Annotated in this window: 98 protein-coding genes, 2 tRNA genes and 1 other RNA gene; 61 read left to right on the forward strand and 40 right to left on the reverse strand. The window is 63.1% G+C overall.

The features are described from left to right. Positions 1-156: 156 nt before the first annotated feature. From M2S36_RS06580 to M2S36_RS06590, 3 genes are all read left to right on the forward strand, one after another. Positions 157-1,809 (forward strand): acyl-CoA dehydrogenase family protein, encoded by a 1,653-nt coding sequence (locus M2S36_RS06580; RefSeq protein ID WP_241106020.1) that lies wholly within the window; start codon positions 157-159, stop codon positions 1,807-1,809. Positions 1,810-1,986: 177 nt separating this feature from the next. Further along, positions 1,987-3,450 (forward strand): AMP nucleosidase, encoded by a 1,464-nt coding sequence (gene amn, locus M2S36_RS06585; protein WP_063911834.1) that lies wholly within the window; start codon positions 1,987-1,989, stop codon positions 3,448-3,450. 6 nt (positions 3,451-3,456) lie between these two features. Next, complete coding sequence (locus tag M2S36_RS06590; RefSeq protein ID WP_233687365.1) at positions 3,457-4,089, forward strand: pseudouridine synthase; 633 nt, start codon at positions 3,457-3,459, stop codon at positions 4,087-4,089. A 113-nt stretch (positions 4,090-4,202) separates the two neighbouring features. Here M2S36_RS06590 and M2S36_RS06595 read toward each other — a convergent pair whose 3' ends face one another. Together M2S36_RS06595 and M2S36_RS06600 are read right to left on the reverse strand one after the other, a co-directional pair. Beyond that, positions 4,203-4,406, reverse strand: a complete 204-nt coding sequence (locus tag M2S36_RS06595; protein WP_013974331.1) for a DUF2788 domain-containing protein — start codon at positions 4,404-4,406, stop codon at positions 4,203-4,205. 54 nt (positions 4,407-4,460) lie between these two features. Then, the gene (locus M2S36_RS06600; RefSeq protein ID WP_003249795.1) at positions 4,461-4,937 is read right to left on the reverse strand and encodes an Lrp/AsnC family transcriptional regulator; all 477 of its coding nucleotides are present in this window, start codon (positions 4,935-4,937) and stop codon (positions 4,461-4,463) included. 395 nt (positions 4,938-5,332) lie between these two features. Between M2S36_RS06600 and M2S36_RS06605 the strand changes: the two genes are divergently transcribed. Next, positions 5,333-6,118, forward strand: coding sequence for a DUF6515 family protein (locus M2S36_RS06605; protein WP_333956848.1), 786 nt, complete (start codon positions 5,333-5,335; stop codon positions 6,116-6,118). A 130-nt stretch (positions 6,119-6,248) separates the two neighbouring features. Here the strand turns inward: M2S36_RS06605 and M2S36_RS06610 are convergent, their stop codons facing one another. After that, positions 6,249-7,121, reverse strand: a complete 873-nt coding sequence (locus M2S36_RS06610; protein ID WP_272493152.1) for a cation diffusion facilitator family transporter — start codon at positions 7,119-7,121, stop codon at positions 6,249-6,251. Between the two features lie 22 nt (positions 7,122-7,143). After that, complete coding sequence (locus M2S36_RS06615; RefSeq protein ID WP_013974328.1) at positions 7,144-7,563, reverse strand: hypothetical protein; 420 nt, start codon at positions 7,561-7,563, stop codon at positions 7,144-7,146. A gap of 116 nt (positions 7,564-7,679) precedes the next feature. Between M2S36_RS06615 and hrpB the strand changes: the two genes are divergently transcribed. Then, positions 7,680-10,208 carry an ATP-dependent helicase HrpB gene (gene hrpB / locus M2S36_RS06620; protein WP_207834279.1) on the forward strand — a complete coding sequence of 843 codons (2,529 nt, stop codon included), beginning with the start codon at positions 7,680-7,682 and terminating at the stop codon, positions 10,206-10,208. Positions 10,209-10,226: 18 nt separating this feature from the next. Here the strand turns inward: hrpB and M2S36_RS06625 are convergent, their stop codons facing one another. Further along, positions 10,227-10,718, reverse strand: a complete 492-nt coding sequence (locus M2S36_RS06625) for a hypothetical protein (RefSeq protein WP_233694625.1) — start codon at positions 10,716-10,718, stop codon at positions 10,227-10,229. Between the two features lie 87 nt (positions 10,719-10,805). Further along, positions 10,806-11,462 (reverse strand): YciC family protein, encoded by a 657-nt coding sequence (locus M2S36_RS06630; RefSeq protein ID WP_333956849.1) that lies wholly within the window; start codon positions 11,460-11,462, stop codon positions 10,806-10,808. Between the two features lie 166 nt (positions 11,463-11,628). On the opposite strand from M2S36_RS06630, the gene M2S36_RS06635 reads away from it, so the two are divergent. The 3 genes from M2S36_RS06635 (at position 11,629) to M2S36_RS06645 (ending at position 13,640) form a co-directional block, all read left to right on the forward strand. Beyond that, the gene (locus M2S36_RS06635) at positions 11,629-12,384 is read left to right on the forward strand and encodes a DUF2076 domain-containing protein (protein WP_233687369.1); all 756 of its coding nucleotides are present in this window, start codon (positions 11,629-11,631) and stop codon (positions 12,382-12,384) included. 162 nt (positions 12,385-12,546) lie between these two features. Next, entirely contained in the window at positions 12,547-13,026 is a 480-nt protein-coding gene (locus tag M2S36_RS06640; RefSeq protein WP_004576858.1) for a LabA-like NYN domain-containing protein, read from the forward strand. 8 nt (positions 13,027-13,034) lie between these two features. Beyond that, the gene (locus tag M2S36_RS06645) at positions 13,035-13,640 is read left to right on the forward strand and encodes a 3'-5' exonuclease (protein WP_207834283.1); all 606 of its coding nucleotides are present in this window, start codon (positions 13,035-13,037) and stop codon (positions 13,638-13,640) included. On the opposite strand, the gene M2S36_RS06650 is transcribed toward M2S36_RS06645, so the two are convergent. Beyond that, positions 13,637-14,086, reverse strand: a complete 450-nt coding sequence (locus M2S36_RS06650) for an Lrp/AsnC family transcriptional regulator (RefSeq protein WP_015271918.1) — start codon at positions 14,084-14,086, stop codon at positions 13,637-13,639. The genes M2S36_RS06645 and M2S36_RS06650 overlap by 4 nt on opposite strands. A 154-nt stretch (positions 14,087-14,240) precedes the next feature. Here M2S36_RS06650 and yedA point away from each other — a divergent pair, with 154 nt between their 5' ends. Both yedA and M2S36_RS06660 read left to right on the forward strand, forming a co-directional pair. After that, a complete protein-coding gene (yedA, locus tag M2S36_RS06655; protein ID WP_207834284.1) occupies positions 14,241-15,161 on the forward strand; it encodes a drug/metabolite exporter YedA in 921 nt (306 codons plus the stop codon). A gap of 55 nt (positions 15,162-15,216) precedes the next feature. After that, on the forward strand, positions 15,217-16,548 hold the full coding sequence (locus tag M2S36_RS06660) for a DEAD/DEAH box helicase (protein WP_013974320.1): 1,332 nt from the start codon (positions 15,217-15,219) through the stop codon (positions 16,546-16,548). A gap of 117 nt (positions 16,549-16,665) precedes the next feature. Here M2S36_RS06660 and M2S36_RS06665 read toward each other — a convergent pair whose 3' ends face one another. The 3 genes from M2S36_RS06665 to M2S36_RS06675 form a co-directional block, all read right to left on the reverse strand. After that, entirely contained in the window at positions 16,666-17,907 is a 1,242-nt protein-coding gene (locus M2S36_RS06665; protein ID WP_333956850.1) for a TIGR03862 family flavoprotein, read from the reverse strand. A gap of 148 nt (positions 17,908-18,055) precedes the next feature. After that, positions 18,056-18,970 (reverse strand): histone deacetylase family protein, encoded by a 915-nt coding sequence (locus tag M2S36_RS06670; RefSeq protein ID WP_015271914.1) that lies wholly within the window; start codon positions 18,968-18,970, stop codon positions 18,056-18,058. A 121-nt stretch (positions 18,971-19,091) separates the two neighbouring features. Then, positions 19,092-19,784 carry a histidine phosphatase family protein gene (locus M2S36_RS06675; RefSeq protein WP_333956851.1) on the reverse strand — a complete coding sequence of 231 codons (693 nt, stop codon included), beginning with the start codon at positions 19,782-19,784 and terminating at the stop codon, positions 19,092-19,094. 180 nt (positions 19,785-19,964) lie between these two features. Here M2S36_RS06675 and M2S36_RS06680 point away from each other — a divergent pair, with 180 nt between their 5' ends. The 5 genes from M2S36_RS06680 (at position 19,965) to gabP (ending at position 25,043) form a co-directional block, all read left to right on the forward strand. After that, entirely contained in the window at positions 19,965-20,534 is a 570-nt protein-coding gene (locus M2S36_RS06680; protein ID WP_233687373.1) for a GNAT family N-acetyltransferase, read from the forward strand. A gap of 147 nt (positions 20,535-20,681) precedes the next feature. After that, positions 20,682-21,551, forward strand: a complete 870-nt coding sequence (gene tesB / locus M2S36_RS06685; RefSeq protein ID WP_063911819.1) for an acyl-CoA thioesterase II — start codon at positions 20,682-20,684, stop codon at positions 21,549-21,551. Beyond that, positions 21,548-22,138 (forward strand): HAD family hydrolase, encoded by a 591-nt coding sequence (locus tag M2S36_RS06690; protein WP_333956852.1) that lies wholly within the window; start codon positions 21,548-21,550, stop codon positions 22,136-22,138. The genes tesB and M2S36_RS06690 overlap by 4 nt, the downstream gene beginning before the upstream one ends. Before the next feature lie 165 nt (positions 22,139-22,303). Continuing rightward, positions 22,304-23,314, forward strand: coding sequence for a zinc-dependent alcohol dehydrogenase family protein (locus M2S36_RS06695; RefSeq protein WP_233687374.1), 1,011 nt, complete (start codon positions 22,304-22,306; stop codon positions 23,312-23,314). A 337-nt stretch (positions 23,315-23,651) separates the two neighbouring features. Continuing rightward, complete coding sequence (gabP, locus tag M2S36_RS06700) at positions 23,652-25,043, forward strand: GABA permease (RefSeq protein ID WP_063911816.1); 1,392 nt, start codon at positions 23,652-23,654, stop codon at positions 25,041-25,043. Positions 25,044-25,100: 57 nt separating this feature from the next. Here the strand turns inward: gabP and M2S36_RS06705 are convergent, their stop codons facing one another. Beyond that, positions 25,101-25,964, reverse strand: a complete 864-nt coding sequence (locus M2S36_RS06705) for a LysR family transcriptional regulator (RefSeq protein ID WP_207834295.1) — start codon at positions 25,962-25,964, stop codon at positions 25,101-25,103. Positions 25,965-26,140: 176 nt separating this feature from the next. Between M2S36_RS06705 and M2S36_RS06710 the strand changes: the two genes are divergently transcribed. Both M2S36_RS06710 and M2S36_RS06715 read left to right on the forward strand, forming a co-directional pair. Further along, complete coding sequence (locus M2S36_RS06710; protein WP_333956853.1) at positions 26,141-27,667, forward strand: MFS transporter; 1,527 nt, start codon at positions 26,141-26,143, stop codon at positions 27,665-27,667. Between the two features lie 163 nt (positions 27,668-27,830). Then, complete coding sequence (locus M2S36_RS06715; RefSeq protein WP_207834299.1) at positions 27,831-28,310, forward strand: hypothetical protein; 480 nt, start codon at positions 27,831-27,833, stop codon at positions 28,308-28,310. Between the two features lie 104 nt (positions 28,311-28,414). Here M2S36_RS06715 and M2S36_RS06720 read toward each other — a convergent pair whose 3' ends face one another. Next, complete coding sequence (locus M2S36_RS06720) at positions 28,415-28,660, reverse strand: hypothetical protein (RefSeq protein WP_333956854.1); 246 nt, start codon at positions 28,658-28,660, stop codon at positions 28,415-28,417. A gap of 349 nt (positions 28,661-29,009) precedes the next feature. On the opposite strand from M2S36_RS06720, the gene M2S36_RS06725 reads away from it, so the two are divergent. Further along, the gene (locus tag M2S36_RS06725; protein WP_085625710.1) at positions 29,010-29,888 is read left to right on the forward strand and encodes a helix-turn-helix transcriptional regulator; all 879 of its coding nucleotides are present in this window, start codon (positions 29,010-29,012) and stop codon (positions 29,886-29,888) included. 398 nt (positions 29,889-30,286) lie between these two features. Here M2S36_RS06725 and M2S36_RS06730 read toward each other — a convergent pair whose 3' ends face one another. The 7 genes from M2S36_RS06730 to M2S36_RS06760 all read right to left on the reverse strand — a co-directional run bounded on the left by M2S36_RS06730 (position 30,287) and on the right by M2S36_RS06760 (position 37,982). Next, the gene (locus M2S36_RS06730; protein ID WP_114170744.1) at positions 30,287-30,550 is read right to left on the reverse strand and encodes a DUF3077 domain-containing protein; all 264 of its coding nucleotides are present in this window, start codon (positions 30,548-30,550) and stop codon (positions 30,287-30,289) included. A 23-nt stretch (positions 30,551-30,573) separates the two neighbouring features. Next, complete coding sequence (locus tag M2S36_RS06735; protein WP_333956855.1) at positions 30,574-30,816, reverse strand: hypothetical protein; 243 nt, start codon at positions 30,814-30,816, stop codon at positions 30,574-30,576. 354 nt (positions 30,817-31,170) lie between these two features. After that, positions 31,171-31,562, reverse strand: a transfer-messenger RNA (tmRNA) gene (ssrA, locus tag M2S36_RS06740). A 99-nt stretch (positions 31,563-31,661) separates the two neighbouring features. After that, positions 31,662-31,946, reverse strand: a complete 285-nt coding sequence (locus M2S36_RS06745; protein ID WP_207834306.1) for a hypothetical protein — start codon at positions 31,944-31,946, stop codon at positions 31,662-31,664. 270 nt (positions 31,947-32,216) lie between these two features. Then, positions 32,217-35,027, reverse strand: a complete 2,811-nt coding sequence (locus tag M2S36_RS06750) for an FAD-binding and (Fe-S)-binding domain-containing protein (protein ID WP_207834314.1) — start codon at positions 35,025-35,027, stop codon at positions 32,217-32,219. Between the two features lie 75 nt (positions 35,028-35,102). Further along, positions 35,103-36,248 carry an FMN-dependent L-lactate dehydrogenase LldD gene (lldD, locus tag M2S36_RS06755; protein WP_013974303.1) on the reverse strand — a complete coding sequence of 382 codons (1,146 nt, stop codon included), beginning with the start codon at positions 36,246-36,248 and terminating at the stop codon, positions 35,103-35,105. A 63-nt stretch (positions 36,249-36,311) separates the two neighbouring features. Next, a complete protein-coding gene (locus tag M2S36_RS06760) occupies positions 36,312-37,982 on the reverse strand; it encodes a lactate permease LctP family transporter (RefSeq protein WP_063911803.1) in 1,671 nt (556 codons plus the stop codon). Between the two features lie 256 nt (positions 37,983-38,238). Between M2S36_RS06760 and M2S36_RS06765 the strand changes: the two genes are divergently transcribed. After that, positions 38,239-39,006, forward strand: a complete 768-nt coding sequence (locus tag M2S36_RS06765; RefSeq protein ID WP_063911802.1) for an FCD domain-containing protein — start codon at positions 38,239-38,241, stop codon at positions 39,004-39,006. A 135-nt stretch (positions 39,007-39,141) separates the two neighbouring features. On the opposite strand, the gene smpB is transcribed toward M2S36_RS06765, so the two are convergent. Then, positions 39,142-39,624, reverse strand: a complete 483-nt coding sequence (gene smpB / locus M2S36_RS06770; protein WP_013974300.1) for an SsrA-binding protein SmpB — start codon at positions 39,622-39,624, stop codon at positions 39,142-39,144. A 162-nt stretch (positions 39,625-39,786) separates the two neighbouring features. Between smpB and M2S36_RS06775 the strand changes: the two genes are divergently transcribed. Then, positions 39,787-40,221, forward strand: coding sequence for a type II toxin-antitoxin system RatA family toxin (locus M2S36_RS06775; RefSeq protein ID WP_046613141.1), 435 nt, complete (start codon positions 39,787-39,789; stop codon positions 40,219-40,221). 61 nt (positions 40,222-40,282) lie between these two features. Here the strand turns inward: M2S36_RS06775 and M2S36_RS06780 are convergent, their stop codons facing one another. After that, positions 40,283-40,816 (reverse strand): outer membrane protein assembly factor BamE, encoded by a 534-nt coding sequence (locus M2S36_RS06780; protein WP_085599585.1) that lies wholly within the window; start codon positions 40,814-40,816, stop codon positions 40,283-40,285. Between the two features lie 97 nt (positions 40,817-40,913). On the opposite strand from M2S36_RS06780, the gene fur reads away from it, so the two are divergent. Next, complete coding sequence (gene fur, locus M2S36_RS06785) at positions 40,914-41,318, forward strand: ferric iron uptake transcriptional regulator (protein WP_015271870.1); 405 nt, start codon at positions 40,914-40,916, stop codon at positions 41,316-41,318. Positions 41,319-41,509: 191 nt separating this feature from the next. Here the strand turns inward: fur and recN are convergent, their stop codons facing one another. Then, positions 41,510-43,183, reverse strand: coding sequence for a DNA repair protein RecN (gene recN, locus M2S36_RS06790; RefSeq protein ID WP_207834321.1), 1,674 nt, complete (start codon positions 43,181-43,183; stop codon positions 41,510-41,512). Positions 43,184-43,374: 191 nt separating this feature from the next. On the opposite strand from recN, the gene grpE reads away from it, so the two are divergent. From grpE to M2S36_RS06830, 8 genes are all read left to right on the forward strand, one after another. Beyond that, positions 43,375-43,932, forward strand: a complete 558-nt coding sequence (grpE, locus tag M2S36_RS06795; protein WP_207834322.1) for a nucleotide exchange factor GrpE — start codon at positions 43,375-43,377, stop codon at positions 43,930-43,932. Between the two features lie 101 nt (positions 43,933-44,033). Continuing rightward, positions 44,034-45,959, forward strand: a complete 1,926-nt coding sequence (gene dnaK, locus M2S36_RS06800; RefSeq protein WP_207834334.1) for a molecular chaperone DnaK — start codon at positions 44,034-44,036, stop codon at positions 45,957-45,959. A gap of 197 nt (positions 45,960-46,156) precedes the next feature. Beyond that, positions 46,157-47,281 carry a molecular chaperone DnaJ gene (dnaJ, locus tag M2S36_RS06805; protein WP_063911797.1) on the forward strand — a complete coding sequence of 375 codons (1,125 nt, stop codon included), beginning with the start codon at positions 46,157-46,159 and terminating at the stop codon, positions 47,279-47,281. 13 nt (positions 47,282-47,294) lie between these two features. Further along, complete coding sequence (gene dapB, locus M2S36_RS06810; RefSeq protein WP_063911796.1) at positions 47,295-48,101, forward strand: 4-hydroxy-tetrahydrodipicolinate reductase; 807 nt, start codon at positions 47,295-47,297, stop codon at positions 48,099-48,101. Positions 48,102-48,428: 327 nt separating this feature from the next. Next, positions 48,429-49,565 (forward strand): glutamine-hydrolyzing carbamoyl-phosphate synthase small subunit, encoded by a 1,137-nt coding sequence (gene carA, locus M2S36_RS06815; protein WP_063911795.1) that lies wholly within the window; start codon positions 48,429-48,431, stop codon positions 49,563-49,565. A gap of 105 nt (positions 49,566-49,670) precedes the next feature. Beyond that, on the forward strand, positions 49,671-52,892 hold the full coding sequence (carB, locus tag M2S36_RS06820) for a carbamoyl-phosphate synthase large subunit (protein WP_207834346.1): 3,222 nt from the start codon (positions 49,671-49,673) through the stop codon (positions 52,890-52,892). After that, positions 52,889-53,371: a transcription elongation factor GreA gene (gene greA / locus M2S36_RS06825; RefSeq protein WP_013974292.1), complete on the forward strand. Its 483-nt coding sequence runs from the start codon at positions 52,889-52,891 to the stop codon at positions 53,369-53,371. Before carB ends, greA begins: the two co-directional genes overlap by 4 nt. Then, positions 53,349-53,789: an MFS transporter gene (locus tag M2S36_RS06830; RefSeq protein ID WP_207834348.1), complete on the forward strand. Its 441-nt coding sequence runs from the start codon at positions 53,349-53,351 to the stop codon at positions 53,787-53,789. The genes greA and M2S36_RS06830 overlap by 23 nt, the downstream gene beginning before the upstream one ends. Before the next feature lie 144 nt (positions 53,790-53,933). On the opposite strand, the gene yhbY is transcribed toward M2S36_RS06830, so the two are convergent. Beyond that, entirely contained in the window at positions 53,934-54,242 is a 309-nt protein-coding gene (gene yhbY / locus M2S36_RS06835; protein WP_003249945.1) for a ribosome assembly RNA-binding protein YhbY, read from the reverse strand. A 102-nt stretch (positions 54,243-54,344) separates the two neighbouring features. Here yhbY and rlmE point away from each other — a divergent pair, with 102 nt between their 5' ends. The 16 genes from rlmE (at position 54,345) to M2S36_RS06915 (ending at position 70,325) form a co-directional block, all read left to right on the forward strand. Further along, a complete protein-coding gene (gene rlmE, locus M2S36_RS06840; RefSeq protein ID WP_025340705.1) occupies positions 54,345-54,971 on the forward strand; it encodes a 23S rRNA (uridine(2552)-2'-O)-methyltransferase RlmE in 627 nt (208 codons plus the stop codon). Positions 54,972-55,174: 203 nt separating this feature from the next. Next, the gene (gene ftsH, locus M2S36_RS06845) at positions 55,175-57,079 is read left to right on the forward strand and encodes an ATP-dependent zinc metalloprotease FtsH (protein ID WP_015271861.1); all 1,905 of its coding nucleotides are present in this window, start codon (positions 55,175-55,177) and stop codon (positions 57,077-57,079) included. A gap of 8 nt (positions 57,080-57,087) precedes the next feature. Then, positions 57,088-57,939 carry a dihydropteroate synthase gene (gene folP, locus M2S36_RS06850; protein WP_207834350.1) on the forward strand — a complete coding sequence of 284 codons (852 nt, stop codon included), beginning with the start codon at positions 57,088-57,090 and terminating at the stop codon, positions 57,937-57,939. Between the two features lie 16 nt (positions 57,940-57,955). Next, a complete protein-coding gene (glmM, locus tag M2S36_RS06855; RefSeq protein ID WP_063911792.1) occupies positions 57,956-59,296 on the forward strand; it encodes a phosphoglucosamine mutase in 1,341 nt (446 codons plus the stop codon). 65 nt (positions 59,297-59,361) lie between these two features. Beyond that, positions 59,362-60,117: a triose-phosphate isomerase gene (gene tpiA, locus M2S36_RS06860; RefSeq protein ID WP_063911791.1), complete on the forward strand. Its 756-nt coding sequence runs from the start codon at positions 59,362-59,364 to the stop codon at positions 60,115-60,117. A gap of 4 nt (positions 60,118-60,121) precedes the next feature. Next, a complete protein-coding gene (gene secG / locus M2S36_RS06865; RefSeq protein WP_015271857.1) occupies positions 60,122-60,520 on the forward strand; it encodes a preprotein translocase subunit SecG in 399 nt (132 codons plus the stop codon). A 21-nt stretch (positions 60,521-60,541) separates the two neighbouring features. Continuing rightward, positions 60,542-60,627 (forward strand) — tRNA-Leu (locus tag M2S36_RS06870). Positions 60,628-60,727: 100 nt separating this feature from the next. Beyond that, a tRNA-Met gene (locus M2S36_RS06875) sits at positions 60,728-60,804 on the forward strand. 130 nt (positions 60,805-60,934) lie between these two features. Further along, on the forward strand, positions 60,935-61,393 hold the full coding sequence (gene rimP / locus M2S36_RS06880) for a ribosome maturation factor RimP (protein WP_003249960.1): 459 nt from the start codon (positions 60,935-60,937) through the stop codon (positions 61,391-61,393). Between the two features lie 59 nt (positions 61,394-61,452). Continuing rightward, on the forward strand, positions 61,453-62,934 hold the full coding sequence (nusA, locus tag M2S36_RS06885) for a transcription termination factor NusA (RefSeq protein ID WP_063911790.1): 1,482 nt from the start codon (positions 61,453-61,455) through the stop codon (positions 62,932-62,934). A gap of 27 nt (positions 62,935-62,961) precedes the next feature. Beyond that, positions 62,962-65,502 carry a translation initiation factor IF-2 gene (gene infB / locus M2S36_RS06890; RefSeq protein ID WP_207834352.1) on the forward strand — a complete coding sequence of 847 codons (2,541 nt, stop codon included), beginning with the start codon at positions 62,962-62,964 and terminating at the stop codon, positions 65,500-65,502. A gap of 116 nt (positions 65,503-65,618) precedes the next feature. Then, positions 65,619-66,017 carry a 30S ribosome-binding factor RbfA gene (gene rbfA, locus M2S36_RS06895; protein WP_063911788.1) on the forward strand — a complete coding sequence of 133 codons (399 nt, stop codon included), beginning with the start codon at positions 65,619-65,621 and terminating at the stop codon, positions 66,015-66,017. 3 nt (positions 66,018-66,020) lie between these two features. Continuing rightward, on the forward strand, positions 66,021-66,938 hold the full coding sequence (gene truB / locus M2S36_RS06900; RefSeq protein ID WP_013974284.1) for a tRNA pseudouridine(55) synthase TruB: 918 nt from the start codon (positions 66,021-66,023) through the stop codon (positions 66,936-66,938). 147 nt (positions 66,939-67,085) lie between these two features. Next, positions 67,086-67,355, forward strand: coding sequence for a 30S ribosomal protein S15 (rpsO, locus tag M2S36_RS06905; protein ID WP_003249971.1), 270 nt, complete (start codon positions 67,086-67,088; stop codon positions 67,353-67,355). Positions 67,356-67,605: 250 nt separating this feature from the next. Beyond that, positions 67,606-69,711, forward strand: a complete 2,106-nt coding sequence (gene pnp / locus M2S36_RS06910) for a polyribonucleotide nucleotidyltransferase (RefSeq protein WP_207834354.1) — start codon at positions 67,606-67,608, stop codon at positions 69,709-69,711. A gap of 263 nt (positions 69,712-69,974) precedes the next feature. Beyond that, positions 69,975-70,325, forward strand: coding sequence for a BON domain-containing protein (locus M2S36_RS06915; protein ID WP_063911786.1), 351 nt, complete (start codon positions 69,975-69,977; stop codon positions 70,323-70,325). A 70-nt stretch (positions 70,326-70,395) separates the two neighbouring features. On the opposite strand, the gene M2S36_RS06920 is transcribed toward M2S36_RS06915, so the two are convergent. After that, positions 70,396-70,698: a putative quinol monooxygenase gene (locus M2S36_RS06920; RefSeq protein ID WP_207834355.1), complete on the reverse strand. Its 303-nt coding sequence runs from the start codon at positions 70,696-70,698 to the stop codon at positions 70,396-70,398. A 60-nt stretch (positions 70,699-70,758) separates the two neighbouring features. On the opposite strand from M2S36_RS06920, the gene M2S36_RS06925 reads away from it, so the two are divergent. Beyond that, positions 70,759-71,172 carry a VOC family protein gene (locus M2S36_RS06925; RefSeq protein WP_010955354.1) on the forward strand — a complete coding sequence of 138 codons (414 nt, stop codon included), beginning with the start codon at positions 70,759-70,761 and terminating at the stop codon, positions 71,170-71,172. Between the two features lie 136 nt (positions 71,173-71,308). Here the strand turns inward: M2S36_RS06925 and M2S36_RS06930 are convergent, their stop codons facing one another. The 13 genes from M2S36_RS06930 to dksA all read right to left on the reverse strand — a co-directional run bounded on the left by M2S36_RS06930 (position 71,309) and on the right by dksA (position 90,309). After that, positions 71,309-74,245: a DUF748 domain-containing protein gene (locus M2S36_RS06930; protein ID WP_333956856.1), complete on the reverse strand. Its 2,937-nt coding sequence runs from the start codon at positions 74,243-74,245 to the stop codon at positions 71,309-71,311. A 78-nt stretch (positions 74,246-74,323) separates the two neighbouring features. Continuing rightward, on the reverse strand, positions 74,324-75,193 hold the full coding sequence (locus tag M2S36_RS06935) for an oxygenase MpaB family protein (RefSeq protein WP_207834358.1): 870 nt from the start codon (positions 75,191-75,193) through the stop codon (positions 74,324-74,326). 42 nt (positions 75,194-75,235) lie between these two features. Then, positions 75,236-77,170: an acetate--CoA ligase gene (gene acs / locus M2S36_RS06940; RefSeq protein ID WP_333956857.1), complete on the reverse strand. Its 1,935-nt coding sequence runs from the start codon at positions 77,168-77,170 to the stop codon at positions 75,236-75,238. Between the two features lie 198 nt (positions 77,171-77,368). Beyond that, positions 77,369-79,033 (reverse strand): glucose-6-phosphate isomerase, encoded by a 1,665-nt coding sequence (gene pgi / locus M2S36_RS06945; RefSeq protein ID WP_063911780.1) that lies wholly within the window; start codon positions 79,031-79,033, stop codon positions 77,369-77,371. A gap of 263 nt (positions 79,034-79,296) precedes the next feature. Next, a complete protein-coding gene (gene panC / locus M2S36_RS06950) occupies positions 79,297-80,160 on the reverse strand; it encodes a pantoate--beta-alanine ligase (RefSeq protein ID WP_207834375.1) in 864 nt (287 codons plus the stop codon). Beyond that, on the reverse strand, positions 80,157-80,957 hold the full coding sequence (gene panB, locus M2S36_RS06955; RefSeq protein ID WP_063911778.1) for a 3-methyl-2-oxobutanoate hydroxymethyltransferase: 801 nt from the start codon (positions 80,955-80,957) through the stop codon (positions 80,157-80,159). Before panB ends, panC begins: the two co-directional genes overlap by 4 nt. A gap of 262 nt (positions 80,958-81,219) precedes the next feature. Then, on the reverse strand, positions 81,220-81,699 hold the full coding sequence (folK, locus tag M2S36_RS06960; RefSeq protein ID WP_207834378.1) for a 2-amino-4-hydroxy-6-hydroxymethyldihydropteridine diphosphokinase: 480 nt from the start codon (positions 81,697-81,699) through the stop codon (positions 81,220-81,222). After that, positions 81,696-83,084 carry a polynucleotide adenylyltransferase PcnB gene (locus M2S36_RS06965; protein WP_039615244.1) on the reverse strand — a complete coding sequence of 463 codons (1,389 nt, stop codon included), beginning with the start codon at positions 83,082-83,084 and terminating at the stop codon, positions 81,696-81,698. Before M2S36_RS06965 ends, folK begins: the two co-directional genes overlap by 4 nt. A 1,001-nt stretch (positions 83,085-84,085) precedes the next feature. Next, positions 84,086-85,528, reverse strand: a complete 1,443-nt coding sequence (locus M2S36_RS06970; protein ID WP_063911775.1) for a sigma-54-dependent transcriptional regulator — start codon at positions 85,526-85,528, stop codon at positions 84,086-84,088. 4 nt (positions 85,529-85,532) lie between these two features. Then, on the reverse strand, positions 85,533-88,508 hold the full coding sequence (locus M2S36_RS06975) for a sensor histidine kinase (protein WP_207834379.1): 2,976 nt from the start codon (positions 88,506-88,508) through the stop codon (positions 85,533-85,535). After that, on the reverse strand, positions 88,492-88,668 hold the full coding sequence (locus M2S36_RS06980; protein ID WP_003250005.1) for a hypothetical protein: 177 nt from the start codon (positions 88,666-88,668) through the stop codon (positions 88,492-88,494). Before M2S36_RS06980 ends, M2S36_RS06975 begins: the two co-directional genes overlap by 17 nt. Before the next feature lie 245 nt (positions 88,669-88,913). Beyond that, the gene (gluQRS, locus tag M2S36_RS06985) at positions 88,914-89,801 is read right to left on the reverse strand and encodes a tRNA glutamyl-Q(34) synthetase GluQRS (RefSeq protein ID WP_233694646.1); all 888 of its coding nucleotides are present in this window, start codon (positions 89,799-89,801) and stop codon (positions 88,914-88,916) included. A gap of 64 nt (positions 89,802-89,865) precedes the next feature. Next, a complete protein-coding gene (gene dksA / locus M2S36_RS06990) occupies positions 89,866-90,309 on the reverse strand; it encodes an RNA polymerase-binding protein DksA (RefSeq protein WP_025340685.1) in 444 nt (147 codons plus the stop codon). 210 nt (positions 90,310-90,519) lie between these two features. On the opposite strand from dksA, the gene M2S36_RS06995 reads away from it, so the two are divergent. Continuing rightward, positions 90,520-91,692 carry a pyridoxal phosphate-dependent aminotransferase gene (locus M2S36_RS06995; protein ID WP_063911773.1) on the forward strand — a complete coding sequence of 391 codons (1,173 nt, stop codon included), beginning with the start codon at positions 90,520-90,522 and terminating at the stop codon, positions 91,690-91,692. Then, a complete protein-coding gene (gene sfsA / locus M2S36_RS07000) occupies positions 91,692-92,405 on the forward strand; it encodes a DNA/RNA nuclease SfsA (protein WP_207834381.1) in 714 nt (237 codons plus the stop codon). The genes M2S36_RS06995 and sfsA overlap by 1 nt, the downstream gene beginning before the upstream one ends. Here the strand turns inward: sfsA and M2S36_RS07005 are convergent. Then, on the reverse strand, positions 92,368-92,712 hold the full coding sequence (locus M2S36_RS07005; protein ID WP_207834384.1) for a Rieske (2Fe-2S) protein: 345 nt from the start codon (positions 92,710-92,712) through the stop codon (positions 92,368-92,370). The genes sfsA and M2S36_RS07005 overlap by 38 nt on opposite strands. Positions 92,713-92,860: 148 nt before the next feature. Between M2S36_RS07005 and M2S36_RS07010 the strand changes: the two genes are divergently transcribed. The 4 genes from M2S36_RS07010 (at position 92,861) to M2S36_RS07025 (ending at position 96,515) form a co-directional block, all read left to right on the forward strand. Beyond that, positions 92,861-93,745, forward strand: a complete 885-nt coding sequence (locus M2S36_RS07010; protein ID WP_233687393.1) for a heme/hemin ABC transporter substrate-binding protein — start codon at positions 92,861-92,863, stop codon at positions 93,743-93,745. A gap of 50 nt (positions 93,746-93,795) precedes the next feature. Then, complete coding sequence (locus tag M2S36_RS07015) at positions 93,796-94,779, forward strand: FecCD family ABC transporter permease (protein ID WP_207834452.1); 984 nt, start codon at positions 93,796-93,798, stop codon at positions 94,777-94,779. After that, the gene (locus tag M2S36_RS07020; RefSeq protein ID WP_207834396.1) at positions 94,779-95,546 is read left to right on the forward strand and encodes a heme ABC transporter ATP-binding protein; all 768 of its coding nucleotides are present in this window, start codon (positions 94,779-94,781) and stop codon (positions 95,544-95,546) included. Before M2S36_RS07015 ends, M2S36_RS07020 begins: the two co-directional genes overlap by 1 nt. Before the next feature lie 87 nt (positions 95,547-95,633). After that, on the forward strand, positions 95,634-96,515 hold the full coding sequence (locus M2S36_RS07025; RefSeq protein WP_333956866.1) for a ChaN family lipoprotein: 882 nt from the start codon (positions 95,634-95,636) through the stop codon (positions 96,513-96,515). Positions 96,516-96,693: 178 nt separating this feature from the next. On the opposite strand, the gene M2S36_RS07030 is transcribed toward M2S36_RS07025, so the two are convergent. Further along, positions 96,694-96,972, reverse strand: coding sequence for a TfoX/Sxy family protein (locus M2S36_RS07030; protein WP_207834408.1), 279 nt, complete (start codon positions 96,970-96,972; stop codon positions 96,694-96,696). A gap of 240 nt (positions 96,973-97,212) precedes the next feature. Further along, complete coding sequence (locus M2S36_RS07035) at positions 97,213-98,775, reverse strand: bifunctional aminoglycoside phosphotransferase/ATP-binding protein (RefSeq protein ID WP_333956867.1); 1,563 nt, start codon at positions 98,773-98,775, stop codon at positions 97,213-97,215. Positions 98,776-98,891: 116 nt separating this feature from the next. Here M2S36_RS07035 and mrcB point away from each other — a divergent pair, with 116 nt between their 5' ends. The 9 genes from mrcB to msrQ all read left to right on the forward strand — a co-directional run bounded on the left by mrcB (position 98,892) and on the right by msrQ (position 108,783). Next, positions 98,892-101,213 carry a penicillin-binding protein 1B gene (gene mrcB, locus M2S36_RS07040; RefSeq protein WP_333956868.1) on the forward strand — a complete coding sequence of 774 codons (2,322 nt, stop codon included), beginning with the start codon at positions 98,892-98,894 and terminating at the stop codon, positions 101,211-101,213. Positions 101,214-101,228: 15 nt separating this feature from the next. Further along, on the forward strand, positions 101,229-102,047 hold the full coding sequence (locus tag M2S36_RS07045) for a tetratricopeptide repeat protein (protein ID WP_267955817.1): 819 nt from the start codon (positions 101,229-101,231) through the stop codon (positions 102,045-102,047). Continuing rightward, positions 102,047-102,379: a YqcC family protein gene (locus M2S36_RS07050; protein ID WP_207834413.1), complete on the forward strand. Its 333-nt coding sequence runs from the start codon at positions 102,047-102,049 to the stop codon at positions 102,377-102,379. The genes M2S36_RS07045 and M2S36_RS07050 overlap by 1 nt, the downstream gene beginning before the upstream one ends. Before the next feature lie 408 nt (positions 102,380-102,787). Further along, positions 102,788-104,512 carry an acetolactate synthase 3 large subunit gene (locus M2S36_RS07055; protein WP_207834424.1) on the forward strand — a complete coding sequence of 575 codons (1,725 nt, stop codon included), beginning with the start codon at positions 102,788-102,790 and terminating at the stop codon, positions 104,510-104,512. Between the two features lies 1 nt (position 104,513). Further along, the gene (ilvN, locus tag M2S36_RS07060; protein ID WP_003250040.1) at positions 104,514-105,005 is read left to right on the forward strand and encodes an acetolactate synthase small subunit; all 492 of its coding nucleotides are present in this window, start codon (positions 104,514-104,516) and stop codon (positions 105,003-105,005) included. A 55-nt stretch (positions 105,006-105,060) separates the two neighbouring features. Beyond that, complete coding sequence (gene ilvC / locus M2S36_RS07065; RefSeq protein ID WP_013974255.1) at positions 105,061-106,077, forward strand: ketol-acid reductoisomerase; 1,017 nt, start codon at positions 105,061-105,063, stop codon at positions 106,075-106,077. 150 nt (positions 106,078-106,227) lie between these two features. Then, positions 106,228-107,079 (forward strand): CDP-diacylglycerol--serine O-phosphatidyltransferase, encoded by an 852-nt coding sequence (gene pssA / locus M2S36_RS07070; protein ID WP_003250045.1) that lies wholly within the window; start codon positions 106,228-106,230, stop codon positions 107,077-107,079. 79 nt (positions 107,080-107,158) lie between these two features. Then, positions 107,159-108,172, forward strand: a complete 1,014-nt coding sequence (msrP, locus tag M2S36_RS07075) for a protein-methionine-sulfoxide reductase catalytic subunit MsrP (RefSeq protein WP_333956875.1) — start codon at positions 107,159-107,161, stop codon at positions 108,170-108,172. Next, on the forward strand, positions 108,172-108,783 hold the full coding sequence (msrQ, locus tag M2S36_RS07080; RefSeq protein ID WP_207834435.1) for a protein-methionine-sulfoxide reductase heme-binding subunit MsrQ: 612 nt from the start codon (positions 108,172-108,174) through the stop codon (positions 108,781-108,783). Before msrP ends, msrQ begins: the two co-directional genes overlap by 1 nt. Positions 108,784-109,205 lie beyond the last annotated feature (422 nt).

The following is a 109,205-nucleotide window of genomic DNA, read 5'->3' on the forward strand; positions in this document are numbered from 1 at the left end:
AGGCGCTGAACCTGTTGTGGCGAACACCTGTCAGCCCTGATACACACCCAACACATGCGCCCCCCACCACATGTTTAGTCATTAATGTCACTTTGACTGACTCGTACAGAGTGCTTCACTGGGTCTCTCAAGCCTACCCGGATCCAGGAGCCCCCGATGAACCTGCACCAGTACGCTGAAACCCACGAAGTCACCAACCAGCCACCGCCCCTCGACGGTGCCAACCTGTACCGTCTCGACCTGCCGCTACAGGAATGGTCGCGGCGCTTCGGCGCGGGTTGGGCCGAGTCGCGGATCGATGCCTACGGGGCCCTGGCCGGTGGCCCGCTGATGCAGGCGGGTTTCCTGGCCAATGCGCACAAGCCGGAGTTCAGCAGCCATGACCGCTACGGCCATCGCATCGACCTGGTCGAGTTCCACCCGGCCTACCACGAACTGATGCGCACCGCCGTCGAGCATGGCCTGCCTTCGCTACCTTGGGCCGAACCCCGCCCCGGCGCCCATGTGGCGCGGGCTTCGATGACCTACCTGCACAGCCAGGCCGAGGCCGGTACCGGCTGCCCGCTGACCATGACCTTCGCTGCCGTACCTGCGCTGCGGCTGCAACCCGAACTGGCCGAATACTGGTTGCCGAAAATCCTCGCCTGCGAATACGACCCGCGTAACGTCGGCGACCGGCACAAGGCCGGGGTCACCCTGGGTATGGCCATGACCGAGAAGCAGGGTGGCACCGATGTACGTGCCAACACTACCCGGGCTTATCCGGTCGGCGCCGCAGGCCCGGGCCAGGCCTACGAGCTGGTCGGGCACAAGTGGTTCTGCTCGGCGCCGATGTGCGATGCCTTCCTGACCCTGGCCCAGACCGAAAAAGGCCTGAGCTGCTTCCTGCTGCCGCGTCACCGCCCCGACGACAGCCGCAACCAGTTCTATATCCAGCGCCTGAAGAACAAGCTGGGCAACAGTTCCAACGCCTCCAGCGAGGTGGAATTCCGCGGCGCCCTGGCGTGGATGGTCGGGGAAGAAGGGCGGGGCGTGCCGACCATCATCGAAATGGTGGCCATGACCCGCTTCGACTGCATGGTCGGCTCCAGCGCCCTGATGCGCCAGGCACTGACCCAGGCGGCCCACCACTGCGCACACCGCAAGGTCGGCGGGCGGCTGCTGAGCGAGCAGCCGTTGATGCAAAACGTGCTGGCCGATCTGGCGCTGGAAAGCGAGGCCGCGCTGGCCCTGAGCCTGCGCATGGGGCAGGCGCTGGAACAGCTGGACGACCCGCAGCAGGCGCATTTCGCCCGGCTGGTCACGGCGGTGGGCAAGTACTGGATCTGCAAGCGCGCGCCGGCCATGATCAACGAGGCCGCCGAGTGCCTGGGCGGGGCGGGTTATGTGGAAGACAGCATCCTGCCACGGCTGTACCGCGAAGCGCCGGTCAACTCGACCTGGGAAGGCTCGGGCAATGTGCAGTGCCTGGATGTGCTGCGGGCCTTGTCCAAGGAGCCGGGCGTGCTCGATGCGTTGTTCGCCGAGCTGGGTGATGGGCATGGGGACCCGCGTTTGGCGGCGCATATCGGCAACCTCAAGGGTGCGTTTGCCGATACCGGCGACATGCAGTACCGCGCGCGGCAACTGACCGAGGACATTGCCCTGGCGCTGCAGGCCAAGCTGTTGCTGGAGGCGGGCAATACGGTGGTCAGTGATGCGTTTATCGACAGCCGCTTGGCGGGTGGGGGGCGCGTTTATGGGGCGTTGCCGCGCGGTGTGGATGTGGCGGCATTGGTGGCCAGGGCTACGCCAGCCTGGCCGAACTGAGCTGGCTTCTTCGCGGGCACGCCCGCTCCCACAGGTACTGCGCCGTACTTGATGGCAGTGGCGATCCTGTGGGAGCGGGCGTGCCCGCGAATGGATGCAACACCGATCAATGGGGGTGTATTTAGCCAAGAAGGCAGGCAAGATGGTTCACATGCATGTCCAGACAGGAAGCACAGTGTGAGCCAAGCTTTTGTAGTCGTTGATACCCCCGAACAGGCCGTCGACCGTCTGGCGGCCCTGCATGAACAGGCCACCGGGGCCCTTAGCCAGGCCCTCAAGCGTTACCTGAAGGACCGTACCGAGCCGGACGCCGAAGAGCGTGACCTGTTCCGCTACCCGGCGCTGCGCCTGACCTACTACAGCCACGGTGAAGTCGCCGCCACCACGCGGGCCTACGCCAAGGTCCAGGTGGCCGGTACCTACAGTGTCACCATCACCCAGCCGGCTGCTTTCCGTGGCTACCTGCTGGAGCAACTGCGCCCGCTGATGCATGACTACACCGTCACGGTGGAGGTTGGCGTCAGCGAACAGAACATCCCATACCCCTACGTGGTCGACCAGGGCGACGAGCTGGCCGGCAGCGGCATCACCGCCGCGCAACTGGCGCGGGTGTTCCCCAGCACCGATCTGTCGGCTGCCACCGACAACATCGCCGACGGCCTGTGTGACTGGGGCAGTGCCGAAACCCTGCCGCTGGCGCTGTTCGATGCCGCGCGGGTCGACTTCTCGCTGCGCCGCCTGGTGCACTACACCGGCAGCGACTGGCGCCATGTGCAGCCATGGATCCTGCTGACCAACTACCACCGCTATGTCGACCAGTTCATCAGCCACGGCCTCGACCAGTTGCGTGACGACCCGCGCTTCGTGCGCATGGTGCTGCCGGGCAACGTGGTGATCGAAAAGGGTATGGACCACGGTGAAACCCAGGCCCTGGTAGCCAGCGTGGTCTGGCACCGCTACCAGATGCCGGCATATCACCTGATCGCCGCCGACGGCGACGGCGTCACGCTGGTCAACATCGGCGTCGGCCCGTCCAATGCCAAGAACATCACCGACCACCTGGCCGTGCTGCGCCCGCACTGCTGGCTGATGATCGGCCACTGCGGCGGCCTGCGGCAGTCGCAGACCATCGGCGACTATGTGCTGGCACACGCCTACATGCGCCGTGACGGCATTCTCGACCGGGTGGTGCCGCCGAACATCCCGATCCCGGCCCTGGCCGAGGTGCAGCTGGCCTTGCAGGAAGCCGCCGCGCAGGTCACCGGCGAGCGTGGCGAACAGCTGAAGAAGCGCCTGCGCACCGGCACCGTGCTGACCTACGACGACCGCAACTGGGAGCTGCGCTGGGCCCAGGAACGGCCGCTGATCAACCTGTCGCGTGCCGTGGCGGTGGACATGGAAAGCGGCACCATTGCCGCCCAGGGTTACCGCTTGCGCGTGCCTTACGGCACCTTGCTTTGTGTGTCCGACAAGCCGCTGCACAGCGAGATCAAGCTGCCGGGCTCGGCCAACGCCTTCTATAACCGGGCGGTCAGCCAGCATTTGAAGATCGGTATTGCCGCCCTCGACCTGCTGCGCACCGAGCTCAACTCGCTGCACTCGCGTAAACTGCGCAGCTTCGATGAGCCGCCGTTCCGCTGAGGATCCATGTCACTGCCACCCCGTAACAAGCCGCGCCGTCCCCAGGCGCGGCCTGCCACCGGCCCGCGTCGCCAGCCCAAGGCGCCACCGGCCGAGCCGCGCCTGATCCTGTTCAACAAGCCGTTCGACGTGCTGACCCAGTTCAGCGACGGTGACGGGCGCGCGACGCTCAAGGACTACATCGACATCCCGGGTGTGTACCCGGCCGGGCGGCTGGACCGCGACAGTGAAGGCCTGTTGCTGCTGACCAACGATGGCGGCCTGCAGGCACGCATTGCCGACCCGAAGCACAAGCTGGCCAAGACTTACTGGGTTCAGGTGGAGGGGGAGCCGAGCGAGGAGCAGTTGCAGCGTTTGCGCGATGGCGTGGAGCTGAACGACGGGCCGACCTTGCCGGCCGAGGCGCGGCGCCTGGAAGAGCCCGAACTGTGGCCGCGCAACCCGCCGGTGCGTTTTCGCAAGAGTGTGCCGACCAGTTGGCTGGAGCTGGTGATTCGCGAAGGGCGTAACCGTCAGGTGCGGCGGATGACGGCGGCGGTGGGGTTGCCGACCTTGCGCCTGGTGCGGGTGCGGATTGGCGACTGGGCGCTGGACGGGTTGGAACAGGGCTGCTGGCGCGAAGTGGCTGCCAAGCTTTAGTCCAGTTCAAGGGCCTATTCGCGGGCACGCCCGCTCCCACAGGTAGGGTGCAGCCCTCAAGTGCAGCGCCAGACCTGTGGGAGCGGGCGTGCCCGCGAATGGCCCTGAATTTTCTACACCCCTTCGAGAAACCCCACCACCACGCTCTTGATGATAAAGGCCAGCACCCCCAGCCCCAGCACGAAGAACAGGATCAGCGTCCCGAACCGCCCCGCCTTGGACTTTTTCGCCAGGTCCCAGACGATGAAGCCCATGAAACCGATCAACACGGTGACCAGGATGATCATCATCCACTCTTCGAATACGGCGGGATCCATCGGTGTTCTCCAGGCGGGTTGAGCGGCCGATTATACGCCTGCTGGCGCAGGCAATTAACGCAGGTGGGTCAATGGCAGCTCGGTGCTGGCCAGCACCTGGTTCAGCACGAAGCTCGAACGCACGCTGGTGACGCCTTCAATGCGGGTCAGGCTGCCTAGCAGCAGTTTCTGGTAGTGGTCCATGTCGGGCACCACCACTTTCAGCTGGTAGTCGGCATCCATGCCGGTGACCAGGCTGCATTCGAGCACCTGTGGCAGGTTGCGGATGGCCGCCTCGAAGGTTTCGAAACGCTCCGGAGTATGGCGGTCCATGCCGATCAGCACGTAGGCCGTCAGGCTCAGGCCCAGCTTCTTGCGGTCGAGCAAGGCCACCTGGCGCGAGATGTAGCCATCGTCCTCCAGTTGCTTGACCCGACGCGAGCATGGCGAAGGCGACAGGCCGATGCGTTCGGCCAGTTCCTGGTTGGAAATGCGCGCATCGCGCTGCAATTCGGCGAGGATGCTCAGGTCGTAGCGGTCAAGTTTGCTCATGGTTTATGCCTTTTCTGTTCGGATTGCGGTGAATTATCAATCCAGGGTGAAAAATTGCGCAAGTGCTATTTATCTGAGCAATCTTCGCAATCATCTGCCGCAACTGCTTCGGTATCTTTATCCACAGAATCACTGCCCGGACATCAGTCCACGGCGACGCGCCCTAGGCGGGCGGTCGCGGCCAGCCATCCAACAGGATCTGCAGGCCCCCGGGCTACACACCTTCCAGAAGACGGTGTGAGGTGAGCCGGCGCCACAAGTGCCGAGCACGGACGACAATTCCTGAAGGGAGGCCCTGTGGCCTCCCTTTTTTCATGGCTGGAAATTTAATTGGCCGGCGTTACGGGCGCGGTAGACTGGCTGTGGTTGCCGTATTTTCTACCGAGAGGAACAGCATGAAGTCACGCATCTGGCAGTTGGCAGGTGTTGGTGTGTTGGGGTTGAGCATCAGCCTCGGGGCCATGGCCGAAGGGCCGGGCGAGGGGGCGCCAGGGCGCTCGCTCAATTCGCGTGACGAAGTGCAGCAGACCCAGCCGCCGCGTCAGGGCTACTATCAGGATATTCCCCGCCGCCATGGTGATAGCCGCTACTGGGAAGCCGGTGGCCCGGGGCAACGGCCTGGCGGTGACTGGCAGGGGCGCCCGGACGGTCATGGCAATGGCTGGGGGCCGGGGCCGCAGTATCGCCCGGGGCACACCATCGATCATTTCCCGGACCGCTACTGGAAAGTGCCCTACCGTGGCGATGATTACTTCTACTCCGGTGGTTACTGGTACCGCCCCCATGGCGGCCGCTATGTCGTGGTGGCCCCGCCCTACGGCGTGCGGGTCAATTACCTGCCGCCCTATGCGCGGGAGGTCTGGCTGGGTGGGGCGTTGTTCTTCCTGGTGGCCGATACCTATTACCAGTACCTGGCCGACAGCCGCGAGTACGTGGTGGTCAACCCGCCGGTTGCCGCACCGGCACCTGTAGGCGGTGGGTATGACGTGGTGGCCTACCCGATGTATGGGCAAGGGCAGGAGCAGCAGGACCAGGACCGTTACCAGTGCCACCGCTGGGCCGTGAACCAGTCAGGCTTCGACCCGGCAACGGCGACTTATGCGCCGCCGGCCAACGTGGCGGACAACTACCGACGGGCGCTGGGCGCGTGCTTCAGTGGCCGGGGCTACAGCATCAACTGAAGCGGGACACGTCCCTGCAACGGAGAGCCCTGTGGGAGCGGGTTTACCCGCGAAGAATGCGACGCGGTGCATGGCACCGGCTGTGCCGGTGTTCGCGGGTAAACCCGCTCCCACAGTTACGCTCACTGATTCACACCGGATCCGCATGCACCATCACATCCGCCTGTGGATAACGCTGGCGGATCACCCGCGAGGCCTCCACGCACAAGGCGTGCGCTTCATGCAGCGGTAACTGCCCCGGCATCTCCAGGTGCAGCTGCACGAACCACTGGTTGCCCGACACCCGTGTACGCAGGTCATGCACACCTTCAACCCCGGGAATGGCCAGCACCAGCGTAGCCATGTCCTCGCCAACATCGCCGGGCAGTTCCTGGTCCATCAGGATGGCCGTACTCTCCCGGGCGATCTGCAGCGCGCTCCAGAGGATGTAGACGGCAATGCCCAGGCCGAACAGCGCATCCAGCTGCGGCCAGCCAAAGCGTGCCAGCAGCAGGGCCAGCAGGATGCTGCCGTTAAGCAGCAGGTCCGAGCGGTAGTGCAGGGAGTCGGCCCGCACCGCCGTGGAGCCGGTCAGGCGGATGACCTTGTGTTGCAGTGCCAGCAGGGCAAGGGTCAGCACCAGCGACAGCAGCATTACCGCGATACCTATGGCGGTATCGCCCAAGGGTTGCGGGGTGTGCAGGCGTTCCACCGCCTGCACCCCGATCAGCACCGCACTGACCCCGATGAACAGCGCCTGCGCCATACCGGCCAGGGCTTCGGCCTTGCCATGACCGAAACGGTGGTCGTCGTCGGCCGGGCGCAGGGCGTAGTGCACTGCGAGCAGGTTGAGGAACGAGGCAACGGCATCCAGTGCCGAGTCGGTCAGCCCTGCCAGCAGGCTGATCGAGCCGCTCAGCCACCAGGCCAGCGCCTTGCTCAGGACCAGGATGCTGGCCACCGCCAGTGATGCGCGGGTGGCCAGGCGCAGCAGGCGCTGGTGTTCAGCCGGGGTGGTCATCATCCGTGGTCAATGTCCTTGTGGTTCAGGCTGCAGGCACCAGGCCCAGGCTGGCCAGTTGTTCAATGCTGCCGCGATGCTGGATCAGCCGTGGGTCGTTCAGCGGCAGGCGCTGGCCCAGCTCGCTTTCGAGAATGGCCTGCAACTTCAGGTTGTCGACCTTGCCATCGGGGCTGACAGCCTCGCGCAGTTTGACCGGGTCGACCTGGGCGGATCGCCCGCCTGAGTAATAGATGGCGCCCGTGGCGAAGTCGATACCGAAGGCGATCAGCCCCGGGATCACGTAGAACAGGATGCCGATGGCATCCATTGCGGCAACCACAGGGTCGATCTTGCCGCCGATCTGGCCACGACGTTCCGGGTAGAGAATGGTGCCGCAGGCTGTCAGTTGGGTCAGCAAGGTGACGATGAGGGCGCCACCGATGACGCGGGTTGGGATGCGCATGTAAATCTCCGAGAAGGTATTCAGCAGGGCAAGCGAAGCGCCTGCACCTGAAGCTAAGACCATGATAGAGCAGGCTGGGTTCGCCGTTATACTCGCGGCACTGTTCGAGGACCACCATGATTTCATTACCGATCGATGCTGTCTTGCCCGCCCTGCGCCAGGCCCTGGAAAACCGTGACGAAGCGGTGCTCGAGGCGCCACCCGGCGCCGGCAAGACCACCCGCGTACCGCTGGCGCTGCTCAATGAGCCATGGCTGGCAGGGCAGAGCATTCTCATGCTCGAGCCCCGGCGCCTGGCAGCGCGCGCGGCTGCCGAACGGCTGGCCAGCGAACTGGGCGAGCAGGTTGGTGAAACGGTGGGCTACCGCATTCGCCTGGACAGCAAGATCGGGCCTAAAACCCGCATCGAGGTGGTGACCGAAGGTATCCTCACCCGCCGCCTGCAGGCCGACCCGGCGCTGGAGGGGGTGGGGCTGGTGATCTTCGACGAATTCCACGAGCGCAGCCTCGATGCCGACCTGGCCCTGGCATTGAGCCTGAATGGGCGCGAATTGTTGCGTGACGACCCGCCACTGAAGGTTCTGCTGATGTCCGCGACCCTGGAGGGCGAGCGGCTGTCGCGGCTGCTGGACGATGCTCCTGTGGTCAGCAGCGAAGGCCGCATGCACCCCGTCGACATCCGTTGGGGGCGGCCTTACCAGCCGGGTGAGTTCATCGAGCCACGGGTGGTGGATAGCGTGCTGCAGGCGCTGGCCGATCAGGCCGGCAGTGTGCTGGTGTTCCTGCCGGGCCAGGCCGAGATCCGCCGGGTGCATCAGAGCCTGCAGGAAGCGTTGGGTGAACGGCCCGAAATCCTGCTGTGTCCGCTGCATGGCGAGCTCGACCTCAATGCACAGCGTGCGGCCATCGACCCGGCGCCCAAGGGCCTGCGCAAGGTGGTGCTGGCCACCAACATTGCCGAGACCAGCCTGACCATCGACGGCGTGCGCGTGGTGATCGACGCAGGCCTGGCCCGGGTACCGCGCTTCGACCCCGGCAGCGGCATGACCCGCCTGGACACCCAGCGCATCTCCCGCGCCAGTGCTACCCAGCGTGCCGGCCGTGCCGGCCGCCTGGAGCCCGGCGTGTGCTACCGCCTGTGGTCCGAAGCCCAGCATGACCAGCTGGCCGCCCACGGCAGCGCCGAGATCCTGCAGGCCGACCTGGCCGGCCTGGCCCTGCAACTGGCACGCTGGGGCGTTACGCCCGAGCAGTTGCGCTGGCTCGACCAGCCTCCCACTGCCGCCTTCGCCCAGGCCCAGGACCTGCTGGCACGGCTCAATGCGTTCAAGCCCGGCAGCCGTGACCACCTCAGCGAACACGGCCAGGCCATGGCCGAGCTGCCGGCGCATCCCCGTATCGCGCATTTGCTGTTGCGCGGCCAGGACCTGGGCCTGGCACAGATGGCCTGTGATGTGGCCGCGCTGCTGGGCGAGCGGGATATCCAGCGCGGCGGTGGCGCCGACTTGCACAGCCGGCTGGCGCTGGTCAGCGGCGAGAGCAAGGCTTCGCGAGGCGGCCAGGGTGGCGTGCAACGTGCCCGGCAACTGTCTCGCCAGTACCGCGGCCTGCTGCGTGGCAAGGCCGGTGCGCCGGTCGCCGACCCGGATCACCCGCGCTGGCTGGGCGCACTGCTGGCGCTGGCCTACCCCGACCGCGTCGCCCAGCAGCGCCGCGAGGGTGGCGCGGAGTATCGGCTGGCCAATGGCCGTGCGGCGCTGTTTGCCGAAGCCGATGCACTGATGAAGTGCCCGTGGCTGGTGATTGCCGACCTGGGCAGCCGCCAGGGCCAGCGCGAAGAACGCATCTACCTGGCCGCCGAGTTCGATTCGGCGCTGTTCGAGGGCGTGCTGGCCGAGCAGGTCGACCGGGTCGATATTCTCGATTGGGACGAGCGCGAGCAGGTGCTGCGCGCCGAACGCCAGGTCAAGGTTGGCGAGCTGGTGCTCAGTCGCGAACCGCTGCCGGGCCTGGATGACGAAGCGCGGGCTCGCGCGTTGCTTGGCCTTGTCCGGCGCAAGGGCCTGAACCTGCTGGCCTGGACCCCGGAGCTACGGCAATGGCAGGCGCGCGTGGCCCTGCTGCGTCAGCTGGACCTGGCCAAGGATGGCCACAGTGAATGGCCCGACCTGGCCGACGAGGCCTTGCTCGCCAGCCTGGAAGACTGGTTGCAGCCCTACCTGGGCAAGGTGTCGCGCCTCAGCCATTTTGCGGCGCTGGACCTGCCATCGCTGCTGCGCAACCTGTTGCCCTGGCCGCTGCCGCAGCGCCTGGAAGAACAGGCCCCCGCGCACCTGACTGTGCCGTCCGGCTCGAACATCCGCCTGGACTACAGCGAAAACCCACCGATCCTCGCCGTGCGCCTGCAAGAGCTGTTCGGCCTGGCCGAAACCCCACGCATCGCCAATGGCCGCCAGCAGGTCAAGCTGCACCTGCTGTCACCTGCACGCCGCCCGGTGCAGGTGACTCAGGACCTGGCCAACTTCTGGCGCACGACCTATGCCGAGGTGAAGAAGGACCTGAAAGGGCGCTATCCGAAGCATTACTGGCCGGATGACCCGTTGGTGGCCGAGGCTACGGCGCGGGCCAAGCCCAGGGGGACCTGACCGTGTCGGAGTACCCGCTCAACCGAGCGGTTTGAGCAGGAAGGTCAGCACGTCACCTTCCTCGACATTGAGCAAGGCCACCCAGTCGCCGCTCTTGTGGGGAGTATCCGTGATGGCACCAACCCGATAACCGCGGTGGTCGCGCAGATGGCAGACCAGCCCTTCATCGCTCAGATGCAGCGGTTCGATCTTCCAGTAGTCGGTGACTTCGGCATGCCAGTAGAAACCGAGGTAGCCATTGCGGCTGACGCCCAGTTTCTTGGCCTTAGGGCGCCCGGGAATGCTGATGTGGTAGTGCAGGCGATCGTCGGTGCGCGAGTGGTAATGAAAGTCCATCACCGGCGAGTCTTGCCGCCCACCCGCCTGCAACCAGTCATCCTCAGGGGTGAAGCCCCAATTGAATTTGTCCGTGCTGCGGCTCAGACGCAGGGGAATGTCGTAGTCGACTGCGCGCATGTACAGCCTGCCGCGAAAAGACCTGGCGAATACCGCCTGAATGTCTTCGTCCATGGTGCTCTCCTTGAATGGCATTGAAGGTTGTGCACCCTAATGCCAGGGCTCGGCAGCCAGGCAGATCGAAGACTTTCCCCGGTAACCTCAGGCGCTGGCCTCACCTTCCAGCAGCATGAACAGGCGGTACAGCACCACGGTGCTGAACAGTTGCAGGAAGCCGCTGAGGCTGTCCATGGCCAGCTCCATGCCGGGCGACGGTTCGGGGAAGGCCATCAGCAGCAGCCCGTCGATCAGCCAGATCGGTGCCAGTACGCCGACCACGCAAATCATGATGCGCATGAAATGCCCCGTGGTCATGCTGGCACTGTCGCGCATCGACTGCACTACCGGCCGGCCGCGCAGTACCAGCAGGTACTCGGCGAACACCAGGTTGATCATGATCCACACGCCCGGGAAGATGAACAGCGCAAGGCCGGCCATGATCAGCAGCGAGCTGATCAGGATCAGCAGGGCCAGTTGCGGCCACAGTTGCACGGCACGGGCGAACAGGTTGCGCTTGGCGATGTCCTGGCCGTTGCTGCGGGTGTCCAGGTACAGGATCAGTGCGGCGCTGTACAGCGGGTAGAACAGCAGGCTGACCAGCATGCCGTAGGCTGGCGATGCCTGGTCGCCCAGCTGGCGGTACAGCAGTTGGGTGACCAGGGCTTCCAGCACCACCAGCGGCAGGCACAGCTGGAGGATGTTCGGCAGGTGGCGGCGGAAGAAGTACAGGGAGTCGCGCAGAACGCTCAGCGGATTCATCAGTCAACATCGCATGGCAGTAAAAACAGGGGCCTAACTTTAGCCCAAAGCAGGCTTGGGGCTGTCATTTGCTGAAAAAAGTTTCACGCCGCCGGTGATTGAATCCCACGCCTGTACGCCCCATCTTTGACGCTGTCCGTTGTCCCGCTACCCCACGAGGTCGCCCATGAATACTGAAGAACAAACCCTGATCGACGGCCTGTTCGGCCGCCTCAAGCAAGCCGAGGACCCGAGCCAGCCACGTGATGCGCAGGCTCAGGCATGCATCGAGGAACATGTGCGTCAGCAGCCGGCGGCGCCTTATTACATGGCCCAGGCGATCCTGGTGCAGGAGGCGGCGATCAAGCGCCTCGACGAGCAGAACAAGCAACTGGAAGCCGAACTGAAGCAGGCCCGTGCCCAGGCCGAGGCCGCCCGTGCTGGTAGCGCGCCGAGCAATGGCGGTGGTGGTTTCCTGTCCAGCATCTTTGGATCGGCTGGGCGCAATGCTGCCCCGGCCGTGCAACCGCAGCGTCCCGCTGCAGCCCCCGTGGCATCTGCTGGTGGCTGGCGTGAGCCGTCGGCGCCGGGCTTTTCCCAGCCGCAAGCGCAGCAGCCTGGCTTCGGCGCTGCGCCGGCACGCAGTGGTGCCAGCAGCTTCCTCGGTGGCGCGATGCAGACTGCGGCCGGTGTGGCGGGTGGCGTGTTGCTGGCGCAGGGCATCAGCAGCCTGTTCAACCACAACTCGCAGCCGGAGGAGGTGGTCGAGGTGATCAAGGAAGAGCCGGCGCCGGCCAGTGACAGCGGTGGCTGGAACGACTCGGGGGCGCAGCAGCAGGTGGCTGACAATGGTGGTTGGGGCAGTGACCAGGGTGGTTATGCTGACAGCGATTATGGCAGCGATGATGGCGGGTTCTTCTCGGACGACGATTCGTACGTCTGACAGGTCTGGCATACTGCTGGCAGTTTTGGGGGCGCTTTGCGCCCCTTCGCGGGCACGCCCGCTCCCACAAGTACCGCGCGACGCTGAACCTGTGGGAGCGGGCGTGCCCGCGAAGGGCTGCGCAGCAACCCCTGCATTCCAGGCCGACCAAGGGGTTCCCAGGTGAAAAAGATCGCGCTGTTCGCCGATGTGCAGAACCTCTACTACACCGTGCGCCAGGCCCACGGTTGCCATTTCAACTACACCGCCCTGTGGGCCGATGTCAGCCGCGAAGGCCAGATCGTCGAGGCCGTGGCCTATGCCATCGACCGTGGCGACAGCAAGCAGCAACAGTTCCAGCAGATCTTGCGCAACCTCGGTTTCGATGTGCGGCTCAAGCCTTTCATCCAGCGCAGCGATGGCTCGGCCAAGGGTGACTGGGACGTGGGCATTACCCTGGATGTGATTGACGCAGCCAGCCGCGTCGACCAGGTGGTACTGGCCTCTGGCGATGGTGATTTCGACCTGCTGCTGGAGCGGGTGATCCAGCGCCATGGCACCGAGGCAGTGGTATATGGTGTGCCCGGGCTTACCGCACTGTCGCTGATCCGTGCTGCCACCCGCTATGTGCCCATCGAGGGTGCGCTGTTGCTCAAACACTGAGATTTTTCATGGAACGTATCGCTGTCATCGACTTTGAAACCACAGGCATCAGCCCCGGCGCCGGCTGCCGCGCCACCGAGGTGGCGGTGGTGGTGCTGGAGGGCGGGCGCATCGTCGAGCGCTACCAGAGCCTTATGAACGCCGGGGTGCCGGTACCGGCCTTCGTCGCCGGGCTGACTGGCATCACCACCGCCATGCTGCGCAGTGCGCCGCCGGTGGACAAAGTGATGAACGAAGTGGCCGATTTCGTCGGTGGCACCCCGCTACTGGCACACAACGCCGCCTTCGACCAGAAGTTCTGGGACTACGAGCTGAGCCGCATCGGCCGTAGCCGCAGCCAGGCCTTCGCCTGTTCCCTGCTGCTGTCACGACGCTTGCTGCCGGCGGCACCGAACCACAAGCTGGGCACCCTGACCCGCTGGGCCGGGCTGCCGGATACCGGTACCGCGCACCGGGCCATGGCCGATGCCGAAATGGCCGCCAACCTGCTGCAACACCTGGCTGGCGTGCTGCGCCAGAGCCACGGAGTCCAGCAACTCTCGCACGACCTGCTCTGCCGTTTGCAGAAAACCCCTGCCGCGAAGGTTCGTGAAACCCTGGCCAGATACTGTTAGGGCTTCTTCTCCAGCTGCGCGAGCGGCACCCGCCGCTCCACGGCGCTGGAGAGAATGATCGAGGTCTTGCTGAAGCCGAACTGCGCTACCCGGTTGATCAGCTCTTCCAGCTCGGGCATCGAACCCACCGCTGCCTGCATGATGACGCAGGGGTCACCGGTCACCCGGTGGCATTCGGTCAACTGGGGGATCTGGGTCAACGCTTCGTAGGCCTGCTGATTGCCATGACTGGCCAGGCGCAGTTCGATCACGCACTGGATCGGCAGGCCGATCTTGCTCATGTCGACTTTGGCCTGGTAGCCGGTGATGACCCCGCTGGCCTCGAGTTTGGCCACCCGCTCGGCCACTGCCGGCGCCGACAGGTTCACCTGGCGCGCCAGTTGCGCGAAGGTGGCGCGGCCATTGTCGAGCAGGGCAGCGAGCAGCATGCGGTCGTACTTGTCCATGGATTATTCCTGCCTGGTTTCGATTCGCTTGAAAAACACCCGAATAACCACGCAATGCAAAGTGTAGGGGTGATTTAAAGCTGTTTTGTAACTTAAGTTTAAACGGTGGCCTTTCTAAACTAAGCCACCCGTAAACGGATTTCGAGTGTTTCCCATGCCTGCCTCCCGTCGCTTCCCGTTATTGCTCATTGGCGCTTTCCTGGCCTTGTACCTGGTCTGGGGCTCCACCTACCTGTTCATTCGCATTGGCGTCGAGAGCTGGCCACCGATGCTCATGGCCGGGGTGCGCTTCCTGATTGCCGGTGGCCTGCTGTATGGCTTCTTGCGCTGGCGCGGTGTGCCGGCGCCGACCTGGACGCAGTGGCGGGCGGCGGGGGCGATCGGTTTTCTGCTGCTCAGCTGTGGCAACGGTGGCGTGACCGTGGCCGAGCATGCTGGCGTAGCTTCGGGCGTGGCGGCGCTGGCGGTGGCGACGGTGCCGCTCTTCACCTTGCTGTTCGGCCTGTTGTTCGGGCATCGCAATTCGAAGCTGGAGTGGGCGGGGATCGCTCTCGGGCTGGTGGGCATCGGCCTGCTGAACCTCGGCTCCAACCTGCAGGCAAGCCCGATTGGCGCGGCGCTGATCATTTTTGCGGCGGCGTCATGGGCATTCGGCTCGGTGTGGAGCAAGACCTTGCCGCTGCCCCAGGGGCCCATGGCCAGCGCCGCGGAAATGCTGGTCGGCGGCGCCGTGCTGTTGCTTGGCAGTGTGCTGTCTGGCGAGCGCATGACACAGATGCCGACCGCTGCCGGCTGGGGCGCGCTGGCCTATCTGGTGTTGTTCGGTTCGATCCTGGCGTTCAGTGCCTACATGTACTTGCTCAAGCACGTGCGCCCGGCAGCCGCCACCAGCTATGCCTACGTCAACCCGGCGGTTGCCGTGCTGCTGGGCATCGTCTTTGCCGGTGAGCAGATTGGTGCCGAAGAGTGTGTGGCCATGGCGGTGATCATCGGCGCGGTGGTGCTGATCGGCCTGCCGCAGTGGCGCAAGGCACCTGAGCCGGCGCAGCCGTTGAAAGGCGAAATCTGCAAGTAGGCAGGGGCGATGCGGTAAACTTGCCGCCTTCGCTGAACCCCCTGACGGTATTGCCATGAATTTCGCCAAACTCGGCCTGATCGAACCGCTGCTGCGCACCCTGCAGCAACTGGACTACACCACCCCGACCCCGGTGCAGGCCAAGGCCATCCCCGCCGTGCTGGCCGGCCGCGACCTGATGGCCGCGGCCCAGACCGGCACCGGCAAGACCGCGGGCTTTGCCCTGCCCGTGCTGCAGCGCCTGGCGCTGGAAGGCGAGAAGGTGGCCAGCAACTCGATCCGCGCGCTGGTGCTGGTGCCCACCCGTGAGCTGGCCGAGCAGGTGCACAACAACGTGCGCGAGTATGCCGAGAACCTGCCGCTGAGCACCTACGCGGTGTATGGCGGGGTCAGCATCAACCCGCAGATGATGCGCCTGCGCCGTGGTGTCGACCTGCTGGTGGCCACCCCGGGGCGCTTGCTCGACCTGTTCCGGCAGAACGCCGTGAAGTTCAACCAGGTACAGACCCTGGTGCTGGACGAAGCCGACCGCATGCTTGACCTGGGCTTTGCCGAGGAGCTGCAGTCGGTGTACGCCGCGCTGCCACGCAAGCGCCAGACGTTGCTGTTCTCCGCCACGTTCTCCGACCAGATCCGCATGCTGGCGGGGCTGGCCCTGAATGACCCGCTGAGCATCGAAGTCAGCCCGCGCAATGCCACGGCCACCAGCGTCAAACAGTGGCTGGTGCCTGTGGATAAAAAGCGCAAGGTCGACCTGTTCTGCCACCTGCTGCGCAAGCAACGCTGGAAGCAGGTGCTGGTATTCGCCAAGACTCGCAATGGTGTGGACCAACTGGTGGAGCGCTTGCTGGCCGAGGGTGTGAATGCCGACGGCATCCACGGTGACCGCCCGCAAGCCACCCGTCAGCGTGCGCTGGACAGCTTCAAGGCCCGCGAAATCCAGGTGCTGGTGGCAACCGATGTGGCGGCCCGCGGCCTGGATATCGATGACTTGCCGCTGGTGGTCAACCTTGACCTGCCGATCGTTGCCGAGGATTACGTGCACCGCATCGGGCGTACCGGGCGGGCGGGCAACAAGGGCGAGGCCATTTCGCTGGTGTGTGCGGATGAAGTGCAGTTGCTGGCGGCGATCGAAGTGCTTACCCGGCAAACCTTGCCGCGTCATGAAGAGCCGGATTTCATCCCTGACCACCGCGTGCCGATGACCGACGCCAGTGGCCAGGTGATCAAGAAACCGAAGAAGCCCAAGAAGCCGAAAGAAAACAGCGCCAAGCGCGGGTTGGGGCGCTGGATGGACAGTGCTGAATCAGGCAGTGCGGAGCCGGCGGTGAAGGCAGTGCGCAAGGTGCCTAGTTTCAATGGTGGGGCGCGCAAGCGTAAGCCGTAGATTTGCGGTCTACGCGGTCTCTGTGGGAGCGGGTTTACCCGCGAAGAATGCGACGCGGTGTCTGGCACGGGCTTCGCCCGTGTTCGCGGGTAAACCCGCTCCCACAGGCGGACGGTGTCAGCCTTGGGATTTGAGCCAATCCGCCGCCGCCCGCCCGGCCCGCAAGCCGCTGGCAAAGCATGCCGTCAGCAGATACCCCCCGGTCGGCGCCTCCCAGTCCAGCATCTCGCCGGCACAGAACACCCCCGGCATGCCCTTGACCATCAAGCCCTCATCCAACGCCTCGAAACGTACCCCACCCGCGCTGCTGATCGCTTCATCCAGCGGCCGTGTGCGCACCAGCGTGATCGGCAATGCCTTGATCGCCCTCGCCAAGGCATCAGGGGCGGCAAAGGTCGCCTGATCGGTCAGCTCACGCAACAGCGCCGCCTTGACCCCATCGATACCCAACTGGCTGTGCAGGTGCTTGGCCATGGAGCGCGAACCCCGTGGCTTGGCCAGCGCCTGGGCAATCTTGTCCACAGGCTTGTCCGGCAACAGGTCGAGCAGCAACACCCCATGGCCCTCACGGTTGATGGCCTCGCGCACCGGTGCTGACCAGGCATACACAAGGCTGCCTTCCACCCCCTGCGCGGTGAGGATGAACTCGCCCTTGCGTGGCGCGCTGCCGGGAACGCTGAGGGCAATGTTCTTCAACGGTGCACCTGCGAACTTGTCCTTGAGCAGTGCGCTCCAGCCTGCCACTTCAAAACCGCAGTTGCTGGGCTGCAAGGGCGAAATATCCACAGCCCGTGCGGCCAGCAACGGTTGCCAGCTCCCGTCCGAACCCAGTCGCGCCCAACTACCGCCACCCAGCGCCAACACCACTACGGCGGCCTTCACCAGCCGCTCGCCCTGTGGATAAGCAATCCGCAATGCCCCCTCGCTGTTCCAGCCCAACCAGCGGTGACGGGTGTGGATAACTACCCCGCCGTCGCGCAGGCGCTTGAGCCAGGCGCGCAGCAGTGGCGCGGCTTTCATGTCGGTGGGGAACACCCTGCCCGAAGTGCCGACGAAGGTTTCGATGCCCAGGCCGTGAATCCACTGGCGCAAGGCGTCGGCATCGAAGTCGCGCAGCAGCGCAGCAATTTCGCCCTGGCGCTCGGCATAGCGGCTGACGAACGCCGGGTAGGGCTCGGAATGGGTGATGTTCATGCCTCCGACACCTGCCAGCAGGAACTTGCGGCCCACCGAAGGCATGGCATCGAACACCTCGACCGTCAGGCCCGCCTGGGCCAGTGCTTCGGCGGCCATCAGGCCGGCTGGGCCGCCGCCGATGACGACAGCGAGGGGAGGGGAGGCGGGGCTCAGATCAGACATGGTGGGCAGCAGGCTGTGGAAAAGAGGCGCATTCTAGCGCAGCGCGGCCTGTGGAAGCACTGCTCAAAAAATGATCAGTGTTCTGCAGGCCTTGCCTGTAAAGGGCTGCAACGCCTTTCCCGCAGGTTATCCACAAGCGGTTCCACAGTCATTGTGAACAACCGATGACGCGTGCCGCGCTGTGATGAAGGATGCCGTGGCGCCTGGCCAGGGCTGCGCGGTCCTTGCTGTAGCCACCGCCGATCACGCCCACCACCGGGATGTCGCGGCCCAGGCAGTGGCGCAGCACCGCCTCGTCACGGGCGGCAACGCCTGCATCGGTCAATTGCAGATAGCCCAGGGCGTCGTCCTTGTGCACATCGACCCCGGCGTCATACAGCACCAGGTCGGGTCGATAGAGCGGCAGCAGGTAGTTAAGGGCGTCGTCCACCACCTTCAGATAGGCCATGTCGCCCATGCCGCGGGGCAGGGGGATGTCCCAATCGCTTTGCGCCTTGCGCGCCGGGAAGTTCTGTTCACAGTGCAGCGACACAGTGATGGCGTCTGGTGTGTCGTGCAGGATGCGCGCGGTGCCGTCACCCTGATGCACATCGCAGTCGAAGATCAGCACCCGGTGGACCCGGCCAGCCTCCAGCAGGTAGCGGCTGATCACGGCCAGGTCGTTGAAGATGCAGAAGCCGGCAGGATGATCGTAATGGGCGTGGTGAGTGCCACCGGCAAGGTGGCAGGCGATGCCGTGCTGCAGCGCCATCTCGGCGCTCAGCAGCGAGCCGCCTACGGCGCGCACGGTACGCCGGGCCAGGGCCTCGCTCCAGGGCAGGCCGAGGCGACGCTGGTCCTCGCGCGACAGGTCGCCGTTCATGTAGCGCTCGATGTAGCTGCGGTCGTGGGCCAGGGCGAGGATGTCGTTGGGGCAGATGTCCGGGCGCAGCAGGGCCTGGTCGGTGGTCAGCCCGCTGTCGATCAAGTGGTCGTGCAGCAGGCGGAACTTGTCCATGGGAAAGCGGTGTTCGGCGGGGAACTCCGGGCTGTAGTCTTCGTGGTAGATCAGCGGCAACGGCATGGGTGGGGTCGCAATCAGGGCCAGTGCTGATCTTGCCATGGCCGGGGCAGCTTTGCTGCCCAATCACCGGCAAGCCAGAACAGGTAGTGCAAGGCAGTTGCCCTGGCAGGCAGGAGCGGGGTCAGCGCTGTTTCGTGGTACTGGCCAGCACCCGTTGCCAGTCCGGCTCGTTCAGGCGGCCGAGGATGCGCGCCTTGCCATTACTATCCACCGAAACGAACAGCGCACTGGCATAGCCACTCTCACGTTCGCCACCCGCAACGTTCTGCTGGCGGGCAAAATGATCGATGCAACCGTTGTGGGTCACCAGCACCAGGTTATGCCCCGGCCGCTTGTGCGCCAGCGCTTCGCTGGCGAACTGGCCGTCACAGCTTTCCAGCCATTCCTCACTGGCCACCGCCTGGCCAAGGATGAAATGCGCGGTTTGCCGTGTGCGCAGTTTCGGGCTGCTGAGCATATCGGCGTTGTTCAGGCCCAACTCGTGCAGCCCTTGGCCAACGCGGGTCGCGGCCTGGCTGCCGGCCACGGTGATGCCGGTGGGGTCGTCCAGGCACGGGCCGGGGGCGCTGTCGCAGCGTTCGGCGTGGCGGATCATCACGATCACTGCACCGCCGGCCCAGTCCTGCAGCAGGCCGCTGTCACTCAATTGCTGTTCGTTGCCAAGGTCCACGATGTGCGTCCTCGTCGCCAGCCAGGTGCTCAACGCCGCCACGACCATGCACAGGCCAAGGGCGGCACCGAGGGCTTTGCGGGTCAGGCGTCGCTTGCGCCGGGCTTGGATGGCAGGGTGCCCCTGGGTGTTGCTGATTTGCATGCGTTGCTCCGTTGGCGTGGCCGCAGCTGGCGCGGCGGTGGATGGCAGGCATCCTGCCAAGCGGCCTGTCGGGGGGCGGTGAAGGACATGTGAAAATTGCATTCGGGCGTGCCGGCTGGGTGAAACCAGCGCCCGCGCCTACGCTGTAAACTGCAAGACAGTAAAACCGGAGCATGTCCCATGACCCCTATCTTGCAACTGGAAAGCGCACGCCTGGTGTTGCGCCAATGGCACGACGAAGACCTGCGCGAGTTTGCTGCGATGTGCGCCGACCCGCAGGTGATGCGCTACTTCCCGGCGCCGCTGACACGCCTGGAGGCGGCTGCCCTGATCGGCCGCGTGCGCGGGCATTTCAATGAATACGGCTTTGGCCTGTGGGCCCTGGAGCGCAAGGACAGCGGTGCCTTCATCGGCATGACCGGGTTGCTGAACGTGGGCTTCGATGCCGATTTCACGCCGGCGGTGGAGATCGGCTGGCGCCTGGCACGCCGTCACTGGGGCCTGGGTTTTGCCAGTGAGGCGGCGTGGACTTGCCTGCGTTGTGCTTTTGCCCAATTGCGCCTGGAAGAGGTGGTGTCGTTCACTAGCGAGAGCAACCTGCCCTCGCAGAAGGTCATGCAGGCCATCGGTATGCAGCAGGACCTGAACGGTAGTTTCGAACACCCCCGCCTGCCCGTGGGCCACCCGCTGCGCCCGCATGTGCTGTACCGCATCGACCGCGCACACTGGGAGCGTACCCTGCGCGCCTGAATGCATGGCCATGCCCGGCGCGAATGACAAACCCTGTATCATTTCCCTAATGGAGGGCGCTTGCCGCAAGATGTTCAGCGCCTATGAGATCGAGCGCCGCTTGGGCGGCGCATCGCGAGCAAGACTCGCTCCTACGGAGAACCCCCGATGAGTCATGTGTTGGACGACCTGGTCGACCTGTTGAGCCTCGAGTCCATCGAGGAGAACCTGTTCCGTGGACGCAGCCAGGACCTGGGCTTCCGCCAGTTGTACGGCGGGCAGGTATTGGGCCAATCATTGTCGGCGGCCAGCCAGACGGTCGAGGATGCACGCCATGTGCATTCGTTGCACGGCTACTTCCTGCGCCCTGGCGATGCCAGCCTGCCGGTGGTGTATTCGGTGGACCGCGTGCGCGATGGCGGCAGCTTCAGCACCCGGCGGGTGACGGCGATTCAGAAAGGCCAGACGATCTTTACCTGCAGCGCCTCGTTCCAGTACGACGAGGAAGGTTTCCAGCACCAGGCGCCGATGCCTGAGGTGGTCGGCCCGGAGAACCTGCCCAGTGAAGTCGAGCTGGCCCGGGCCATGGCCGACCAGCTGCCCGAGCGCATTCGCGACAAGGTGCTGTGCGCCAAGCCGATCGAGATCCGCCCGGTCACCGAGCGCGACCCCTTCAACCCCAAGCCTGGCGACCCGGTGAAGTACGCCTGGTTTCGCGCCGACGGCAACCTGCCCGATATCCCCGCCCTGCACAAATACCTGCTGGCCTACGCCTCGGACTTCGGCCTGCTGACCACCTCGTTGCTGCCCCATGGCAAATCGGTGTGGCAGCGCGACATGCAGATCGCCAGCCTCGACCACTCACTGTGGTTCCACGGCAACCTGCGTGCCGACGAGTGGCTGCTGTACGCCACCGACAGCCCCTGGGCGGGTAATGCCCGTGGCTTCTGCCGAGGCAACATCTTCAACCAGGCCGGGCAACTGGTGGCGTCGTCGTGCCAGGAAGGCCTGATTCGCCACCGCAAGGACTGGGCATGAGCCTGGGCGAGGTGCGCAACTGGGTGTTCGACATGGACGGCACCCTGACCGTGGCCGTGCACGATTTTGCCGCCATCCGCGTGGCGCTGGATATCCCGGCCGAGCACGACATCCTCACCCACCTGGCGGCCTTGCCGGCGGACGAAGCGGCAGCCAAGCATGCCTGGCTGCTGGAGCACGAGCGCGACCTGGCAATTGCCTCCACGGCGGCCACCGGGGCGGTGGAACTGGTGCGCGAACTGGCCGAGCGTGGTTGTCGGCTGGGCATTCTGACCCGTAATGCCCGCGAGTTGGCGCATGTGACGCTGGAGGCCATCGGCCTGGCGGACTGTTTCCCGGTGGAGCACATTCTCGGGCGTGACGAAGCGGCGCCCAAGCCTAGCCCGGATGGGCTGCTGAAGATTGCCAATGCCTGGGGTGTGGCACCGTGTGAGCTGGTGATGGTGGGGGATTACCGGTTTGACCTGGACTGTGGGCGGGCTGCTGGGGCGCGCACGGTGCTGGTGAACCTGCCGGACAATCCGTGGCCGGAACTGGTGGATTGGCATGCGGCCGATTGCCGGGCACTGAAGGTGATGCTGGGCTGAGTTTTTGTGTCGTCTGTGCGGGCCTCTTCGCGGGTAAACCCGCTCCTACAGGGACCGCGCCGAGCTCAAGTCCAGCACTCAACCTGTGGGAGCGGGTTCACCCGCGAAGAGGCCGGACCTGTCTATGCTGAACCCCAATCTATTCCCTGAACGGAGACCCTACCCATGACCAGCAAGGCCATTTACGTAAAACCCGGCGGCGGCTACGACAAGGTCGAGGTCGGTAGCAGCGAGGCTCCTGCACCCCAGGCCGGCGAGATCACCGTGCGCCTGCACGCCAGCTCCCTCAATTATCACGATTTCGCCGTGGTCAGCGGCATGTGGGGCCCGAGCGAGCGGCGCATCCCCATGGCCGATGGCGCTGGCGAAGTGGTCGCGGTGGGGAGTGGCGTCACCGAGTTCCAGGTTGGCGACAATGTGGTCAGTACCTTCTTCCCCGACTGGCTCGACGGCCAGGCCAATGTCGAAGGCTTTGGCAGGGTGCCCGGGGACGGTATCGATGGTTACGCCCGTGAACAGGTCACCGCTCGCGCCACCGCGTTCACCCTGGCGCCCAAGGGCTTCAGCCACGCTGAAGCTGCCACGCTGACCACGGCCGGTCTCACGGCCTGGCGTGCGCTGATGAGCGACGACCACCTCAAGCCCGGCGATACGGTGCTGGTGCAGGGCACCGGCGGTGTGTCGATCTTCGCCCTGCAGTTTGCCAAGCTGGCCGGTGCGACGGTGATCGCCACCTCGTCCAGCGACGCCAAGCTGGAGCGTCTGAAGGCCCTGGGTGCCGACCATCTGATCAACTACAAGAGCACCCCGGCCTGGGGTGAGAAAGTGCGCGAGCTGACCGGCAACCGCGGCGTCGACCATGTGATCGAAGTGGGCGGCCCGGCGACGTTGGAGCAATCGATGATTGCCACGCGCATCGGTGGACATGTGTCGTTGATCGGCATCCTCACCGGCGTGGCCGGGCAGTTGCCGTTGGTGCAGGCGCTGGTGCGGCAGATTCGCCTGCAAGGCGTGCTGGTGGGCAGCCGCGCCCAGCAGCAGGCGATGGTGCGGGCGATCGATGCCAACGGCCTGCGGCCGGTGGTGGACAAGCATTTCGAGCTGGAGCAGATCGTCGAGGCGTTCCGTTATCAGGAGAGCAACCGGCATTTCGGCAAGATCTGCCTGACCTGGTAACGGCCTGGGCTGCTTTGCGGCCCAGGCACAATACTCTCGAATGAAAAACAAAAGCTCCAGACGGCCCGGTGACGCGATCGGGCATGCCGTCGGTGACAGCTGGCGGCAATGGAAATGCCCTGTCGTGATCAAACAGTTTCGGGGCGTTCTCGTGTAATTACCCACAGCCCTGCAAGGCTTAAATGAAGCCCGACTTGCACTGACACGTTGCTCTGTGACGCGTGCCAAATATCAACAACAGAGCGCGAGTAACGTGTCGACTTTTTGATTTCAAAGGAGATATTTTCGCCTACGCCTGCCCGCCCATCCTTGTGTCAGCAAAAAGAGAACAACATCAATGAACACCGTGGGATCTGATGGCAACCTTGCCCAAGGTTTCAAGCCACGTCATGTAACGATGCTGTCCATCGCCGGCATCATCGGCGCCGGACTTTTCGTCGGCTCTGGCCATGCCATCGCGGCAGCCGGGCCAGCTACCATAGTTTCCTATTTCGTGGCCGGTGCCCTGGTGGTACTGGTCATGCGCATGCTCGGCGAAATGGCCGTGGCACACCCGGACACCGGATCGTTTTCCACCTACGCCGAGCAGGCCATCGGCCGCTGGGCTGGCTACACCATCGGCTGGCTGTACTGGTGGTTCTGGGTACTGGTGATCCCGATCGAGGCGTTGGCCGCCGGGCATGTGCTGAACGCCTGGTTCCCGCAGGTAGACAGCTGGATATTCGCCCTGGCTTCGGTGCTGCTGCTGGCCGGTACCAACCTGTTCAGCGTGGCCAAGTACGGTGAGTTCGAGTTCTGGTTCGCCATCCTCAAGGTCACGGCCATTCTCGGTTTCATTGGCCTGGGTTTCGCCGCGCTGATGGGCTGGCTGCCCAACCGTGAGGTCAGTGGCCTGAGCGGCTTGATGGCCGAGCACGGCGGCTTCGCGCCGAAGGGCTGGTCGGCGGTGGTCGGTGCGTTCATCACCGTGATGTTCAGCTTCATCGGCACCGAAGCGGTGACTATCGCCGCGTCCGAATCCAGCGACCCGTCGCGCAACATCGCCAAGGCCACTCGCTCGGTGATCTGGCGCATCAGCACCTTCTACATCCTGTCGATCTTCGTGATCATTTCGGTGGTGCCGTGGAACGACCCTCAGCTGGCGGTGGTGGGTTCCTACCAGCGTGCGCTGGAGATCATGAACATTCCCAACGCGGCCTTCATGGTCGACCTTGTGGTGCTGGTGGCAGTGACCAGCTGCATGAACTCGTCGATCTACATTGCCTCGCGGATGATGTACTCGCTGGCCAAGCGCGGTGACGCACCGGCCATGCTCAACAAGACCTCCAAGGTCGGTGTACCGCGCGCTGCGGTATTCGGCAGCACGCTGATCGGCGCGGCCATTGCCATCCTCAACTACTTCGCGCCGAAGGGCGTGTTCGAGTTCCTGCTGGCCAGCTCCGGGGCCATTGCCTTGCTGGTGTACATGGTCATCGCCATTTCGCAGCTGCGCATGCGCCGCCGCCTGGAGCGGGAGAACACCGAGCTGAAGTTCCGCATGTGGCTGTTCCCGTACCTGACCTGGGCGGTGATCCTGTTCATTGGCGGGGCACTGGCGGTCATGATGTTCACGCCTGAACACCGGGCAGAAGTGAGCTCGACATTGGGCCTGGCGATCGTGATTTCCTTCCTGGGGATCGTGACCACGCGGGGCCATGCGCAACCCGTGGCGGTGCGTTCGATGGGGTGATTGAGTTCACCTGGCGGTAGGGCAAAGGGCACCAGTGGATGGGTGCCCTTTGTTTTTTCAGCCTTTCATCATCTTGATGTAGCTGATTGTCGCTGGCGCTTTCTCGAAGCGCCGGTGAATCAGGCTAAGCCACGAGCTGGCCTGGCAGTCGACAATACGCCGGTAGTTCACCTGCGGCAGGCTGATGCGCTGTACCACCGATTCCGGCACCACTGCGATGCCTTGGCCGAGTGACACCAGGGTGATCACCGCCACCAGGCTACCCGGCTGTGGGCCGAGCCTCGGGACGAAGCCACCTTGTGCCGCTACCTCCAGCGTCCCGGAGATCTGCTCGGGCAGGATGAAGGTTTCATTGGCCAGGCGCGAAGCCGGGATCTGCGGAACTTCATTGATCCGCGAGCTGGCGGGCAGGGCCAGGACGAAACCTTCCTGGTGCAAGGCGATGGCTTCGAGCTCTCCGGGCAGCTCCATCGGCGAGCGCACATAGGCAAGGTCGAGCAGGCCATCGCGGACCATGCCGGGCAGTTCGGTCATGGGCAGTTCGCGAATGTTCAGGCGCACACCGGGGCAGGTTTCGCTGTAGCGGCTGACTTGCTGCTGGAGCATGCCCGAGTAAGCGGCCGAGGCCACATAGCCCAGTTCGATGCGCCCGCTTTCGCCTCGGGCGGCCCGTTGCGCGCCCAGTTGCGCGGCGTCGAACTGGCGTACGGCATGTTCGGCCTCGATCAACAGCGCCTGGCCGGCGGCGGTGAGGTTGACCTCGCGCTGGTTGCGCTCGAACAGGCGCACGCCCAGTTCGCGCTCCATGTCCTGGATCTGCCGGCTGAGGGTGGGCGGAGCGATGCCCAGTTGCTCGGCGGCGCGGGTGAAGTGACCGTGGCGGGCGACGCAGAGGAAGTAGCGGAAATGGCGGATTTCCATGGGTGTTACCTACAGGGTAATGACGCAGGCCGCCGGGGCTAACAAGCCTGGGGGCTGGCGGCGTTATGGTGAGGCCAACACTACAAGGCTGGTGGCTTGGCGGCAAAGGCTGCCCGGCGATCTTGCAGGCCAATAACACCGCCAAAACCGACCCGCTATGCATCCGGAGCCTCACCATGCCCTCTGCGCGTTTCACCTTGCTCACCGCCTCCCAGGTCTGCGCCCTGATCATTCTCGACACCAACATCGTCGCGGTCAGCCTGCCCAGCATCGCGCGCGAACTGTCCGGCTCGTTCGCCGATATTGAATGGGTGGTCAGCGCCTACCTGCTGGCCTTCGCCGCCTGCCTGCTGCCCGCTGGCAGCCTTGCCGACCGTTTTGGCCGCCGGCGCATGCTGCTGCTCGGCCTGGCTCTGTTCGGCATCGCCTCGCTAGCCTGCGGCGCGGCGCCCAATCTGCTGTTCCTCGACCTGGCCAGGGCAGCCAAGGGCGTCGGCGCGGCGCTTTTGCTGACCTCGGCCCTGGCCGCGATCGGCAACCGCTTCCATCAACCCCAGGAACGCATGCGCGCCTGGGCCTTCTGGGGCGCCTGCATGGGCGCCACCATCACTTTTGCGCCGCTACTGGGCGGGGTGATCGCCAGCACTCTTGGCTGGCGCTGGATCTTCTACATCAACTTGCCGTTGGTGGCAGTGCTGGCAGTGATGGTGTTGCGCAGTGTCGAAGAGTCCCGTGACAGCGCTGCGGCACGGCTCGACCCATGGGGCAGCCTGACTTTCGCCGGCAGCCTGGGTTACCTGATCTGGGCGATGATCGATGCCAACCAGGTAGGCTGGGGCAGTGCGCAAACCCTGGGGCGGCTGGTGATCAGCGCCTTCCTGTTCGGCCTGTTCGTCATGGTCGAGCGCAGCCAGGAACGGCCGATGATCGACCTGCGGCTGATGCGCAGCGGGCGTTTCGTTGGCGCCTTGCTGGGGATGTTTGCCTATGCTGCCTGCGCCCAGGTGATGATGACCCTGCTGCCGCTGTACCTGCAGAACGGCCTGCAATTGTCGGCCTTGGCTGCTGGCGCAGGCATGCTGCCGTTTGCCGTGGCCATGCTGCTGACCCCACGCCTGGGCATGCGTCTGGCTGCACGCTTGAGCCCGGCGCAGGTGTTTGCGCTGGGCCTGGTGCTGGTAGGGGCGGGCAACCTGCTGTGCGCCTGGGCTGCAGGATACGGCGGCTATAGCGCATTCGCCCTCGCCAGCGTGGTGCTGGGCGCTGGCGCCGGGCTGCTCAATGGCGATACGCAGAAGAACATCATGGCTTGCGTACCGCGTGAACGTACCGGCATGGCTTCGGGCCTGAGCACCACCACGCGGTTCGGCGCGATCGTGCTTGCCATCGGTGTTCTCGGGGGTGTGCTAGCTGCCCGCAGCGGGCAATTGTTGCATGAGGCCATGGCCACCGTGGCGCCCGCTCAATCGGGCCAGGTTGCCGCAATGGCTACCCGGGTTGCCGCAGGTGACCTGCAAGCGGCATTGGCCATGCTCGACCCAAGCCTGCGTCAAGCAGTAGCTCCCTTGGCCCGGCAGGCGTTCATGGGTGGTTTCGAAGCTGTATTGCAAGTTGCGGGCGTAGCGGCACTGCTGTTTGCCGTGTCGGTTGGCACGTTGCTGAGGCGGCCACTGCCAACCCTCCAGGGAGCACAGCAATCGTGAACCGGGTGGCCTGAAACGACGTTCGGCTTTGGAGGCAGGTCGCGTTGCATTACATGCTCCTTGCGCGCAACCAATTCAAATGATTACTCTCATTGAGGACGCGTAGACAACGGCGCCAAGGGATCTGGCAATCGCCAGATTATGCTGAGACAAGGACCTTCTCGTGCACGATTACTCCAACGAAACTTCAATCCCACAGTCCGAACTGCCGCCAGGCGTGTTTCCGCCGATGCCCGGCTTTACCATCGGCGACTTGCTTAATGTTGCCTGGCAGCCCGTTGAAGTGCTGCTTGAGCAGCGTGATATCGACCCCGGCCTGGTTCGCGAAACCAGTATTGCGATGGCCAGCCATCTGTACAACGCGCTGGAGAGAGAAGATGCCCAGTACCAGATCGCGACCTGGTACCAGAAGCCTTATGACAAGCCCGAAATGCGTGAGCGCAGCGTCGAGATCATCTCTGAACAGTTCGGGAGCATTACCTTGGATGCCGTCGCTGACTCCTTGGAGGGGTCACCTTTGCTACAGCTGGGCAAGGATTTTTATATGCAGTTCATCGAGCTGACAGGGAATGCCATCAGGGATCACATTCTGAAGTTGAATGACCCTGCCTTCGATCCGTTTGCAAACCGCGAAGACAGGTGATAGCCAGGCATTAGGCAACACGCCACTTGCGCAGCGATTCATGTAGGCAGTACCCCACCCGTGAGCCAGGCTTGCGCTGGCTCACGTTCACATCCCGGGATACTTCAGCTCTCGGGCGCCACTCCCAGCAGCATCTGAACCTGACGCCGGAGCTGCCCCACCAGCTCACGTTCAGCGCGCAACTCGGAGCGCAGCTCATTGTTCTCGTGCTCGTGAATCCGAGCGATGCGCTGCACGTCCCGATCGTTTCTGAGCACATCCCAGACCTCTCCAATCCGAGAGTGCACCAGCACGAGAACGAGCAGAGTGATGCCGCTTAGGCTCAGCAGTGCGAGCTGCAGGGTTTCCATTTATCGCTTCCTTGAGTAGTGGCTGTTTGCCGTTAAGTGAAACGATATGTCTAGTAAGGCTACACGTCTATATTGGCTACTTGTACAGGTAAAGGATTAGTGCAGATCCCGCCTGCGCTTGGCTGGCGCGTGGATAGGAGGGTGAAGGCAATGTGCTATCGTGCAGGCCGCGTATGGCGTGGCCTCAAGAGGAAAGCACTCTCGCAATGGAGATTTTCGACCGCCTGCTTGATACGTATAAATACTTTACATGTCTAGCGCATGTTGAACGTAATTGAGCAGACACGTAGGATTTCACGACACATCATTCGTCTGGTCGCTACTCGCTGCCAATCATTCAGGGCCCACGATGAAACATAAGCAAAGCATGGATCAAATCCGCTGGGACCTTGCCCTGCGCTACCGCCTGATCGAAACGGTAGTCTGGTGGGAGGGGCGCCTGACCACCAACCACTTGATGCAGTGCTTCGGCATCAGCCGGCAGCAGGCATCGAAGGACATCAACACCTACATCACCGACTATGCCTCGAAGAATCTGGTCTACGACAAGCAGATCAAAGGCTACGTGCCAACCCGGCAGTTCAAACCGTTGTTCATCGACGACAGCGCCAGTGCCTACCTGGACCTGCTCAACCACAACGATGAGCGTGCGCCGCATATCGAAGGGTTGAACCTGGCTTACGCGCACACTGAAGTGTTGAAGGTACCCGATCGATCTGTGAGGCCCGAGGTGCTGCGGCCACTGCTCAAGGCGTGTCGTGAAAAGCGGCGTCTGGACATCGAGTACGTGTCGTTCAAAACCCCGGAAGTGGAAGGGCGCACCATTGCGCCGCACACGTTGGTGTACACCGGGATGCGTTGGCACGTGCGGGCTTACTGCGAGAAGAACCGGGAGTATCGGGACTTTGTGTTGAGCCGTTTTCGAGGGGAGCCGGAGCTGCTCGACGATCAGACGGAAAATGGTGTCGAGCACGACGTGGAGTGGAACACCAAGATCGATGTGATCTTCAAGCCGGACGAGCGCCTGACTCCAGCGCAACGGTCGATCATTGAAGTGGACTACGCGATGACTGATGGGCAGCTTGTGGTCAAAAGCTCACAAGCATTGGCGAAGTACGTAGTGAAACGATTTCACGTAAATCCGAACCTGCATGACGCCCGCCCTGAAGCCCAGCAGTTGGTGTTGGCGAACCGGGCTGAGTTGAAACTCTGGCTGAGCCTGGACTAAAGACGTCCCTTGTCGACCTCACGGTTTTGCACATCGAGCGGAGACGGCCGATGATGATCTGGTGGAGTGAGCATATCCAGGAAGCAGCGACTGGTAATCTGTCAGTTGTCTCCTCCTGTCGCGCGTAGCCTTTGTCGGGCGGGCTTATTGCGAACACCGGCGTAGCCGGTACCATGCACTGCACTGGATTCTTCGCGGGCTTGCCCGCTCCCACAGGTCAACTGGCTGGCATTGAATTCACACCCTACTTGTGGGAGCGGCCGTCGCCGCGGGCACCGGTGGAGCCGATGCCATGCAGCGCCTTGGATTCTTCGCGAGTAAACCCGCTCCCACAGGGTAATGAGCGAACCCGTCTGTGAACCCGGTGCTTCGCGACAGCGCAGCCCGAAGTACGGTGGCTACCGCATCATTCCTAGCTCGGCATCATCCAGCAGCGCCTTGCCCAAAGCGCAAAGATAATGCGCGGCCCAGATCAGCTTCGGCTTGTCTTCCATCAGGCCGTCGATGGTCAGGTCCCGCGCATAGCCCATCAGTTCCGAAGCTTGCTCGCGGGCGTTCTGGCAGGGTATGCCGGGCTCGATGCGGAACAGTGGGTGAGTCTGGTTTTCGCCTTGGTAGAAGATGGTTTTACCGACGGTGCATTGGGTGTCTTCGGTGGTCATTGGCCGATCTCCCTGGTCGCGAATCAGTGCACGGCTTGCGGGGCCGAGGGCTTGTGTATGTGTGCCAGCGCTGACTCGAGAAGTTTGCGCAGGGCTTCAAGCTCGTGTATTGACGCCATGATCAACAGTGACGCCAGCGATCGTGGCTGCATCAGCATTGCATGCTGGGCTACGGCTTCGGCACAGAGCGCGTAGTCCGAGGCGAGCATGATGGTGTCTTCCAGGGAAAGGGGATGGTGGGGTGGGTCGGGGACGATCTTCAGCATTTTTGGTCCTCAGTGGAGCGACCAGCGCTTGCTGTCAAACAAGTGGTGGCAGCTGTGTATGGGTTGACAGACCGGTGAAGACCAAACCGGCGCACACGAGGTGCCCCACACACAGCCGCCATAGGCAAAAACTGTCTGTTTGGTCGTCATCAGCCTGTCAAAGCTGATCGTTGATGTACAACGACCCGACGAGACTAAAACCCTGAAAAAACGACCGCAACGGAAAACAGGCGTTGGGAGTATCTTTGGGAAACGTCCTACGCGGAAGGGGTTAAATCTGATTTTCCGGGCTCGTTCAGCCCAAAACCCAGGCACAAAAAAAAGACGCCCGAGGGCGTCTTCTTCTTTGGGATTTGGTGGAGCCGGGGGGATTTGAACCCCCGTCCGCCAGTACTCCGCTGTCGGTACTACATGCTTAGCCGTGTCTACTGAGTTAATCCGCAGCCGCCCGACGGGCAGGGTGCTTTGGACGAGTTGGGTAAGTTTTAGTCGCTTTGCCCCCAACGTGCTACACGACGATCCTGTTCTGTATGACAATCATTTCGGGTTTACAGGCATCCCCTGATGATTGCTGGAGCCGAAGCTACCAGGAGAGCGGGCTCAGCTGCTTACGCAGCGAGAGCGTAGCCCTCGTAGTTTTCGTCATTGGCAACTATAGAAAGTTGCAACAGTGGATTTACGAGTTCTGTTACCAACTCGGCATGCACCTAGAGTTTCGCTACCGGCGTCGAATCCTGATCGGCCCCACACTAGCTCTTGGCTAACGCACCTTACGGTACGTGAGGCCGAGTATACGCCATTGTGCGGGCGACGTCGACAGCCGGACCGGTCGCCCGCCGCTGGGCTCACGTGCCGCTACCACCGCTGCCTTTCTCGGTTTTTTCCAGGCGTTCGAGGACTTTGCTGGTGATGGCGATGCATTCCTTGGTATCGCCCGAGGCCTGGGCAGCCTTGGCTTTGTCGACGTGCTCGGTAATGGCCTTGTCCAGGCCTTCGGAGGTGGCGCCGGCGGTGGCCATGCTGTCGTCGATCTTTTGCAGGTTGGCCGTGCACAGGTCTTCGGCGGCGAACACCGGTGAAGCCAGCATGGTGGCGGCCGCGAACAGGGCCGAAAGCGCGGTACCTTTCATGGGAGTCTCCTTCTGGGCCTCTGGAGGGTGGGCCTGTAAGGGTGGACTGCGGGGGATTGGCGCGGGTTCAATCGAGATGGTGGCGGCGTGAGATGATGGTGGGGATGGCACCGGCTATGCCGGTGTTCGCGGGTGAACCCGCTCCCACATGGAATTGGGTTGGCTCGGGCATGTGCAGTACCGGTGGGAGCGGGCGTGCCCGCGAAACAGGCAGCGCGGTGCATGGCACCGGCTGCGCCGGTGTTCGCGGGCATGCCCGCTCCCACAGGGTCAGATACTGCGTGGCCGGGTGACGCGGTCTACCAGGTAGACCAGGCCGTGGTAGTCGATGCCGCTGTGGCTGGACAGGCCGATCTCGCAGGTGCGGCTGGTGGAGATGCCTTCGCTGCAATATTGCACCGCATCCTTCAGGCTGCGCAGCGAGTGGGCGTTGAGTTCGGGGGTGGTGAAGCCTTTGTCACCGGCAAAGCCGCAGCAGTGTATGCCCTCCGGGATTACCACCTGCTTGCTGCAACGCCGCGCCAGGTCGATCAGTGCCTGGCTTTCGCCCAGGTGCTGGGTGCTGCAGGTCACGTGCACGGCCACTGGTTCGTCCTGGGGGGTGAATTCCAGGCGCTCGAGCAGGTGGGTGCGGATGAAGCGCACCGGGTCGTACAGGTCCAGCCGGGTATCGCTCAGGTCCTGCACCAGGCGCAGGGTGCAGGGGCTGGTGTCGCAGTAGATCGGGTCGAGGCCGCCGCGGCTGGCGTGCAGCAGGGCGGCGATCAGTTCCTGGCGTTTGTGTTCGGCCTGCTCGGGGTAGCCCTTGGAGGCGAACGGCTGGCCGCAGCACAGGCTGTCGGCGTTGTCGGGGAACACTACCTGGTAACCAGCCTTTTCCAGCAGGGCGCGGGTCTTGTCCAGTAGCGAGCTCTGCTCGCGGTCGGCATAGGCCGGGCCCATCACCCGCGAGACGCAGGCAGCCAGGTACACCACGCGGGGGCGGGCGTCGTTGCTGGCCGGGCCGAAGTCCAGCGGGCGCAGGGGTTGTGGCATGGCCGGGGTCCACTGCGGCAGGCGGCCTTTGCTGGCTTTGTTCAGCGCGGCGCTCAGGCGGCCCAGGCGTGGGGCGCCGAGCAGCTTGCGCGCGGTGTTGGCGGCGGTCAGGGTCAGGCGCGCGCCGCCCAGGGCGGTGTGGAAGTGTTCGGCCAGCCAGTCGGCGGCTTTTTCGTGTGCGGCGGCCTGGCTGCGCAGTTTCTTCACCAGTTCGCCGGTGTTGATGCCGACCGGGCAGCGCTGGGCGCACAGGCCGGTGGCGGCGCAGGTGTCGATACCCTGGTACTGGTAGGTCTGCATCAGCTCGCGGGTGTCGATGCCGGCGCGCTGTTTGGCCTGAATGTCACGCCACATGACGATGCGCTGGCGCGGGCTGAGGGTCAGGCCCTTGGACGGGCACACCGGTTCGCAGAAGCCGCACTCGATGCACTTGTCGACGATCTCGTCGGCAGCGGGCAGCGGCTTGAGGTTTTTCAGGTGGATGTCCGGGTCTTCGCTCAACACCACGTCGGGGTTGAGGATGCCGTTGGGGTCGAGCAGGCGCTTCAGCTTCCACATCAGCTGGTAGGCATCCTGCCCCCACTCCAGCTCCACGAACGGCGCCATGTTGCGCCCGGTGCCGTGCTCGGCCTTGAGCGAGCCGCCAAACTCCACCGCCACCAGTTGCGCCACGTCGTCCATGAAGGCCTGGTAGCGGGCGACTTCCTCGGCGCTGTTGAAACCCTGGGTAAAGACGAAATGCAGGTTGCCTTCCAGGGCATGGCCGAAAATGATCGCTTCGTCGTAGCGGTGCTTGTCGAACAGCTGGATCAGGCGGTTGACGCCTTCGGCCAGTTGCTCGATGGGGAAAGTCACGTCTTCGATGATGACGGTGGTGCCGGTCTGGCGCACGGCGCCGACGGCGGGGAAGGTGTCCTTGCGGATTTTCCACAGCTGGTTGTAAACAGTCGGGTCTTCGCTGAAGTCCACCTGCTGTTCCAGTGGGAAGTCGGCAATCGAGGCCATCACCTGTTGCAGTTGTTCATGCAGCAGGCTCTGGCTGGCGGCGCGGGACTCGATCAGCAGGGCGCAGGCGTTGTCCGACAGGCCTTTTACCCACAGCGGCATGCCAGGCATGTCCTGCACCGAGCGCAGGCTACGGCGGTCGAGCAGTTCCACGGCCGAAACCGGCTGGCGCTTGAGCACGGTCACCGCACGGCAGCAGCTTTCCACGCTGGGGAACACCAACAGCGCGCTGGCCTTGTGCGGGTGGTCGGGCACGGTGTCGTAGGTGACGGCACTGATGAAGCCCAGGGTACCTTCGGAACCGACCAGCAGGTGCTGCAGGATATCCAGCGGCTGGTCGTAGTCCACCAGCGCGTTCAGCGATAGGCCGGTGGTGTTCTTCAGCCGGTACTTGTGCCGGATACGCTCGGCAAGTGCGGTGTTGGCGCGGGTCTCGCGGCCCAGGCGGGCCAGTGCTTCCAGCAGGTCGGCGTGGCTGGCCTCGAACGCGGCGACGCTGGCCGGGTCTTCGCTGTCCAGGCGCGTGCCGTCGGCCAGCACCAGGCGCAGGCCGGCCAGGGTATGGTAGGTGTTCTGCGCGGTGCCGCAGCACATGCCGCTGGCGTTGTTGGCGACGATGCCGCCAATCTTGCAGGCGTTGATCGAGGCCGGATCGGGGCCGATCTTGCGCCCGAAAGGCGCCAGCCAGGCGTTGGCCTGGGCGCCGATGACCCCGGGTTGCAGGCGGATCTGCTCGCCTTGGCCGCGGATTTCGCGGCCGTTCCAGTTATCGCCGAGCACGATCAGCACCGAGTCGCTGATGGCCTGGCCGGACAGGCTGGTGCCGGCGGCGCGGAAGGTGACCGGCACGCGCTCGCGCTGGGCCAGTTTGATCAGGCCGACCACTTCGTCCTCGGACTCGACGCGCACCACCAGCTTGGGTATCAGCCGGTAGAAGCTGGCGTCGGTGCCGAAGGCCAGGGTGGAGGTGGGGTCGTCGAAACGGCGTTCGGCGGGGATCAGGCGCTCGGCATCACGCAGGAACGCGGCGGGCAGGCTCATGCAGTCTCCTCGCGGGGCCGTGGCGTCTGTGCGCCACATGCCCCGGGTCAATCAGGCGGTCGTTCTTGCAGGCGGTCAGGCGCCCAGTTCGCGTACCAGCGAGTCGCGGGTGATTTCGCTGATCGACTTGGCGCCGGTCAGCACCATGGCCACGCGCATTTCCTTCTCGAACAGCTCCAGCAGGTTTTTCACCCCGGCCTGGCCGTGCACGGCAAGGGCGTAGAGGAAGGCGCGGCCGATCAGTACGGTATCGGCACCCAGGGCGATCATGCGTACCACGTCGAGGCCGCTGCGGATGCCGGAGTCGGCGAGGATCTTCAGGTCACCTTTGACCGCATCGGCAATCGCCGGCAGGGCGCGGGCGCTGGACAGCACGCCATCGAGCTGGCGGCCGCCGTGGTTGGACACGACGATGCCGTCGGCACCGAACCTGACTGCATCGCGGGCGTCATCGGCATCGAGAATGCCCTTGATGATCATCGGGCCATCCCAGAACTCGCGGATCCACTCCAGGTCTTTCCAGGAGATCGACGGGTCGAAGTTGTTGGCCAGCCAGCCGATGTAGTCGGCAAGGCCCGTGGGGTTGCCACGGTAGGTGGAAATGTTGCCCAGGTCGTGTGGGCGGCCCATCACGCCGACATCCCATGCCCACTCGGGGTGGGTCATGGCTTGCAGCACGCGGCGCAGCGGGCCGTTCTTGCCGCTCATGCCAGAGTGGGCGTCGCGGTAGCGGGCGCCTGGGGTTGGCATGTCGACGGTGAACACCAGGGTCTTGACCCCGGCGGCCTTGGCCCGCTCCAGGGCGTTGCGCATGAAACCGCGGTCCTTGAGCACGTACAGCTGGAACCACATCGGCCGGTCGATGGCCGGGGCCACTTCTTCGATCGGGCACACCGACACAGTGGACATGGTGAACGGGATGCCGTGGGCCGCCGCTGCGCGCGCCGCCTGCACTTCGCCACGGCGGGCGTACATGCCGGTGAGGCCGACCGGGGCCAGGGCCACCGGCATGCTCAGGGTTTCGTCGAACAGCTTGGTCTGCAGGCTGAGCTCGGACATGTTCTTCAGCACGCGCTGACGCAGGGCAATGCTGGCCAGGTCCGAGACGTTGTGGCGCAGGGTGTGCTCGGCGTAGGCGCCGCCGTCGGCATAGTGGAACAGGAAGGGAGGCAGCTTGCGTTGGGCCGCGGCGCGATAGTCGGTAGAGGCAGAAATGATCATGGATTCTCGCAGCGTTGCGTGTGGGGATTGCCGGGCGCGCGATGGCGCCCGGCCCCTTTCACTTTAGTGATGAACCAGCATGCCGGTCAGCCAGTAGGCCTGGATCAGGGTGATCAGGCCGACGATGGTGGCGAAGAACAGGCTGTGCTTGACGGTGAAGCGGAACAGGTCGGATTCCTTGCCGACCAGGCCGGTGGCGGCGCAGGCCACGGCGATCGATTGCGGCGAGATCATCTTGCCGGTCACGCCGCCGCTGGTGTTGGCCGCTACCAGCAGGGTGTCGTTGACCCCGATCTGGTGTGCGGTGGTGGCCTGCAGCGAGCTGAACAGGGCGTTGGACGAGGTGTCGGAACCGGTCAGGAACACGCCAAGCCAGCCGAGGAACGGCGAGAAGAACGGGAACGCGGCACCGGTACCGGCCAGCACCAGGGCCATGGTCGAGGACATGCCCGAGTAGTTGGTGACGAAGGCGAAGGCCAGCACCATGCCGATCGACAGGATGGGCCAGCGCAGTTCCCAGAAGGTTTCCTTGAAAGTGGTCAGACCAGTTTTGAAGTTGATCTTCAGCACCGCCATGGAGATCAGCGCCGAGAGGAAGATCGCGGTGCCGGTGGCAGAGATCGGGTCGAGCTTGAACACCGCTGGCATGGCGGTTGGCGCGGCGACGATCGGTGCGCTCTTGATCACCAGCTGGTCGAGGTGCGGGATGGCGAAGTTGAACACGAAGTTGTACATCGCGCCGCCCGGGGCGAAGGCCGCCTTGAATGGCTTCAGGGTCCAGATGGTCACCAGCACGGTGAGGATCAGGAACGGCGACCAGGCCTTGAAGATCTCGCCAAAGCTGTAGGGGCTTGGCTGGCTGCCGCTTGGCTGCACCACGGCGGCGCCGACGCTGCCTTTGGCTTCGGCGAACGAACGCTTGGGCTGCCAGACTTTCAGGAACAGGGTCAGGGCGATCAGGCTGGCCAGGGCCGAGGTGATGTCCGGCAGCTCCGGGCCGATGAAGTTCGAGGTGAAGTACTGGGTGACGGCGAAGCTCAGGCCGGCGACCAGGGCGGCAGGCCAGGTTTCCTTCACGCCACGCAGGCCGTCCATCATGAACACCAGCCAGAACGGCACGAACAGCGACAGCAGCGGCAGCTGGCGACCGGTCATGGCGCCAATGTGGAAGGCGTCGATACCGGTGACCTGGCCGGCCACGATGATCGGGATGCCCAGGGCGCCGAAGGCCACTGGCGCGGTATTGGCGATCAGGCACAGGCCGGCGGCGTACAGCGGGTTGAAGCCCAGGCCCACCAGCAGCGCGGCAGTGATTGCCACCGGTGCACCAAAGCCCGCCGCACCTTCCAGGAAGGCGCCGAAGCAGAAGCCGATCAGCAGCACTTGCAGGCGCTGGTCGTCGGTAATCGACAGCACCGAGCTGCGGATCACTTCGAACTGGCCGCTCTTGACCGTGAGTTTGTACAGGAACACCGCGGCAACGATGATCCAGGCAATCGGCCAGAGGCCGTAGAGGAAGCCATAACCCGCGGCGGCGAATGCCATGTCGACAGGCATCTGGAAGGCAAAGATTGCCACCAGGATCGACAACGCGAGGGTGATGCTGCCGGCCACGTGGCCTTTGAGGCGGAACACGGCGAGGGCAAGGAAGAAGAAGACGATGGGAATGACCGCCGCCAGTGCGGACAGGCCAAGACTACCAAGCGGGCTATAGAGTTGTTGCCAGGTTTGCATATGGGGTGGCCCCTAATTGTTGTTGGTCAGGCACTGGCATTGGATAATTGGTAAGACCAATTTACAATGGCTGGTCGCTAGGTTAAAAGCGTCTCCGTGGGTGTGTCAATTTGTCCTGTGCAAAACTTTGGTCGCGTGCCGATGAGCGGGCCCCTGATGGGCTGGGAAAATCGTTGCCTGATGGGTGTTTGCGCGGCCTGGATCGGCGAGAATAGACGCCCCCTGAAATCTGCCGGGGGTTTGTGGAGAGCATGTGATGGTTTTTGATCAGGTCCGCCAACGGCGCCTGTCCGACGACATCGTCGATCGGTTGGAAGGGATGATTCTGGAAGGCACGCTGACCTCGGGGCAGCGGCTGCCGGCCGAGCGCGTCCTCGCCGAGCAGTTCGGCGTGTCCCGCCCGTCACTGCGTGAGGCGATCCAGAAACTGGTGGCCAAGGGGCTGCTGGTCAGCCGCCAGGGTGGGGGCAATTTTGTCGCCGAGTCCCTGGGGTCCACCTTCAGCGACCCGTTGTTGCAGTTGCTCGAGCACAGTGCCGAGGCGCAGCGTGACCTGCTCGAATTCCGCCATACCCTTGAGGCGTCCTGCGCCTACTACGCGGCTCGGCGCGCCACCGAGCCGGACCGGGCGCGGCTCAAGGCGGCCTTCGATGCGCTGCAGGACTGCTATGCCAGGGCTGACGAAGTGACCCGGGCGGAGGAGGGCGCCGCCGATGCGTGTTTCCACCTGGCGATTGCCGAGGCCAGCCATAACGCCGTGCTGCTGCACACCATTCGGGGCTTGTTCGACCTGCTCAAGCGCAACGTGGTGACCAACATTGGTGGCATGTACCAGCAACGGACCGAGACCCGGGACATGCTGATCAGTCAGCACCGGGAACTGTACCTGGCGATTGTCGAGGGCAGGGCGGAGGATGCGCGGGAGGTGTCCAGCCGGCACATTCTGTATGTGCAGGAGGTGCTGGAGGAGGCGCACGAAGAAGCGCAGCGAGTGGCGCGGGCGGAGCGGCGTAGCGGGCGTTGAGATTTGTATTGGCAATGCTGGCCTCTTCGCGGGTAAACCCGCTCCCACAGGGATGGCACCGAATCTGAATTCAGTGTTAACCCTGTGGGAGCGGGTTTACCCGCGAAGAGGCCGGAGCAGGCTGAAGAAGAGGTATTACTCTTCCTTGCCCTTGTTCCGCACCGCCCGCTGCAGCTCGCGGTTGGAATCGCGCTCGCGCATGGTGTCGCGCTTGTCGAATTCCTTCTTGCCCTTGCCCAGTGCGATTTCGCACTTGATCAGGTGCTTGCTCCAGTACAGCGCCAGGGCCACGCAGGTGTAGCCCTTTTGCGCCACGGCCGCTTCCAGGCGCTCGAGCTCGCGCTTGTTCAGCAGCAGCTTGCGGGTGCGGATGGGGTCGGCGATGACGTGGGTGCTGGCCGTGGTCAGCGGGGTGATGTGGCTGCCGAACAGCCAGGCTTCACCGTCCTTCAGCAGCACGTAGCTGTCAGTCAGGTGCGCCTTGCCGGCTCGCAGGCTTTTTACTTCCCAGCCGGACAGGACCAGCCCGGCCTCGAACTTGTGTTCGATGAAGTAATCGTGTCGCGCCTTCTTGTTCTGCGCGATGGTCCCGGTCGGATGTTTCTTTTGCTTAGCCATAGGGGCGGCATTATAGGCAGTCGCCGCGTTGTCGGCTACGGGATTTCGGTGTGCTTGAGCCACTGCAATGAATACCGGACAATACAGCCCCTGTCTTGGGGACAGTACCTGTTTTCGGCACGCTGTGAAGCGCCGCCACCCAGCCTTGGAAGTGACGCCTGGATGACTACCCATATTCAACGCTCCGCCCTGCTGCCATACCCTGCCCAGGCGCTCTACGATCTGGTCAACGATGTGGCCAGCTACCCGCAGTTCCTGCCTTGGTGCTCGGCCTCGACGGTGATCGAAGCCAGTGACACGCACATGCGCGCCAAGCTTGAAGTGGCCAAGGGCGGCATGAGCCAGCACTTTGTCACGCGCAACGTACTGGTGCCGGGGCAGTCCATTGAGATGAACCTGGAGGAGGGGCCGTTCACCCAGTTGCATGGCCTGTGGGTGTTCAAACCGCTGGGTGACAAGGCCTGCAAGATCAGCCTGGACCTGTCGTTCGACTACGCCGGTCCGCTGGTGCGCGCAACCCTTGGGCCACTGTTCAACCAGGCGGCCAATACGCTGGTGGATGCGTTCTGCCAGCGTGCCAAGCAGCTGAATGCCTGACTGAAAAAGCGGCAACAAAAAGCCCGGACCAGGTCCGGGCTTTTTTGTATCTGCTCGCCGCTTACTGAGGCGAGGTTTCCAGCGGAGCCGGCGTCGGGACCGGGGTGGTCTCGATGGTGTCGATCTCGCGCTGGATGGATTCTTCGACCGAGCCTGGCTTGGCCGGTTTTTCTTCAGGCTGCACGGTTGGCTGCTCTGCCTGGTTGGCCGGGCTGACCGTGGTGTCGCTGCTGCCACCGAGGATTTCCTGGTCGCGGCTGACGCCTGGCATGAAGTCGCCAGACAGGCTGACCAGTTGGTCGCTTTCGTTGAAGAACACGCTCATGCGTTCTTGCTGGCGTTTGCCGCCGCCTGGCTGCAGGCTGTACAGGTAATCCCAACGGTTGGTGTTGAAGGTGTCCTGGATCAGCGGGTTGCCCATGATAAACCTTACTTGCCGGCGGGTCATTCCGGGGCGCAATTGGTCTATCATGTCTTGCGTAACGACATTGCCCTGCTGGATGTCGATTTTGTAAACCCCGGGAAACGAGCAACCGGCGAGTGCGAGCAGTCCCACTAGGGTGAGGCTGGTTAGCAAGAGCTTGGTGTTTTGCATCGGTGGGCGACTTCCACTATCTTGGCTGGACAACGTAAACCCCGATCATACCCGTATTAAGAGAAGCTGCGAAGCAGCATCGGCGAGAAAGCTGACCATGGTTGAAAATAGCGAATTGCGCAAAGCCGGCCTCAAGGTGACCCTGCCTCGAGTCAAGATCCTTCAGATGCTCGACTCCACCGAGCAGCGTCACATGAGCGCCGAGGATGTCTACAAGGCGCTGATGGAAGCTGGCGAGGACGTGGGCCTGGCCACCGTCTATCGCGTACTGACCCAGTTCGAAGCAGCGGGTCTGGTGGTTCGCCACAACTTCGACGGCGGTCATGCGGTGTTTGAACTGGCCGATGGCGGTCACCACGACCATATGGTCAACGTGGAGACCAGTGAAGTCATCGAGTTCATGGATGCCGAAATCGAGAAACGCCAGCGCGAAATCGTGGCCGAGCATGGCTACGAGCTGGTGGACCACAATCTGGTCCTGTACGTGCGTAAAAAGAAGTAACGATTCTTATCGTTATGGATAGCAAAGGCGACCTTCGGGTCGCCTTTGTGCTTTCTGGGGCTGAGAGGTGTGTCGTTTGTGCAGGCCTCTTCGCGGGTAAACCCGCTCCCACAGGTGCTGCACAGGTTTCGGGGCCGGTGAATATCCTGTGGGAGCGGGTTTACCCGCGAAGAGGCCTGAAAATGGAGGGCTCAGGCCTTGCCGCTTACAACCATCTTGCGCGCATGCGCCAGGGATTCCTTGGTCAGGTCGATGCCACCCAGCATCCGCGCCACCTCTTCGACCCGTTCGCGTTTGCCCAGACTGGCCACGGCGGTGTGAGTGGTGTCGCTGTTGCGCACCTTGTGCACGAACAGATGGTGATGCCCCTGTGCCGCGACCTGCGGCAGGTGAGTTACGGTCAGCACCTGGCCGCGTTCGCCCAGGCGGCGCAGCAGTTGGCCGACGATTTCGGCAGTAGGCCCGCCGATACCGACGTCGACCTCGTCGAACACCAGGGTGGGGATGCGCGAGGTCTGAGCGGTAATCACCTGGATCGCCAGGCTGATGCGCGACAGTTCGCCGCCTGACGCCACCTTGGCCAGGCCCTTGAGTGGTTGGCCGGGGTTGGCGCTGACCAGTAGCTCGATCTGCTCCAGGCCATGAGGCGACAGGTCGGCACCCTCGTTGGGCGTGAGCGCGATACAGAAGCGCCCGCCGGGCATGCCCAGGCGCTGGATCTCCTGCTCGACGGCCACCGCCAACTGCTGGGCAGCCTGCTGGCGCAGTGCGCTCAGCTCGCGAGCCTTCTCTTTATAGTGCTGGGCAAAGGCCGACAGTTCTTCACCCAGGCGCTCGATTGACTCGTCACTGGCGTTCAGGCCTTCCAGCTCTTCCATCAGTTGCTGCTGCAGATGGGGCAGTTCGGTGGGGTGCACGCGGTGTTTGCGCGCCAGCGTGTAGATAGTGTCGAGGCGTTCTTCCAGTGCCTGCAGGCGCATGGGGTCGGCGTCGAAGTTGTCGAGGAAGCGATTGAGTTCGCCCACGGCTTCCTCGACTTGGATCTGCGCACTGGCGATCAGGTTGGCCGCTTCGCCCAGTGCCTTTGGTGAGTTGGTGGCGGCACCCAGGCGGTTGAGGCTGGCAGTGAGGGCACTGAGCACATTGCCCGAATCGCTTTCGCTGCACTGGTCGATGACCTGGCGGCAAATGCTGAACAGGGCTTCGGCGCTGGTCAGGTTCTTGTGTTCCTGCTCCAGTTGCTCCAGCTCGTGTTCGCCCAGGCCGAGGTTGTCCAGTTCTTCCAGTTGGTAGCTCAGCAACTGATGGCGGGCGCGCTGCTCATCGCCGGAGTTGGACAGGCGCTCCAGCTCCAGGCGGGTCTGGTTCCAGCGCTTGGCCGCCAGCTGCACCTGGCGGGCCAGGTCGACGGCACCGGCGTACTCGTCGAGCAGGCGGCGGTGAGTATCAGTCTTGAGCAGTGACTGGTGCTCGTGCTGGCTGTGGATGTCGATCAGCAGTTCGCCCAGCGCCTTGAGGTCGCCGAGCGGGCAGGGCGTGCCATTGATGTAGCCGCGGCTGCGGCCTTCGGCAGTAATCACCCGGCGCAGGATGCACAGGCCGTCGTTGTCCAGGTCGCGCTCGGCCAGCCAGGCATGCGCCTCGGGGATATCCACCAGGTCGAAGGTGGCGAGGATGTCTGCCTTGTCCGTGCCGGGGCGCACCACGCCGCTGTCGGCCCGGTCACCCAGGGCCAGGCCGAGGGCGTCGAGCATGATCGATTTACCGGCGCCGGTCTCGCCGGTGATGACGGACATGCCGCGGGCGATCTCGAGGTCGAGATGCTCGACGATGGCGTAGTTGTGAATGGACAGGTGCACCAGCATGGGGCGGCTCCCGAAAGTCAGGTCTGGTTATTTATACAGTACTTTTTTCAGGCCTGCCAATGCCCCTCGGCAGATTCTGTTGCGGCCGGGAAATCCACCTTGCCCCTTGAAGCTGGTTTTTCCGGCCCCATATAGCCGACATCCAAGGCGAGCCTGGCTCGCAGTCCACAAAATTGCGCAGGAGAGACCCCATGGCTGACGAACAGCTGAACGAGAAAGACCTTAACGTCGAAGAGACCGGTGCAGGTAACGCTGCCGACGCCCGTGTCCTGGAACTCGAGGAGCAGCTGGCCGCCGCCAAGGACCAGGCGCTGCGCGCCGTTGCCGACGTGCAGAACGCGCGCCGTCGCGCCGAACAGGATGTCGAGAAAGCCCACAAGTTCGCCCTCGAGAAGTTCTCGGGCGACCTGCTGCCGGTGATCGACAGCCTGGAACTGGCCCTGGCGCACTCCAGTGCCGACGATGAACACGTCAAGCAGATCCGCGAAGGCGTCGAGCTGACCCTGAAGATGTTCCAGGACACCCTCAAGCGCTACAACCTCGAAGCAGTCGACCCGCACGGCCAGCCGTTCAACCCGGAGCACCACCAGGCCATGGCCATGCAGGAAAACGCCGAAGTAGAGCCTAACAGCGTGCTGAACGTGTTCCAGAAGGGCTACCTGCTCAACGGCCGTCTGCTGCGCCCCGCCATGGTGGTGGTCAGCAAGGCGCCGAGCGCGCCACAACCCTCGATCAATGAGAAGGCTTGAAATCTTTCGGGGCATCCCCATCTAGGTGTCAAGCCTTCAAGTATTACCGCAGTTGGCCAAAGTAGTCGCTGCTACCAAATTCAAGTTTCGGGAGAGTTAACATGGGTAAAATCATCGGTATCGACCTGGGGACCACCAACTCGTGCGTCTCTGTGCTGGAAAACGGTAACGTCAAAGTCATCGAAAACGCCGAGGGTGCGCGTACCACCCCGTCGATCGTGGCCTACGCCAACGATGGCGAAATCCTGGTTGGTCAGTCGGCCAAGCGTCAGGCGGTCACCAACCCGCACAACACTCTGTTCGCAGTGAAGCGCCTGATCGGCCGCCGCTTCGAAGAAGACGTGGTGCAGAAAGACATCAAGCTGGTGCCTTACAAGATCGTCAAGGCCAGCAACGGCGACGCCTGGGTGCAGGCCAGCGGCAAGGACATGGCGCCACCGCAGATCAGCGCTGAAGTCCTGAAGAAAATGAAGAAGACCGCCGAAGACTACCTCGGCGAGCCAGTTACCGAAGCGGTCATCACCGTTCCGGCCTACTTCAACGACAGCCAGCGTCAGGCCACCAAAGATGCCGGTCGCATCGCTGGCCTGGACGTAAAACGTATCATCAACGAGCCGACTGCCGCTGCACTGGCTTACGGCATGGACAAGGCCAAGGGCGACCACACTGTCATCGTTTATGACCTGGGTGGCGGTACCTTCGACGTTTCGGTCATCGAAATCGCCGAAGTCGACGGTGAGCACCAGTTCGAAGTACTGGCAACCAACGGCGACACCTTCCTGGGTGGCGAAGACTTCGACATGCGCCTGATCGACTACCTCGTCGACGAGTTCAAGAAAGAGTCCGGCATGGACCTGAAGAACGATCCGCTGGCACTGCAGCGTCTGAAAGAAGCCGCTGAAAAGGCCAAGATCGAGCTGTCCTCTGCCCAGTCGACCGACGTCAACCTGCCGTACATCACTGCAGACGCTACCGGTCCGAAGCACCTGAACGTGAAGATCTCCCGCGCCAAGCTGGAGTCGCTGGTCGAAGACCTGGTCAACCGTACCATCGAGCCTTGCCGCATCGCCCTGAAAGACGCTGGCATCGATGCCAGCAAGATCGACGACGTGATCCTGGTCGGCGGTCAGACCCGTATGCCGCTGGTGCAGAAAGCCGTTGCCGACTTCTTCGGTAAAGAAGCGCGCAAGGACGTCAACCCGGACGAAGCCGTGGCCATGGGTGCTGCCATCCAGGGTGCCGTGCTGGCTGGTGACGTGAAGGACGTACTGCTGCTGGACGTCAGCCCGCTGACCCTGGGTATCGAAACCATGGGTGGCGTGATGACTTCGCTGATCGAGAAGAACACCACCATCCCGACCAAGAAGTCGCAGGTATTCTCGACTGCCGACGACAACCAGGGCGCCGTGACCATTCACGTGCTGCAGGGTGAGCGTAAGCAGGCTGCACAGAACAAGTCGCTGGGCAAGTTCGACCTGGCTGACATTCCGCCGGCTCCGCGTGGTGTGCCGCAGATCGAAGTAACCTTCGACATCGACGCCAACGGCATCCTGCACGTCAGCGCCAAAGACAAGGCCACCGGCAAGTCGCAGTCGATCGTGATCAAGGCCAACTCCGGCCTGTCGGACGAAGAAATCGAGCGCATGGTGCGTGACGCCGAGGCCAACGCCGAGGAAGACCGCAAGTTCGAAGAGCTGGCCGCTGCCCGTAACCAGGGTGACGCGCTGGTTCACTCGACCCGCAAGATGGTCGCTGACGCTGGTGACAAGGTTACCGCTGAAGAGAAAACCGCCATCGAGGCTGCCGTTGTTGCCCTGGAGGCCGCTGTCAAGGGCGACGACAAGGCTGCCATCGACGCCAAGGTCGAAGAGCTGTCCAAGGTGTCGGCGCCGGTTGCCCAGAAGATGTACGCCGAGCAGTCGGCTGAACAGCCTCAGGGCGGCGCACAGCAGGCCGAACCGGAAGCCAAGCACGATGACGTGGTTGACGCTGAGTTCGAAGAAGTAAAAGACAACAACAAGCAGTAATCCCTGCATGTTGTCGGCCGGTTCACCGTCGTTTGGCGGTGAGCTGGTAGGATGTCGCCGCGCGGGGGCTTGCTCCCGCGTTGGCGTATCTGGAATTCGAGAATTTTTACAGCATCTGTCAGTGGCCCGGGTGGGCAAGCGGCGGGTGCTGATGGCGCGGCGTAGATGCCAGACGCCCAACAAGGTGCAAATGACCTATGTCCAAGCGTGATTATTATGAGGTACTGGGTGTCGAGCGCGGCGCCAGCGAATCAGACCTCAAGAAGGCTTACCGTCGCCTGGCGATGAAGTACCACCCGGACCGCAACCCGGGCGACAAAGAGTCGGAAGACAAGTTCAAGGAGGCCAACGAGGCCTACGAAGTGCTGTCTGACGCCAGCAAGCGTGCGGCGTTCGACCAGTACGGTCATGCGGGTGTAGACCCGAGCATGGGTGGCGGTGGTGCCGGTTTCGGCGGTGCCAACTTCTCCGACATCTTCGGCGATGTGTTCAGCGACTTCTTCGGTGGTGGCCGTGGTGGTTCGCGTGGCGGCGCCCAGCGTGGCAGCGACCTGCGCTATACCCTGGAGCTGAACCTGGAAGAAGCGGTGCGTGGCACCACGGTCAGCATCCGTGTGCCCACGCTGGTCAACTGCCAGCCATGCGACGGCTCCGGTGCCAAGAAGGGCTCGACCCCGTCCACCTGCCCGACGTGCGGTGGTATTGGCCAGGTGCGCATGCAGCAGGGCTTCTTCTCGGTGCAGCAAACCTGCCCGCGCTGCCACGGCCAGGGCAAGATCATTACCGACCCCTGCACCTCGTGCCACGGCGAAGGCCGTGTCGAGGAATACAAGACGCTGTCGGTCAAGGTGCCGGCGGGTGTCGATACTGGCGACCGCATTCGCTTGTCGGGCGAGGGCGAGGCCGGTACCCATGGTGGCCCGACTGGCGACCTGTATGTGGTGATCAGCGTGCGTGAGCACGAGATCTTCCAGCGTGATGGCAAACACCTGTACTGCGAAGTGCCGATCAGCTACACCGATGCCGCCCTGGGTGGCGAGCTGGAAGTGCCGACCCTCGATGGTCGGGTGAAGCTGAAGATCCCGGAAGGCACCCAGACTGGCAAGCAGTTCCGCCTGCGCGGCAAGGGTGTTGCCCCGGTGCGCGGTGGTGGTGCGGGTGACCTGCTGTGCCGTGTGGCGGTGGAAACCCCGGTCAACCTCAGCCGCCGCCAGCGCGAGCTGCTCGAAGAGCTGCGTGATTCGCTGGAAGGCGACAGCTCCCACTCGCCCAAGGCCAGTGGCTGGTTCGATGGCGTGAAGCGCTTCTTCGGCGATCTCTGACAAGGAAATGGCTATGCGACGTATTGCAGTGATGGGTGCGGCAGGGCGGATGGGCAAGACCCTCGTCGAAGCCGTGCAGCAACAGGCACCTCAGGCGGGCCTGACGGCGGCGATCGACCGCCCGGACAGCTCGCTGGTGGGGGCTGATGCCGGTGAGCTGGCGGCCCTGGGCCGTATCGGTGTGCCGATTTCCGACGACCTGGCCAAGGTGGTCGACGAGTTCGACGTGCTGATCGACTTCACCCACCCTTCGGTGACCCTGAAGAACCTGGCGTTCTGCCGCAAGGCCGGCAAGGCCATGGTCATCGGCACCACTGGCTTCACTCCGGAAGAGAAGCAGCAACTGGCCGAAGCCGGCAAGGAAATCCCGATCGTCTTCGCCGCCAACTTCAGTGTCGGCGTCAACCTGTGCCTGAAGCTGCTGGATACCGCGGCGCGCGTGCTGGGTGACGATGTGGATATCGAGATCCTCGAAGCGCACCACCGGCACAAAGTCGATGCGCCGTCGGGCACTGCGCTGCGCATGGGTGAAGTGGTTGCCCAGGCGCTGGGCCGTAATCTGCAGGAAGTGGCCGTGTACGGTCGTGAAGGGCAGACCGGTGCGCGTGAGCGTCAGACCATCGGCTTTGCCACCGTGCGTGCCGGTGATGTGGTGGGTGACCATACCGTGCTGTTCGCCGCCGAAGGCGAGCGCGTGGAGATCACCCACAAGGCCTCCAGCCGCATGACCTTTGCCAAGGGGGCCGTGCGAGCGGCGCTGTGGCTGGACGGGCGCGAGCCTGGCCTCTACGACATGCAGGATGTGCTCGAGCTGCGCTGAGCCGTTGGAGCGGTGCTGGCTTCTTCGCGGGTGAACCCGCTCCCACAGGAATTATGCAGGGCTCAGGCTTTGCGCGGTCCCTGTGGGAGCGGGTTTACCCGCGAAGCAGGCGCCGCGGATGTCAGCCTGTCGCATTGATATGTTTTAGAGACACATCTGCGGTAGACCGAAAACGCACTTTTCTGTAAGCTACAGCTTTAGTGTGTCCACTAAAAGCGCGCAGCGAATTGAATTCAGCACATGAAAGCGGGGTGACGTGTCCATACGTCACTCCGCTTTTTTGCAACCTGCGATCGCCCTTTCATGCTTGATTTACGGGAGGTCTTCTTGACAAAGCCAGCCATACTCGCCCTTGCCGACGGCAGTATTTTCCGCGGTGAAGCTATCGGTGCCGACGGTCAGACCGTTGGTGAGGTGGTATTCAACACCGCTATGACCGGCTACCAGGAAATCCTTACAGACCCTTCCTACGCGCAGCAAATCGTTACCCTGACCTATCCGCACATCGGCAACACCGGTACTACCCCGGAAGACGCCGAGTCGAACCGTGTCTGGTCCGCTGGCCTGGTCATCCGTGACCTGCCGCTGCTGGCCAGCAACTGGCGTAACACCCAGTCGCTGCCTGAGTACCTCAAGGCCAACAACGTTGTCGCCATCGCCGGCATCGACACCCGTCGCCTGACCCGAATCCTGCGTGAAAAGGGCGCTCAGAACGGTTGCATCCTCGCCGGTGACAACATCAGCGAAGAAGCCGCCATTGCCGCTGCCCGCGCCTTCCCGGGCCTGAAGGGCATGGACCTGGCCAAGGTCGTTTCCACCAAGGAACGCTACGAGTGGCGCTCCAGCGTGTGGGAGCTGAAGACCGACAGCCACCCGACCATCGAAGCCGCTGACCTGCCGTACCACGTGGTCGCCTTCGACTACGGCGTCAAGCTGAACATCCTGCGCATGCTGGTTGCCCGTGGCTGCCGTGTGACCGTGGTGCCGGCCCAGACCCCGGCCAGCGAAGTGCTGGCACTCAACCCGGACGGCGTGTTCCTGTCCAACGGCCCTGGTGACCCCGAGCCGTGCGACTACGCCATCCAGGCGATCAAGGAAATCCTCGACACCGAGATCCCGGTATTCGGCATCTGCCTCGGCCACCAGCTGCTGGCCCTGGCTTCTGGCGCCAAGACCGTGAAAATGGGCCACGGCCACCACGGTGCCAACCACCCGGTCCAGGACCTGGACACCGGTGTGGTCATGATCACCAGCCAGAACCACGGCTTTGCCGTTGACGAGGCCACCCTGCCGGGCAACGTTCGCGCCATCCACAAGTCGCTGTTCGACGGCACCCTGCAGGGTATCGAGCGTACCGACAAGAGCGCGTTCAGCTTCCAGGGCCACCCTGAAGCGAGCCCAGGCCCGACCGACGTCGCGCCACTGTTCGATCGTTTCATCGATGCCATGGCCAAGCGCCGCTGAGCATCCTGCTTCAAGGCCCCGGGCCGGCTTGCGCCGCGCCCGGAAGCGCCTGACCCAGATTGTTCAAAGCGGCTTGCCGACTGACCCCGGATTTGAGTGACAACCATGCCAAAACGTACAGACATCAAAAGCATCCTGATTCTCGGCGCTGGCCCGATCGTGATCGGCCAGGCCTGCGAATTCGACTACTCCGGCGCCCAGGCCTGTAAAGCCCTGCGCGAGGAAGGTTTCCGCGTCATCCTGGTGAACTCCAACCCGGCCACCATCATGACCGACCCGGCCATGGCCGACGCCACCTACATCGAGCCGATCAAGTGGCAGTCGGTGGCCAAGATCATCGAGAAAGAGCGCCCGGACGCACTGCTGCCGACCATGGGTGGCCAGACCGCACTGAACTGCGCCCTGGACCTGGAGCGCCACGGCGTTCTGGAAAAGTTCGGCGTGGAAATGATCGGCGCCAACGCCGATACCATCGACAAGGCCGAAGACCGCTCGCGCTTTGACAAGGCGATGAAGGACATCGGCCTGGAGTGCCCGCGCTCCGGTATCGCCCACAGCATGGAAGAAGCCAACGCCGTCCTCGAGCGCCTGGGCTTCCCGTGCATCATCCGTCCGTCGTTCACCATGGGCGGCACTGGTGGTGGTATCGCCTACAACCGTGAAGAATTCGAAGAAATCTGCGCCCGCGGCCTGGACCTGTCGCCGACCAAGGAACTGCTGATCGACGAATCGCTGATCGGTTGGAAGGAATACGAGATGGAGGTGGTCCGCGACAAGAAGGACAACTGCATCATCGTCTGCTCGATCGAGAACTTCGACCCGATGGGCGTGCACACCGGTGACTCGATCACCGTTGCCCCGGCACAGACCCTGACCGACAAGGAATACCAGATCATGCGCAACGCCTCGCTGGCGGTGCTGCGTGAAATCGGTGTTGAAACCGGCGGTTCCAACGTGCAGTTCGGTATCTGCCCGAACACTGGCCGCATGGTCGTGATCGAGATGAACCCGCGCGTTTCGCGTTCCTCGGCGCTGGCCTCCAAGGCCACCGGCTTCCCGATCGCCAAGATCGCTGCCAAGCTGGCTGTCGGCTACACCCTCGACGAGCTGCAGAACGACATCACCGGCGGCCGCACCCCGGCGTCCTTCGAGCCGTCGATCGACTACGTCGTCACCAAGCTGCCGCGTTTCGCCTTCGAGAAATTCCCGAAAGCCGACGCCCGCCTGACCACCCAGATGAAATCCGTGGGTGAAGTCATGGCCATCGGCCGTACCTTCCAGGAGTCCCTGCAGAAAGCCCTGCGCGGCCTGGAAGTTGGCGCCTGCGGCCTCGACCCGAAAGTCGACCTGGCCAGCCCGGAAGCCAACAGCATCCTCAAGCGCGAGCTGACCGTACCGGGCGCCGAGCGTATCTGGTACGTGGCTGACGCCATGCGCGCCGGCATGACCTGCGAGCAGATCTTCGACCTGACCGGCATCGACATGTGGTTCCTGGTGCAGATGGAAGACCTGATCAAGGAAGAAGAGAAGGTCAAGACCCTGGCCCTGTCGTCGATCGACAAGGACTACATGCTGCGCCTCAAGCGCAAGGGCTTCTCTGACCAGCGCCTGGCCAAGCTGCTGGGTATCACCGACAAGAACCTGCGCCGTCACCGCCACAAGCTGGAAGTGTTCCCGGTGTACAAGCGCGTCGACACCTGCGCTGCCGAGTTCGCCACCGATACCGCCTACCTGTACTCCACCTACGAGGAAGAGTGCGAGGCCAACCCGTCGACCCGCGACAAGATCATGATCCTGGGTGGCGGCCCTAACCGTATCGGCCAGGGTATCGAGTTCGACTACTGCTGCGTACACGCCGCACTGGCGCTGCGTGAAGACGGTTACGAGACCATCATGGTCAACTGCAACCCGGAAACCGTCTCCACCGACTACGACACCTCCGACCGCCTGTACTTCGAGCCGCTGACCCTGGAAGACGTGCTGGAAGTGTGCCGCGTCGAGAAGCCGAAAGGCGTGATCGTCCACTACGGCGGCCAGACCCCGCTGAAACTGGCCCGCGCCCTGGAAGAAGCCGGCGTACCGATCATCGGTACCAGCCCGGATGCCATCGACCGCGCCGAAGACCGTGAGCGCTTCCAGCAGATGGTTCAGCGCCTGAGCCTGCTGCAGCCGCCAAACGCTACCGTGCGCAGCGAAGAAGAAGCCATCAGCGCTGCTGGCGGCATCGGCTACCCGCTGGTCGTGCGCCCGTCCTACGTACTGGGCGGCCGTGCCATGGAAATCGTCTACGAACTGGACGAGCTCAAGCGCTACCTGCGTGAAGCCGTACAGGTGTCCAACGACAGCCCGGTACTGCTGGACCACTTCCTCAACTGCGCCATCGAGATGGACGTGGATGCGGTGTGCGACGGCACCGACGTGGTGATCGGCGCGATCATGCAGCACATCGAACAGGCCGGCGTTCACTCTGGTGACTCGGCGTGCTCGCTGCCACCTTACTCGCTGAGCAAGGAAGTGCAGGACGAAGTCCGCGTACAGGTCAAGAAAATGGCCCTGGAACTGGGCGTGGTCGGCCTGATGAACGTGCAGCTGGCCCTGCAGGGCGACAAGATCTACGTGATCGAAGTCAACCCGCGCGCCTCGCGTACCGTGCCGTTCGTGTCCAAGTGCATCGGCACCTCCCTGGCGATGATCGCGGCTCGCGTCATGGCCGGCAAAACCCTGAAAGAGCTGGGCTTCACCCAGGAAATCATCCCGAACTTCTACAGCGTCAAGGAAGCCGTCTTCCCGTTCGCCAAGTTCCCGGGGGTTGACCCGATCCTCGGCCCTGAGATGAAATCGACTGGTGAAGTCATGGGTGTTGGTGATAGCTTCGGTGAAGCCTTCGCCAAGGCCCAGATGGGTGCCAGCGAAGTGCTGCCAACCGGCGGTACCGCGTTCATCAGCGTGCGTGACGACGACAAGCCGCAAGTGGCTGGCGTTGCCCGCGACCTGATCGCCCTGGGCTTCGAAGTGGTTGCAACTGCCGGCACCGCCAAGGTTATCGAAGCGGCTGGCCTGAAAGTGCGCCGTGTGAACAAGGTGACCGAAGGTCGCCCGCACGTGGTCGACATGATCAAGAACGACGAAGTGTCGCTGATCATCAACACCACCGAAGGCCGCCAGTCGATCGCCGATTCCTACTCGATTCGTCGCAATGCGCTGCAGCACAAGATTTACTGCACTACCACCATTGCGGCCGGTGAAGCCATCTGCGAGGCGTTGAAATTCGGTCCGGAAAAGACCGTTCGTCGCCTGCAGGATCTGCATGCAGGACTGAAAGCATGAGCATTACCAAGTACCCGATGACCGTCCAGGGCGCCCGCGCCCTGGAAGAGGAGCACCTGTTCCTGAGCAAGACCGAGCGCCCGCGCCTGAGCCAGGCCATCGGTGAAGCGCGCGAGCTGGGCGACCTCAAGGAAAACGCCGAATACCATGCTGCCCGTGAGGAGCAGGGCATGGTCGAGGCGCGTATCCGTGATATCGAAGGCCGCCTGCAGAACTCGGTGGTGATCGACGTGACCACTATCCCTCACACCGGCAAGGTGATTTTCGGTACCACCGTGGTACTGGCCAACACCGAAACCGATGAAGAGGTGAGCTACCAGATCGTCGGCGAGGATGAAGCCGACGTGAAACAGGGCAAGCTCTCGAGCGGAGCACCGATTGCCCGTGCCATCATCGGCAAGGAAGAAGGTGATACTGTCGTCGTCAAGACGCCTAGCGGCACGGTCGAGTACGAGATTGTCGAAGTCAAGCACATCTGACCGGCGCCTGCGGGCGCCATCCCTCGAGGGGATCCTCTGGCAGCTGGCCCAGGTTTTCTGGGTCGGTGGCCTGTGGGTGTTTCACGTGGGGCTGGTGCCCGCGCTCAAGGTCAGTGGCCTGGCACCGCTGCTGGTGCAGGACATCGCCGGGCAGATCGACCGCTGGTTGATCGGCGTGGCGTTGCTTGGTTTGTTGACCCAGCTGGCAGTGCTGGCGAGGGTGGACGGCCTGGCGGCCTGGTGGCGGCAGTTCCGTGGCCAGATGCTGTTGCTCGGCTTCGGTGCCTGCGTGGGGTATTACACCTTGCGTTACGGAATATCCGTTGGCGAGCGCTGGCAGCTGCTCTGTTTCCTGGTGCTGGGCTTTTCCGGCATCGTGCTGGTGGCCCAGCCGGTGCCGGTCAAGATGCGCCGCTAAACGGCTCGAGATCGCTGGGGCCGCTTTGCGGCCCTTTCGCGACACAAGGCCGCTCCCACAGGGATTGCGTTGTGCCGCAGGTCGGTGCAATCCCTGTGGGAGCGGCCTTGTGTCGCGATGGGCTGCGCAGCAGCCCCTTTGCCGTTACTTGTAACGGTGGATGTTGGACAGCTGCTTGTTCGGCTGTGGGTTCTTGCGGTAGATCAGCGCTTTCTTGCCGATGGTCTGCACCAGCTCGGCACGGCCGGCCTTGCACAGTTCGGCAATGGTCTCGGCCCGCTCTTCGCGGTCTTCCGAGCGAATTTCGACCTTGATCAGCTCATGGTCGACCAGGGCGCGCTCCAGTTCGGCGATGACGCCTTCATTCAAACCGTTACCAGCAACGATCAGGACCGGCTTCAGGTCATGACCAATGGACTTGTATTGCTTCTTCTGCTCGTTATTGAGCGGCATAATCTGACCCTTTCCGTCTGATTCTGTAAAATTGACCGGCATTTTACCCGAGGGCCACCGGCTCCGCCCAGTCAATCACGACGCATATCATCGAGGTGCCCCGTGGTACAACGTTCCAAAAGCAGCGCAAACTGGCTGCGAGAGCATTTCAACGATCCTTTTGTGAAACAGGCACAAAAGGATGGCTACCGCTCGCGTGCGAGCTACAAATTGCTGGAGATCCAGGAAAAGGACCGGCTGATCCGCCCAGGCATGAGCGTGATCGACCTCGGTGCGGCTCCTGGTGGCTGGTCGCAGGTGACCAGTCGTCTGATTGGTGGCCAGGGCCGCCTGATCGCGTCCGACATCCTGGAAATGGATTCGATCCCGGATGTGACCTTCATCCAGGGCGATTTCACCCATGATGAGGTGCTGCAGCGCATTCTCGAGGCGGTCGGCGATTCGCACGTAGACCTTGTGATTTCCGACATGGCCCCCAATATGAGTGGTACGCCCGCAGTGGACATGCCGCGTGCGATGTTCCTCTGCGAGCTGGCCCTCGATCTGGCAACCCGCGTGCTAAAGCCCGGCGGCGACTTCCTGATCAAGATTTTCCAGGGCGAAGGCTTTGACGTGTACCTCAAGGACGTGCGCAGCAAGTTCGACAAGGTACAGATGCGCAAACCGTCGTCGTCGCGTGACCGTTCCCGCGAGCAGTACCTGCTGGGCAGGGGTTTCAAAGGGGCGTGAAAGGCGTGAAGCGGGGTGGCCGATAGTTATTTCCAATCGGCCGCTGCGTCAGGATCGTCCGAACTTCGTGTAGTCTAGCTTTCACAAAGGGTTACAGACGGTGCCTGCGGCTGCGTAGGTAATGTAGTAAGTTAGGGCGATGAATATCATGCGAGGAACGGCTGCGTCGTGCGCCGACCTCAGAGGGTAGCGAATTGAACGACATGGCAAAGAATCTGATCCTGTGGTTGATCATCGCAGCTGTCCTGGTGACGGTGATGAACAACTTCTCCAGCCCTAACGAGCCGCAGACCCTCAACTATTCCGACTTCATCCAGCAGGTCAAGGATGGCAAGGTCGAGCGTGTGACCGTCGACGGCTACATCATTACCGGCAAGCGCGCCGACGGCGACAACTTCAAGACCGTGCGCCCGGCCATTACCGACAACGGCCTGATCGGCGACCTGGTCGACAACCACGTCATCATCGAAGGCAAGCAGCCTGAGCAGCAGAGCATCTGGACCCAGCTGCTGGTGGCCAGCTTCCCGATCCTGGTGATCATTGCCGTGTTCATGTTCTTCATGCGCCAGATGCAGGGCGGTGCGGGCGGCAAAGGCGGGCCGATGAGCTTCGGCAAGAGCAAGGCGCGTCTGCTGTCCGAAGACCAGGTCAAGACCACCCTGGCCGACGTTGCAGGCTGCGACGAAGCCAAGGAAGAGGTTGGCGAGCTGGTCGAGTTCCTGCGCGATCCGGGCAAGTTCCAGCGCCTGGGTGGCCGTATCCCGCGTGGCGTGCTGATGGTCGGCCCGCCCGGGACCGGTAAGACCCTGCTGGCCAAGGCCATCGCCGGCGAGGCGAAGGTGCCGTTCTTCACCATTTCCGGTTCGGACTTCGTGGAAATGTTCGTCGGTGTCGGTGCCAGCCGTGTGCGCGACATGTTCGAGCAGGCCAAGAAGCACGCCCCGTGCATCATCTTCATCGACGAGATCGACGCCGTTGGTCGCCACCGTGGCGCCGGCATGGGTGGCGGTCACGACGAGCGTGAGCAAACCCTCAACCAGCTGCTGGTGGAGATGGACGGCTTCGAGATGAACGATGGCATCATCGTCATCGCTGCTACCAACCGTCCGGACGTGCTCGACCCGGCGCTGCTGCGCCCCGGCCGCTTCGACCGCCAGGTGGTGGTTGGCCTGCCGGACATTCGTGGTCGCGAACAGATCCTCAAGGTACACATGCGCAAGGTACCGGTCGGCGAGAACGTCAATCCGGCGGTCATCGCCCGCGGTACCCCTGGCTTCTCCGGCGCAGACCTGGCCAACCTGGTCAACGAGGCCTCGCTGTTTGCCGCGCGCGCCAACAAGCGCCTGGTCGAAATGAAAGAGTTCGAGCTGGCCAAGGACAAGATCATGATGGGCGCCGAGCGCAAGACCATGGTCATGTCCGAGAAAGAAAAGCAGAACACCGCCTACCACGAGGCTGGCCACGCCATTGTTGGTCGCCTGGTGCCTGAGCACGATCCGGTCTACAAGGTTTCGATCATTCCGCGTGGTCGTGCCCTGGGCGTGACCATGTTCCTGCCCGAAGAGGACCGCTACAGCCTGTCCAAGCGCGCACTGATCAGCCAGATTTGCTCGCTGTACGGTGGCCGTATTGCCGAGGAAATGACCCTGGGCTTCGACGGTGTCACTACCGGTGCGTCCAACGACATCATGCGTGCCAGCCAGATCGCCCGCAACATGGTGACCAAGTGGGGCCTCTCCGAAAAACTCGGCCCGCTGATGTATGCCGAGGAAGAGGGCGAAGTGTTCCTGGGCCGCAGTGCTGCCAGCCAGCACGCCAGCGTTTCCGGTGAAACCGCCAAGCTGATCGACTCGGAAGTGCGCAGCATCATCGACCAGTGCTACGCCACGGCCAAGCAGCTGCTCACCGACAACCGTGACAAGCTCGATGCCATGGCCGAAGCGCTGATGAAGTACGAGACCATCGATGCCGAGCAGATTGACGATATCATGGCCGGCCGTACCCCGCGCGAACCGCGCGACTGGGATGATGACTCTGCTTCGGGCAAGCCTGCCGCCCAGGGTGATCGCCCAGAATCGCCGATCGGCGGTCCAGCGGCTCAACACTAAGGGCATCTATGAGCTCAGTGCAGTACCCGACCCGGTTGCCTTGCGGCAACCGGGTTCTTGATTTGTCGCGTACCCATGTCATGGGTATTCTCAATATCACCCCTGATTCCTTCTCCGATGGTGGGCGCTTCAACCAGCGCGACGAGGCGTTGCGTCATGCCGAAGCGATGGTTGCTGCAGGCGCCACGCTGATCGATATCGGCGGCGAGTCCACGCGGCCGGGCGCGCGCGCGGTATCGGTGACCGAGGAGCTGGAGCGGGTGGCACCCATGGTCGAGGCGATCAACAGCCGCCTCGATGTGGTCATCTCGGTCGATACCTCCACGCCAGCGGTCATGCGTGAATCGGCGCGCCTTGGTGCCGGGCTGATCAACGACGTGCGAGCGCTGGAGCGCGATGGCGCCCTGGACGCGGCCGCGGATACCGGCCTGCCGGTGTGCCTCATGCACATGCGCGGCGAGCCGGGTAACATGCAGGACGACCCGCATTACGAAGATGTGACCGTCGAGGTTACGCGTTATCTTGAGCAGCGAATGGCCGCCTGTGCTGCGGCGGGCATCGACGCTAACAGAATCATTCTTGATCCGGGCTTCGGTTTCGCCAAGACACTGGCGCACAACCTGAGCCTGTTCAAGCACATGGAAGCGCTCTATCGCCTTGGGCGCCCGCTGCTGGTGGGTGTTTCACGAAAGAGCATGATCGGCCTGACGCTGGAACGTCCGGTCGGCGAGCGCTTGTACGGCAGCCTTGCGCTGGCGGCGTTGGCCATGACCAAGGGGGCGAGCATTCTTCGTGTCCATGACGTGGCCGAAACCGTTGATGTAGTGCGCATGATCGCTGCGGTGCAAAACGCCGAATAAGAACATTGGAGCCCCTATGAGCAGAAAATACTTTGGTACCGACGGCATTCGTGGCCGCGTCGGCGAATACCCGATCACGCCTGACTTCATGCTGAAGCTTGGCTGGGCGGCCGGCATGGCCTTCCGCAAGCAAGGCCACTGCCGGGTGCTGGTGGGCAAGGACACGCGTATCTCCGGTTACATGTTCGAGTCCGCACTCGAAGCCGGCCTGTCCGCGGCGGGTGCCGACGTGATGCTGCTCGGGCCGATGCCGACACCGGCCATCGCCTACCTGACGCGTACCTTCCATGCCGAAGCCGGCATCGTCATCAGTGCCTCGCACAACCCGCACGATGACAACGGCATCAAGTTCTTCTCGGGCCAGGGGACCAAGTTGCCGGATGAAGTCGAGCTGATGATCGAGGAGTTGCTCGACCAGCCGATGACCGTTGTCGAGTCGGGCAAGCTGGGCAAGGTTTCGCGCATCAACGATGCCGCCGGCCGCTATATCGAGTTCTGCAAGAGCAGCGTGCCGACCAGCACCAGCTTCGACGGCCTCAAGCTGGTTGTCGATTGCGCCCACGGTGCCACCTACAAGGTTGCGCCAAGCGTGTTCCGCGAGCTGGGTGCCGAGGTGACCGTGCTGCACGCTCAGCCCGACGGCCTGAACATCAACGAAGGCTGCGGCTCGACCCACATCGAATCGCTGCAGGCTGCCGTGCTGGTGGGCCATGCCGACCTGGGCATCGCTTTCGACGGTGACGGCGATCGCGTGTTGATGGTCGACCATACCGGTGCCATCGTCGATGGTGACGAGCTGCTGTTCATCATCGCTCGCGACCTGCAGGACCGTGGCAAGCTGCAGGGTGGGGTAGTGGGCACGCTGATGAGCAACCTGGGCCTGGAGCTTGCGCTGAAGGACCTGGATATCCCGTTCGTGCGGGCCAAGGTCGGCGACCGCTATGTCATGGCCGAACTGCTGGAGCGTGAGTGGCTGGTCGGTGGTGAAAACTCCGGTCACGTCGTGTGCTGCAACCACACCACCACGGGTGACGCGATCATCGCTGCCCTGCAGGTGCTGATGGCGCTCAAGCGCCGTGGCGAAACCCTGGCCCAGGCCCGTCAGGCCCTGCGCAAGTGCCCGCAGGTGCTGATCAACGTGCGCTATGGCGCCAGCAAGGTCGACCCGCTGGAGCACCCGTCGGTCAAGGAAGCCAGTGCCAAGGTGACCGAGGCCTTGGCCGGCCGCGGCCGCGTGCTGCTGCGTAAATCCGGTACCGAGCCGTTGGTGCGGGTGATGGTCGAGGGCGAGGACGAAAGCCAGGTGCGTGCGCATGCAGAAGCGCTGGCCAAACTGGTCGGCGAAGTTTGTGTCTGAAGGCGCTTGCCAGCGCAGATAGGGTTGGGTACTATCTGCGCCCACTTTGACCGACGAGGTAAAGCATGCGTCGCCCTATGGTAGCTGGTAACTGGAAGATGCACGGTACCCGCGCTAGCGTCGCTGAGCTGACCGAAGGCTTGAGAAATCTGGCCTTGCCGAGCGGAGTGGAAGTCGCAGTGTTTCCACCGGCCTTGTTCATCAATCAAGTGATCGATGGTCTGGCAGGTAAGGGAATTACTGTCGGCGCACAGAATTCTGCAGTACAACCCGAACAGGGTGCGCTGACCGGAGAAGTTGCTCCGGAACAGCTGGTTGAAGCAGGTTGCAAGTTGGTGTTGATTGGTCATTCGGAGCGTCGCCAGATAATTGGTGAGACCGACGAAGTGCTCAATCGCAAGTTTGCAGCGGCCCAGGCCAAAGGTTTGAAGCCAGTGCTTTGCATCGGGGAAACCCTTGAAGAGCGCGAGGCTGGCAAAACGCTCGAAGTTGTCGGGCGTCAACTAAGCAGTATCATCGAAGCATTCGGTGTTAAGGCTTTTGCCAATGCAGTAATTGCCTATGAGCCTGTATGGGCCATCGGCACCGGCCTTACGGCCACGCCACAGCAGGCCCAGGATGTGCACGCAGCCATCCGCGGCCAGCTGGCGGCAGAAGATGCTGAAGTGGCTGCGAAGGTGCAGTTGCTCTACGGCGGCAGCGTGAAGGCGGCCAATGCGGCCGAACTGTTCGGCATGCCGGATATCGATGGGGGGCTCATTGGTGGGGCTTCCCTGAACGCAGACGAATTCGGTGCAATTTGTCGCGCCGCAGGAAACTGAACAAATGCTGGAAACAGTCATCGTTGTTTTTCATCTGTTGGCAGCGCTGTCGCTTGTAGTGCTGGTTCTGTTGCAACAGGGTAAGGGTGCGGAAGCAGGTGCATCTTTCGGCGCGGGTGCTTCAAATACCGTGTTCGGGAGCCAGGGCTCTGCAACGTTCCTGAGTAAATTAACTGCTATACTCGCTGCCACTTTCTTTTTGACAGCACTTGGGTTAGGATACTTCGCGAAGCAACAAGCTCACCAGCTTAGCCAAGCGGGTCTTCCGGATCCAGCAGTGCTAGAAGTGAAAGAGCCGCAGAAACCGGCAGTTAATGATGATGTACCGGTGCTCCAGCAGCAGAAGAGCGAAACCACTCCTAACACGGGTGATGTACCTCCTCCGGCACAAGAGCAGAAGTAACGGGTTTCAAGTAGTAGTATTGCCGAGGTGGTGGAATTGGTAGACACGCAACCTTGAGGTGGTTGTGCCCATAGGGTGTAGGGGTTCGAGTCCCCTTCTCGGTACCAATTAAAGCTTGAGAGCCCGCTTTAGCGGGCTTTCTTGCAGGTGAAGGTTCGGATTTGACCCTCAGCAGGGTTCGGTCTTATACTTTTGCCCCAGCTTTGTCGCGGGGTGGAGCAGCTTGGTAGCTCGTCGGGCTCATAACCCGAAGGTCGTCGGTTCAAATCCAGCCCCCGCAACCAGCTTCAGCGGAGCCCCTTTTCAGGGGCTTTTTGCTAACCGAACAGTTTTCGGCGTCGTTGTCCAACGGCGCTTTCAGGGATGGGCGCTTCGCCCATTTTTTATTTGCACAGCATGCACGAGGGGGTTCAGGTGTCGAGCAAGCTAGAACAGTTGCAGGCCTTGTTGGCCCCGGTTGTCGAGGGTCTGGGCTATCAGTGCTGGGGGATCGAATACGTTTCCCAGGGTAAGCATTCGGTACTGCGCATCTACATCGACAAGGAAGGCGGCATCCTGGTGGACGACTGCGAAGCGGTCAGCCGTCAGGCCAGCGCAATTCTCGATGTGGAAGATCCGATCAGCAGTGAATACACCCTCGAGGTGTCTTCTCCAGGCATGGATCGCCCACTGTTCACTCTGGAACAGTTTGCCTCGCATGCCGGCGAACAAGTGAAGATCAAGCTGCGCTCACCCTTTGAGGGTCGTCGTAACTTCCAGGGCCTTCTCCGCGGTGTGGAGGAGCAGGACGTGGTGGTCCAGGTGGACAATCAAGAGTTCCTGTTGCCGATCGACTCGATCGACAAGGCCAATATTATTCCCAGTTTTGACTGAGACGTGCCGGGCCCGGCGGACGATCCGGGCCCAATGGCTTGCGCAAGGCGAGGCGTACGATGAGCAAAGAAGTACTGCTGGTTGTTGAATCGGTATCCAACGAAAAAGGTGTACCACCCGGCGTCATTTTCGAAGCGCTGGAAGTGGCACTGGCCACTGCAACCAAAAAACGTTTTGAAGACGAAGTCGACCTGCGTGTGGAAATCAACCGCCACACCGGTAGCTACGAGACCTTCCGTCGCTGGACCGTGGTCGACGAAGCCGATCTTGATGATCCGGCGATCGAGACCTGGTTGAGCAAGATTCACGAAACCCACCCTGATGCCAAGGTTGGTGACGTGATCGAAGAGAAGATCGAGTCCATCGAGTTCGGTCGTATCGCCGCCCAGACCGCCAAGCAGGTCATCGTGCAGAAGGTCCGAGAGGCCGAGCGTGCCCAGGTGGTCGATGCCTACCGCGAGCGCGTTGGCGAGATCATCTCCGGTACCGTCAAGAAGGTTACCCGCGACAACGTCATCGTTGACCTGGGCAACAACGCCGAGGCCCTGCTGGCCCGCGAAGACATCATTCCGCGCGAGACCTTCCGTGTTGGCGTGCGCCTGCGTGCGCTGCTCAAGGAAATTCGCACCGAAAACCGTGGTCCTCAGCTGATCCTGTCGCGCACCGCGCCACAGATGCTGATCGAGCTTTTCCGCATCGAAGTGCCGGAAATTGCCGAGGGCCTCATCGAAGTCATGGCTGCCTCCCGTGATCCGGGTTCGCGAGCCAAGATCGCCGTCCGCTCCAAGGACAAGCGCATCGACCCGCAAGGCGCCTGTATCGGCATGCGTGGTTCGCGCGTCCAGGCTGTATCCGGGGAGTTGGGTGGTGAGCGTGTGGATATTGTCCTGTGGGACGATAACCCGGCGCAGTTTGTCATCAACGCCATGTCGCCGGCTGAAGTCGCGGCGATCATCGTTGATGAAGATGCCCATGCCATGGACATCGCCGTTGCCGAGGACAACCTGGCCCAGGCCATTGGTCGTGGCGGTCAGAACGTTCGCCTGGCCAGTCAGCTGACCGGCTGGACCCTGAACGTGATGACCGAGAAGGACATCCAGGCCAAGCAGCAGGCCGAAACCGGTGACATCCTGCGCAATTTCATCGATGAACTGGAAGTCGACGAGGAGCTGGCCCAAGTGCTGGTCGACGAAGGCTTCACCAGCCTCGAAGAAATTGCCTACGTACCGTTGGAAGAAATGCTCAACATCGATGGCTTTGACGAAGATATCGTCAACGAGCTCCGCGCTCGAGCCAAGGACCGTTTGTTGACCAAGGCCATCGCTACCGAAGAAAAACTGGCAGACGCCCATCCGGCTGAAGACCTGCTCTCCCTTGAGGGCATGGACAAGGACTTGGCGGCGGAACTGGCGGTGCGCGGCGTGGTTAACCGCGAAGACCTGGCCGAGCAGTCGATAGACGATCTGCTCGACATCGACGGCATCGACGAAGAGCGTGCCGGCAAGTTGATCATGGCCGCCCGAGCCCACTGGTTCGAGTAATTAGGCGCGGCCTGAGGAGAGAAGTGCATGACGCAAGTCACGGTGAAAGAACTGGCCCAAGAGGTCGAGGCACCGGTAGAGCGCCTGCTGCAGCAGATGCGTGAGGCAGGTCTGCCGCACACCGACGCCGGTCAGGTAGTGACCGACAATGAGAAGCAGACCCTGCTGACTCATTTGAAGAGCAGCCACAAGAGCAAGGCGGAAGAGCCGCGCAAGATTACCTTGCAGCGCAAAACCACCAGCACCCTGCGTGTCGCCGGTAGCAAGAGCATCAGCGTAGAAGTACGCAAGAAGAAAGTATTCGTGCAGCGCAGCCCGGAAGAAATCCAGGCTGAGCAGAAGCGTGAGCTGGAAGAGCGCCGCGCGGCTGAAAATGCCGCTCGCGAGAAGGTCGAGGCCGAAGTTCGCCAGCGTAACGAAGAGCAGGCTCGCCGTCAGGCTGCCGAAACCGCTGCTGTAGCCCCTGCGCCTGCCGCCAAGCCAGCGGCGGCGCCTGCCGCTGCCCCGGCTCCGGTAGTTGCCGACGCCCCGGCCTCCGAAGATGCCGCAGCCCGCGCTGCCGAGCGCAAGAAGGACGAAGCCCGTCGCAACGAAGGCCGCACCCGTGACGAAGACCGTCGTGGTGGCGAGCGTCGTGGCGAGGCCCCGCGCGTGTCGATCAAGGTCAAGGTCAAGGAGAAGGAAAAGGCCCCGACTCCACGTGCCGCGCCGCGCACCACCGATGAAGAGAGCGATGGCGTACGCCGTGGCCGCGGTGGCAAGAGCAAGCTGAAGAAGCGCAACCAGCACGGCTTCCAGAACCCGACCGGTCCAGTCATCCGTGACGTGACCATCGGCGAGACCATTACCGTCTCGGAACTGGCCCAGCAGATGTCGGTCAAGGCCGCTGAAGTGGTCAAGTTCATGTTCAAGCTGGGTACCCCGGTCACCATCAACCAGGTGCTCGACCAGGAAACCGCTCAGCTGGTCGCCGAAGAACTGGGCCACAAGGTGACCCTGGTCAGCGATACCGCCCTGGAAGACTCCCTGGCCGAATCGCTGAAGTTCGAAGGTGAAGTGGAATCGCGTGCGCCGGTCGTTACCGTCATGGGTCACGTTGACCATGGTAAGACCTCGCTGCTCGACTACATCCGTCGTGCCAAGGTTGCCGCTGGCGAAGCCGGTGGTATTACCCAGCACATCGGTGCCTACCACGTGGAAACCGACCGCGGCATGGTCACCTTCCTCGATACCCCAGGCCACGCTGCGTTCACCGCAATGCGTGCCCGTGGTGCCAAGGCTACCGACATCGTCATCCTGGTGGTGGCGGCGGACGACGGCGTGATGCCGCAAACCCGCGAAGCCGTTCAGCATGCCAAGGCAGCTGGCGTTCCGCTGGTGGTCGCGGTGAACAAGATCGACAAGCCGGGTGCCGACATCGACCGCATCCGCAACGAGCTGGCCGTCGAAGGCGTCACCTCCGAGGATTGGGGTGGTGACACTCCGTTCGTCAAGGTTTCGGCGAAGATGGGTACCGGCGTCGACGAACTGCTCGAAGCGGTCCTGCTGCAGGCCGAGATCCTCGAGCTGACCGCTACCCCGACCGCCCCAGGTCGTGGTGTGGTTGTCGAATCGCGCCTGGACAAGGGCCGTGGCCCGGTGGCGACCATCCTGGTTCAGGACGGTACCCTGCGTCAGGGCGACATGGTCCTGTGCGGTTCCAACTATGGCCGCGTGCGTGCCATGCTCGACGAGAACGGCAAGCCTGTGAAGGAAGCCGGCCCGTCGATCCCGGTCGAAATCCTCGGCCTGGACGGTACCCCGGAAGCCGGTGACGAGCTGTCCGTGGTTGCTGACGAGAAGAAGGCCCGTGAAGTTGCCCTGTTCCGTCAAGGCAAGTACCGCGAGGTCAAGCTGGCCCGTGCTCACGCCGGCAAGCTGGAAAACATCTTCGAGACCATGGGTCAGGAAGAGAAGAAGACCCTCAACATCGTCCTCAAGACCGACGTGCGTGGTTCCCTGGAAGCACTGCAGGGTTCGCTGTCGGGTCTTGGCAACGACGAAGTTCAGGTGCGCGTGATCGGTGGTGGCGTCGGTGGTATCACCGAAAGCGACGCCAACCTGGCGCTGGCTTCGAATGCAGTACTGTTCGGCTTCAACGTGCGTGCCGATGCCGGCGCGCGCAAGATCGTCGAGCAGGAAGGTCTGGATATGCGTTACTACAACGTGATCTACGACATCATCGAAGACGTCAAGAAGGCCCTGACCGGCATGCTCGGCAGCGATGTTCGCGAGAACATCCTGGGTGTCGCCGAAGTGCGTGACGTGTTCCGTTCGCCGAAGTTCGGCGCCATCGCTGGCTGTATGGTCATCGAGGGTACCGTGTACCGCAACCGTCCGATCCGCGTACTGCGCGAAGACGTTGTGATCTTCGAAGGCGAGCTGGAGTCGCTGCGTCGCTTCAAGGACGACGCCTCCGAAGTGCGGAACGGCATGGAGTGCGGTATTGGCGTGAAGAGCTACAACGACGTCAAGGTCGGCGACAAGATCGAAGTCTTCGAGAAAGTCCAGGTGGCTCGTACCCTGTAAGGGGCGAGCGTGGTGCAGGCCCCGCCCCAGGGCGGCTGGCAGCGCCTCTGAAGGTAGCGCCCGGTCAGGCTTCAGCTTGACCGGGCGTTTGCCGCTTTAAGTTACAGGTAGCAAGAATGGCAAAAGAATATAGCCGTACCCAACGCATCGGCGACCAGATGCAGCGCGAGCTGTCGGAGCTGATCCGCCGTGAAGTCAAAGACCCGCGCGTCGGCCTGGTGACCATCACTGCCGTCGACGTCAGCCGCGACCTTGGCCACGCCAAGGTATTCATCACCGTGATGGGCCAGGACGGCGCCGACGCCGTACCGCAGACCCTCAAGGCCCTGACCAGCGCCGCGAGCTTCCTGCGCCTGCACCTGGGCCGTGTGATGCAACTGCGCAGCGTGCCGCAACTGCATTTCCACTTCGACGAGAGCGTCAGCCGTGGTGCCCACCTGTCGGCACTGATCGAGCGCGCGGTCGCTGAAGACCGTCAGCACAAGGATGCCGACCAGCCGGACGCCGAGGAGTAAGCGGTGGCCCAGGTCAAACGTATCCGCCGCAACGTCAGCGGCATCATCCTGCTCGACAAGCCGCTGGGCTTCACCTCCAACGCCGCCCTGCAAAAGGTGCGCTGGCTGCTCAATGCGGAAAAAGCTGGTCACACCGGCAGCCTCGACCCGTTGGCAACCGGCGTGCTGCCGCTGTGCTTTGGCGAAGCGACCAAGTTTTCGCAGTACCTGCTCGATTCCGACAAGGGCTACGAAACGGTCATGCAGATGGGGCAGACGACCAACACCGGCGATGCCGAAGGTGAGGTGCTGCAGACCCGCGAGGTGACCGTTGGTCGCGCCGACATCGAGGCCCTGCTGCCACGTTTTCGTGGCCAGATCAGCCAGATACCGCCGATGTACTCGGCGCTCAAGCGTGACGGCCAGCCGCTGTACAAGCTGGCACGTGCAGGAGAGGTAGTGGAGCGCGAGGCGCGTTCTGTTACTATTGGCCGCTTGGAGTTGCTCGAGTGCGAAGGCACCCGTGCACGGTTGAGCGTAGGATGCAGCAAAGGCACCTATATCCGTACCCTGGTGGAGGATATTGGCGAGGCCCTTGGCTGCGGCGCCTATGTTGCCGAGCTGCGCAGGACCCAGGCCGGGCCTTTCGCGCTGGCACAGACGGTCACCCTCGAGGAACTTGAACAGGCCCACGCCGAAGGCGGCAATGAAGCGCTCGACCGCTTCCTGATGCCCTCGGACAGCGGCCTGCAGGACTGGCCGCTGGTGTGCCTGTCCGAGCACAGCGCGTTCTACTGGCTGCATGGGCAGGCGGTACGCGCACCGGACGCGCCACAATTTGGCATGGTCCGGGTACAGGATCACAATGCACGCTTCATCGGTATCGGTGAAGTGAGCGAAGACGGGCGCATTGCGCCGCGTCGGCTGATTCGGTCGGAATGACCGAAACCGGGGGGCCAGGCAGTTGCCGAACCCCACGGCACCAAGGGTGGCTGTCAGTAGGCACGGTCACACCTTTTTTATTAATACAGGGATCAGTCCCTGGCCTATTGGACCCCGCATGCGGGATCCGTTATCAGGAGAAGCCACATGGCCCTCAGCGTTGAAGAAAAAGCTCAGATCGTTGCCGAATACCAGCAAGCCGCCGGCGATACCGGTAGCCCGGAAGTGCAGGTTGCTCTGCTGACCGCCAACATCAACAAGCTGCAAGGCCACTTCAAGGCCAACGACAAAGACCACCACTCCCGTCGTGGTCTGATCCGTATGGTCAACCAGCGTCGTAAGCTGCTGGACTACCTGAAGGGCAAAGACACCACTCGTTACAGCGCCCTGATCGGTCGCCTGGGCCTGCGTCGCTAATAGCGGCCTGGTCAGTGGTGTGCATGGCGTGTCGCAGGCTTCGACAGGGCTGTTTTGCAGTGCTGCCGTTGGACACGCCACGCGTATCTTCGAGGTTGGCAGCCTGGCAATGCTGAGCGGTTTTTCCGCTTGGTGCCAGGCTCCCAGCCTCGTGTTGTATCTGGACGGTCAATGGGGCCGATTCCCCGTTCTGCCCAAGAATTCGCAAGAAACCAGTTCCCCCAAGAGCCACTGAAAAAGGTAGGAAACCGTGAACCCGGTAATCAAGACTTTCCAGTTCGGTCAATCGACCGTTACTCTCGAAACGGGCCGCATTGCCCGTCAGGCAACCGGCGCCGTGCTGGTTACCGTCGACAACGACGTCACCGTGCTGGTGACTGTGGTAGGCGCCAAACAGGCTGATCCAGGCAAGGGTTTCTTCCCGCTGTCGGTTCACTACCAGGAAAAGACCTACGCCGCCGGCAAGATCCCGGGTGGCTTCTTCAAGCGTGAAGGCCGTCCTTCCGAGAAAGAGACGCTGACCTCGCGCCTGATCGACCGTCCGATCCGTCCGCTGTTCCCGGAAGGCTTCATGAACGAAGTGCAGGTCGTCTGCACCGTGGTTTCCACCAGCAAGAAGACCGACCCGGACATCGCTGCGATGATCGGTACCTCGGCTGCCCTGGCCATCTCCGGCATTCCGTTCGAAGGCCCGATCGGCGCCGCTCGCGTTGCCTTCCACGAAAGCACCGGCTACCTGCTGAACCCGACCTACGAGCAACTGGCTGCCTCGAGCCTGGACATGGTCGTTGCCGGTACCGAATCGGCTGTACTGATGGTTGAATCGGAAGCCAAAGAGCTGACCGAAGACCAGATGCTGGGCGCCGTATTGTTCGCCCACGACGAATTCCAGGCCGTGATCCAGGCGGTCAAGGAACTGGCCGCCGAAGCCGGCAAGCCGACCTGGGACTGGCAGCCAGCCCCGGCCAACGTCGAGCTGATGAACCTGGTGCGCGCCGAGTTCGGCGAAGCCGTTTCGCAGGCCTACACCATCACCCAGAAGGCTGACCGCTACAACCGCCTGGGCCAGCTGCGTGACGAGGCTGTTGCCCGTCTGAGCAACGAAGAGACCGGCCCGTCCGCCGGTGCCATCAAAGAGATCTTCGGCGAGCTGGAATACCGCACCGTCCGCGAGAACATCGTCAACGGCAAACCGCGTATCGACGGCCGTGACACCCGCACCGTGCGCCCGCTGAACATCGAAGTTGGCGTATTGCCGAAGACCCACGGCTCGGCGCTGTTCACCCGTGGCGAAACCCAGGCCCTGGTCGTCGCGACCCTGGGTACTGCCCGTGACGCCCAGCTGCTGGACACCCTGGAAGGCGAGAAGAAAGACCCGTTCATGCTGCACTACAACTTCCCGCCGTTCTCGGTGGGTGAGTGCGGCCGCATGGGCGGCGCCGGCCGTCGTGAAATCGGCCACGGCCGCCTGGCCCGTCGTGGCGTGCAGGCCATGCTGCCGAGCGACAGCGACTTCCCGTACACCATCCGCGTGGTCTCGGAAATCACCGAGTCCAACGGTTCCAGCTCCATGGCTTCGGTCTGCGGTGCTTCCCTGGCCCTGATGGACGCCGGTGTACCGATGAAGGCACCGGTTGCCGGTATCGCCATGGGCCTGGTCAAGGAAGGTGACAAGTTCGCCGTCCTGACCGACATCCTGGGTGACGAAGACCACCTGGGCGACATGGACTTCAAGGTAGCCGGTACCGCCAAGGGTGTTACCGCGCTGCAGATGGACATCAAGATCAACGGCATCACCGAAGAGATCATGGAAATCGCCCTGGGCCAGGCCCTGGAAGCGCGCCTGAACATCCTCGGCCAGATGAACCAGATCATCGCCCAGTCGCGTAGCGAGCTGTCGGCCAACGCGCCGACCATGATCGCGATGAAGATCGACACCGACAAGATCCGTGACGTCATCGGTAAAGGCGGCGCCACCATTCGCGCCATCTGCGAAGAGACCAAGGCTTCGATCGACATCGAAGACGACGGTTCGATCAAGATCTTCGGCGAAACCAAGGAAGCGGCAGATGCTGCCAAGCAGCGCATCCTGGGCATCACCGCCGAGGCCGAGATCGGCAAGATCTACGTCGGCAAGGTCGAGCGCATCGTCGACTTCGGTGCCTTCGTCAACATCCTGCCTGGCAAGGACGGCCTGGTGCACATCTCCATGCTGAGCGATGCTCGCGTCGAGAAAGTCACCGACATCCTCAAGGAAGGCCAGGAAGTCGAAGTACTGGTACTGGACGTGGACAACCGCGGCCGTATCAAGCTGTCGATCAAGGACGTTGCCGCGGCCAAGGCCTCGGGCGTCTAAGCGACTGCCACGCAACAGGAAAAGGGCCCTTCGGGGCCCTTTTTTCATGGGTGAAAGGGAACCTTTTGCGGACTTGCATCTTGCATGCAGGATTATCGTGCGGATTGCAAAATGCACGACTCCGGGAATGCTGGCTGTTTGATAAGTAATTGATTTGAAAGGAAAAAGACTAAAGTGAATAGCTGGCATAGCGCATGCAGCTATCCTCATACCTGTCGCCAGGATGTACGGCGCAGACCTTTCGAAAAACAGGAGTGATCCCTATGAAGAAGTTCGCCATTGCTGCCGCTACTGCTACCGCTCTGACCCTGACCATGGCTAACGCGGCATTCGCCCAGCAGTCCACCCAGGCCCCGATGACGCTGGCGGCCGGTGAGGTGACCAAGACCAAGGAAGCAGCCTCCGATACCTGGATCACTACCAAGGTAAAGGCTGACCTGATGACCGAGAAAGGTGTGCCTGGTGGCGATATCAAGGTCGAAACCAACAAGGGTGTCGTGTCGCTGTCTTCTGACACGGCGGTGACCGCAGCACAGAAAGAGGCGGCCATTGCCATCGCCAAGAAGATCAAGGGCGTGCAGGCCGTGTCGGCTGATGGCCTGAAGTCCGAATAAGGAATGTCCCGTCGGCCAAACGGATTTGGCCACCCATTCAAGAAGGGGCTGCACAGCAGCCCCTCTTCACTTAAAACACCGGATTCCGCGCAATCACATCACTCTCGAAGCATTCCTGCTCAAGGATCAAGGGCTCAACCAACGGCCGACTGTCGCGGAAATGCGCGGTCTGGGTATGCGCTTCGTACGCCGCATCATCACGGTAGATCTCGTACAGGTAAATCACCTCCGGGTCGACCCGGTCCTGCGACACATCGAACACCAGGCAGCCAGGTTCGGTGGCGACGGATGCAGCGGCATTGACCTTGATCGCGGTCAGAAAACCCTCGGCGCAACCGGGCTTCACACGGGTCTTGATGAACAGGCTATACACAAGGCTCTCCTTTTGTTTTAAATTCTATTGTGAATTGTATACAAAAATGGAGCCTCGCCAATGTCCGAATTGCCTGCACGCCCAGGTCGCCTGAATGGCCTGCGTCATATTGCCTTGTTGGTGCCCAACCTCGAGGAGTGCGAACGCTTCTATGTCGATGTGCTGGGCATGGAGGTGCTGAACCGCGCCAACGAAGACCTGGTGTATCTCACTTGTGGTAACGACAACCTGTCGCTGGGGCGCGGGGCAGGGGCGGCCAATGGTTTGCAGACCCTGGACCACTATGGGTTCATCGTCGATAGCGTGGAGGAGCTGGAGGCCTGGTACCAGTACTTCAAGGCGCACGGCGTGACCTTGCTGGACCGGCCGTTCAACCATGGTGATGGGGCGCGCAGCTTCCACCTGCTGGACCCGGCGGGGAACAAGGTGCAGCCGTTGTATCACCCGGCGGTGTCGGGGCAGCGGTTGGTGTGAAGCCTGTACCGGCCTATTCGCGGCGGTTCGGCGCCCCGATGAACCCGCTCCCACAGGGATAGCGCACAGCTCAAGGCCGGCGCATTCCCTGTGGGAGCGGGTTTACCCGCGAAGAGGCCAGACCTGCTGGTAGAGATTATTCGGCATCCAGATGCATCGGCGTCACCACCCGCCCATCGCTCTCGGCCTGGCCCAGGTTGGTATCGATGAAGTACACCCGGTCATCTTCCAGCTGGCCCTTGTCCACCAGGTAATCCTTGATGCTGCTGGCCCGCTCCTGGCCCAGTGTGCGCAGCAGCGCGGTACTCTCGGCCCAGGACTTGATCACCGCCTCGCGCAGCTTGGCGGTGCGCTCGTCGCGGCCCAGTTGCTCCCATTCGGCAGGCGGCTGCTGCTTCAGGCGGTTACGGTAGATGCCTTCGAGCATCGCCGGTTTGTCGCTGTCGTCGACCACCAGCATCGAGGCATTGGCCGGCACTTTGTCACCGCGACGTTGCAGGATCTTGTACCAGGTGGCCTGGTACTCACGCTCCAGGCGCTGCTGGGCGATCAGCGGGCCATCGCTGGCCTGGGCGCTGGTGCCTTCGATTTCCAGGCGCAGTTCCGGGCGCTCCTTCAGGGCCGATGCCAGTTTGTCCAGCGATGCCTGGGCGTCGCCACTGAGCTCGCTGGAGCCTGGGGCGAAGGCCACGTTGCCCAGGTCTTCCGAGCCACTGCCGGCAACCAGCCCGCCAATGAACTTGAACGGCGCCTGTGCCGCGCGCAACACCAGGTTGCGCAGGGTTTGCCAGACGATCGGCATCACGCTGAACTGCGGGTTGTTGAGGTCGCCGGACACCGGCAGCTCGATCGAGATCTTGCCTTCGGTATCCTTCAGCAGCGCCACCGCCAGGCGGATCGGCAAGTCCACAGCGTCCGGGCTGTCGACCTTCTCGCCCAACTGCAACTGCTCCACCACCACCTTGTTCTCGGCCTTCAGCTGGCCGTTGGTGATCAGGTAGTGCAGGTCGAGGTTGAGCCGGCCCTTGCGGATACGGAAGCCGGCGAACTTGCCGGAGTAGGGTGTCAGTGTGGTCAGCTCGACCCGCTTGAAGCTGGTGGCGATGTCCAGGCTGGCCAGCGGGTTGAACGGGTTGAGGGCGCCTTTGATGGTGACCGGCGCATAGCGGTCGACCTTGCCCTTGACGTTGACCTTGGCCGGCACCGGCTTGCGGTTGTCGATGGTGCCGATCTGGCCGTTGAGCTGCTGGATGGCCGTGGCGAAGTTGGGGGTAAGGGACAGGTCGGCGAAGTTGGCCGAGCCGTCGTTGATGTCGATCTGGCCGATGTGGATACCCAGCGGCTTGTCGTTGCTGGCTGCGGTCGGCCTGGCCTGGCTGGTCGCCGGGGCGCCGGCCGGCTGCGGGATCAGCAGGTCATTGATGTTGGTGGTGCGGTCTTCATTGATGATGAAGCGCGCATAGGGCTGCAGCAGGGTTACCTTGTCGATCGACAGCGCATCGCCGTGCACGTAGGACAGGCCATCGACGTTCACCTGCTGCCATTTGACGAAGTCGCGGCTCTTGATGGTGTCGAGGGTGTGCAACTGGCTGACCTGCGCCTTGCCGGTGATGCTGAAGGCCAGCGGTGCGGTGTTCTTCAGGTCGACCTTGAGGTCGCTGGCGAGCATGCCGCTGCGCAGCTCCAGCAGGATGAACGGGCTGATATAGGCCTGGGCCACCCGCAGGTCGATGTCGCGGCTGCTCACGTCCAGCTTGGCCCATATGGGTGCCAGGTTGACCTGGCCGGTCGCCTGCAGTTTGCCCTGCTTGCCCACGCCGGTATCGAGCTTGAGGGTGAAGGGCGACTGGTTGAGGCTGTCGAAACCTTGCAGGTCGGCGTTGAGCGGGCCGACGTCGAGGGCCACCGGCTCTTTCTGGGTGCGGTCTGCCAGGTGCACCAGATAGTTACGCAGTTGCACGTCCTTGAGCAGCACCTGCCAGGGCTTGCCCGGCTCCTTGGCGGCTTGCTGTTCCGGTGTGGGCTCGGCGGCGGCCGGCTCGGCCTTTTCCTTCGGTGTGGCCTTGGCCGGCTGGCTGGCGAACAGCTTCTGCCAGTCGAGCTGGCCGTCCTTTTCCAGTGCGGCCCAGGTTTCCAGTTTTTCGCTGCGGATCTTGCCCACGGTGACCAGTTGCTTGACCAGGTCGACGGAGGTCTCGCTCACTTCCAGGCTGGCCAGGCGCGCCAGCGGGCGACCATCCGGAGCCTTGATGGCGAACGGGGCAATGCGCACCGACGCGTTGTCCAGCAACAGTTCGGTCTGCTTGGCGAGGTTGAGCTTGTAGTGGGTGTCGAGGCTGACCACGCCGTTTTCCAGCACCAGTGGTACGGCATCGCGTACATAGGGCCAGAACGCCTTCATGTTGCCGTCGGTGACCTTCAGTGTGCCTTCAGAGGCGATCGGCGCCAGGCTCAGGGTGCCTTTCCAGTCGATGCGCCCGCCGTTGGGGCCGATGGCCACCAGGTTCATGTCGGCATTGTCGTTGGGCAAGGTACTGAGGTTATTCAGCTCCAGGTTCATGTTGTCGTAGAGGAACTCGATCGGCTCGCTCGGGCGCAGGTCCTCGAAGTGCAGGTAACCGTCGCTGAGCTTGATGCTGCCGATGCGCAGCGGGAACGGGTCGCTGGGCGGCTCGTCGGGCTTGGCTTCGCTTGGGGGCAACTTGAACAGGCGGGTCAGGTTGAGGGTACCGTCCTTGGCGAACAGCACTTCGTTGCGTGGTTTGACCAGTTCCACTGCGTCCAGGTGCAGGGCACCGCTCCACAGGCTGTCGAGCGAGAGGTTGGCGTACAGCCGGTCGAAGCCGACCTGCTCCTTGCCCGGCTCGCCGATCTGCAGGCCCCACAGCGTCAGCTCGAGGCTGAAGGGGTTGAGCTCGATCCGTTCGAGGTGGGCAGGCACGGTTGCGTACTGGGCCAACTGCTGGTTGGCGATGCGCAGCGCGACACCGGGGAGTATGAGAAAGCCAAGAAGGCTGTAGAGGGCTACGAGGGCCAGAAGTGCGCCAGCGGCGCGAGTCAATCCTTTGTACATGTGTCGCTTCGTCTGTCTAAGCAGGAGAGCTTGGAGTATGGCACGTTAAATCAGTTCCGCTGAGGCGACCATTTGATCTCATTCGATACCCATGCGCCGTTTGGCCCGGTGTGCCGAGCCGTCGCGCATCGCCCAGCGCAGTATCGGTGCGGTGCGTTGCAGGCCCAGGCGGATCATGCGCCGCTGCAAAGGGCCGTGCTGCAGGCCGAGCATGGCCTGGGCCCAGGCCGGCAGCAGGTCGATGCCGGCGTGCAGCATCAGCTTGCCCACTGGCTGTGCCAGGCGGCTGGGAGCCGGGGCGTCGAGCAGGATGTCGACCACTTGGTGACTACGGGCATCGCATTGCAACTGCGGGCGCATGCGCTGCAGGTAGTCCTCGACCTGCTGGCACGAGCGCGGCACGTCGCGGGCACCAAGGCGCTCGGCGATCAGCGCGATCTCGGCGTAGTAGGCATCCTGCTCGGCGCGCGCAAGGTGCGGGTTGCGGTAACGCAGGTGGGCGGCGAGGAAGCTGCTGACTTCCGCCACATGCACCCAGGTCAGCAGGTCCGGGTCGCTGGCCGCATACGGGCGGCCGTCCGGCGCGGTGCCGGTCACCTGCAGGTGGATGGTGCGCACCTTGTCGATCAGCCACTCGGCATCGCGGGTGGCGCCGAAGGTGGTGCCGGAGATGAACTGGCTGGTGCGGCGCAGGCGGCCGAGCAGGTCTTCACGGAAGTTGGAATGGTCCCACACCCCGGCCAGTGCCAGCGGGTGCAGCAACTGCAGCATGAGGGCACTGATGCCACCGACCAGCATGCTCGGGAAGTCGCCATGTACCTGCCAGCTGATGCTGTGCGGGCCGAACAGGCCGGGGTCGCCCTTGGGCGATTCCAGGTCGAGCTGGCCGAGGGCCAGCCCGGTGAGGCTCATGACCTGGGTTTCGATGCGACGGCGAAGGGCTTCCATGGCGACCTGTGGTTCAGGGCGGCCATGAACAGCGGCCGCCGGTTACTGGTTGAGGCGTTTGTCGATCAGGCCCTGCACCACGCTGGGGTCGGCCAGGGTCGAGGTATCGCCCAGGTTTTCCAGCTCGTTGCAGGCGATTTTGCGCAGTATACGCCGCATGATCTTGCCAGAGCGTGTCTTGGGCAGCGCCGGGGCCCACTGGATCAGCTCGGGCTTGGCAAAACTGCCGATTTCCTTGCTGACCAGCGCCAGCAGCTCGGCCTTGAGCGCGTCGTCCGGTGTTACGCCATTCATGGGCGTGACGAAGGCATACACGCCCTGGCCCTTGAGGTCGTGGGGGTAACCGACCACGGCCGCTTCGGCGACGCTGTCATGCAGCACCAGCGCGCTTTCCACTTCGGCGGTACCGATGCGGTGGCCGGAAACGTTGATCACGTCATCGATACGCCCGGTGATCCAGTAGTCGCCATCGGCATCGCGGCGGGCACCGTCGCCGGTGAAGTAATAGCCGGGCATCGGCTTGAAGTAGGTGTCGACCATGCGCTGATGGTCGCCATAGACGCTACGGATCTGCCCGGGCCAGCTGGCCTTGATGACCAGCAGGCCGGCACCGGGGCCTTCGATGAGTTTGCCCTTTTCGTCCAGCAGCACCGGTTGCACGCCGAACATGGGTTGGGTGGCACAGCCGGGCTTGAGCACCTGCGCGCCGGGCAGCGGGGTGATCATGATGCCGCCGGTTTCGGTCTGCCACCAGGTATCGACGATGGGGCAGCGCTGCTGCCCGACAGCCTCGAAGTACCACTCCCAGGCTTCGGGGTTGATCGGCTCGCCGACGCTGCCCAGCAGGCGCAGGCTCTGCCGTGAGGTGCCTTGCAGTGGCCCGTCGCCTTCGCGCATCAAGGCACGCAGGGCGGTCGGGGCGGTGTAGAAGATGTTCACCTGATGCTTGTCCACCACCTGCCAGAAGCGCGAGGTATCCGGGTAGTTGGGCACGCCTTCGAACATCAGCGAGATCGCACCATTGGCCAGCGGGCCATAGACGATGTAGCTGTGGCCGGTGACCCAGCCGACATCGGCAGTGCACCAGAACACCTCGCCTTCACGGTAGTCGAACACCACCTTGAAGGTGAGGGTTGCCTGCAGCAGGTAGCCGCCGGTGGTGTGCAGCACGCCCTTGGGTTTGCCGGTGCTGCCGGAGGTGTAGAGGATGAACAGCGGGTCTTCGGCGCCCATTGGCTCGGCAGCGCAATCGTCGCCGGCCTTTTCCGTTGCCTCGTGGTACCAGAGGTCACGGCCCTCGGCCCAGGCAACATCGCCGCCGGTGCGGCGCACCACGAATACGCTGCTGACCGCAGGGCAACTGGCCAGGGCCTTGTCGACGTTCTGTTTCAGCGGGATGCGCTTGCCGCCGCGCACGCCTTCATCGGCGGTGATTACCGTGCGGCAGTCGGCATCCAGGATGCGGTCGCGCAGGGCGTCGGGCGAGAAGCCGCCGAACACCACCGAGTGGATGGCACCGATACGGGTGCAGGCAAGCATGGCGAAGGCAGCCTCGGGGATCATCGGCATGTAGATGCACACCCGGTCGCCTTTCTTCACCCCGCGTGCTTTCAGCGCATTGGCCAGGCGGCAGACCTGGCGATGCAGTTCGCGGTAGGTGATGGCCTTGGAATCCTTGGGGTCGTCGCCTTCCCACAGCAGGGCGGTCTGTTCGCTGCGTCGGGCCAGGTGGCGGTCGATGCAGTTGTAGCTGACGTTGAGCTGGCCGCCATCGAACCAGCGGGCGTTGCCGGTCTTCAGGTCGCATTGCTGCACGCTCGACCAGGGCTTGATCCAGTCCAGGCGTTTGGCTTGTTCGGCCCAGAAGGTATCGGGGTCGTCCACCGACTGGCGGTAGAGGCGGCGGTACTCGTCGGGAGTGAGGGCGGCGGACTGGCTGACGGCCAGGGCCTGGGGGTAGTTGCGGATATCGAACATGGCGGGTGGTCCTGCTCTTGTAAGGGGCGATGGACTGCAACGGCTATTCGATAGGACAGTGTAGCTGGGAGAGGTGTTCAACCTGTGCCGGCCTCTTCGCGGGCCTGCCCGCTCCCACAGGTACTGAACAGTTCTTGAGGCCTGTGCAGTATCTGTGGGAGCGGGCAAGCCCGCGAAGAAGCTGTCGAAGGTTTCAGATCAACCGCGGTGACGGCCGCGGAAGTAGTTGATCAGGCCTTGGGTGGAACCGTCTTCGGCGCTGTCTTCCAGGCTTCCTACAAGACGCTGGTAAACGCCCTTGCCCAGTTCCTTGCCCAGTTCCACGCCCCACTGGTCGAAGGCGTTGATGCCCCAGATCACGCTCTGTACGAAGACCTTGTGCTCGTACATCGCCACCAGCGCGCCCAGGCGGCGCGGGCTGATGCGTTCCACCACCAGGGTGTTGCTCGGGCGGTTGCCCGGGATCACCTTGTGCGGGGCGAGCTTTTCGATGTCCGCTTCGTTCAGGCCTTTGCCACGCAGCTCGGCTTCGGCTTCCTCGCGGGTTTTGCCCAGCATCAGCGCCTGGCTCTGCGACAGGCAGTTGGCGTACAGCCACTGATGATGGTCGGCCACCGGGTTGAAGCTCACCACCGGCACGATGAAATCGGCCGGAATCAGTTGGGTGCCCTGGTGCAGCAACTGGTGGTAGGCGTGCTGGCCGTTGCAGCCGACGCCGCCCCAGATCACCGGGCCGGTATCGGTCTTCACCGGGGTGCCGTCCTGCAGCACGCTCTTGCCGTTGGACTCCATGTCCAGCTGTTGCAGGTGCTTGGTGATGTTGCGCAGGTAGTGGTCGTACGGCAGGATCGCGTGGCTCTGGGCGCCCCAGAAGTTGCCGTACCACACGCCCAGCAGGGCCAGCAGCACCGGCATGTTCTTGTCGAACGGCGCAGTCTGGAAGTGCTGGTCCATGGTGTAGGCACCGGACAGCAGTTCCTTGAAGTTGGCGGTACCGATGGCCAGGGCGATCGGCAGGCCGATCGCCGACCACAGCGAGTAGCGCCCGCCCACCCAGTCCCACATCGGGAAGATGTTTTCTTCGCGGATGCCGAAGGCCACGGCGGCGGCCTTGTTGCTGGAGACGGCGATGAAGTGGCGGTACAGCTCGGCTTCCGAGCCGCCCTGGGCCAGGTACCAGGTACGCGCGGCCATGGCGTTCTTCAGGGTCTCGAGGGTGTTGAACGACTTCGACGAGACGATGAACAGGGTGGTTTCGGCGCGCAGGTTGGCCGACAGCTCGTGGAACTCACTGCCGTCGATGTTCGCCAGGTAGTGGCAGCGCACGCCACGCTGGGCGTAGGGCAGCAGCGCCTCGGAGACCAGCTCGGGGCCGAGGAACGAGCCACCGATGCCGATGTTGACCACGTCGGTGATCGGTTTTTCGCTGTAGCCGCGCCACAGGCCGTCGTGGATGCGGCCGACCAGTTCAGTGATCTGGTTGAGCACCTTGTGCACTTCCGGCATGACGTTCACGCCGTTGACGCTGAGCTTGTCGCCTACCGGCCGGCGCAGGGCGGTGTGCAGTACCGGGCGACCTTCGGAGGCGTTGATGATTTCGCCGCTGAACATCGACTTGATGGCGTCCTGCAGGCCCACTTCGTTGGCCAGGTTGACCAGCAGGTCGCGGCTTTGTTCGGTGATCAGGTTTTTCGAATAGTCGAGGAACAGGCCGCAGCAGCTCAGGGAGAACTGGTCGAAGCGCTTGGCATCGGCGGCGAAGGCTTCGCGCATGCTGAAACCTTGCATGGCGTCGCGGTGTTGCTGGAGCGCCTGCCAGGCGGGCAGGGCCGTCACATCGTGGGGTGTACGGTAATACGCCATTGCGCGGGGTTCCCTTGGTGCGTGATGAGGCCTTGGACACGGCAGCCATTGCCGGGTTCAGGCTGGCACCATTATAGGCAAAGGCCACTTGCAGGGAATGGGTAGGCGGGGGAATTTGGGGGGCGCAGTGGTCTTTGTGTTACCGGTACTGGCCTCATCGCTGGCAAGCCAGCTCCCACAGGGATAGCGCATGGTTCGAGGCCGATGCGCTCGAGGTGGGCGCTGGCTTGCCGGCGAATGGGCTGCAAGGCAGCCCCAGGCCGTTACGCGGTCTTCTCTTCCAGATGCAGGTACAGGTTGTCGATCAACCGTGTGTTACCCAGGTAGGCCGCCACCAGGATCACCAGGTCGCGGTCGCCAAAGCTTGCCGGGCGCAGGGTCAACGCATGGCGAATTTCCAGGTAGTCCGGGCGTAGGCCGGCAGCGGTCAGCTGCGCCTTGCCTTGCTCGGTCAGCGCCGGGAAATCAACCTGGCCATGGCCGATAGCCTCGCCGATCTGCTGCAAGGTGCGGTACACCACTGGCGCCGTAGCACGCTGTTCAGGCGTGAGGTAACCATTGCGCGACGACAGCGCGAGGCCGTCCTCGGCCCGCACGGTGGGCTCGCCGATGATCTGGATCGGCATGTTCAGGTCGCGCACCATGGCACGAATCACCGCCAGCTGCTGGAAGTCCTTTTCGCCGAACACGGCAAGGTCGGGCTGGACCATGTTGAACAGCTTGCTGACCACGGTGGCCACGCCCTCGAAATGCCCGGGCCGGCTGGCGCCGCACAGGCCTTCGGAAAGGTGGGGCACGCTGACGCGGGTTTGCACGCTCATGCCGTCGGGGTACATCTCTTCGACGGTAGGCGCGAACAGCAAATTGCAGCCGGCCTGAAGCAGGCGCTCCTGGTCGGCGGCCAGGGTGCGCGGGTACTTGTCGAGGTCTTCGTTGGGGCCGAACTGCAGCGGGTTGACGAAGATGCTGGCGACCACGAAATCGGCGCGCTGCGCGGCCTTGGTCACCAGGGCGGCATGGCCGCTGTGCAGGTTGCCCATGGTCGGTACGAAGCCGATGCGCTTGCCTTCACCGCGGGCGCGGGCGACTGCGGCGCGCAGTTCGCGGACGGTCTTGACTGTATTCATGCACTGAACCCGTGTTCGCTGCCTGGGAAGCTGACCTGCTTGACTGCCTCGACGTAAGCGACGAGGGCGCTGTGGATATCCGGCTGGCCTTGCATGAAGTTCTTCACGAACTTCGGTACCCGGCCGCTCAGCGACAGGCCGAGCATGTCGTGCAGGACCAGTACCTGGCCATCGGTGCCGCTGCCGGCGCCAATGCCGATCACCGGGATGCCCACGGCATTGGTGATTTCCGCCGCCAGTTCGCTGGGTACGCATTCGAGCAGCAGCATGGCCGCTCCGGCTTGTTCCAGGGCGATGGCGTCGGCGCGCATCTGCCGGGCCTGGGCTTCCTGGCGACCCTGGACCTTGTAGCCGCCCAGCACGTTGACAGTTTGCGGGGTCAGGCCCATGTGTGCGCACACCGGCACGCCACGCTCGGCCAGCAGGCGGATGGTCTCGGCCAGCCAGGCAGCGCCTTCGATCTTGATCATGTGGGCGCCAGCCTGCATCAGCGTGGCGCTGTTGGCAAAGGCTTGCTCCGGGGTGGCATGCGCCATGAACGGCAGGTCGGCGAGGATCAGTGCGCCGTCGTTGCCACGTTTGACGCTGGCGGTGTGGTAGGCCATGTCCGCGGTGGTCACCGGCAGTGTGCTGTCGTGGCCTTGCAGGACCATTCCCAGCGAGTCGCCCACCAGCAACACTTCGACACCGGCCTGGCTGGCGGCCCTGGCGAAGGTCGCGTCGTAGCAGGTCAGCATGGTGATTTTTTCACCCTTGGCCTTGAGGCCATTGAGGGTGGTCAGGGTTACTTCAGGCATGTAGGAAATTCCTCGTTCAGGCGCTGTAAAAAACGACTGCATTCAACGCGTGTAGTCATCTTCCGGAGCGGCACATCATCGCGCGTGATGTTCGGGCACAGGTCCGTCCGGGCCTAAATACGGGTATGCGGCACTTTGGTGCCACACGGGACGCCTATAGTCGTGAGCGAGGTGGGGGAAGTCAATCACCCTGTTACCGCATTGTTACGATCAGGGTGTTACTGGCGTTACCGCGCCAGTGTGCAAGGCTGGAACGCCCGGTTTACAGGCGTTCCAGGCCGACGAACGGGCAGTTGTCGAGCAGTTGCGCGAGGGCGCGGCCATCGGCCAGACGGAAATCGCCCGGTACCAGTTCGGCCAGTGGGTACAGCACGAAAGGCCGGGCATGCATGTGGTAATGCGGCACTTTCAGGCGCGGCTCGTCGAGCACCTGGTCGCCGAACAGCAGGATGTCCAGGTCCAGTGTGCGCGGGCCCCAGCGCTCCTTGCGCACGCGGCCCTGACCGTTCTCGATGGCCTGCAGTGCATCGAGCAGGGCCAGCGGCGGCAGGGCAGTGTCCAGCGCAGCGACGGCGTTGGTATAGCGCGGCTGGCCGGGCAGCAGCGAATCGCTGGTGTACAGGGCCGAGGCAGCCACCAGCCGCGTGGCTTCGACCTGGTCGAGGGCCTGCAAGGCGCTGCGCAGCTGCTCGGCAGGTGCGTCCAGGTTGCTGCCCAGGCCGATATAGGCGCGGGTACTCACTCGAACGCCTCGTCGCCACTGCGCTTGCGTTTGCCACCGCTACGCTTGCGTTTGCGCGGGCCGGCGCCGGTGCCTTCGTCGCGGCTGCCCAGCTCGCGGATCATCTCGCGGCGCTCGCTGTCGTTGGCATCCTGGTAGTCGGTCCACCACTGGCCGAGGTCGTCGGTTTCTTCCCCGGCGCTTTCCCGCAGCAGCAGGAAGTCGTAACCGGCACGGAAGCGCGGGTTGTCCAGCAGCACGTCGGCGCGCTTGCCGCTGCGGCGTGGCAGGCGCTCCTGCATGTCCCAGATCTCGCGGATCGGCAGGGTGAAGCGCTTGGGGATGGCGATGCGCGCGCATTGCTCGGCGATCAGGTCGTGGGCCGCACCGTTCATGGCCGGGATCGGCGGCACGCCCTGGTTCTGCAGGTGCAGCACGCGGGCCGGCAGGGCTGGCCACAGCAGCGCGGCGAAGAGGAACGCTGGGGTTACCGGTTTGCCTTGCTTCACGCGCAGGTCGGTGTTGTTCAGCGCCTGGCTGATCAGCGTGTGGGTGTAGGTCGGGCGCTCGTCCAGGGCATGCGAACTGGCCGGGAACAGCGGCTCGAACAACTGCAGGTCGACCAGCATTTCGAAGACGATGGCGCCCTGGCCGGAAAGGAACAGCTTGAGGCTCTCTTCGAACAGGCGCGCTGGCGGAATCTCGCGCAACAGCGGGGCCAGTTCGCGAATCGGCTGGACCGTGTGCTTTTCGATGCCGAAGTCGAGCTTGGCGGCGAAACGCACCGCGCGCAGCATGCGCACCGGGTCTTCCTGGTAGCGGTGGGTAGGGTCACCGATCAGGCGCAGCAGACGGTTGCGGATATCGTGCACGCCATTGGCGTAGTCGAGGATGCGCTCGCTGACCGGGTCGTAGTACAGGGCATTGATGGTGAAGTCGCGACGTTGCGCGTCTTCTTCCAGGGTGCCGTATACGTTGTCACGCAGGATGCGGCCACTGGCATTGTGCGACGAACGGTGGCTGTCGCCCTGGTCGTCTTCCGAATGGTGGGCGCGGAAGGTGGCGACTTCGATGATCTCACGGCCGAAATGCACGTGGACCAGCTTGAAGCGGCGACCAATGATGCGCGCGTTGCGGAACTCGGCACGGACCTGTTCGGGGGTGGCACTGGTGGCGACGTCGAAGTCTTTCGGCGTGATGCCCAGCATCAGGTCGCGGACACAGCCACCGACCAGGTAAGCCTGGTAGCCGGCGCTCTGCAGGCGCTCCACGATGTTCACCGCGTGGCGGCTGAACTGGTGGCGCTGCAGCGAGTGCTGGCTCTTGTTGATCACCTCAGGCGTGGTGCGCCTGTGGTGCGGGCCCGGTACGGGCGGGCGAAACGACTGGAACAGCTTCTTCAGCATGGGATGCACTGTTTGAAGGAATGTTCGGCCAAGAATAGGAGAATGGCCGCATGATGGGCGGGGATTCTAGCATTTACTCAAGGAATGGTGTAGGCGGGTAGCGGGATGCCTGCCGGAAGGGTAGAAACGACAAGGGGAGCCTAAGCTCCCCAAGAAGTCGTTGCGTGCTCTTATTGTTTTTTTGCTGGGCTTCTTGTTTTTGTTGAGTGCCCTGTCCACAAATCTCGAAGCTTGTGGACGACCCCCAATCCAGGGGTTAAGAGCAAACGGATTGCTTTGGTCGCTGATGTCACGTTGATCTGTCGATCCAACCAGTTCAGGCGCTGCTTTTTAGTGCAGTTTTTGTTGTTCTCTGCCTGGTTGTGGGGCAAGCCCCAAACACGCATCCTCTCCAAAAGAATCAGTTAGCTGCGCCTCCGCCGTCTTGTTTTTATTGTGCGTGAGCCGTTTCGTCTTGTTCTTATTCTGAGTTGCAGTGCTTGTTATTGTTCTTGTACCAGACATATAGCAGGTGCCGTGCCAACTTTTTGAAACCCAGTAAAATCAATGGGTTGGAGGTGGTGAGCAGTTTTTCAGGGGTCGAAAATGTCGAAATTTCGTTACCGTACGCCTCGGGAACTGTTACGGCGGAAAGGGTGGGTAACAGATTTTTGCGGGGACTGAGGTGTTACCTGGGTGTTCGCCGTGACACGTTCAGCGCCTGTGAGATCGAGCGCCGCCCGCGCGGCGCTTCGCGGCACAAGGCCGCTCCCACATCTGTTTCGGGCCAGTCACTCCTGTGAGGTCTCCTCTGCCCGCCTTGTCTGTTCCATTCGATATCAAGGGGGGGCGCGACAGCTCTTCATCAATCTTCAGCCATGCACCAAGGCTGCAACCCATCTGGCGAATGATTGGCCCGAAACAGATGTGGGAGCGGGCTTGCCCCGCGAAGCGCCGCGCGGGTGGCGCTCGATCTCACAGGCGCCACATAGGCTGCGGCGTACGGTGGCGGGCAGGTTGAGTTACTCGCTGGTAGCGTTGCTCTTGCGCCGCGGGATGCCCAGGCGCTGGCGACGTTCCCACAGGCACTTGCGGCTGACCCCGAGCTTGCGGGCCAGCTCGGTCTCGGTCATGTGGTCCTGGTGCTCGAGCACGAAGTGCTGGAAGTAGTCCTCCAGCGACAAGTCCTCGGTCGGCTCATGGCTGGCATTGGCCGCACTGGCCACGGCCAGGGCGTTGTCGAGGATTTCGTCGTCCTCCAGGTCGCCCAGTTCGATGTCGATGCCCAGCAGGTCGGCGGAAATTTCTGCGCTCTCGCTGAGGATCACCGCACGCTCAACGGCGTTTTCCAGCTCTCGCACGTTACCCGGCCAGCTGTAGTGACGAATGGCCTGCTCGGCTTCGGCCGAGAAGTGCAGGTCGTCGCGGCCGATGCGCGCACTCTGGCGTGCGAGGAAGGCGCTGGCGATCTCGTTTACGTCGCTGCCGCGCTCGCGCAGTGCAGGCAGTTTCAGGGCGATCACGTGCAGGCGGTAATACAGGTCTTCACGGAACTGGCCGGCCTTGGCCAGGTTCTTCAGGTCACGGTGGGTCGCGGCGATCAGGCGCACATCGACCTTTTGCGACTGTACCGAACCTACCCGGCGAATCTCGCCTTCCTGCAGCACGCGCAGCAGGCGGGCCTGGGCTTCCAGCGGCAGTTCGCCGATTTCGTCGAGGAACAGCGTACCGCCATCGGCGGCCTCCACCAGGCCGGCACGCCCGGCGCTGGCGCCGGTGAACGCGCCTTTTTCGTGGCCGAACAGTTCGGACTCGATGAGTGTCTCGGGGATAGCCGCGCAGTTCACCGAAATCATCGGTGCCTTGGCCCGGCGCGACAGGTTGTGCAGGGCGCGTGCGACCAGCTCTTTACCGGTGCCCGACTCGCCCTGGATCAGCACGTTGGAGTCGGTGGGCGCGACTTTGCGGATCTTGCTGTACATGTCCTGCATCGGCGGGCACGAGCCGATGATGCCGATTTCGCCATTGGCGGCTGCCGCGCTGCCTTTGTCGGCCGGGGCGGCCTTGCCATTGGTGGCGCGTGGCTCGGCCGCCGGTGCGGTGGCCGGGGCATTCTGCCGATCGCGCAGGATGCGCGCCACGGCTTGCAACATCTCGTCGTGGTCGAAGGGCTTGGCAATGTAGTCCACCGCGCCCATTTTCATCGAGTCTACCGCCGAGCGCAGGCTGGCGTAGCTGGTCATGATCAGCACCGGGGTGCCTTGGCCGAGCTTGATCAGTTCGGTGCCGGGCGCGCCTGGCAGGCGCAGGTCGCTGACGATCAGGTCGAAGGTGGCAATGCTGAAGCGTTCCTGGGCTTCCTGCACCGAGCCGGCTTCGCTGACCTGGTACTGGTTCCGCTCGAGCAGACGACGCAAGGCCGAGCGGATGATGGTTTCGTCTTCGACGATCAGAATGTGCGGCATTGATTCAATTCTCTCGACGGTCTCGAATTTCAGGGGACGTCGCTACGACATGCCGGGGCAGGGTCACGCGGATCCGGGTGCCACGTTGCCGTTCGATATCGGCCGGGCTGTCGATGGTGATTTGCCCATAATGCTCTTCCACGATGGAATAGACCAGAGCGAGCCCCAGTCCGGTTCCTTCGCCCGGGTCCTTGGTGGTGAAGAAGGGTTCGAACAGGCGGTCCATGATGTTCTTCGGTATCCCGCTGCCCTCATCCTCGACGATCAGGTCGACGGTGTGTTCGCTGACTTCGCTGCGCACGCGCACGGCGCTGCCGGGCGGCGAGGCATCGCGGGCGTTGGAGAGCAGATTGATCAGCACCTGGGCCAGGCGCTGCGGGTCCCCTTCGGCCCAGTGCTCCGGGTCGCAGAGGTTGAAGAACTGTACTTCGAAATTGCGCCGGTTCAACGCCAGCAGACCGATGGCGTCCTGCGCCACTTCGGCCAGGCATACCGGCTCTTCGCTGTTCTGGTGGCTGCCGCCGGCATGGGCGAAGCTCATCAGCGACTGGACGATGCGCGATACCCGCTTGGTCTGTTCGAGAATCTGGCTGGATAGCTCGATGATTTCGCCATCGCCCTCACGCTCCTCGCGCAGGTTCTGCGCCAGGCAGGCGATGCCGGTGATCGGGTTGCCGATCTCGTGGGCCACGCCGGCGGCCAGGCGGCCGATGCTGGCCAGGCGCTCGGAGTGCACCAGCTTGTCCTCCAGCGCCTGGGTTTCGGTAAGGTCCTCCACCAGCAGCACCAGGCCGCTGTTACCCGGGGCCAGCGGCTCGTCGATAGCGGCCTTGTGCAGGTTCAGCCAACGCGGCTGGCCGTCCAGCGCCAGGCGCTGCTTGTGCAGGTGCTCGTCGGGCACGTTGATGAAGCCTTGCAGCAGGCCGCGCCAAGGTTCGTCGATGGTGACCAGGCGCGAGCCGACCACGTGCTTGGCGGCGATGCCGGTGAGCTCTTCCATGGCCTTGTTCCACATCAGGATTTCCTGGTCCTTGGCCAGCGAGCAGACGCCCATGGGCAGTTCCTGCAGGGTCTGGCGGTGGTAGCGACGCAGGGCGTCGAGCTCGGCGGCCAGGCCGGTCAGGCGCGAGTGGTAGTCTTCCAGGCGGCTTTCGATGAAGTGGATGTCCTCGGTCACGTAGTTTTCGTTACCGGACTTGTACGGCAGGAAGGTCTCGACCATGTCCTGGGCCACGCTTGGCCCCATCAGGCCGGACAGGTTGGCTTCGATGCGGTCGCGCAGGCGGCGCAAGGCGTAGGGGCGGCGCTCGTCGAACGGCAGGTAGAGGTCGCGCAGGGCCTGCTCCACTTCCTTCTGCGCGGCCTTGGCGCCCAGCGGCTTGGCCAGCTGGGTGGCGAACTCCTGTGGCGAGGCGGCATGCAGCTCGCGGCGTTGCGGGCGGCGCACGTTGTCCACCGCGCAGGCTTCGGCGGCGCTGACCTCTTCGTTGCTGGCGTTGGTGAACAGCGAAATCAGGGTGAACAACAGCACGTTGGCCGCCAGCGAGGCGATGGCCGCCATGTGCCAGCTGGTGTCGTCCAGCACGTAGATCATGTCCAGCAGCGGGATGTAGAAGCCCTGCAGGTTGCCCAGCAGCGGCAGCAGCATGGTCACCATCCACACCAGGGTGCCGGCCAGCAGGCCGGCGATGAAGCCGCGGCGATTGGCAGTCGGCCAGTACAGCACCGACAGCACGCCCGGCAGGAACTGCAACGTGGCGACGAAGGCGACGATGCCCAGGTTGGCCAGGCTCTGGTGGTTGTTCTGGGTCAGGTAGAACATGAACCCGGCGGTGATGATGGCGACGATCAGCGCACGGCGGGTCCACTTCAGCCAGCGGTAGATGTTGCCTTCGGCCGGCGGCTGGTACAGCGGCAGCACCAGGTGGTTGAGGGCCATGCCTGACAGCGCCAGGGTGGTGACGATGATCAACCCGCTGGCGGCCGACAAGCCGCCGATGTAGGCCAGCAGCGCCAGTGCCTGGTTGTTGGCGGCAATGCCCAGGCCCAGGGTGAAGTACTCGGGGTTGGTGCTGGCGCCCAGGCGCAGGCCGGCCCACAGCACCAGCGGCACGGCCAGGCTCATCAGCAGCAGGAACAGCGGCAGGCCCCAGCTGGCGCTGACCAGCGAGCGCGGGTTGAGGTTTTCGGTGAAGGCCATGTGGTACATGTGCGGCATGACGATGGCCGAGGCGAAGAACACCAGCAGCAGGGTGCGCCATGGGCCTTCCTGCAGTGGGGTATGCAGGGCAGCCAGGGCGGTCTGGTTCTGCAACAGCCACACTTCCAGTTCGTGCGGGCCGCCAAACACGCCATACAAGGCGTACAGGCCGATACCGCCCAGGGCCAGCAGCTTGATCACCGACTCGAAGGCAATGGCGAACACCAGCCCTTCGTGCTTTTCGCGTGTGGCGATGTGCCGCGAGCCGAAGAAGATGGTGAACAGGATGATCAGCGTACAGAAGGCGAAGGCCACCCGGGCCTTGACCGGCTCGCCGGTGAGGATGCTGATCGAATCGGCCACCGCCTGGATCTGCAGGGCCAGCAAGGGCAGCACGCCGATCAGCATGATGATGGTGGTCAGCGCCCCGGCCCAGGTGCTGCGGAAGCGGAACGCCAGCAGGTCGGCCAGCGAGGAGAGCTGGTAGGTACGGGTGATCTTGAGGATCGGGTAGAGCAGCACTGGCGCCAGCAGGAACGCGCCGGACACCCCCAGGTAACAGGCAAGGAAGCCGTAGCCGTACTGGTAGGCCAGGCCCACCGAACCATAGAAGGCCCAGGCGCTGGCGTACACGCCCAACGACAGGGTGTAGGTCAGCGGGTGGCGAATGATAGAACGCGGGATCAGCCCCCGCTCGCTGATCCAGGCCACGCCGAACAGCACCATGAGGTACGCGGCGCTGATCAGGATCATCTGGGTCAGGCTAAAGCTCATCGGCATCTCGTTGGCTCTGCAGGATGAAGGTGACGACGATCAGGATCAGCCAGAGCAGGTAAGGGCGATACCAGGCTCCGGTCGGTTCGATCCACCAGTCCATGATGGCCGGGGAGAACAGGTAGATCCCCACGACCAGAAGCAGGACCAAACGATAGATGTACATGCTGGCCTCGATGGTTGGGCGCTGCGGGCTTGGACTTATTATTGGCGCAAATGGCTGGGGGGATGCTAGCGGGAATCCATGGGGTTCGCCAAGAGGTTGAATTTATTGGGCTTTTGTTTTTGAGGGGTGGGCTACCTGTGCCGGCCTCTTCGCGGGTGAACCCGCTCCCACAGGTAATGCGCTTTCCTCAGGTTTGGTGAGGACCCTGTGGGAGCGGGTTCACCCGCGAAAGGGCCGGGCCTGCCTCAGCGCAAATCAGCCTCTGGCACCGTGGTCCGCTGCGCAATCGCCTCGGGCCGCCACTGCTTGCGGGCTACCGCCAATACCTCAGCCGGCGTTGCCAGCAACAACTCGGGGTCTGTTTCCTGCCCCAGCGCCCGCAACGCCCGCAGCAACAGCGGTGTCGCCTGGTCTGCCTGCAGCGGCGGCGAGCGGTACGACTTGCCCAGCTTGTGCCCGTCCGGCTGCACGATCAGCGGAATATGCAGGTAACGCGGCTGCGAGAAGCCCAGCAACTCTTGCAGGTACAGCTGGCGCGGGGTGTTGTCGAGCAGGTCGGCGCCACGCACGATGTCGGTAACACCTTGCCAGGCATCGTCCAGCACCACCGCCAGCTGGTAGGCATACAGCCCGTCGCGGCGCTGGATGACGAAGTCGCCCACCTCACGCCCCAGGTGTTGCTGGTACTCGCCCTGCACCCGGTCGGTAAAGCGGTAGATCAGCTCCGGCACGCGCAAGCGGATTGCCGCACCTTCACGGGCATGCCCGGCGTTGCGGCACAGGCCTGGGTAGATACCGTTGTAACCCTCCAGCTGCTTGCGCGAGCAGGTGCAGGCGTAGGCCAGGCCCATGTTGAACAGGCGGTCGACCACCGCGGCATAGGCATCGTGCCGCTGGCTCTGGAACACCACTTCGCCATCCCACTCCAGGCCGTAGCGCTCCAGGGTCTGCAGGATCGCATCACGGGCACCGGGCATTTCCCGGGGTGGGTCGGTGTCTTCCATGCGCAGCAGCCAGCGGCCGTTGACGGCGCGGGCATCGAGCCAGGAGGCGAGGGCGGCGACCAGCGAGCCAAAGTGCAGGAAGCCGCTGGGGGTGGGGGCAAAACGCCCGATGTAGCTGGAGTCGGTCATGGTCAGGCTGGGCATATAAATGAAACGGGGCGCATGATGCGCCCCGTTCAGGTGGAAAGGAAGATCAGCCTTTGCCGACCGTTTTTTCCTTTTTCTCGGCGATTTCCTTGCAGTCGAAGCACAGGTCGGCGGTAGGGCGTGCCTCCAGGCGACGCAGGCCGATCTCGATGCCGCACGATTCGCACCAGCCGTACTCGTCGGCCTTGATCTTGTCGAGGGTCTTGTCGATTTTCTTGATCAGCTTGCGCTCGCGATCGCGGTTGCGCAGCTCCAGGGCGAATTCTTCTTCCTGGCTGGCGCGGTCGGCCGGGTCGGGGAAGTTGGCTGCCTCGTCCTTCATGTGGTCCACAGTGCGGTCGACACTGTTCATCAGCTCTTGCTTCCAGGCGCCGAGAAGCTTGGTGAAGTGCTTTTTCATGGGCTCGCCCATGTACTCTTCACCCTTGGTTTCTACGTAGGGCTCGACACCGTACATGGTCTGGGCTTTTTGCTTTTCTACGGTGGACATGAATAGACCGCCTCTCACTCATCTGATCCAATGCGCAGGCTGCTCCATCTCCGGCACCCGCCGGCCCTGCGACTGCGAGCCGCCGAACTTACCAGATAGATCAGGGGTGCGCTACCCCGCCCTATCCTGGTAATTGACAGCGGCGTGAGCCGCACGTTCGGTAGCGTGCAGAGGTAGAATCTCCAGTTTAGACCCATTTGAGAGAAGGTCATGGCCCACCCCTACAGTGCGCGCAGCCGCGCCATCGAACCCTTCCACGTCATGGCGTTGCTGGCCCGGGCCAACGAGCTGCAGGCGGCCGGACACGACGTGATTCACCTGGAAATCGGCGAACCGGACTTCACCACGGCCGCGCCCATCGTTGCCGCGGGCCAGGCGGCACTGGCCGCCGGGCACACCCGCTACACCGCCGCACGCGGCCTGCCGGCGCTGCGCGAAGCCATTGCCGGCTTCTATGGTCAGCGTTATGGCCTGAGTATCGACCCTGAACGCATCCTCATCACCCCGGGTGGCTCTGGTGCGCTATTGCTGGCCAGCAGCCTGCTGGTCGACCCGGGCAAGCACTGGCTGCTGGCCGACCCGGGCTACCCGTGCAACCGCCACTTCCTGCGCCTGGTCGAGGGCGGGGCGCAGTTGGTGCCGGTGGGCCCGGATGTGAACTACCAGCTGACCGCCGACCTTGTCGACCGCTACTGGGACAAGGACACGGTCGGTGCCCTGGTCGCCTCGCCGGCCAACCCGACCGGCACCGTGCTGGGGCGTGACGAGCTTGCCAGCCTGTCCCACGCTACCCGCGAACGGCATGGCCACCTGGTAGTGGACGAGATCTACCACGGGCTGACCTATGGCATGGACGCACCCAGCGTGCTGGAAGTGGACGACTCGGCATTCGTCCTGAATAGTTTTTCCAAGTATTTCGGCATGACCGGTTGGCGCCTCGGCTGGCTGGTAGCGCCCCCTGGCGCGGTGGCCGACCTGGAGAAGCTGGCACAAAACCTGTACATCAGTGCGCCAAGCATGGCCCAGCATGCCGCGCTGGCGTGTTTCCAGCCCGAAACCCTGGCCATTTTCGAGGAGCGCCGCGCCGAGTTCGCCCGCCGTCGCGACTACCTGTTGCCCGCCCTGCGCGAACTGGGCTTCCGCATTGCCGTCGAGCCGCAGGGGGCGTTCTACCTGTATGCCGACATCAGTGCCTTTGGCGGTGACGCGTTCGCCTTCTGCCGGCACTTCCTGGAGACCGAGCACCTGGCCTTCACCCCGGGCCTGGACTTCGGCCGCCACCTGGCCGGGCACCATGTGCGTTTTGCCTACACCCAGAGCCTGCCGCGCCTGGAAGAGGCGGTGCAGCGGATTGCCCGCGGCCTGCGGAGCTGGCAAGGCTGATGCAATTCCATCCCCCACTCGAACAGGGCCGCCTGCTGCGCCGCTACAAGCGCTTTCTGGCGGATATCGAACTGCCCGGCGGCGAGCAGCTAACCATTCACTGCCCGAACACCGGCTCCATGCTCAACTGCATGCGTGAAGGCGGGCAGGTGTGGTTCAGCCGCTCCAACGACCCCAGGCGCAAATTGCCGGGCACCTGGGAAATCAGCGAAACCCCGCAGGGGCGGCTGGCCTGTGTGAATACCGGGCGGGCCAATCCGCTGGTCGAAGAGGCCCTGCGTGCCGGCATCATCGCCGAACTGGCCGGTTTCAGCGCGCTCAGGCGTGAGGTGGCTTACGGTGAGGAGGGCAGCCGCATCGACTTTCGTCTGGAGTTCGACGGTGCCCCGGCCTATGTCGAGGTCAAGAGCGTGACCCTGGGTTACCCCGACAGCACGGTCGCGGCCTTCCCTGATGCGGTGACCCAGCGCGGTGCCAAGCACCTGCGCGAGCTGGCGAAGCTGGCCAGGCAGGGCGTACGGGCGGTGCAGCTGTATTGCGTGAACCTGACCGCTGTCGACGCCGTGCGCCCGGCCGAGGAAATCGATGCGGCCTATGCCCAGGCCCTGCGCGCGGCGGTGGCGGAAGGGGTGGAGGTGCTGGCCTACGGTACGCGCCTGGACGCCGAAGGCATCGTCATCGACCGCCGCCTGCCGGTGCTGCTGACCCCTTGAACCAGATGCCCTGGCTGTCCTCGTGGCAGCCCAGGGCCTGCAGTTGCTCGCCCTCGCACGGCCCGGCCACGCATTCGCCGCTTTCGATCAGGAACAGCGCGCCATGATGGGCGCAATGGATCAGGCTGGCGCTGTCATCGAGAAACGCATCCTCTGCCCAGTTCAGCGGGATGCCACGGTGCGGGCAACGGTTGCGGTAGAGGTACACCTGGCCCTGGCGGCGCACACCGAACAGTTCGATGCCGTCTACGCTGAAGGCGCGGCCTTGGCCTTCGGCCAGGCCGTGGGAGGTACAAAGGAAGTGCATGGCAACGACGACTCGTGAAACAAGGGGTGGCTTGACGCATCAATGCGAATAATTATCAAATTGCCCGCATTCGCTGCGCCCGGCTGCCTATGGTGCGCAGTTCCGTCGCCCGCCACAAGGCGTGCGGCCCGCCTGCAGAAGGAACCCGATGATGCGCCATCCTGTCGCCTTGCTCGTCCTGTGCGCAAGCCTTGTGCTCTCCAACCAGGCCTTGGCGGCCGAGACGCCGCAGCGTTGGGTCAGCGCTGGTGGCGCACTGAGCGAATGGATCAGCGCGTTGGGCGGTGAGGCGCGGTTGGTGGGGGTGGACACCACCAGCCAGCACCCGTCATCGCTCAAGTCACTGCCCAGCGTTGGCTACCAGCGGCAGCTGTCGGCGGAAGGCATTCTCAGCCTGCGCCCGGATGTGCTGGTAGGCACCGAGGAAATGGGCCCGCCACCAGTATTGGCGCAAATCCGCAAGGCTGGCGTGCGGGTCGAACTGTTCTCCAGCAAGGCCGAACTGGCGGCGGTGGATGAAAACCTCAAGCACCTGGGGCAGTTGCTGGGCGCCGAACAGCAAGCCGCGGTGTTGGCGTCGGGCTACCACCAGAAGCTCGATGCCTTGCAGGCCAAGGTCAGGCAGGCCCAGGCCGGACAGAAGGCGCCAGGGGTGTTGCTACTGGTCGGGCATGCCGGGGCCAGGCCGCTGATCGCCGGGCAGGGCACCGCCGGTGACTGGCTACTGAGCCAGGCAGGCGGGCGCAACCTGGCAGAACATCAGGGCTACAGGAATTTCTCCAGCGAAGCACTGGCGGCGCTGGACCCGGATGTGATCGTGTTTTCCGACCGGGCGCTGGCCGATGAGCAGGCCTTGCAGGCGTTGCTGAAAGAGAACCCCGCACTGGCGGCCTCGCGCGCCGTGCGCGAAAAGCGCCTGGTGTCGCTTGACCCGACGCTGCTGGTCGGCGGGCTCGGGCCGCGCCTGCCGGCAACCCTGCAGTCGCTGGCGGCCACCTTCTACCCGGCTGCCAAGGCCAGCCTCGCTCAATGAAGCAGCGGGTCCAGCCACGCACGCTGTTAATCTGCCTGAGCCTGTTGTGCCTGTTGGCGGTCTGGTTGTCATTGGCCCTGGGGCCGGTCAGCCTGCCGCTGTTCGATACCCTGCGTGCCGGCCTGCGCCTGCTCGGGCTGCCCATCGCCGCTGATGGCCTGCAGCAGGCCGAGATGATCCTCGGCCAGATCCGCCTGCCGCGCACCTTGCTGGGGTTGGCGGTGGGCGCGGTGCTGGCGTTGTCCGGGGTGGCCATGCAGGGGCTATTCCGTAACCCGTTGGCCGACCCCGGGCTGGTAGGGGTTGCCGCCGGTGCGGCGGTGGGCGCGGCGGTGGCCATCGTTGGCGGCAGCTGGCTGGGCGGCATGCCGGATATGCTTGCCCCTTACCTGTTGTCGCTGTGCGCTTTCATCGGCGGGCTGGGTGTGACTGCGCTGGTCTATCGCCTGGGGCGGCGCGACGGTCAGACCAACGTTGCCACGATGCTGCTGGCCGGTGTGGCCATGACCGCGCTGGGCGGTGCTGCCGTGGGGTTGTTTTCCTACCTGGCCGACGATGCCACCCTGCGTACGCTGACCTTCTGGAACCTGGGCAGCCTCAACGGTGCCAGTTACCAGCGGCTATGGCCGTTGCTGCTGGTGGCAGCGGGTGTGGCGGTATGGCTGCCACGCCGGGCCAAGGCGCTGAATGCCATGCTGCTGGGTGAGTCGGAGGCGCGCCACCTGGGCATCGATGTGGAGCGACTCAAGCGCGAGCTGGTGTTCTGCACGGCGCTGGGTGTGGGTGCGGCGGTGGCCGCTGCCGGGCTGATCGGCTTCATCGGCCTGGTGGTGCCGCACCTGGTACGCCTGCTGGCCGGGCCTGATCATCGTGTGGTGCTGCCAGCTTCCTTGTTGGCCGGCGGCGTGCTGATGCTGTTCGCCGATTTGGCGGCGCGGCTGCTGCTGGCGCCTGCCGAGCTGCCGATTGGCATCGTCACGGCCTTTATCGGTGCGCCGTTCTTCCTTTTCTTGCTGATACGAGGACGCAGCTGATGTTGCAAGCCGAGGGCCTGCACTTGCGGCGGGGCAGCAACGAAGTGCTGCATGACATTCATCTGCAGCTGAGCCCGGGGCAGGTGGTAGGCGTGCTCGGCCCCAACGGTGCCGGCAAGAGCAGCCTGCTGGGTGTGCTGTGTGGTGAGCTGGCGCCCGATCGCGGGCGGGTGACGCTACAGGGCAGGCCACTGGCCGACTGGGCCGGGCCGGAACGGGCCAGGCGCCTGGCGGTGTTGCCGCAGGTGTCCAGCCTGGGGTTCTCGTTCCGGGTCGAGGAAGTGGTGGGCATGGGGCGCATGCCCCATGGCACCGGGCAGCGGCGCGACGCGGAAATCGTCGAGGCGGCCTTGCGGGCGGCGGATGCCTGGCACCTGGTAGAGCGCAGTTACCTGGCATTGTCTGGCGGCGAGCGGCAAAGGGTGCACCTGGCCAGGGTGCTGGCGCAGCTGTGGCCGGGCGAAGCAGGCACTACGCTGCTGCTCGACGAGCCGACCTCGATGCTCGACCCGCTGCACCAGCACACCACCCTGGAAGCCGTGCGCCGCTTTGCCGACCGTGGCGCCGCGGTGCTGGTGATCCTGCATGACCTGAACCTGGCGGCGCGCTACTGTGACCGTATCCTGCTGCTGGAGCAGGGGCGCTGCCATGCCTTTGCAGCGCCCGAAGCCGTGCTGACGCCGGCGGCGTTGAAGGCGGTATACGGGATCGATGTACTGGTTCAGGCGCACCCGGAGCGTGGCCATCCGCTGATCATCACCCGTTGATGTGGGTATTCAAGACGCCGAGGCGTGCGCTCCCACAAGAGCTGGTGCAGGCCTATACATTGTTGAATGACATGGAGGTACTGCCCAATGCGACATCCGCTGCTGTCCGCTTTCTCGCTGGGCCTGGTACTGGTACTGGGTGGCTGCCAGGCCAGCCTGCCACCGCTGCCCGCTTGGCAGAGTAGTGAAGGGCGCAGCCATGCCGAGCTGGGACATATCGTTGATCTTGCCAGTGGCCAGCTGATCAGCCCTGAGCAGCTGGTGCAGCACCTGTCTGCCGCCCCCCGGGTGCTGGTCGGCGAGAAACACGACAACCCCGACCATCACGCGCTGCAGCTGTGGCTGCTGCGCGTCTTGCAAGGCCAGCGCGCGCAGGGCAGCCTGCTGCTGGAAATGCTGCAGCCCGAGCAGCAACCGCTGCTGGACAAGCTCGCGGGGCAACCTTTGCCGGCAGACCTGCCCAAGGCCCTGGCCTGGCAGGATGGCTGGGATTGGCAGCTGTACGGGCCAATCGTGACTGAAGCCTTGCAGCAGCGGGTGCCTTTGCTGGCCGCCAACCTCTCACCCGGCGAGATGCGCCAGGCCTATCGACAGCCGCCTTCGTTACCGGGCGAACGGTCCAATGCGCCGACGGTCAAGGCCGCCCTGCTGGAGCAAGTGCGCGTCGGGCATTGCGGGATGCTGCCAGAAAGCCAGTTGCCGGCAATGCTGGCCGTGCAGCAGCAGCGCGACCGGCGCATGGCCGAGCGCTTGCTGGCGGCGCCGCAGCCGGCACTGCTGTTGGCCGGGGCTTATCACGTGCGCAAGGACCTGGGGGTGCCGTTGCACCTGGCTGACCTGCAAGCACAAGGGGAGAGCAAGGTACTGCTGCTGGCCGAGGTGGGTGAGCAGGTCGACACGGGCGAGGCTGATTATGTGTGGTACACAGCAGCGATGCCGGAGCAGGACTATTGCGCGCAACTGCGGTGACAGGGCTGCAAAGGGCAAAAAAAGACCCGGCAAATTGCCGGGTCAATAACCGTGATTAGCCTGATGAGGAGATAATCTGAGAGTCCGAACCAGGGGCTCTTAGCTTATCCAACCAGTCTCGCGACCAGTTGTGATAATCATAACGATTCTCATTTCGGCGTCAATCCCTTTCCTGTGATTATTTTTTATTTTTTTGCGCAGGGCTTTTCGCATCCAGTTGTTGGTTGAGCGCTTCTTTGCGTTCGAGTGGCAAATCGTTCCAGTGCATGTCCAGCAGGGCGCCTTCAATGGCATACAACAGCACCTTCGATGCGCGGAACCCTCGTGTCTTCACGGCCTGGTACGCACCCACCGCGCCCAGGCGGCGCAGATCCGATGCGCTGTGGATGCCGGCTGCATGCAGCCACTGCGCAGAGGTCTTGCCAAGGTTCTTCAGATGCTGCAATTCATCGTTCATCGAGCCTCCTTGCGATGGCTGAACGGGGATTGGGGGATAAATCGCGAGCAGGTCAGAGAGGAGTGTAGCGGGGGTTAGGAAATGCGCGGCCTTTTGCCATCGGGGGCGACGAGATGTCCTGTGCCGGCCTCTTCGCGGGCTTGCCCGCTCCCACAGGTACTGCGTCAGTCGTGAGGCTTGCAGATAACCTTGTGGGAGCGGGTTCACTCGCGAAGAGGTCGGCCCAGGAAAACGCTGAGCTTACAGGCCAGGCAGGCGCTGGCGAATCTGCTCGATCACCTGGTCCATGCTACCGGCATTCTGGGTATTGACGCGGGTGCTCTGCACCAGTTCCTGTGCATCCAGCGGCTCACGGCTGGCCTGCTGGGCCTTGACCACTTCCAGGGTGGCATCCGACGGGTCGGTGTTTTCTGCCTGGCGCTGCTCCAGCCAGCTGGCGATGACCGCATCCGGCGCATGGCAGTCGAGGATCAGGAACGGCACCCCGGTCTGGCTGGCGATGTCCGCTGCGGCCTGGCGCTGTTCACGCTTGAGGTAGGTGGCATCCAGCACCACCGGGAAGCCGGCACGCAGCACGGTCGCCGCCACCTCGTGCAGGCGCTGGTAAGTTGCGACACTGGCGTCCTGGTCATAGATGCCGGTACTCAGCTGACCAGCGTCAGCCTGCTGCTGTTCGCCGAACAGGCGCTTGCGCTCCACGTCCGAACGCACGCGGACGGCACCCAGGGCCTCGACCATGCGCATGGCCACGTGGCTTTTGCCCACTGCCGAAACGCCGTGGGTAATGGCCAGCAGGCGCGACGGGATGGCGCTGTAGCTTTCTGCCAGGTTGGCATAGTTGCGGTAGGTGCGCAGGGTGGTGGCGCGCTGCACGCCATCGGCATCGGCCGGCATGCTGAACAGCGCCACCTTGGCCCGCACCAGCGCGCGGTAGGCTTTGTAGAAGTTGAGCAGTTCCAGGCCTTCGTAGTCGCCGGTCAGTTCCAGGTACTGGCTGATGAAGCGCCGGGCCAGGCATTTCAGGCCACGGTCTTCCAGGTCCATGGCCAGGAAGCTGGTGTCGGCATACACGTCGGTCAGGCGGAACGGTTCGTTGAACTCGATGCAGTCGAAGATCACCACCTTGCCATCGATCAGGGTGGCGTTGCCCAAGTGGATGTCACCGTGGCATTCACGGATGAAACCATTGGCCTTGCGCTTTTCCAGCAGGCCATGCAGGCGCTCGAAACTGCTGCGTGCCCAGGCCTGCAGGGCGTCGAGCTGTTGCAGGTCGGCCTTGTCGCTGAGGAACGGGCGAATCTGCTCGAAGTTCTGCTCCACCGGCGCCATCACGCTGTCTGGTGTGCCCAGTGGGTGCTCCACCGGCACACGCGGGGCCTGCAGATGGAATTCGGCGATCTGCCGGGCCATCTGGTCGATGTGCGCAGCATTCAGCTCGCCATTGGCCTGCAGGGTGTTGAGCATCTGCCCCTGGGGGAACTGGCGCATCTTCAGCACGTATTCGATGGCTTCGCCTTCACCACCGATCTGTGGTGCGTCAACGCTGCCGGTGATCGGCAACACTTCCAGGTACAGGCCGTCGGTCAGGCGCTGGTTCAGGCGCAATTCCTCGTTACAGAAATGCTGGCGCTGGTCCAGGCTGGTGAAGTCGAGGAAGCCGAAGTTCATCGGTTTCTTGACCTTGTAGGCATACTCGCCGGTGAGCAATACCCAGGAGATATGCGTCTCGATGAGCTGGAACCCATCCACGGGGTGAGGGTACAGGGCTGGGTTCTGCAACGCAGTGATAAGGGCTTGGCTCACGGGAAATCCTTCCGGGGGCAGGGAATTCGAATGCGCCATTATGGTCAATGGTGCCGTCCCTGCCTACCGCCGGGGGCGTCTGCCCAGCCTTTATAAAGTGCGTATAATCCGCCGTCATGACCCGAACCCGAAATCCCCGTACCCCTCAGAAACGCCCGACCGGCCGCTCCCGCGCCTGGCTGGGCTGGGCTTTGAAGCTCAGCCTGGTCGGCCTGGTGATCGTCGCCGGCTTCGCGGTTTACCTCGATGCCATCGTCCAGGAGAAGTTTTCCGGCAAGCGCTGGACCATCCCGGCCAAGGTGTATGCCCGGCCGCTGGAACTGTTCACCGGCCAGAAACTGAGCAAGAACGACTTCCTCACCGAGCTGGACGCGCTCGGTTACCGGCGTGAAAGCGCGGCCAACGGCCCGGGGGCGGCGGCAGTCAACGGCAATACCGTCGAGCTCAATACCCGTGGCTTCCAGTTCTACGAGGGCCTGGAGCCGGCGCAGTTCGTGCGTGTGCGCTTCTCCGGCGATTACGTGGCGGGCCTTTCCGGCGCCAACGGCAAGACGCTCGACGTAGTGCGCCTGGAGCCGCTGATGATCGGCGGCATCTACCCGAAAAACCTCGAAGACCGCATCCTGATCAAGATCGACCAGGTGCCGCCGTACCTGCTCGAAACCCTGGTGGCGACGGAAGACCGCGACTTCTACAGCCACTTCGGGGTGTCGCCCAAGTCCATCGCCCGCGCCATGTGGGTCAACACCTCGGCAGGTTCCATGCGCCAGGGGGGCAGTACCCTGACCCAGCAGTTGGTGAAGAACTTCTACCTCACCAGCGAGCGTAGCCTCAGCCGCAAGCTGACCGAAGCGATGATGGCTGTGCTGCTGGAACTGCACTACGACAAACGCGAGATCCTCGAGGCCTACCTCAACGAGGTGTTCGTCGGCCAGGATGGCCAGCGTGCGGTGCACGGCTTCGGCCTTGCCAGCCAGTTCTTCTTCAGCCAACCGCTGTCGGAGCTGAAACTGCACCAGATCGCCTTGTTGGTGGGCATGGTCAAGGGGCCGTCCTACTACAACCCGCGTCGCTACCCTGACCGCGCCCTGGCCCGCCGCAACCTGGTGCTCGATCTGGTGGCCGAGCAGGGCGTGGCCAGCCAGGCAGAAGTCGATGCCGCGAAGAAGATGCCGCTGGGCGTGACCAAGCGTGGCAGCCTGGCCGACAGCTCGTTCCCGGCCTTCCTCGACCTGGTCAAGCGTCAGCTGCGCCAGGACTACCGCGATGAAGACCTGACCGAAGAAGGCCTGCGCATCTTCACCAGCTTCGACCCGATCCTGCAGATGAAGGCCGAAACCTCGATGAGCGAGACCTTCAAGCGCCTGGCGGGCCGCAAGGGCGCTGACGAGGTGGAGTCGGCGATGGTCGTGACCAACCCGGAAACCGGTGAAGTGCAGGCGCTGATCGGCAGCCGCCAGGCCGGCTTCGCCGGCTTCAACCGCGCCATCGATGCCGTGCGGCCGATCGGCTCGCTGGTCAAGCCGGCGGTGTACCTGACCGCGCTGGAGCAACCGACCAAGTACACCCTGACCAGCTGGGTGCAGGACGAACCGTTCTCGGTCAAAGGTGCCGATGGCCAGGTCTGGCGCCCGCAAAACTATGACCGCCGCCCGCATGGCACCATCTATCTGTATCAGGGTCTGGCCAACTCCTACAACCTGTCGACTGCCAAGATCGGCCTGGAAGTGGGCGTGCCCAACGTGATCAAGACCATTGGCCGGCTGGGCGTGAATGTCGACTGGCCGGCGTTCCCGGCCATGCTGCTGGGTGCCGGCGGCATGTCGCCGATGCAGGTCGCGACCATGTACCAGACCATCGCCAACGGCGGCTTCAACACCCCGATGCGCGGTATCCGCAGCGTGCTCACCGCCGAAGGTGAGCCGCTCAAGCGCTACCCGTTCCAGATCCAGCAAACCTTCGACCCGGGGGCCATCTACCTGGTGCAGAACGCCATGCAGCGGGTGATGCGCGAGGGCACCGGCCGCTCGGTATACAACACGTTGCCGCGCAACCTCACCCTGGCGGGCAAGACCGGTACCAGTAACGATTCGCGCGACAGCTGGTTCTCCGGCTTCAGCCAGGACCTGCTGGCGGTGGTGTGGATGGGCCGTGACGATAACGGCAAAACGCCATTTACCGGCGCCACCGGTGCCCTGCAAGTGTGGACCAGCTTCATGAAAAAGGCCGACCCGCTGCCGCTGGACATGCCGCAACCGGATAACGTGGTGCAGGCCTGGATCGACCCATACAGTGGCCATGGGTCTGATGGCAGCTGTCCGGGAGCGGTGCAGATGCCGTATATTCGCGGCAGTGAACCGCCCGCCGGCGCGACCTGTGGCGGCGAGCAGGATCCAGTTGAATCGGTCATGGACTGGGTCAAGGGCTGGATGAATTAAGCACAGGCTGCATTGATGAGGTGTGACGTGAACAAGTGGCTGTTTCCTGCCGTGACGGCGCTGGCGGTGCTCCAGGGGTGCGCCAGCGTCCCGCGCGGCAATATTCCGGTGGTCGACTCGAGCACCCGCGTGTCCAACAGTGAACGCGTGACGGCCAACCGCTCTGCGGGTGGCTATAACGCGGGCACCGCGCAGGCGCAAACGCTGCCTGAGGATTCCGGCGTCACCGTGATGATCCCCCAGGGCGCTGGCGCTTCGGGCATCCAGACGTTCCCGGCGGCCAATGGCGCGGCGCCGATCAGCACCTCGCCGATTACCCCGGGGCCGATCACCTCCGGACCGATCACTACAGCGCCGGTCGGTTCGGCACCGATGACCACCAACCCCAACCCGATCGCCGACGAACCCTTCGACATCGCGGCGATGAACAGCGCTTCGCAAAGCACCAGTGCGCCAACCGGTATCCCACGTAGCAGCGCTGCTGCGGGTGGCCTGTCGGCCGATGAGCAACTGGACGGCCCGGTGCTGGCGCTGCTGACTACCGCGAAGACGCAGCAGGGCAGTGGTGACTTCAACGGTGCCGCCTCGAGCCTGGAGCGCGCCCAGCGCATTGCCCCGCGCGAGCCACAGGTGCTGTACCGCCTGGCCCAGGTGCGCCTGTCGCAAGGTGATGCGCCGCAGGCCGAGCAGCTGGCGCGTCGCGCCCTGACTTACGCCAACGGCCGCCCGAGCCTGCAGGCCGAGCTGTGGAACACCATCGCCCAGGCCCGCGAAAAGCAGGGTGACAGCGCTGGCGCCGCCCTGGCCCGGCAAAAGGCCCGGGTCAATTCGTGATGATCGAGCAGCGTATTCTGGATATTGCCGACCACCTGATGCTGATCGAGCGTGAACTGCAGGTGCAAGGCTGGTGGGGTGACGAGCCACCCAGCGATGAGGCACTGGCCAGTACGGTGCCTTTCGCTGTCGATACCCTCAGTTTCGAGCAGTGGCTGCAATGGATCTTCCTGCCGCGCATGAAGATCATCATCGAGCTGGGTCAGCCGCTGCCCAACGCCTCCGGCATCCTGGTCATGGCCGAAACCGTGTTTACCGACCGGCCAGAGCAAAGTCGTGAGCTGCGCCGCCTGTTGGCAGCATTTGACCAATTGATTGCTCCTTCCGCCTGATTTCTTCAGTTTTTCCTTCAAGGGCCGCAGATTGTGGCCCTTTTTTATGGAAATCTTATTAATTCTGCTGCTGAAGCGATTTTTAGTGGTGGCAGGAATTCATCTTGGGGAAAAATTGGCAATAATTTTTCTTGACTTGTTGGCGCCGAATCAGAAGAATCCAATCTCCGCTGTAGAGGGACTGCCAGAAGCAGACCCGCTAAGCAGATCATGAGGCGCACACCCGCGCCGACCTGTTACACCCCGCAACGCGTTACCTCGCGCTGGGTGGGAAAACCCCGCAACACTCTGGGGCGCTCCCAATACTTGCTCAGTCAGTGCTGACGTTCGCTCATGCTCTGCTTGGCAGTAAACCTATTAAGACCCGTCCAGTGAGGGCGGTATTCTGGCGTTTTAGAGGTGAACAACGTGGAGCTTTTATCTGGCGCTGAGATGGTCGTCCGCTTCTTGCGTGACGAAGGCGTTAAGCACATCTACGGGTACCCTGGTGGTGCTCTCCTGCATGTTTACGACGCGCTGTTCAAGGAACCGGAAGTCGAGCACATCCTGGTTCGTCATGAGCAGGCAGCTACCCATATGGCGGACGGCTACGCCCGCGCCACCGGCAAGGCCGGCGTGGTGCTGGTAACCTCCGGCCCGGGCGCGACCAATGCCATTACCGGTATTGCCACCGCCTACATGGATTCGATTCCGATGGTCATCCTGTCCGGCCAGGTGCCTAGCACCATGGTGGGGACCGATGCCTTCCAGGAAACCGACATGATCGGTATTTCGCGGCCGATCGTGAAGCACAGCTTCATGATCAAACATGCCAGCGAAATCCCCGAAGTTCTGAAAAAAGCATTCTACCTGGCGCAATCCGGTCGCCCAGGTCCGGTCGTGGTCGACATTCCAAAAGATATGACCAACCCGGCCGAGAAGTTCGAATACGTCTACCCGAAAAAGGTCAAGCTGCGCTCCTACAGCCCGGCGGTACGCGGCCACTCCGGCCAGATCCGCAAGGCGGCCGAGATGCTGCTGGCGGCCAAGCGCCCGATCGTCTACTCCGGTGGCGGCGTGATTCTCGGTGGTGGCTCCGAAGCCCTGACCGATATCGCCAAGTCGCTGAACCTGCCGGTCACCAATACCCTGATGGGTCTGGGTGGCTTCCCGGGTACCGACCGCCAGTTCCTCGGCATGCTCGGCATGCACGGCAGCTTCACTGCCAACATGGCCATGCACCATGCCGACGTCATCTTCGCCGTCGGTGCCCGCTTTGACGACCGCGTGGTCAACGGCCCGGCCAAGTTCTGCCCGAACGCCAAGATCATCCACATCGACATCGACCCGGCGTCGATCTCCAAGATGATCAAGGCCGATGTGCCAATCGTCGGCCCGGTCGACAGCGTGCTCAGCGAAATGCTCGGCATCCTCAAGGAAATCGGCGAGCAGCCTGACAAGGCGGCGCTGGATGCCTGGTGGAAGCAGATCGACGAATGGCGTGGCAATGGCGAGCTGTTCCCCTACGACAAGGGCGACGGTAATGTCATCAAGCCGCAGAAAGTCATCGAGACCCTGTGCGAAGTGACCAATGGCGATGCCTTCGTCACCTCCGACGTGGGCCAGCACCAGATGTTCGCGGCGCAGTACTACCGCTTCAACAAGCCGAACCGCTGGATCAACTCCGGTGGCCTGGGCACCATGGGCTTCGGCTTCCCGGCGGCGATGGGCGTCAAGCTCAACTTCCCGGACCAGGACGTTGCTTGCGTGACCGGCGAAGGCAGCATCCAGATGAACATCCAGGAGCTGTCCACCTGCATGCAGTACGGCCTGCCGGTGAAGATCGTCAACCTGAACAACGGTGTGTTGGGCATGGTCCGCCAGTGGCAGGACATGGCCTACAACGGTCGTCACTCGCACTCGTACGTCGAGTCGCTGCCTGACTTCATCAAGCTGGCCGAGGCCTATGGCCATGTGGGTATCCGCATCACCAGCCTGAAGGACCTCAAGCCGAAGCTGGAAGAAGCGTTTGCGATGAAGGACCGCCTGGTGTTCATCGACATCGCGGTTGACCGCAGTGAGCACGTCTATCCGATGCAGATCAAGGATGGCTCGATGCGTGACATGTGGCTGAGCAAGACGGAGCGTACCTGATATGCGGCACATCATTTCCCTGCTGCTGGAAAACGAACCAGGTGCGTTGTCCCGTGTGGTCGGCCTGTTCTCCCAGCGTAACTACAACATTGAAAGCCTGACCGTGGCGCCGACCGAAGACCCGACCCTGTCGCGTCTGACGCTGACCACCGTTGGCCATGACGAAGTGATCGAACAGATCACCAAGAACCTGAACAAGCTGGTCGAAGTGGTCAAGCTCGTCGACCTGTCGGAAAGCGCTCACATCGAGCGTGAACTGATGTTGGTCAAGGTCAAGGCCACCGGTGCCCAGCGCGCCGAGATCAAGCGCACCACGGATATCTTCCGTGGCCAGATCGTCGATGTGACCGCCAGCGTGTACACCGTACAGCTGAGCGGCACCAGCGACAAACTGGACAGCTTCATCCAGGCGATCGGCACTGCATCGATTCTCGAAACCGTGCGCAGCGGCGTTACCGGCATTGCCCGTGGCGACAAAGTGCTCAGCATCTAAATTCAAAAATTAGCGATGGCTCCGCAGGGGCCGAGATATAACCAGGGGTATTTTCATGAAAGTTTTCTACGATAAAGACTGCGACCTTTCCATCATCCAGGGTAAGAAAGTCGCCATCATCGGTTACGGTTCCCAGGGCCACGCTCAGGCGTGCAACCTGAAGGACTCCGGTGTGGATGTCACCATCGGTCTGCGTAAAGGTTCGGCCACCGTTGCCAAGGCAGAAGCCCACGGCCTGAAAGTGACCGACGTTGCCTCTGCCGTCGCTGCTGCCGACCTGGTCATGATCCTGACCCCGGACGAATTCCAGGGCCAGCTGTACAAGCAGGAAATCGAGCCGAACATCAAGAAGGGCGCTACCCTGGCCTTCTCCCACGGCTTCTCGATCCACTACAACCAGGTCGTTCCGCGTGCCGACCTCGACGTGATCATGATCGCGCCGAAAGCCCCTGGCCACACCGTGCGTTCCGAGTTCGTGAAAGGCGGCGGCATCCCTGACCTGATCGCTATCTACCAGGACGCTTCGGGCAACGCCAAGAACGTCGCCCTGTCCTACGCTTCGGGCGTAGGTGGCGGCCGTACCGGCATCATCGAAACCACCTTCAAGGACGAGACCGAGACCGACCTGTTCGGTGAGCAGGCCGTTCTGTGCGGCGGTACCGTCGAGCTGGTCAAGGCCGGTTTCGAGACCCTGGTCGAAGCTGGCTACGCGCCGGAAATGGCCTACTTCGAGTGCCTGCACGAGCTGAAGCTGATCGTTGACCTCATGTACGAAGGCGGCATCGCCAACATGAACTACTCGATCTCCAACAACGCCGAGTACGGTGAGTACGTAACCGGTCCGGAAGTCATCAACGAAGAATCCCGCAAGGCCATGCGCAACGCCCTGAAGCGCATCCAGGACGGCGAGTACGCGAAGATGTTCATCTCCGAAGGTGCTACCAACTACCCATCGATGACCGCCAAGCGCCGTAACAACGCCGCTCACGGCATCGAAATCATCGGCGAGCAACTGCGTTCGATGATGCCGTGGATCTCGGCTAACAAAATCGTCGACAAGACCAAGAACTAAGTCTTGTCGAAAGATGAAAAACGCGGCTTCGGCCGCGTTTTTTCGTTCTGGCAGTCAGCTTCTGGTATAAAGCAGACCAGTGGCTTGCCGTCAGAACCTGTTTTGCAGGCCCGTGTCGAACATTTTCCATCCTGTTGCAAGGTACCCTCCATGAGCGAACGTCCCGAAGAGCCGAACAAGCCCTCCGACGCCGAAAGCCTGCTACCTGTCGATGAGCACGTTGAAGAAGGGCATGACGCCGAAGGGCGCAAGGTGCGCCATCGCGGCATCTATCTGCTGCCCAACCTCTTTACCACCGCCAACCTGTTTGCCGGTTTCTATTCCATCATCAGCTCGATGAGCGCGCAGAGCGCCCTGAGCGCCGGTGACCCGCGCGAGGCGAGCAAGTACTTTGCCTTTGCTGCCATCGCCATCTTCGTGGCCATGGTGCTCGACGGCCTTGACGGCCGTGTCGCGCGCATGACCAACACCCAGAGCGCCTTTGGTGCCGAGTACGACTCGCTGTCGGACATGGTCGCCTTTGGTGTGGCTCCGGCCTTGCTGGCCTTTGGCTGGGCGCTGGGCGACATGGGCAAGGTCGGCTGGATGGTCGCCTTCATCTATGTGGCCGGTGCAGCACTGCGCCTGGCACGCTTCAATACCCAGGTCGGCACCGCCGACAAGCGCTACTTCATCGGCCTGGCCAGCCCGGCTGCCGCGGGCGTGGTCGCGGGTACCGTGTGGGCGTTCAGTGACTACGGCATCCAGGGCTCCAAGCTGTCGTTCCTGGTGGCACTGCTGGTGGCTGCTGCCGGCATGCTGATGGTCAGCAACATCAAGTACAACAGCTTCAAGGAACTGGACCTCAAGGGCCGTGTGCCGTTCGTGGCGATCCTGGCCGTGGTGCTGGTGTTTGCCGTGGTGTTCAGCGACCCGCCGCGTATCCTGCTGCTGATCTTCCTTGCCTATGCGGCTTCGGGGCCGATCCAGTTCCTGCTGAAGGCACGTCGTCGCAAAGCGTGACAATCATTTAATGCTGGAATAACCCGCCGGCTCCATAGTCTTACTGGTACATCCGTTATCCAGTGCTGTGGAGCCGCTCATGCTCATCAAGCTACCCAGGTCTTCCGAGTGCAAGGCGTCGGAGATCACCCCCGAAGGCATCTACCTCTCCCGTCGTACCCTGCTGGGTGGCTCGTTGGCCGGCCTGGCCCTGGGCGCTTTGCCGGGCATGACGCGCGCGGTCGAGGCCAGCCGTTACGCCGATGTCGAGGCGGGCAAGGCGCCGGGCTGGTTCAATGAAAAGCTTGCGGCCACGCAATGGCAGGCAGTAACGGTCAAGGGGGAGGCAATCACGCCGTTCAAGGATGCCACCCACTACAACAACTTCTATGAGTTCGGGCCCGACAAGGGCGACCCGGCGGCCAATGGCGACAGCCTGAAAACCGAACCGTGGAGCGTTGTGGTCGATGGTGAAGTGGGTAAGCCCGGGCGCTATGCGCTGGAGGACTTCGTCAAACCGTACCAGCTTGAGGAGCGCATCTACCGGCTGCGTTGCGTAGAGGCATGGTCGATGGTCATTCCGTGGCTGGGCTTTCCGTTGGCGCAGGTGCTCAAGCAGGTCGAGCCGACTTCCAGGGCGCGTTATGTGCGCTTTGAAACCCTGAAGGATCCGGAGCACATGCCGGGGCAGCGCTCGGGGTTCGCCTTGATCGACTGGCCATATAGAGAAGGCTTGCGCCTGGACGAGGCGATGCATCCGTTGGCGATCCTGGCGGTCGGGATGTATGGCCGGGAGCTGCCCAGTCAGAATGGTGCGCCGTTGCGGCTGGTGGTGCCGTGGAAGTATGGTTTCAAGAGCATCAAGTCGATCGTGCGTATCAGCCTGGTGGCCGACCAGCCCGGCACCACCTGGGAAGGGTTGGCGCCGGATGAATACGGTTTCTATGCCAATGTGAACCCGACGGTCGACCACCCGCGTTGGAGCCAGGCGCGCGAGCGGCGGCTGCCCAGCGGGCTGTTCAGTCCCAATGTGCGGGAAACCCAGATGTTCAATGGCTATGCCGATGAAGTGGCGTCGCTGTATACCGGGCTCGATCTGCGGAAGAACTATTGATGCGTTACCCCTGGTTTCGTCTGGCCATCTTTGTCGTGGGATGCCTGTTCCCGGTGTGGTGGTTGTATGAGGCAGCGATGAATCTGCTGGGGCCTGATCCCGGGAAGATCATGATGGACCGCCTTGGGCTCGGGGCGCTGACCTTTCTGCTGGTTACCTTGAGCATGACCCCGCTGCAGAAACTGACGGGCTGGTCTGGCTGGATCGTGGTGCGCCGGCAGCTGGGTCTGTGGGTGTTTGCCTATATCGTGCTGCACATCCTGGCTTATCTGTTCTTTATCCTTGGGCTGGATTGGGGGCAGTTGGCGGTGGAGTTGCGCAAGCGGCCTTACATTATTGTGGGTGCGCTTGGGTTTCTCGGGTTGCTGGCCCTGGCGGTTACCTCGAATCGGTATAGCCAGCGGCGGTTGGGGGCGAGGTGGAAGAAGCTGCACCGGTTGGTGTACGTGATACTTGGGTTGGGTTTGCTGCATTTTCTGTGGATCGTGCGCTCGGATCTGCGGGAGTGGGCTGTTTATGCCTTTATTGGTGTTGTGTTAATGGCGTTGCGGGTTCCTGTGGTTTCGCGGGTGCTTCCCAAGCTTGCTCGGAGGCAGGGGAAGGCGGTTTGAGGGGCTGTTGGGGGCCTGTCATGAAATTGAGTTGGATTCGAGATGTGCCTGCCTTTAGTCTTCTGGCGCCTGTGAGATCGAGCGCCGCGCGGGCGGCGCTCGATCTCACAGGCGCAGCAAGGCTTGTGGCAAGCACCTGGTGGCCCTGAAACGGTCTTTTTCTCTTATATTTCAATTTCTTGAAATTAAAGGTTGACGCCCATCCGAATCCCCTTATAATGCGCCCCACTTCCAGCGACAACGGAACGACAAACTCCTTGAAATTCAACGAGTTAGACGATTCGGAAGGTGCTGAAAGGGCTTCGATCAAATGATCGATGGCGGTTGAGATGAAGGTTGACAGCGGTTTTAAACGCTGTATTATTCGCCTCCCGCTACGAGAGATCGCAGCGAGTCAAGTGTTTGAAGTCAAACGAGTTTCT

The organism is Pseudomonas sp. SF2, assembly GCF_036858055.1.
In the GTDB taxonomy this organism is placed as follows: Bacteria; Pseudomonadota; Gammaproteobacteria; order Pseudomonadales; family Pseudomonadaceae; genus Aquipseudomonas.

Bases quoted from the DNA above. Each gene is read 5' to 3' on its own strand.
- M2S36_RS06645 (WP_207834283.1), top strand. From the start codon at position 13,035: ATGGAACGTATCGCTGTCATCGACTTTGAAACCACAGGCATCAGCCCC.
- M2S36_RS06780 (WP_085599585.1), bottom strand. From the start codon at position 40,816: ATGCAAAACACCAAGCTCTTGCTAACCAGCCTCACCCTAGTGGGACTG.
- ilvC (WP_013974255.1), top strand. From the start codon at position 105,061: ATGAAAGTTTTCTACGATAAAGACTGCGACCTTTCCATCATCCAGGGT.
- dnaJ (WP_063911797.1), top strand. From the start codon at position 46,157: ATGTCCAAGCGTGATTATTATGAGGTACTGGGTGTCGAGCGCGGCGCC.
- secG (WP_015271857.1), top strand. From the start codon at position 60,122: ATGCTGGAAACAGTCATCGTTGTTTTTCATCTGTTGGCAGCGCTGTCG.
- M2S36_RS06925 (WP_010955354.1), top strand. From the start codon at position 70,759: ATGTCCGAATTGCCTGCACGCCCAGGTCGCCTGAATGGCCTGCGTCAT.
- M2S36_RS06635 (WP_233687369.1), top strand. From the start codon at position 11,629: ATGAATACTGAAGAACAAACCCTGATCGACGGCCTGTTCGGCCGCCTC.
- dnaK (WP_207834334.1), top strand. From the start codon at position 44,034: ATGGGTAAAATCATCGGTATCGACCTGGGGACCACCAACTCGTGCGTC.
- M2S36_RS06930 (WP_333956856.1), bottom strand. From the start codon at position 74,245: ATGTACAAAGGATTGACTCGCGCCGCTGGCGCACTTCTGGCCCTCGTA.
- grpE (WP_207834322.1), top strand. From the start codon at position 43,375: ATGGCTGACGAACAGCTGAACGAGAAAGACCTTAACGTCGAAGAGACC.
- M2S36_RS06605 (WP_333956848.1), top strand. From the start codon at position 5,333: ATGAAGTCACGCATCTGGCAGTTGGCAGGTGTTGGTGTGTTGGGGTTG.
- M2S36_RS06675 (WP_333956851.1), bottom strand. From the start codon at position 19,784: ATGCAAATCAGCAACACCCAGGGGCACCCTGCCATCCAAGCCCGGCGC.
- M2S36_RS06760 (WP_063911803.1), bottom strand. From the start codon at position 37,982: ATGCAAACCTGGCAACAACTCTATAGCCCGCTTGGTAGTCTTGGCCTG.
- ilvN (WP_003250040.1), top strand. From the start codon at position 104,514: ATGCGGCACATCATTTCCCTGCTGCTGGAAAACGAACCAGGTGCGTTG.
- M2S36_RS06995 (WP_063911773.1), top strand. From the start codon at position 90,520: ATGGCCCACCCCTACAGTGCGCGCAGCCGCGCCATCGAACCCTTCCAC.
- M2S36_RS06720 (WP_333956854.1), bottom strand. From the start codon at position 28,660: ATGGAAACCCTGCAGCTCGCACTGCTGAGCCTAAGCGGCATCACTCTG.
- M2S36_RS06690 (WP_333956852.1), top strand. From the start codon at position 21,548: ATGAGCCTGGGCGAGGTGCGCAACTGGGTGTTCGACATGGACGGCACC.
- M2S36_RS07020 (WP_207834396.1), top strand. From the start codon at position 94,779: ATGTTGCAAGCCGAGGGCCTGCACTTGCGGCGGGGCAGCAACGAAGTG.
- hrpB (WP_207834279.1), top strand. From the start codon at position 7,680: ATGATTTCATTACCGATCGATGCTGTCTTGCCCGCCCTGCGCCAGGCC.
- M2S36_RS06735 (WP_333956855.1), bottom strand. From the start codon at position 30,816: ATGCTGAAGATCGTCCCCGACCCACCCCACCATCCCCTTTCCCTGGAA.
- gluQRS (WP_233694646.1), bottom strand. From the start codon at position 89,801: ATGACCGACTCCAGCTACATCGGGCGTTTTGCCCCCACCCCCAGCGGC.
- M2S36_RS06610 (WP_272493152.1), bottom strand. From the start codon at position 7,121: ATGATGACCACCCCGGCTGAACACCAGCGCCTGCTGCGCCTGGCCACC.
- recN (WP_207834321.1), bottom strand. From the start codon at position 43,183: ATGCTGGTGCACCTGTCCATTCACAACTACGCCATCGTCGAGCATCTC.
- M2S36_RS06580 (WP_241106020.1), top strand. From the start codon at position 157: ATGAACCTGCACCAGTACGCTGAAACCCACGAAGTCACCAACCAGCCA.
- panC (WP_207834375.1), bottom strand. From the start codon at position 80,160: ATGAATACAGTCAAGACCGTCCGCGAACTGCGCGCCGCAGTCGCCCGC.
- msrP (WP_333956875.1), top strand. From the start codon at position 107,159: ATGCTCATCAAGCTACCCAGGTCTTCCGAGTGCAAGGCGTCGGAGATC.
- folP (WP_207834350.1), top strand. From the start codon at position 57,088: ATGAGCTCAGTGCAGTACCCGACCCGGTTGCCTTGCGGCAACCGGGTT.
- pssA (WP_003250045.1), top strand. From the start codon at position 106,228: ATGAGCGAACGTCCCGAAGAGCCGAACAAGCCCTCCGACGCCGAAAGC.
- msrQ (WP_207834435.1), top strand. From the start codon at position 108,172: ATGCGTTACCCCTGGTTTCGTCTGGCCATCTTTGTCGTGGGATGCCTG.
- sfsA (WP_207834381.1), top strand. From the start codon at position 91,692: ATGCAATTCCATCCCCCACTCGAACAGGGCCGCCTGCTGCGCCGCTAC.
- dapB (WP_063911796.1), top strand. From the start codon at position 47,295: ATGCGACGTATTGCAGTGATGGGTGCGGCAGGGCGGATGGGCAAGACC.
- dksA (WP_025340685.1), bottom strand. From the start codon at position 90,309: ATGTCCACCGTAGAAAAGCAAAAAGCCCAGACCATGTACGGTGTCGAG.
- M2S36_RS07005 (WP_207834384.1), bottom strand. From the start codon at position 92,712: ATGCACTTCCTTTGTACCTCCCACGGCCTGGCCGAAGGCCAAGGCCGC.
- pgi (WP_063911780.1), bottom strand. From the start codon at position 79,033: ATGGCGTATTACCGTACACCCCACGATGTGACGGCCCTGCCCGCCTGG.
- M2S36_RS06705 (WP_207834295.1), bottom strand. From the start codon at position 25,964: ATGGAAATCCGCCATTTCCGCTACTTCCTCTGCGTCGCCCGCCACGGT.
- glmM (WP_063911792.1), top strand. From the start codon at position 57,956: ATGAGCAGAAAATACTTTGGTACCGACGGCATTCGTGGCCGCGTCGGC.
- M2S36_RS06595 (WP_013974331.1), bottom strand. From the start codon at position 4,406: ATGGATCCCGCCGTATTCGAAGAGTGGATGATGATCATCCTGGTCACC.
- ftsH (WP_015271861.1), top strand. From the start codon at position 55,175: ATGGCAAAGAATCTGATCCTGTGGTTGATCATCGCAGCTGTCCTGGTG.
- M2S36_RS06665 (WP_333956850.1), bottom strand. From the start codon at position 17,907: ATGTCTGATCTGAGCCCCGCCTCCCCTCCCCTCGCTGTCGTCATCGGC.
- tesB (WP_063911819.1), top strand. From the start codon at position 20,682: ATGAGTCATGTGTTGGACGACCTGGTCGACCTGTTGAGCCTCGAGTCC.
- M2S36_RS06980 (WP_003250005.1), bottom strand. From the start codon at position 88,668: ATGTACATCTATCGTTTGGTCCTGCTTCTGGTCGTGGGGATCTACCTG.
- M2S36_RS07010 (WP_233687393.1), top strand. From the start codon at position 92,861: ATGATGCGCCATCCTGTCGCCTTGCTCGTCCTGTGCGCAAGCCTTGTG.
- M2S36_RS06750 (WP_207834314.1), bottom strand. From the start codon at position 35,027: ATGAGCCTGCCCGCCGCGTTCCTGCGTGATGCCGAGCGCCTGATCCCC.
- M2S36_RS06775 (WP_046613141.1), top strand. From the start codon at position 39,787: ATGACTACCCATATTCAACGCTCCGCCCTGCTGCCATACCCTGCCCAG.
- M2S36_RS06975 (WP_207834379.1), bottom strand. From the start codon at position 88,508: ATGCCGATGAGCTTTAGCCTGACCCAGATGATCCTGATCAGCGCCGCG.
- M2S36_RS06590 (WP_233687365.1), top strand. From the start codon at position 3,457: ATGTCACTGCCACCCCGTAACAAGCCGCGCCGTCCCCAGGCGCGGCCT.
- lldD (WP_013974303.1), bottom strand. From the start codon at position 36,248: ATGATCATTTCTGCCTCTACCGACTATCGCGCCGCGGCCCAACGCAAG.
- M2S36_RS06970 (WP_063911775.1), bottom strand. From the start codon at position 85,528: ATGCCGCACATTCTGATCGTCGAAGACGAAACCATCATCCGCTCGGCC.
- gabP (WP_063911816.1), top strand. From the start codon at position 23,652: ATGAACACCGTGGGATCTGATGGCAACCTTGCCCAAGGTTTCAAGCCA.
- M2S36_RS06745 (WP_207834306.1), bottom strand. From the start codon at position 31,946: ATGAAAGGTACCGCGCTTTCGGCCCTGTTCGCGGCCGCCACCATGCTG.
- rpsO (WP_003249971.1), top strand. From the start codon at position 67,086: ATGGCCCTCAGCGTTGAAGAAAAAGCTCAGATCGTTGCCGAATACCAG.
- acs (WP_333956857.1), bottom strand. From the start codon at position 77,170: ATGTTCGATATCCGCAACTACCCCCAGGCCCTGGCCGTCAGCCAGTCC.
- greA (WP_013974292.1), top strand. From the start codon at position 52,889: ATGAGCATTACCAAGTACCCGATGACCGTCCAGGGCGCCCGCGCCCTG.
- M2S36_RS06600 (WP_003249795.1), bottom strand. From the start codon at position 4,937: ATGAGCAAACTTGACCGCTACGACCTGAGCATCCTCGCCGAATTGCAG.
- M2S36_RS06670 (WP_015271914.1), bottom strand. From the start codon at position 18,970: ATGCCGTTGCCGCTGATCTACCACGAAGACTACAGCCCGGAGTTCCCC.
- fur (WP_015271870.1), top strand. From the start codon at position 40,914: ATGGTTGAAAATAGCGAATTGCGCAAAGCCGGCCTCAAGGTGACCCTG.
- M2S36_RS06725 (WP_085625710.1), top strand. From the start codon at position 29,010: ATGAAACATAAGCAAAGCATGGATCAAATCCGCTGGGACCTTGCCCTG.
- M2S36_RS06765 (WP_063911802.1), top strand. From the start codon at position 38,239: ATGGTTTTTGATCAGGTCCGCCAACGGCGCCTGTCCGACGACATCGTC.
- M2S36_RS06935 (WP_207834358.1), bottom strand. From the start codon at position 75,193: ATGGAAGCCCTTCGCCGTCGCATCGAAACCCAGGTCATGAGCCTCACC.
- M2S36_RS06630 (WP_333956849.1), bottom strand. From the start codon at position 11,462: ATGAATCCGCTGAGCGTTCTGCGCGACTCCCTGTACTTCTTCCGCCGC.
- M2S36_RS06730 (WP_114170744.1), bottom strand. From the start codon at position 30,550: ATGACCACCGAAGACACCCAATGCACCGTCGGTAAAACCATCTTCTAC.
- smpB (WP_013974300.1), bottom strand. From the start codon at position 39,624: ATGGCTAAGCAAAAGAAACATCCGACCGGGACCATCGCGCAGAACAAG.
- nusA (WP_063911790.1), top strand. From the start codon at position 61,453: ATGAGCAAAGAAGTACTGCTGGTTGTTGAATCGGTATCCAACGAAAAA.
- M2S36_RS06660 (WP_013974320.1), top strand. From the start codon at position 15,217: ATGAATTTCGCCAAACTCGGCCTGATCGAACCGCTGCTGCGCACCCTG.
- tpiA (WP_063911791.1), top strand. From the start codon at position 59,362: ATGCGTCGCCCTATGGTAGCTGGTAACTGGAAGATGCACGGTACCCGC.
- yedA (WP_207834284.1), top strand. From the start codon at position 14,241: ATGCCTGCCTCCCGTCGCTTCCCGTTATTGCTCATTGGCGCTTTCCTG.
- M2S36_RS06650 (WP_015271918.1), bottom strand. From the start codon at position 14,086: ATGGACAAGTACGACCGCATGCTGCTCGCTGCCCTGCTCGACAATGGC.
- M2S36_RS06680 (WP_233687373.1), top strand. From the start codon at position 19,965: ATGACCCCTATCTTGCAACTGGAAAGCGCACGCCTGGTGTTGCGCCAA.
- yhbY (WP_003249945.1), bottom strand. From the start codon at position 54,242: ATGCCGCTCAATAACGAGCAGAAGAAGCAATACAAGTCCATTGGTCAT.
- M2S36_RS06710 (WP_333956853.1), top strand. From the start codon at position 26,141: ATGCCCTCTGCGCGTTTCACCTTGCTCACCGCCTCCCAGGTCTGCGCC.
- panB (WP_063911778.1), bottom strand. From the start codon at position 80,957: ATGCCTGAAGTAACCCTGACCACCCTCAATGGCCTCAAGGCCAAGGGT.
- mrcB (WP_333956868.1), top strand. From the start codon at position 98,892: ATGACCCGAACCCGAAATCCCCGTACCCCTCAGAAACGCCCGACCGGC.
- M2S36_RS06615 (WP_013974328.1), bottom strand. From the start codon at position 7,563: ATGCGCATCCCAACCCGCGTCATCGGTGGCGCCCTCATCGTCACCTTG.
- M2S36_RS07045 (WP_267955817.1), top strand. From the start codon at position 101,229: ATGAGGTGTGACGTGAACAAGTGGCTGTTTCCTGCCGTGACGGCGCTG.
- M2S36_RS06965 (WP_039615244.1), bottom strand. From the start codon at position 83,084: ATGCTGAAGAAGCTGTTCCAGTCGTTTCGCCCGCCCGTACCGGGCCCG.
- M2S36_RS06695 (WP_233687374.1), top strand. From the start codon at position 22,304: ATGACCAGCAAGGCCATTTACGTAAAACCCGGCGGCGGCTACGACAAG.
- M2S36_RS07030 (WP_207834408.1), bottom strand. From the start codon at position 96,972: ATGAACGATGAATTGCAGCATCTGAAGAACCTTGGCAAGACCTCTGCG.
- M2S36_RS06915 (WP_063911786.1), top strand. From the start codon at position 69,975: ATGAAGAAGTTCGCCATTGCTGCCGCTACTGCTACCGCTCTGACCCTG.
- rbfA (WP_063911788.1), top strand. From the start codon at position 65,619: ATGGCAAAAGAATATAGCCGTACCCAACGCATCGGCGACCAGATGCAG.
- M2S36_RS07025 (WP_333956866.1), top strand. From the start codon at position 95,634: ATGCGACATCCGCTGCTGTCCGCTTTCTCGCTGGGCCTGGTACTGGTA.
- M2S36_RS06625 (WP_233694625.1), bottom strand. From the start codon at position 10,718: ATGGACGAAGACATTCAGGCGGTATTCGCCAGGTCTTTTCGCGGCAGG.
- M2S36_RS07050 (WP_207834413.1), top strand. From the start codon at position 102,047: ATGATCGAGCAGCGTATTCTGGATATTGCCGACCACCTGATGCTGATC.
- infB (WP_207834352.1), top strand. From the start codon at position 62,962: ATGACGCAAGTCACGGTGAAAGAACTGGCCCAAGAGGTCGAGGCACCG.
- carB (WP_207834346.1), top strand. From the start codon at position 49,671: ATGCCAAAACGTACAGACATCAAAAGCATCCTGATTCTCGGCGCTGGC.